We start from the raw sequence: 115,343 nt of genomic DNA on the forward strand, positions 1-115,343 counted from the left end.
CGGGGTGAGCGCCGCTACGACAACGCAGACCGCGGCCGCGGCTTCCGCCGGGACGACCGGGGCGGACGCGGCTACGACCGCGACGACCAGCGCGGACCCAAGCGCTTCGACCGAGGGAACCAGGGATACTCCAGCACGTCCAACACGGGCGAGTCCGCCTCACGGGACGGTGGTGGACCGGCGATCCCTGCGGGCGTGTCCGCCGAGGAGCTCGACCCCCAGGCCCTGGTCGCGCTGGAGACCCTGTCCGGGCCGAACCGCGATATCGTTGCCCGCCATCTGGTGATGGCCGGACAACTCATCGACCTGGATCCACAGGAGGCTTACAAGCACGCCCAGGCCGCTGTGGCGCGCGCCGGGCGCGTCGACGTGGTCCGGGAGGCTGCGGCTCTGACGGCCTATGCCTCGGGGCGCTACGAGGAGGCGCTGCGGGAGGTGCGCGCTGTGCGCCGCATGCGCGGGGACGACTCCCTGCGCGCCGTTGAGGCGGATTCCGAGAGGGGGCTCGGCCACCCCGAGAAGGCAGTCGAGATCGTTGACGCGGCCAGCACCGCTGGCATGGAGCTCTCCGAGCAGGTCGAGCTGGTCCTCGTCTCCTCGGGCGCACGCGCCGACCTGGGCCAGTCTGATGTCGGCCTCGTGATCGTCGACGACGCCCTGGCCCGCCTCGGCGACGGCGCCGACGAGACGCTCATGCGCCGTCTCATGGAGGTCAAGGCGGATCGCTTGCGCGAGCTCGGGCGCCACGACGAGGCGGACGAGACCCTGGCCGCCATGCCCGAGGAGATCGACGCCCCCGACATCGTGGACGTGTCGCTCTACCAGGACGCAGACGTGGACTCCAAGCGGTCCCCGCTGCGCGGCACCGAGGCCCCCCTGGCCGACCTCTACGACGTGGCCCTGCTGGACCTGGACGGCACAGCGTGGGCGGGCGACCAGACCATCGACCATGCCGCAGACACGGTCCTGGCCTCGCGTGAGCGCGGTATGAAGAGCGCTTTCGTCACCAACAACGCGATGCGCACGCCCCAGCAGGTCGCTGACAAACTCAACGCCATGGGCTTCGAAGCGACCCCCGATATGGTCATGACTTCCGCTATGGACGCCGCCGCGAATATGGCGGAGGAACTCGAGGAGGGCGCCAAGGTCTTCATGATCGGTGGCGAGGGACTGCGCCAGGCGCTTGCGGAGAACGGCTTCACCGTGGTCGCGAGCGCCGACGACGAGCCCGTCGCCGTCGTGCAGGGCCTCGACAAGCAGGTCGACTGGAGCACCCTGAGCGAGGGGGCGTTCGCGATCCAGCGCGGTGCCGCCTACTACGCCACGAACCTCGACGCCACATTGCCCGAGGAACGGGGACAGGCCCTGGGGAACGGCGCCCTCGTGCGCGCCATACAGCACGCCACCCGCAAGCGCCCCGTCGCGGCGGGCAAACCGGAGGCGAGCATCTACCAGCGCGGCGCGCGTCGGGTCGGTGGCGAGCGCCCCCTCGCCGTCGGCGACCGCTTGGAGACGGACATCATGGGCGCCGTTAACGCGCAGGTCCCCGCGATGCACGTGCTCACCGGTGTCCACGGAGCGCAGGACGTCCTGCGCGCGCCCCGGGGCCAGCGCCCCTCGTTCCTGGCGCGCGACATGCGCGGTCTGCTCGAGGCCCACCCCGGCCCCAAGCACCACCGGGACGGAACGTGGACCTGCGGCTTCTCGCAGGTGGCGAAGGTCGCCCGCTCGGGTGCGCTCACGCTCGACGACATCGAGCTCGTGGACGGCCAAGCGGTGACGATCGACTCCTACCGGGCCCTCGCGGCCGCCGCATGGGAGTACGCCGACGAGGTCGGCGAGCCGCGCTGCCCGCGGATCACTGTCGTTGACAACGACGATCCGACGGGCGTTGTCGCAGCGCCCGAACCGGAGGAAGACGCCGAGGCCGCGGGGGCCATTGCCTCCGAAGAAACGCTGACCGAACCGGAGAAAGGCGCCGGTTCCGCCGACGGGGCCTCCCCTGAGGACACCGGCACTGCGGCCGCGGTCGGCGCACAGACCGAGGCGAACCATGACGAGGCCGACGGCGATGGCGCGCAGGCGCCCGCAGGACCGGCCGGCGCAAATGGGGCCGGCGCCGGGGCGGACTCCGCTGAGGGCGCCCCGGAGCAGGACCCGGCCGTGCCCGACCGGGACTCTGAAGCGCCCGCAGAGGAGGTGGGCGGGGTCCCCGCGGATTCCGCCTCCGGCACCGGGGCGCCCGGCGGTCCCGACGCGGATGCCGCTCCCGATCCCGAAGCCGTCACCGATCTGGAGGATGTGGCCGCTGCTGCCGACTCCCTGCCCGATCCCGCGGACCAGATCCCTGAGTTCCTGCCGGGCGAGGAGGAACTGGAAGCGTTACTGGCCGAGACCTCCGGCATGGACGAGGACGGGCGATGACCAGCCTGTCCAGCCAGGTCGACGCCCAGCTGGCCGACTTCGACCAGCTGGGCGCCCAAGCGCGCGTCGACGTGCTGACCGCCATCGACTCCCAGCTGCGCCAGGGCCTCGATTCGCCGGCCGCTCCGCCAGCCCCCGGAGCGCTAGGAGAAGCGTGAGACTGAGGAGACTCGACTCCGAACTGGTGCGGCGCGGCATCGCGCGCTCGCGCGGACACGCCCAGGAGCTCATCGAATCCGGCCGCGTGCGGTTGGACGGGGAAGTCGTGCTCAAGCCGGCGCGCCAGATGAACCCCGCCCAGGCCGTCGTCGTCGCCCAGGGGGACGACGCGGACTACGTCTCGCGGGGCGCCCACAAACTGGCTGGAGCCCTCGACGCACTGGGGGACGCCGCGCCCGTCATCGCGGGCAGGCGGTGCCTGGACGCAGGCGCGTCGACGGGGGGGTTCACGGACGTGCTGCTGCGGCGCGGCGCGTCCTCGGTGGTGGCCGTCGACGTCGGCTACGGACAACTGGCGTGGAAACTCCAGACCGACCCCCGCGTCCACGTGCTCGACCGTACGAACGTGCGGACGCTGGACCCCGGCGCCGTGGCGCCCGCGCCGCAGGTGGTCGTCGGCGACATGTCGTTCATCTCGCTGACGCTGGTGATCCCGGCACTGGTGGCGGCAGCGGCCCCGGACGCGGACTTCCTGCTCATGGTCAAACCCCAGTTCGAGATCGGCAAAGAGCGCCTGGGGCGCGGGGGAGTGGTGCGCGACCCCGCGCACCACGTGGAGACCGTGGAGAAGGTGGCGCGCTGCGCCCTGGCGGAGGGACTCGCGATCGCCGCCGTTCAGGCGTCCCCGCTGCCGGGGCCCAGCGGCAATATCGAGTATTTTATTCACATGCGCAAAGGCCACCCGACGCCGATCGACCCGAACACGCTCACCGACCACATCCGCGACGCAGTGCGCCGCGGCCCAGCGGGCGGGGTGCGGCATGGCTGATCGTGTCATGCTGGTCCGCCACGTGGCGAGGCCCGAAGCGATCCATGCCGCCGAGTCCGTGAAGACGGAGCTCGAAGCGCTCGGCATTGAGGTCGTCACAGAGGGATCGGCCGCCGACATCGACCTGGTGCTCGCGATGGGGGGCGACGGCACTTTCCTGGCCGCGGCCTCGCACGCCCGGCAGCACGACGTGCCGCTGCTCGGCGTCAACGCCGGGCACATGGGGTTCCTCACGCAGCTGTCGAAGCGCGGCGTGGGGGAGGTGGCGGCCCGCATCGCAGAAGGCGACTACCGCGTCGAGTCCCGCATGACCCTGGATGTGCGGGTGGACCGCCCCGACGGGACCACGGCCTCGAACTGGGCGCTCAACGAGGCGGTCGTCATGCACACGGACGTTGCCCACCCGGTGCACTTCGCCCTCATCGTCGATGGGCAGGAGGTCTCCACCTACGGCGCCGACGGCATGATCGTCTCCACGCCGACAGGGTCGACGGCCTACTCCTTCTCGGCCGGCGGCCCCGTGGTGTGGCCCGACACGGAAGCGGTCATCGTCGCCCCCCTGGCCGCGCACGGGCTGTTCACCCGCCCCCTGGTGCTCGGCCCGTCCTCGTGCCTGCAGATCGTGGTCCTCCGCGACATGTGGACCGCGCCGGAGATGTGGTGCGACGGCCTGCGCCGCGAGGAAGTCCCCGCCGGATCCACCGTGACCGCGCGTGTGGGATCCAGGCCCGTGCGCCTCGTGCGCGTCGACGACACCCCCTTCTCCGCGCGCCTCGTCACCAAGTTCAACCTGCCGGTCGGCGGATGGAGGGGCACGGACGCATGATCACGTCCATCGACATCCGCAACCTCGGGGTCATCGCCGGGGCCCACGCGGACTTCGGCCCCGGGCTGACGGTGGTGACCGGCGAGACGGGGGCGGGCAAGACGATGGTGCTCTCCAGCCTGCTCCTGCTGCTGGGAGGGCGCGCCGACGCGGCACTGGTCCGCCAGGGCGCGGCGCGCCTCGACGTCGACGGGGTCTTCGAGGTCGACGAGGACACGGCAGAGCGCGCCGAGGAGGCGGGCGGCGTCGTCGAGGACGGCGAGCTCATCGTGGGGCGCACTGTCCCCGCACGCGGCAGGTCGCGGGCGCGCCTGGGAGGGCGCCCAGTGCCCGCCTCCGCCATCGCGGGAATCGTCGGGTCCATGGTGACCATCCACGGCCAGTCCGACCAGATCCGCCTCACCTCCCAGAACGCCCAGCGCGAGGCCCTCGACCGGTTCGGGGGGGCGGCGCACCAGGGACTTGTCGCGCGCTACCGGGGGGCGTTCCACGCCGCAGTCGCGGCGAAGAAGCGCCTCGACGCTGCGCTCGCCGACCGGGATGGGCGCGAGGAGGAGATCGAGGACCTCGCCGCCGCGACCGCGCGCATCGCCTCGCTCGGCCTGGCAGTGGGGGAGGAGGAGGAACTGGCCCGCGAATCAGCGCGGCTGACGAACGTCCAGGACCTGCGCGCCCACTGCGAGGCCGCCCAGGGCGCCCTGCGTGGCGGCGACTCCGTCCCCGGCGCGATCGACCTGGCGCGACAAGCCCTCGCCGAACTCGACGGGGCGGGCCGCTACGACGAGTCGGTGGTGGAGATGTGCCAGCGCCTCCAGTCGCAGATCCTCGAGGTCGAGGCACTGGCCGATGACGTCTCCGCCTACTCGCGCACCCTCGAGCCCGATCCGGCGGCCCTGGCGCGCGTCCACGAGCGCAGGGCCGCCATCAAGGACGCGCTGCGCGGGCGGGCCGGCGACATCGAGGGGCTCCTCGCCTGGAACGAGGCCGCCCTGGAGCGGCTGGAGGAGCTCTCCTCGCCCGACTCCGACCCTGAGGCCCTCGAGCGCGCCCTCGCCGCGGCGCAGGAGCGCGTCCTCGAGCTGGGTGGCCGTCTCAGCGAAGCGCGTCGGCGCCTCGCGGACTCCCTGTCGGCCCAGGTCGATGAGGAGTTGCGTGCCCTGTCCATGCCCGACGCCTCCCTGTCCATCGCGCTCACCCCCTCCAAGCCCACCTCCCACGGTTTGGAGACCATCGGCTTCCTGCTGCGCCCCCACCCCTCCGCCCCGCCCCGCCCCCTCGGATCGGGTGCTTCGGGCGGAGAGCTGTCGCGCGTGATGCTGGCCCTGGAGCTCATCCTGGGGCGCGACGGTTCTTCCTCGACCTTCGTCTTCGATGAGATCGACGCCGGAATCGGCGGCCAGACCGCCACGGAGGTCGGCGCCCGCCTGGCGCGCCTGGCGGAGGACCACCAGGTCATCGTCGTCACCCACCTCGCCCAGGTCGCCGCCTTCGCCTCCCACCACCTGGTGATCGCCAAGGACGACGGGACCACGTCCGTGCGCGTCGTCACCGGAGTCGACAGGGAGGCCGAACTCACCAGAATGATGGGTGGTGATCCGCACTCGCCGGCGGCGCGCCGCAACGTTATCGAGGTCCTGGGCTCGGCCGTGTCACAATCGCAGGGATGAGAGACACACCCACATCCGACGACATCCAGGGGCGCGTCCGCGTCGACGAGCGCCCAAGGGCCCTGGCCACGCGCCTTGAGGCCGGCGAGATCGCGGTCATCGACCGCCCGGACCTGGACCGCCAGTCCGCGCTCGCCTTGGCCGCGCGCCAGCCCGCGGCGGTCCTCAACGCCGCGCCCTCCGCGACGGGGCGCCACAAGGTCCTGGGGGCGGTCGCACTCCTGGACGCGGGGATCCCCCTGATCGACGATCTCGGCCAGGACATCATGACCGTGCGCGAGGGGGAGCGGATCAGGATCGTGGGTGACCGCGTCCTGCGCGGCGGCTCGGTCGTCGCCAGCGGGCGCAGGGTCGCCGGAGAGGACATCGCAGCGGAGGACGACACGGGCCTGGCGACCCAGGTCGAGGCGTTCACCGCCTCCATCGACGGCTACCTGGCGCTCGACGGGGACCTGCTCATACGCGGGGAGGGGAGCCCCCAGCTGGCGGGCATCGTGGACTCGCGGCCCGTACTGCTGGTCGTCGACGGCCCGCGCCTGGCTGAGGACCTGGCCGTCCTGGGGCCCTGGCGCAGGGAGGCCGCTCCCATCGTCGTGGCCGTGGACGCGGGGGCCGACGCCGCCCTGGCCCACAGGATCACCCCCCACGTCGTCGTCGGCGACGCCACTTTGATGGGCGAGAAGGCCATCCGCAAGGCCAAGCGCGTGGTCGTGCGCGTCGGCTCCGACGGCATCGCGCCCGGGCGCGAGCGCCTGGACCGGATGGGCGTGCCCTATGAGACAGTGACGATGTCGGGCAGCGCCCAGGACGCGGCCTGCGTCGTCGCCACCCACGCGGGCGCCTCGGCGATCGTCACAGCGGGCATGGAGCGGGGCCTCGACGACTTCCTCGACCAGGGGCGCGCCGCCATGGCCCCGGCGTTCTTCTCGCGCCTGGTCGCCGGGGACCTGCTGATCGCCCCCAGGGCGGTCGCCGCGACGCACAAGCCCCGGCCCAGGGGGTGGGCGCTGGTGCTCCTCGCCGTGGTGGCGCTGGCGCTCATGGGCGCCGCCCTGTGGTCGACCCCGTGGGGCAACGACGCCTTCCACCGCCTCTTCGGCCTCGTCACCCACCTGTCCACCGGGCCCGGTTACGCGCAGGCCCTGATCGGAGGAGTCCTATGATCAACTTCCGCTACCACGTCGTGTCCGTGATCGGTATCTTCGTCGCTCTCGCAGTCGGCATCGTCCTGGGGGCAGGCCCCCTGCAGGCGCGCATCAACTCGGCGATGGCCCCCGGCGAGCAGACGCAGGCCGCGTCCGAGCAGGCAGCCGAGCTCAGTGCCCAGGCGAGCGCGGAAGCCGCGGGCCTCAAAGAGCTGGCCACCGCGCGCCTCGGCCAGTCACTGGCCGGCAAGTCCGTGGTGGTGCTCACCCTGCCGGGGGCGCGCAGCGAGGACGTGACCAGTGTGCGCGAAACGCTCACCGGCGCGGGCGCCCAGGTGGTCGGAGCCATCACCCTTTCCGACAACTGGGACTCCCAGGCCATGTCGCAGTACCGCACGACGCTGTCGACCACGCTCGCCTCGCACCTGTCCAACCCGGCGGCCGCGACCGCCAGCGCGGACGCCGTGATCGGCTACTCCATCGCGCAGGTCGTCTCCTCCACGGACTCCGAGTCCAACCTGCTGTCCCAGATCCTCACTGACAAGACCACGCCGATCATGACCATCGACGAGGACCCGAAGGGCGCCGGACAGATGCTGGTCGCCATCGGCCCGCGCCCCGACGCCCAGGGCTCCAAGTCCACCACCGCCCCCGCCGTCGAGCGGTCGGCCGACGCGTGGGCGGGACTGGGCCAAGCCGTTGGCGCCACTTCCGGAGTGGTCCTGGGCGATGCCTCCGCCAAGGGATCCCTCGTGGCGCAGTTGCGCGCCCAGGGGGTCGCCGTGACGACGGTCGATTCGGTGGGCACCACGCTCGGTGCCGTGGACACGGCCCTCGCCCTCGCCTCGCCGTCCGCGTCGGCCCGCGCCTACGGCGTGGGGACGGGCGCGCAGTCGGCGGTGCCCAGCGGCAGTTGAGCGGCCAGCGCCTCCTATACGATTACGATGGTGCGGGCCGCGCGCAGACCGCAGAGCAATGACGGAGTGACAGTGAGCGAATCGCACAGGATCGAGGACGCCCGAGCCCCCAGGCCCGTGGAGTCCCAGACCGTCCTGGCCCGGGGGATAGTGGTCGACTTCTGTGAGGACCGGGTGGTCGTCGAGGAGGGCAAGGACCCGGTGTGCCGCCAGTACACGCGCCATCCGGGGGCCGTTGGCGTGGTCGCGCTGCGCGGGCCGGCGGGCGAGGAGGAGGTGCTGCTGCTGCGCCAGTACCGCCACCCCGTGCGCGCCGAGCTGTGGGAGATCCCCGCGGGGCTGCTCGACGTGGAGGGCGAAGAACCGGTCGTGGCCGCCCAACGGGAACTCGCCGAGGAGGCGGACCTGGAAGCGGGCCAGTGGGATGTCCTCGTCGACTACTTCACCTCCCCGGGCGGCTCCACCGAACCCATCCGCGTCTTCCTGGCCCGCGATCTGGCCCCGACGGGCACGGCCTTCGAGCGCAGTGACGAGGAAGCCGGCATCAAGACCGCGTGGGTGGGCCTCGACGAGGCTGTCGCCGCAGTCCTGGACGGCCGGATCCACAATCCGAACTCCGTCGCAGGACTGCTGGCGGCCCACGCGGCGCGCGCGGACCGGTGGGCGTCTCTGCGCCCCGCCGCGTCCCCCTGGTTCCGCTGAGGGGCCCGGCCGCTAGCGCGGGCCGTTGGTCCTGGCGGATGTGTGCGGATTTACAACGCACACGGGTTTTCGCAACGCTCTTCTATCGAAATTGAAGTAGACTCGTGTCAGAAAAGCGCGCGGGCCCCGCCCGCGCCACGACGGGACGGGAGGAACCATGGCCGACGCGCAGGACGCGAACACCCGCCAGCAGGTCCTCGACCTCGTCGTCGAGAAGGGGCCGGTCACGGCGTCCGCCATCGCGAGGATCCTGGGGTTGACCACCGCCGCGGTGCGCAGGCACATCACGATCCTCATGGAGTCGGAGGAGATCGCCGAGCACGAGCCCGGAACGGTGGCCAAACGCGGCAGGGGCCGTCCCGCGCGCCACTACATCGCCACCGAGCGCGCCCACATGCACTTGGCCGACGGGTACTCCGATTTGGCCGTCAAAGCCCTCAGGCACCTGGGGCAAGTCGGCGGCGAGGAAGCGGTCGACTCCTTCGCCGCTGCGCGCTCGCGCGAGATCGAGCGGCGCTACGCGCCCATCGTGCGCGACGCAGGCAAGGACCCGCGCGTGCGCGCCCAGGCGCTGGCCGACGCCCTCACCCAGGACGGCTACGCCGCCACAGTGCGTGAGATCGCCAACGGCACCTTCGCGGTCCAGCTGTGCCAGGGGCACTGCCCCATCCAGCACGTGGCGGGGGACTTCCCCCAGTTGTGCGACGCCGAGACCCAGGCGTTCTCCCGCCTGCTCGACGTCCACGTCCAACGGCTCGCCACGCTCGCGGGCGGCGAGCACGTGTGCACCACGCACATCCCGGTGGGCATGCCCACTATCCGCCCTGGAGCGCGGGCGGCGCTGCGCAAGTAAATTAGCGCGCAGAGCACATTGATGAGAGGTTGACACCACCATGACCCAGGCACCCCCATTGGGCGCTGAAGAACGTCGCATGACCGACGACGAGATCATCGGTTCCATCGGGAAGTACGAGTTCGGATGGCACGACTCCGACGACTACTCCAAGGGCGTTCCCTACGGAATCGACGAGAGCGTCGTCCGCCATATCTCGGACGTGAAGGGCGAACCGCAGTGGATGCGGGAGCGGCGCCTCAAAGCCCTCGAGCTCTTCGACCGCAAACCCATGCCCGCCTGGGGGCCCGACCTGTCGGGCGTCGACTTCGACGCCTTCAAATACTACGTGCGCCCCACGGACCGCCAGGTCAACGACTGGGAGGACCTGCCCGAGGAGATCCGCGACACCTACGACCGCCTCGGAATCCCCGAGGCGGAGAAGGCGCGCCTCGTGTCCGGCGTGGCCGCCCAGTACGAGTCCGAGGTCGTCTACCAGCAGATCCAGGAGGACCTGGAGCGCCAGGGCGTCATCTTCACCGACACCGACACGGGCCTGCGCGAGCACCCCGAGATCTTCGAGGAGTACTTCGGCAAGTGCGTACCCGCCGGGGACAACAAGTTCTCGGCGCTCAACACCGCCGCCTGGTCCGGGGGGTCCTTCGTCTACGTCCCCAAGGGCGTGCACGTGAACATCCCGCTGCAGGCCTACTTCCGCATCAACACCCAGGCGATGGGCCAGTTCGAGCGGACGCTCATCATCGCCGACGAGGGCTCCTACGTCCACTACGTCGAGGGCTGCACGGCGCCCATCTACGACGAGAACTCCCTGCACTCGGGCGTCATCGAGATCTTCGTGAAGAAGGACGCGCGCGTGCGCTACACGACCATCCAGAACTGGTCGACCAACGTCCTCAACCTGGTGACGCAGCGCGCCATGGTCGACGAGGGGGGCACCATGGAATGGGTGGACGGCAATATGGGCGCCGCCATCACCATGAAGTACCCCGCCTGCTTCCTCATGGGCGCCCACGCCCGCGGCGAGACCCTGTCCATCGGCTTCGCCGGCCCCGGCCAGCAGCAGGACACGGGCGCGAAAATGGTGCACATGGCGCCCCACACCTCGTCGTCCATCGTGTCCAAGTCCGTGTCCCGGGGCGGGGGGCGCACCTCGTACCGCGGCCTCGTCCAGGTCAACGCCCGGGCGCGCCACTCCAAGTCCAACGTGCTGTGCGACGCGCTGCTGGTCGACAAGGTGTCGCGCACCGACACCTACCCCTACGTGGACGTGCGCACCGACGACGTCGAGATGGGGCACGAGGCGACCGTGTCGAAGGTGAGCGCCGACCAGCTCTTCTACCTCATGAGCCGGGGGCTGGCGGAGAACGAGGCGATGGCCACCATCGTCCGCGGCTTCGTCGAGCCCATCGCCAAGGAGCTCCCCATGGAGTACGCCCTCGAACTCAATCGCCTGATCGAACTGCAGATGGAAGGATCCGTCGGCTGATGCCCACGCCCAACACTATCGCCGAGACGATGAACAAGGCCCACTCCCACGGGGGCGGCGCCGGATCGACCTCGCACTCCTCGCGCGCCGACCGCCCCACGTCCTTCTCCCTCGACGACATCCCCGTTCCCGCCGGGCGCGAGGAGGACTGGCGCTTCACACCGCTGCGCCGCATCGACGCGCTCTTCGACCCCGCGAACTACGACCGGGGCGACGCGCCGATCAGCGTCGACGCCCCCGACGGCGTCACCGTCGAGACGGCAGGCCGCTCCGACGCGCGCCTGGGGAGGGTTCTGGCCCCGGGCGACCGCACGGCCGTGGTCGCCTGGAACGGCTTCGATCAGGCCACCGTCGTCGAAATCCCCCGTGGGGCGGAACTCGCCTCGCCGGTGCGCATCGCCGTCACCGGGGTGGAGGGCACGCGCTGCCAGCACCTGGTCGTGCGCGCGGGCGCCATGTCGAGGGCCACCGTCATCGTTTCCCACACCGGCAGCCCCGGTGCCAGGATCAACCAGGGCATCGAGGTGGAAGCGGGCGACGGCGCGGACCTGACCGTCGTGTCCCTGCAGGAGTGGGACGACACGGTCGTCCACGCCTCCAACCAGCGCCTCGCCCTGGGGCGCGACGCCAAGCTCACGCACATCGTCGTCACTTTCGGCGGCGACCTGGTGCGCGTGTGCTCCGACACGGACTTCCGCGGGCCCGGCTCCGAGCTCACCATGCTCGGCCTCTACTTCGTCGACGCCGGCCAGCACCTGGAGCACCGCGTCTTCGTCGACCACGCCCAGCCCAACTGCTACTCGCGCGTCACCTACAAGGGCGCTCTGCAGGGAAAGGACGCGCACTCCGTGTGGATCGGCGACTGCCTGATCCGCGAGACCGCCGACGACACCGACACCTACGAGCTCAACCGCAACCTCGTGCTCACCGAGGGCGCGAAGGCCGACTCGGTGCCCAACCTGGAGATCGAGAACGGCGAGATCAAGGGAGCGGGGCACGCCTCGGCGACAGGGCGCTTCGACGACGAGCAGCTGTTCTACCTCATGAGCCGAGGCGTCCCCGAGTCCGAGGCGCGGCGCCTCGTCGTGCGCGGCTTCTTCGCCGAACTCGTCAACCAGATCGGCGTCCCCGAGGTGGCCGCCCGCCTCATGGCGACCGTCGAGGCCGAACTGGCCAAGTCCCGCAACAACTGACTTCCCGAGGAACACACATGTCGACACTGAAAATCAAGGACCTGCACGTCTCCGTGGAGACCCAGGACGGCGCCAAGGAGATCCTCAAGGGCGTCAACCTCACCATCGAGTCCGGCGAGATCCACGCCATCATGGGCCCCAACGGATCGGGCAAGTCCACCATGGCCTACGCGCTGGCAGGCCACCCCGACTACGAGATCACGCAGGGCGAGGCGTGGCTGGACGACCAGCTCATCACGGAGATGAGCGTCGACGAGCGCGCCAAGGCCGGCCTGTTCCTGGCCATGCAGTACCCCGTCGAGGTCGCGGGGGTGTCCGTCTCCAACTTCTTGCGCACCGCCAAGACCGCGATCGAGGGCCGCGCACCGGCCCTGCGCACGTGGGTCAAGGAGGTGCGCGGCGCCATGGAGGGCCTGCGCATGGACCCCGACTTCGCCGAGCGCGACGTCAACGTCGGCTTCTCCGGCGGTGAGAAGAAGCGCCTGGAGATCCTGCAGATGGAGCTGCTCAAGCCCTCCTTCGCCGTGCTGGACGAGACGGACTCCGGCCTGGACGTCGACGCGCTGCGCATCGTTTCCGAGGGCGTCAACCGCGTCCACGGCGACACCGGCTGCGGCGTCATGCTCATCACCCACTACACGCGCATCCTGCGCTACATCAAGCCCAGTCACGTCCACGTCTTCGTCGATGGGCGCGTCGCCGCCCAGGGCGGTCCCGAGCTGGCCGACCAACTCGAGGAGACCGGCTACGACACGTATCTGAAGTGACGATGACGGCAACGGACTTCAGCGCCGCCGAGCTCGAGGCAATACGGTCGGACTTCCCGATCCTGTCCCGCCCCGGGCGCGGCGGCGCGCCCATCGCCTACCTGGACGCTTCCGCCACGTCGCAGAAGCCCCGCCAGGTCATCGAGGCGGAAGCCGACTTCTACAGGCTGCACAACGGCGCCGTCCACCGCGGCACCCACCTGCTGGGCGACGAGTCCACCGATGCCTTCGAGCGCGCCCGCTCGGTGCTGGCGGGCTTCATCGGCGCCAGGGCCGACGAGGTCGTGTGGACGAAGAACGCCACCGAGGCGATCAACCTGGTCGCCCTGGCGATCGGGCACGCCAGCTGCGGGCGCGGAGGCGGGGCGGCGGAGGGGCTGAGGATCGGCCAGGGCGACCGCATCGTCGTCACCCGCGCCGAGCACCACGCGAACATCGTGCCCTGGCAGGAGCTGTGCGCGCGCACCGGAGCCGAACTGGCGTGGCTGGACCTGCTGGAGGACGGGCGCATCGACCTGGGCGCACTGGACGCCATCGCACCCAACACCCGCCTGGTCGCCTTCACCCACGTCTCAAACGTGACCGGCGCCGTCTCGCCGGTCGATGCGGTCGTCGCGGCCGCCAGGGAGGCGGGCGCCCTCGTCCTGCTCGACACCTGCCAGTCGAGCGCCCACATGCCCATCGACGTGGCGCGCCTGGGCGCCGACTTCGCCGTGTTCTCCTCCCACAAGATGCTGGGGCCCACGGGCGCGGGCGCGCTGTGGGGGCGCAGGGAACTGCTCGAAGCAATGCCCCCCGTCCTCACCGGCGGCTCCATGATCGAGTGGGTCTCCATGGAGGGCAGCACTTTCATGGCGCCGCCCGAGCGCTTCGAGGCCGGCTCGCAGCCCGTCGCGCAGATCGCGGGGTGGGCGAGGGCCCTGGAGTACTTGGACGCGCTGGGCATGGACCGGATCGAGGCCCACGAGCACGCGCTCACGCGCCTCATGCTGGAGGGCATCGCCTCAGTGGAGGGAGTGCGCGTCCTCGGCCCGGGCACCGACTCCGACCGCATCGGCGTCGTCGCCTTCGCTGTGGACGGAGTCCACCCCCACGACGTGGGCCAGGTCATGGACGCCTACGATGTTGCGGTGCGCGTCGGGCACCACTGTGCGATACCGTTGCACACGTTCTTCGGGGTGCGCTCCTCGGCCCGCGCCTCGGTGGCGCTGACGACCACCGCCGACGAGATCGAACGGATGGTCGAGGCGCTGGGCAGGGTGCGCGGTTTCTTCGGCTGACGCCGCGCGAAGGGAAGGAAAGGGAAACACGATGGGCAGTCTGGACCAGCTCTACCAGCAGGTCATCCTCGACCACGCGCGCGAGCGCCACGGCGCGGGAGACCCGCACCACCACGGGGCCACGTCCCACCAGGTGAACCCCACGTGCGGCGACGAGGTCACCCTGGGCGTCACGCTGGAGGACGGCGCCCTGGCGTCCCTGGACTGGGATGGCGACGGCTGCTCCATCTCCAGGGCCTCCCTGTCGATGCTCACCGATCTCGCCGTCGGCAAGTCCGTGGAGGAGGTCGGCGCCCTCTACGGCGCCATGGAGGCCATGATGCACTCGCGCAACCTCGGCGTCGACGACGAGGTCCTGGACCGCCTGGGCGACGCAGCCGCCCTGGAATCCACCTCCCAGTTCGCCAACCGCGTCAAATGCGCGCTGCTGGGCTGGTACGCCCTGCGCGACGCGATCGCCAAGTCCGGCTACGACATCTCCGCCACCAGTGGCACCACCGAGCAAGGAGACCCCAGATGAGCAACCCGATGGCCCAGTCCGAGCCCGTGGAGCAGCGCTTCGCGGCCCCCGCCCAGCCCGCCGCCCCCGAGGGCGCCGCAGTCCGCCAGATCGACGGCACCGACATCGTCGAGCAGGGGACGCTGGCAGGGGAGAGCGTCCTGGAGGCCCTCAAGGACGTCATCGACCCCGAGCTCGGCATCAATATCGTCGACCTCGGCCTGGTCTACGGGGTGTTCATCGCCCCCGACAACGCCGTGCGCCTCGACATGACGCTCACCTCCGCGGCGTGCCCCCTCACGGACGTCATCGAGCGCCAAGCCCAGATGATCCTGGCCTCCGTCACCGACCAGACTCAGATCAACTGGGTGTGGATGCCGCCGTGGGGGCCCGACCGCATCACCCCCGACGGGCGCGAGCAGCTGCGCGCCATCGGCTTCAACGTGTGAGGGACGGGCCTCAGCCGCCCTCAAGGGAGTCGTGCAACTGGGTGAGGCGGACCAGGGCGCGTGCCAGGGAGTCGTTGTGGTCAGCGGCGCGGATGGCCGACCAATGGCGTGACGCGAAGTCCGCGAGGCGACGGCCGTAGAGGGGGCCGAAGCTCAGTTTTCCCTTCGTCGTGCGCACCATCGTCTTGCGAACGTCTTTGATCCTCGCTTTGCTCAACACGTTGAGCAGAACCTCCTTGTGGCTCCCCATCCGCCCCAGCGCGGCTGAATCGGGGATCGCGGAAGGGCTGAGGCCGCAGAACGCGGCGAGACCGTCACGGTACGCGAGGATCCAGCTCTCAACGCACACGTCAACAACGCGGATAATGAATCCGGCCGGAACAGGCGTGATCTGACTCAATCCCTCCATCTCAACGCGTAGTTCTTTCGGGCAATGGTGGTCACCGTCGACGAATAGGATGCGCGGGTAGTACTGTGCGGCTTGCGCGTGCGAAGACATGCGTTTCCGTATGTTCTTCACTCCGTGGGCGACCTGTATGCCGCTGGCGTCCACCTGCCATTGTGCGGATTCTAGGAGCGAATGGATGATGGGGACATCGGTGGTGCCCTCCACGTACACCTCTGCGGGCAGTGGCGCCAGCGTCATCACATCACCGCGTTCGAGGGGATCTCGTGACGCGCGGTGAGTTCCACGACCTCAGAGGGCGGGAACTGCGCTTCGACGGCCGCCCGGATGCGGGGGTCTTCGCTTTCGGAGAGGAGTTCGCCGGTTGTTCCTTCATCGGTTGTCCGTAGGAGCAAGACCTGGTCGGCGCCGATAGTCTCATCGGAAAGGAGTTCCGGAGAATGCGTGGTGATGACCATCTGGATCTTTTTATTGTATGCGACCTCGGCCAGGAAGGAGGGCAGGGAGCGCACGACGGAGGGTTGCAAGAAGGTTTCGGGCTCCTCCAGCAGCACTAAGGTGGTGCTGCGCGGCAAAGTCGCAAGATCGAAGAGGATGCCGAGTAGGCGCAGGGTTCCCTCGGAGAACTGGTCGTGGGTGAAGCGCGACGAGGCGCTCTCCGGGTCGTCGCTGTAGAAGACGACCTCTTCTCCAGCAAGTCGCCGGTAGGAGAGATTCGGTACCTCCGGGACGGTGGCCGCCATAATCGGACGGATACGGGCACAACCGTGTCCAGTGCAGTGGCTGGGAACCGGCCCGCGAGTTGGAAGAAACCAGTTCCGTGGTCGTCGGGCTCGAAGCGCCCGTACATCTCATGTAGCTAAAATCATGGAAGAACGCATCCAAACAAGCAGTAACCTGCGCATATGTTCAGCTTGGACGACGTGTGCTAAAGTAGCCATCAGGTAGCGCGCAACATAGGAGGTTGTTCAGCATGATCCGATCCGACGAGCCAACCTTTGTCGATGAGTGGAATACCGACGATGAGGAACAGGAGGTTTACAACCCGACGCGGGACGCGCAATCTATCGAAGAAAAATACAGTAGTAGTCAGTTAAGGATTGTAAGGGAAAGTCGTGATTGGCAGTTAGACTACCTTAGGGTTGCCCTTAACGGCGAAAGTGCGCTAGTTGACTTAAAGCCTCAGTATCAGAGGCGTGACAGATGGGATCTGAAGAAGCGTTCGCGACTTATCGAGTCTCTTTTGCTCAATATTCCCATTCCGTCGATATTTCTCTATGAGGGTGAGTACAATAGCTACGAGGTGATCGACGGAAAGCAGCGACTTGAAACACTGCGCGCGTACTTGGGTAACGAGTTTCGCCTATCAGGTACTGAGTTCTGGCAAGAGCTTGACGGTAAGTTATTTTGCGAATTGCCTGACGTGATTCAGCGTGGACTGCTTCGTCGCTCTATTCCTTTGGTAATTCTTCTTGTGGAGACTAAAGATCTCAATGATTCAGGCTTCGATATTCGTCGACTGCTGTTTAATCGCCTCAATACTGGTGGCGTCAATTTGAATCCACAAGAACTGCGGAATGCGCTATATTCTGGCCCACTTTCAGATATGCTTCTTGAACTCAGTTCGGATGATCTGTTCACGACAGTTTGGGACATTCCCTCCCATTCCGCCGCCCCCGGATCTGTCCTTACGGATCAGGATGAGCTATTGTCAAATGCTCTATATTCTAAGATGGCGGACGTTGAGATTGTTCTACGATTCTTTGCTATTCGCGATGCGATTGATTCGGGCAGGCGGGGTGCTGTCCGGAAGTTGCTTGACGACTTTATGGAGCGTGAACGTAATGCTGATGAAAGGACGATTGAGGCCTACAAGGCTTTGTATCGTAAGTGCCAAGCGTCGCTGTACAGGGTCTTTAGTAGCAGCTTGTTTAGGCTGACGAAGAGTGGGAAGCTTAGTAGACCGCTGTATGATTCCTTGATGATTGCTTCTTCTCGTATTCCCGAGTCAAAGTGGGCTTCCGGAGAGTCTATTCGGGCTTCTTTGGATCGTTTGCTTGATTCGGAAGAGACTTATAGTATTCTGGTGGGGCGAAAGAATACGATGGCTAGTATTGTTGAGCGTGTTACTCTGGCTGAGGATCTGTTGCGGGGTGATTTTGATGGCGAGTGACTTGTATCTAAAGTTCTCGGCTAGTATAGAGCGGTTCTCTCGACAAATTGAAGCGTTTGAGAGACTACGTAGGGTTGGGTCTGTAACAATAGGCAAAGGTGCGCTTGGATCTAGTGGAGCTAATGCTGATGGGAACGTGAATGAGGTTATTGAGTTACCCCCAACATGGGCTAACACGTTCCCTCATGTCTACACGGGGCTGTTTTTGCTCGCTTGGGGCATGTTTGAATCGTTTGTAAAAGCAAGTCTTAAAGAGGTTCTCAATAAAATTGTTGATGAGAGAGGGTCTGTCGATAAGTTACCAAAGCCTTTCAGAAAACGATGGGAGGAATACGCTCTCAAAATGTTAAACAATCCAAATTTTGGGCCGTTTAGACCGTACACCTCCCAAGGTGGTGGATCTGGTGCGCCCGTGAGTCCTCAGGTAGTGAGTCTTGCTGGGCAGTTACATTCATATTATCGTAGGGATAATGCGTTGCAGTTGGATTGCGATGTGGCATTGGTTACTGAGAGTAATATGGACCCTAGGTTGATTCTTGAGCTCTTCAGGCTGGTTGAAGTCGATAATCTCTGGGATAATATTCGCGCTCAAACCTATGTGCAGAGTTACTTTCAGCAAACATCTGTCTCAAAAGGGGACATTACAAGTAAGTTGGAGGATATCAAGGCTTTGCGCAATCAGTTTGCTCATCCAGTGGAGGAGTCGAGTTACTTGTCGGCGGATTCGGTAAAGGAATATTTGGAGTTTATACTTGTTTTATCTCAAGCGATGGATGAACAGTGTTCTGTATTGTTGAACGCGCGACGCTAGGGCCTTTCGCGTTATTGGTGGATGCGCGTTGGTGAGGCCTTTGAGCTATTATGGGCGGTGTGTGCTCTAAGTGTGATACCCTCAAAAGCCTCGGGTGTCGAGTGTAGACGTCCAGGCGCGCTATGGCCTGACTCATGCCCAGTGGGAGCTCCCAGGCTCCTGTTGTCCCTGCCGTCGGTCCGCGGTCACTTGCGTCAGGACGCCTTTTGCTCCCTGATCGAGGGCGTGACGGCCTCTAGCGGGTAGGGGCGCCGCGGAGGGCGTATCCACCTGCTACGAGCCATGGTTGAGGGCGTGCGCTGTTGGGTGCTTGATAGGCGGGTAAGGAGGGGGAATGAGCACATAGATTCCGGTGATCGTCATGACCAATTGTAGGGCACGTGCGCGCGAGACCGGCGTGCGTCATGACAGTGCATGCAGTGTGGAGGGGGAGTTCTTTGACTACGCCCCGGAACCGGTCGAGGGGCGAGCTACCCACCAATGTTTAACCTGCTGTTGAGGCCAGGTGCAGACTTCTTGCGGCGCTGTGGACACCGGTCCAAACTGCGAATTGCTCGGTGACGGTCCCCGGTCCTCGAAGCAATCCGTGTGCCTGTGTGACGGCCGGGGTCGCTTACACGCGTGCTCCGAGCCTGTGCTCGCCAACAAGGCCTGCACCTTGCGGGCCAGCCTTGTCTGGCTGCGCGCTTGCAACGTTAGGGTCAAGATCCCCGTCTAAGCCGACTTGGGGGGCGCCCAGTTGCCTTCGGCCCGATGCCCACCGCAACCGCAGCACCGTACGCCACGAGCGAGCTTGCCGTCCGATACCAAGTCATCACTTGCATCGATCACCGGTCCAGACAACTCACTTAGCCCAACCTGGTTACGCAATGGGACGAGTCTACGATCGCGCCCACGGACGAGGATACGCGCTCCTGCCCCTGATCCGCATCCGGTGGCCGGCGTAGGGGAGGGGCGCTAGCGCCCCAGCTTCTCCTTCACCATCTGGGCGGCCTTGCGGCGCAGGATCTTGCCGATCTGGTTGCGCGGCAGCTCCGCGATGAAGACCAGCTGGCGGGGCAGGGCGTAGTGGACGATGGACTTCTCCGCCCAGGTGCGCACCTCGTCCAGGGTCAGGGGCGCCACGCCGTCCTCCATGATGATCGCGGCCGCCACCTGCTCGGAGGCGCCCGGAGCGGGGACGCCGACCACGGCCACGTCGCGCACGCCCGGCATGGAGCGGATCGCGTCTTCGACCTGGCTGGGGTAGACGTTGAAACCGCCCGAGAGGATGAGCTCCTTCTTCCTGTCCGCCATCGTGATGAAACCGTCGTGGTTGACGCCGATGTCCCCCGTGCGCAGCCACCCGTCCCCGGTGAAGACCGCCGCCGTCTCCCCGGGGGCGTCCAAGTAGCCGGAGAACACCTGCGGCCCGCGCACCAGGATCTCGCCGGGCTGGCCGTCCGCGACATCGCGCGACGGATCCTCCAGGTCCACCAGGCGCAACTCGGTCGACGGGAAGGGCACACCGAGCACGCCGTGGCGGCGCCGGTCCGACAGCGGGGCGCCGGTGAGGACGGGCGACGTCTCCGACAGGCCGTAGCCCTCCACGATCATGCCGCCCGTCGCCTCCTCCCAGCGCTGCGCCAGCTCCGTGGACAGGGGCATCGCCCCGGCCACCGAGTAGCGGATCGACGTCAGATCCGTGCGGGTGCGGCGCGCCTCGGCCAGGACACGGTCGAACATGGGCGGCACTCCCACGAAGAAGGACACGGGCCGCCTGCGGTGCGCATCCAGGGCCATCGCCGCGTCGAACTTGGGCAGGAGCACCTGCGTGGCCGCCTTGCGCACGGCGGCGCACAGGAAGAACGTGAGCCCGAAGGCGTGGAAGTAGGGGAGCAGCGAGAAGAACGTCTCCGCCCCCTCGTGCAGGCGCCACACCCAGAACACGCACTGGTGCACGTTGACGCCGATATTGCGGTGGGTCAGGGGCGCGGACTTGGGGACCCCGTTGGTGCCCGACGTGTGGAGGATGACGGCCAAGTCCTCGGCGCCGGGCCGGGGGCACGAGGCGGGAAGCGGCGCCGCGTGGGCGACGGCCCTGTCCCACGAGCGCGACCCTGCGGGCGCGCCCCCGCGCAGCTGGCTGCGGCTCTCCCGCGCCCGGCGCACGGGCAGGCGCAACAGGAAGCGCTGGGAAGCGGGCATGTGGGCGCTGATGTCCACGGTGAACACGGTGGCCACGCCAGAGGCAGCGTACACGTGCGCGCACTTCTCCCACACGACCGCCACCCGGCCCTTGTGGCGCCCCAACTGACCGCGCACCTGCGAGGCGGGGGCCAGCGGATTGTGCTGGGCGGTGACGGCGCCGATGCGCATGCACGCGTAGAACACCACGAAAGCCTGCGGGCAGTTCGGCAAGGCGACGGCGACGACATCGCCCCTGCCCACGCCGGCCCCGACCAGGGCGCTGGCGGCGCGCTCCACCTGCTCCAGGACCTGGCGGTAGGTGATGGCCGCCCCGAAGTAGTCCAGGGCGGCGCGGTCGGGGTAGAGGCGCGCGGCGTCCTCCAGCAGTGAGAACAGGGAGCCCTCCCAGTCGGGGACCTCGTGGGGGACGGCGTCGTAGAAAGCACGCGCCTGCTCAGTGATGCTCGTCATACCAGTGCTCTCCTTATCTGCGGTGCGACTCCCCGCCGGCGCGCGGAGCCGGTTTCTTCGCGGTGATCGCCGACGAGGCGCGGCCCACCCACCCGCGCCGGGGCGCGAGGGCTGCGGCCCCGCAGCGGTTCACACGCGCGCCGCGCTCCACGTGTCGCAGGCCGCGATGGAACCTGAGTCGAGGCCCGTGCGCAGCCACTGCGACCTCTGCGCGGCCGACCCGTGCGTCCAGCTCTCCGAGTTCGTACTCCCCTGGTAGCGCTGCTGCAGGCGGTCGTCGCCGATGGCCTGGGCGGTGGTCAGCGCGCCGTCGATCTCCTCGGCGCTGGGGACGCGCAGGAAGGGCTCGCCCGTGTTCGGGTCGGCTGTCTGCGACGCCCAATGCATCCACACACCCGCGTAGCAATCGGCCTGGAGCTCGGAGCGCACGCCCGCGCCCTGCTCCCCGCGCTCCTGCGTGTTGTGGTCGCGGAAGACTCCCCGCAGGTTCTGGATGTGGTGGCCCCACTCGTGGGCGACCACGTACTCCTGCGCCAGGGCGGCCCCCGAGGCCCCGTAGTCGGAGACCATCTGCTCGAAGAACCCCAGGTCCAGGTACACGGTGGAGTCCCCCGGGCAGTAGAAGGGGCCGACCGCGCTGGTCGCGTTCCCGCAGGCCGTGGACACCGAGCCCGTGAAGATCTGGAAGTCCGGCAACTGGTAGTCGGTCCCCCCTCCCTGGGAGGCCAGCTGCGCGCGCCACACCTCGTCCAAGGACGAGGCCGTCGCCACCATCCGGCACTCCACCCGCGCGTTCGCGTCCGCGCCGCTCGTGCAGCCCGACACGTCGACCGTCTGCCCCGCCGGGGCCGGACTGGGCTGCGAGGAGCCCAGGAACTGCGAGAGGTCGATGCCCGTGAAGTGCGCGACCGCGAACACGATGATGGCGCCCAGCACGGATCCACCGCCGATGCCCGCTGCCCGCCTGCCCGCCGACGTGCGCACGCGCGATGGGTCCAGTTGGATGTTTTCGTTGAAACTCATTGTGCGCTCCTGCCTTCCCGGCCGCCGCCAGAGCGGTAGCGGCCCAGCATATCGTCGCGGAAATCCTCGAAGCAGCCGCGCTCGATGGAGTCGCGCATCGCGTCCACCAAGCGCAGTGTGAACCACTCGTTGTGGATCGTCGCCAGCGTCGAGGACAGGATCTCCTTCGCCTTGAACAAGTGGTGGACGTAGGCGCGCGTGTGGTTCGTGCACGTGTAGCACCCGCAACCGGGCGCCAACGGCGAGAAATCACGTTTGAAACGCGCGTTCGTGATGTTGTAGCGCCCCGTCGGCGTGTAGATCGCGGCGTTGCGGGCCACCCGCGACGGGTTCACGCAGTCGAAGGTATCGGCCCCCGCCTCGACCCCCGCGAAGAGATCCTCCGGCTCGGAGATGCCCAGCAGGTGGCGGGGCCGGTCCTCGCCGAGCTCCTCGCACACCCACGCCACGATCGTTCCCAGGCGTTCCTTCTCCAGCGCCCCGCCCACGCCGAACCCGTCGAAGCGCTGGCCGTCGGCCTCCATGCCCGCCATGGTCCGGGCGGCCCGGCGCCGCAGGTCCTCCCACTGGGCGCCCTGGACGACGCCCCACAACTGCTGGTACGGCATGGCGCGGCGCTCCTCGGTCAGGCGCGCGTGCTCGACCAGGCAGCGGCGCGCCCACGCGTGCGTGCGCTCCAAGGACTCCACCTGGTAGGAGCGCGGGTGCAGCAGGGAGGTGAGCTCGTCGAAGGCGAACATGATGTCGGCGCCCAACTGGTGCTGGATGCGCATCGACACCTCCGGCGTGAAGCGGTGCTTCGTGCCGTCGATGTGGGAGGAGAAGACCACGCCGTCGTCATCGACCACTGCGTTCGAGGCCTTGACGGCTTGCGCGGACAGCCGCGGGTCGTCGGGGTCGGCGGCCCCCGAGAACTCCTGGGAGAGGACCTTCTTGAAGCCCGCCCCCAGGGAGAGCACCTGGAATCCGCCCGAATCCGTGTACGTCGGGCCCCGCCAGTTCATGAAGCGCGCGAAACCGCCCGCCTCGTCGACCACGTCGGAGCCGGGCCGCAGGTACAGGTGGTAGGCGTTGGCCAGGACCGCCTGGGCGCCCAGGGCCTCGACCATCTCCGGGGTCAGGGCCTTCACATTCGCCTTCGTGCCAACCGGGATGAACGCGGGCGTGCGGATCGTGCCGTGCGCCGTGTGGATGGTGCCCGTGCGCCCCAGGCCGCTGCCCGAGGCCAGGCGCGTCTCCACCTGGAAACCCCGGTCGCGCCACCCCGACGGCGGGGCGGCGGGAAGCGCGAAAGGAACGGGGGGAGCGGCCAGCCAATCGGAGCTCATGCGGGGAACACCTCCGAGCCCTCGAGGCCTTCGAGGCCGCGCACCCACCCGATCACGCGGTACGTGAGCGGCAGGAGCACGACCTCCACCGCGACCTTGTACACGTAGCCGGTGATGACGTAGTTGACGAAGTCGCCGCCCTCGATGACTCCCGCGAAGGCGATCGTGCAGAAGAGCACGGTGTCCACCGCTTCGCCCACCAGGGTCGAGCCGATGAGCCGCGCCCACAGGTGGCGGGCCCCCCACCTCCTCCGGATCCTCACCAGGACCAGGGCATTGACCAGTTGGCCCGCCAGGTAGCCGATCACCGAGGCTGCGACGACGCGCGGCACGAAGCCCAGGACCGCCTCGAAGGCCGCCTGGTTCTCGTAGCCCGGGCCCACCGGCGCGGCCTGGACGACCCAGAAGACCGCCGACGCCGCGATGGAGGCCGCGAAACCCATGACGATCACCCGCCGGGCGCGCCCGAAACCGTACACCTCCGACAGGACGTCCCCCAGGATGTACGTGAGCGGGAACAGGACCGCCCCGCCGTCGAACACCAGGTGGACGGGTCCCCAGTCGAGGGCCGTCACCTTCGTGGCCGCGACGTTGGAGATCAGGAGCGCGGCGACGAAGGTGACGGCGATCAAGTCGTAGACGCGCGGGTGGCGCGAAGGGGCGGTGGGCGTGCTCATCAATGCCTTCCTGCGGGTGTTACGTCGCTCCCATTGTGCACGCAAAGGCGGCGCAGCGCCGCGAGCGCGCGGGTAGTCTCGCACACACCCACTAGGATCTACCCGTGATCAACGTCCAGGACTTCTCACTGCGAATCGGAGCGCGCGAACTCGTGCGCGACGCCAGCTTCCGCGTCGACAAGGGCATGCGCATCGGCCTCGTGGGGCGCAACGGCGCCGGAAAGACCACGACCATGCGCCTGCTGGCCGGGGAGGCCGACCGCGGGGGCGCGGCGGAGCACACGGGGACGATCTCCACCACGGGGACCGTCGGCTACCTCGCGCAGGACACCCACGTCGGCGACCAGACGGTGCTGGCCCGCGACCGCATCGTGTCGGTGCGGGGCATCGACCGGATCATCGCCCGCATCCGCCGCGCCGAGCAGGAGATGTCCACCACCGAGGGCGCGCGCCAGCAGAGGGCCATGGAGCGCTACGTGCGCCTCGACCAGGAGTTCACCAACCAGGGCGGGTGGGCCGCCAACGCCGAAGCCGCCCAGATCGCCCACTCCCTGGGGCTGCCGGACCGTGTCCTGGGCCAGAGCCTCGACACCCTCTCCGGCGGGCAGCGGCGCCGCGTCGAACTGGCGCGCGTCCTCTTCTCGGGCGCCGACGTGCTGCTGCTCGACGAGCCCACCAACCACCTCGACCACGACTCCGTCCTGTGGCTGCGCGACTGGATCAAGACGTTCCCCGGCGGCGTCATGGTGATCTCGCACGACGCCGCGCTGCTGGGGGAGACGGTCAACCAGGTGTTCTACCTGGACGCCAACCGCGCGCGCATCGACATCTACCGCCTCGGCTGGCGCGCCTACCTCGAACAGCGAGAGGAGGACGAGCGCAGGCGGCGCAAGGAACGGGAAGGCGCTTTGCGGAAGGCAGAGCAGCTGCGCGCCCAGGGCGAGAAGATGCGCGCGAAGGCGACGAAGGCCGTGGCCGCCCAGCAGATGCTGCGCCGCGCCGACGAGCTGGTCGCCCGGGCCGGGGAGGCGGAGGTCCGTGAGAAGGTCGCCCGTCTGCGCTTCCCCGAGCCTGCTCCCTGCGGGCGCGTGCCCCTCACCGCCGAGTCCCTGTCGAAGTCTTACGGCTCGCTGGAGGTGTTCACCGGCGTGGACCTCGCCATCGACCGCGCCTCGAAAGTGGTGGTCCTCGGGCTCAACGGCGCGGGCAAGACCACCTTGCTGCGCCTGCTGGCGGGCGTCGAGGAGCCCGACACGGGCCGGGTCGTGGCCGGGCACGGCCTGAAGATCGGGTACTACGCGCAGGAGCACGAGACCCTCGACGTGTCCGGGACCGTGCGCGAGAATATGGCCGACGCGGCGCCCGGCCTGGATGACACGCGCGTGCGCAACATCCTGGGCCAGTTCCTCTTCCAGGGCGATGACGTTGAGAAACCCGTTGGCGTCCTGTCCGGCGGGGAGAAGACGAGGCTCGCTCTGGCGACCCTGGTGGTCTCCGGCGCCAACGTCCTGCTGCTGGATGAGCCCACCAACAACCTCGACCCGGCGTCCCGCGAGGAGATCCTCGCCGCGCTGCACGACTACGAGGGGGCCGTCGTCCTGGTGACCCACGACCCCGGGGCCGTGACGGCGCTGGACCCGCAGCGCGTGCTGCTGCTGCCCGATGCCGACGAGGATCTGTGGGACGAGTCGTACCTGGATCTCGTCACGCTCACGTGAGGGGGCCCGTGTCCGTCCCCGCCGAGGGGGCGGACACGGGGCCTGGCGCGCTACCGGGCCGGGGGACGGCCGTGGGCCCGCGTGTACGGCGCGCCCACGCGTGGAACGCCACGATGACCGCGCCGATCGTGAGCACCACGATCGCGCCGACCAGTGCGAAGAAGCCCGGACCGGTCGAGCCCTCGTCGCTGCGCTGCGCCGGCGCCCCGGCACTGGCGCCGGAGGAGGTGGAGCCCGTCGATGTGTCGAAGGTGAGCTCCAGGTCCTCGTCGGTATCCGTCCACACAGCGGTTTCCCAGCCGTTGCGCTCCGAATCGTGGTCGATCTGGGCGCCCTCCGACGCCTCCACGATCCTGCCCTCGTAGACTGTCGCCTCGACGGTGCGGACCTGGGCGCCGATGGCATCGGCGATGGGGGCGGTGGGGGCGGACGGCAGGGACATGGTCTGCTCCGCGCCACTGGTTGCGAGCAGGGACGCGCTGACGGAGACGACGCAGGTGCTGGAGGGGGCGGCCCCGTCCGACGGGGTGAAGACCGTGGTCGGGGCGTGGGAGACGCCGTGCGCCGCCCGGGCGTGGGCGCCGAACTCCTCGCACAGCTGGGCGGTGAGCGCGCCGGCGGTGTCGGTGACTGAGGCCGTCCAGGAGATGGTGCCGGAGCTGAAGAAGGAGTAGTGCTCGAAGACCGCGGCGCCCTCTGCTGCGCTCGAGGCGGGCGCTTGGGCAAGGGCGGTGCCGACGGCGCACGCCACCCCCGCCAACCCCCTCAAGGCACCGGTCGCCATGCGGGGTCTGCGGTGCGCGGGCGGGGCCGTCGTGGTGCGGGGCGGACGCGGGCGGAGTGTCATCGTCGTCCCACTCGGTCGGGCGCGGACACTGCGCTGAGCGCGAGCACCGCGGCCACTGCCGCGATCCCCACTGGATTCCTCAGTCCCATGGGCGCCTCCATTGGCCGTCGTGCGTTCGGTACTTTCCGATCCTACCAACTGGTCGGACCCGGGGCGCGGACGGCTCGCGGCCCTGCCACGCGCCCTGGCAACCGCTCCGACGGGGCCGGGCGCCCGGCCCCGGAGGACGCCCTCATCGTCCTGATCGGTCAAGTGGGATCGCTGGGAGGGGCGAAACGGGAATCCGATCGGGGAGCCGACGCCTCGGACGGACCCTCGGATTCCAAGGCGGGGGCGGGGGAGTCGTGCGGGTCGGACGCGGATGTCCCGGAGCTGCCGTAGGGGTTGGTGGGATCCCCGGGGTCGGCGCGCGTTCGGTCCACGGGAGGGCGGGCGGGGGCGGAGCGGGACCGCGCCGTCCTCCGTGAGTGCTTCGTCCTGTGCGATCGCATCGTGCCCATTGAGATGATCCCGATCAGGACCAGGATGACGAGGACGAGGAAGAACACGGAGACGAACGCGTCGTGGTCGTCCGAGCCCGAGTGCCTGCCGGTGGGAGTGGGCGCGCCTCCCCGTTGGCCGGGGTTCCCGACGGTCACCGGGGCCGTGATCGGCCCCGGGGTCGTCGTCGCGGCCGGTGTGCTCGGCGTACTCGGGCTCTGCGACCTGGCTCGGGCCTCCGGATCGGGCGGTACCGGGGTTGGCGCGCCGCGCACCGCGCCGGACGAGGTCGCTCCCGTTGCCACGTCGGAGGTCACATACAAGTCGTCGGCCGCCTGCGTGCAAGTCGCCGTCTCCTGCCCGGTGGAGGAGGAATCGTGATCAATGGCGCAACCGTCCGAGGCGCTTGTGATTATGGCATTGCTGACCGTCGCAGTGGCGCTCCGAGTGGTGAAACCAATGGCCGCCAGGACGGGACCGGTAGTGCTCGAGGACATTGAGATAGTGCGCTCGGAGCCGTTCTCCGTGATGACGGAGTCCGTGGGGTGGATGTCGAACGGCGGAACGGTGCACTCGCTGGTCCCCCCGCTGTACGTCGCTTCGGTGTAGGACGCCTTCGGGTCCTTGGCGAGGCCGAATACCGTTCGGAGGTGGTCGGTGAAATCGTCGCACACCCGCTTGGTCAGGTAGTCCTCGCTGGCGACGATCCGCGCTGAGTAGGACAGGAAGCCGGATCCAGTGACGCGGTACTCTTCCGAGGCGCCCGCCTCGGCGGCGGAGGCGCTCGGGGCACCGGGCACGGCCGCCGCGCAGAGGGCGAGCGCCATCGCGGCCGCGATGCCCGCCGTTCTGGGCAGTCCCATGTGCGTGTCCATCCGATGACGTGCGCGTCCTCGGCGCGCCCTGTCAGGAGCCCTCGTCCGGGGCGAAGGGGGAGCGCTGCTCCGGTGGAGCGGGAACCGGGGGCAAATCCTGCTCCTGCGGGCAAGCGGAGGGGTCCGTCGGCGCGCCGGGCGGGCCTGCGGAGAAGGGGGGTGGAACCGCGCCGGGCGCGTCCGGGGTCCCTTTCCCTCCTGCGACGGGTGCCTGGGCTCCCAAGGGCTGGCCGTACCCCTGGGACTGGCCGTACCCCTGAGTCTGGCCGTAGCCCGGGGACTGGCCGTACCCCTGGGCGGAGGATTCCCGTGCGCCGGGGCCACCGGTGTACGGGCCCATCACCTGGTTGCCGGGACCCGCCTGCGCCCGCCGGCTCCTCGTGACAATCACCACAGCTCCGGCCACGGCTGCGATCGCGATGACGCCCACGATGATTGCGGCGATGGCGAGGGGCATGCCGTTGCTGGGATCCCCCGAGGTGTTCTGCCCGGCGGCGTTATTGGTCGGGGAGGCTTTCGCCCCGCTGTTGCGGTTCGCGAGGGCGCTATCGCAAGTGATGCTGAGGTCCCCGCTGGCGTTCTTCCACTTCGCGGTCTCCCAGCCGTCGAAGTCGCGCTCGATCTCGGCGCCGTCGGAGCTCTCGACGATGCCGGCGTCGAAGACAGTGGCCTTGGCCTCCCTGGTGGTCATGCCCAGAGTGGTCATGACGGAGCCGGGGATCGCGGTCTTCAATGCGAGCGTCGTCTTCGTTCCCGTCTTCTGCATCAGCGGGGTCTTGTTCAGTTCGGCCCGCAGGCTCGCCTCGCACCTATTCGAGCCGCCGGCGCCGGCGAAGCGCGTGAACGAGATCGTGACCTCCTCGTTGGTGGAGAAAACGGTTTGGGCGTTGGCGCCCAATTCCTCGCACTGCTCCTGCGTGAGCACCTGTTGGGAGTCGGTGATGCTAACCGACCACGAGTCCCTCACGGACTCTGCGACCATGTACTCCTCGATGACCCGGGTCTCCATGGCGGCATGCGCGCACGGAGCCGAGGCGGCGCCCAGCGCGAGCACGGCTGAGGCTGCGCCGATAATGCCGAGTGCTCGTCTGGTTCCCACGTGCGCCTCCATGACGAGTGGTGCGTTCTGGTGCCCCATTAGCCTACCAAGTGGTCGCGTGAGCCTGGAAGCACTCATCCAAGGCGCGGTTGAGGCGCCGCATGACCAGGGGGTCGACCTTCGTCACGCGCCGGTCGTAGGTCATCAGCCCGTTCGTCTCGGACTCGACGTCGCTCACCTGCGTGTAGGTGCAAGCAGCGAGGCCGCGGGCGGCCAGGGGGATCAGCTCCCGCTCGTAAAGCCTTACCAGTGCGGCCTCCAACGCGGCGCGGTCTCGGTGGAAGCTGTAGCCGTAGGGCTGGCCGGACGAGTGGAGGTGGCCCTCGACGGGCAGGTTGTGGCCGCCGAACTCTGACAGGTAGAACGCGCGGCCATCGCGGGCGGGCGGTGCCACGAGGGCCAGCACGTAGCGGTGGCGGCTCCTGAAGTCGCCGCACCCCTGGTCGAACCAGCCCGATGCCGCGTCGATGGGCCGGGTGGGGTCGATGCGCCTGGTGAGCTCCAGGACGCGGCGTGCCCCGAACTGCCCCCACCCCTCGTTGAAGGGCACCCATATGATCACACTGGGGTGGGCTTGGAGGAGGCGCACGGTCCGCGACCATTCCTCCAGGAAGGCGCGGCGGCTGGCGGAGGTGGCGCGGCCGGTGCGCCGCATCAGGGCGCGCCCGGTGTCCGGCCATGTGAAGCCGGTCGCCTGGATGAGGCCTGACTGGCGTATCGACGCCGGTGCCCTGCCCCCGCTGACGCCGTCCTGCACGACCATCATCCCGATCCGGTCGGCCAGGGCGTAGAAGCGCCTGCTCTCCACTTTGACGTGGACCCGCACCCCGTTGAAGCCCATGTCCTTCAGTGCCAGCAGGTCGTGCTCCATCGCCGCCCCGCTGGGCGCCGTCAGACCGGTTTCGGGCCAGTAGCCCTGCGACAGGGGGGCGTTGACAAGGACGGGCTCGCCGTTGAGCAGCACGCGGGCCGCGCCCCCGCCCTCAGGGGCGGACACGGCGACGGTCCGCACACCGAAGTGCGAGTCCACGCGATCCTCCCCGGTGTCCGCGGCCAGCGAGTACAGGTGCGGGTCGGCGGGGCTCCACGGCCGCGCGGACGGGATCTGCACCGCGATAGGCGCTCCCGTGGTCCCCGACGCCCGGGCCACTATCTCCGACCCGTCCCCGATGGTGATCGTGACCGGCTGGGGGCCTCCCTCGGCGAGGATCCGCACGTCCACGGTGGCCAGGTCGGGGCGGGTGCGCGTGAGCACCTGGGTGATCGCCCGGTCGGGCAGGGGCTCCATCCACACGGTCTGCCAGATGCCCGATGTGGCCGTGTACCAGATCCCGCCGGGCTCCAGCGACTGCTTGCCGCGCTGCTGTTCCGTCGTGTCGGTCGCGTCGGCCACTTCGACGCGCAGCCGGATCCGCGCCCGCCCCGTGTCGGGCAGCTCCACGCGGAAGGGGGAGTACCCGCCCGTGTGCGAGCCGATGGGCTCGCCGTCGGCGTAGACCCGGCACTCGTGGTCCACCGCCTCGAATACGATGGCGATGCGCCCGCCCCGCCACGGCCCTGGGACCGCGATGTCCCGCTCATAGCACAGCAGGTCGCCGGGCCCGAGTGGCCTGCCCGCGCCCGATGCCCTGGTCTCCACCGCGAACGGCACGCGGATGCGCCCCCGCCACCCGTCCACGGGCGACTCGGCCCCGTGGGCGGTGCTCCTGCCGACGACGGCGTAGCGCCACCACCCGTTGAGACTGCGCCACCGGGGCCGCACCAGCATCGGGCGCGGGTACTCGGGCAGGGGAGCGTCCCCCAGGTCCTCGCCCCACGGGGTCACCAGGCCCGGGCCGACCGGGCGGGTCGCGTCGTCGCTCATATGCCGATTCTACGGTCGTGACGTGGATCGCTTCCGCGGATTGGCGTGCCGTCGGTATGCTGGGCTACACTATCCAAGGTCGCCGCGAGCGGCGAACTTAATACGGGCTGTGGCGCAGTTTGGTAGCGCACTTGACTGGGGGTCAAGGGGTCGTGGGTTCAAATCCCGCCAGCCCGACGTTGGAACCGCAGGGCCACGGGCTCTGCGGTTTTCTGCGTTCCTGTGACGATCCAGGGCATCGGCGCCCCAACAAGGTTAGGCTTAGCTATTATACGAATATCCCTGAGCTATGGTCCGCATCCCGTGCGCGGACGAGGAAGGAAAACCAGTGTCGAAGAAGAACACCCTCGCGCCAATGGTCCCCGCAGTGCTGAGCCTGCTGCTCGTCGCAGGGGGGACGACCGTGTTCGCCGCGTGCGACCCCAAACCCGACGGCTCGTGGATGCAGTGCCACAGCTGCCAGAACACGGTGGCGGCCGGCGCCGGGGGCCTGGCCTTGCTCTTCGGGGCCTCCGCGTTCGTCAAGAACCGGTCCCTGCGGCTCGTCCTCCAGGCGCTCGGAGTGGTCGGCGCCGCCGTTATGTTCTTCGTCCCGGGCGGCATCTGCCCCATGTGCATGATGCGCACCATGCGCTGCTACACGGTGTTCCAGCCCTTCGTCCGGATCATGAGCGTCCTCGTCACAGCTGGCGGCGTCGGCGCCCTGGTCGCCTCCATGCGCGGCCGCGGCGCCCTGGTCCCGTCCGCGCGCGGGGGAGGGGAGCTGCCCGCTTGAGGCCCGGCCCGCGGGGGAGCCGGGCTGGCGGGTGGGCGCGGACGCTGCCCGCTCGGGCGGCGGTGCTCACCGCAGCGGCCCTGTGCGCGCTGCTCGCAGTGCTGGCCGTGGTGTCCCAGCACCGCAGATCCGCCAGCTACGACGAAGCCATCGCCCTCGCCGAGGCTGGGAACGCGGAGCGCGCCTACGAGATCCTGTCAGGACTCGGCGACTACCGCGACGCCCAGGAGCGCGCCCGCAGCCTCGTCGACCGCGACCCCGCGCTTCCCTACCGGCGGGCCGCGAAGGGCGACGGCGTGGTCTTCGGCTCTTACGAGCAGGACGGCGACCCATCGAACGGGCCCGAGCCCATCCGCTGGACCGTGGTGGACAGGCTCGAGGACCGGATCCTGGTCCTCAGCGCCGAGTGCCTCGAGGGAAGGCAGTACCACCACGTGCCCTTCGAGGACGCCTCGTGGCAGAACAGCGACTTGCGGGCGTGGATGAACGGTGACTTCCGCGAGACCGCTTTCACCCCCGCCGAGGGCGCCCTGATCGTGCCCGCGGACAATGCGAACGACCCGCAGTCGATCACGGGGGCGGGCGGAGGGGCGTCGACGACGGACCACATCTTCGCGCTCAGTGAGACCGAGGGCGCCATCTACCTGGGTGACGAGGCGTCGCGGGACTCCCTCGGGGTCGCAGCGGCCACCGACCACGCGAAGGGGACGGGCCTGCCCGTCGACGAGAACGGATCGTGCGACTGGTGGCTGCGGTCCCCGGGAACCTACGGCTTCGCCGCGCAGTTCGTCGATGCGACGGGGGCGCCTTCTGTCAGCGGTGCCAACGTCGACGCGGTCTACGGAGCGCGGCCGGCCCTGTGGATCAGCACTGGAGGAGCGGGGGGCGCGCAGTGACGGCCCCGCCACTGACCCTGCGGGGCGTGGCGCTGAGGAGCGTGCGCGCCCACCCCGTCCGCACAGCGGTCCTCCTGTTCGCCGTCGCCGTCCAGGCGGCGTGCGCGTTGATCGGCCTCACCCTGGTCGAGGGTGTGGGCGACGAGCTGTCGCTCGCCGAACAGCGCCTCGGCGCCGATATCGCCGTCTACCCGACCGGTTGCCTCAGCAAGGTCGACAAAGCGCGCTTGCTCATGCTCGGAACGCTCGTGGACTGCAACCGCAAACGCTCGGCACTGGACCGTTTGGCCTACAACGACGACATCGAGGCGGTCACCCACCAGCTCTACATCGCCGACACCCTTCCCAGCGGCGAGCCCCTGTGGATCGTCGGATTCGAGCCGGAGACCGACTTCGTTCTGTCCCCGTGGCTGGAAGGGGGCCCCGGCTGGGCGCTCGCGCGCGGCGAGGCCGCAGTGGGCAGCGGGGTCGCCTCCTCCTCCGCAGTCGCCCTCTTCCAGCGCGACCACCGCGTCACCGCGCGCCTCATGGAGACGGGGTCCGCGCTCGACAACGCTGTCTTCGTCACCATGGAGACACTGGGCGATGTGATCCGCGATTCGGTCGCCGCCGGGGTCGGCGCCTACGCCTCCGTCGATCCCGGGGCCGACTACTCCGCCGCTCTCGTCCGCCTGGGCGACCGGGACCGCAGGCAGGCCGCGACGGACTGGATCAACCTCTACGTGCGCAAGACGACGGCCGTGAAGAGCGAGGCGTCCCTGGCCGGAGCGGCCAGCGGGATCCGCGGGCACCTGGTGGCCACCGCCGCAGCCGCCGTGGGCGTGTGGCTGCTGGTCGTCGTCGCGCTCGCAGTGGTCCAGGCGGTGCTCATGAACGAACGGAGGGGAGAGCTGGGCGTGTGGCGCGTGATCGGCGCGTCGCGCGCCCGCGTCGCCCGCCTCATGGCGCGCGAGTCGCTGCTGGTCCACGCCGCGGGCGCGTGCATGGGGACCGCAGTGTGGGCCGTGCTGCTCCTGCTCGGGGCACTGCCTGATCCGGGCGGGGCGATGGGCCCGGCCCGGGCGCTTGTGAACGCCGCCGTCGTGGCCGCCGCCTCGTTGATCGCCGGAGCCGTCGGAACCCGCGCCGCCCTGCGCCGCGCGCAGCGCGCCGCCGACGGCCGGATGCTCCTGTCGGTGTAGGAAGGAATCGCATGGTCTCACTCGCACAGTTGCCGTGGAGGAACCTCCGCGGGTACCCGGCGCGCACTGCGGCGCTCCTGGTGTTCTCCTCGCTCATGGCAATGGTCCTCTTCGGCGGCACCATGGTCGTCGAAGGGGTGCGCCAGGGGTTGCGCACCGTCGAGTCCCGCCTGGGCGCCGACATCCTCGTGACCCCCGCCGAGGCGAGGAGCGAGTTCGACGCCCAGGACTTCCTGGTGCGCGCCGAGCCGAGCTACTTCTACATGGACGAGGGCGCGCTCGACCGCGTGGCCGCCGTGCCGGGGGTCGAGGCGGCTTCCCCCCAGTTGTTCCTCGCCTCGGCGCGGGCGAGCTGCTGCTCGGGGCGCTACCAGGTCATCGCCTTCGACCCGGGCAGCGACTTCACCGTCCAGCCGTGGATCAACGACACCGACCGCGACGTGCGCCTGGGACCCATGGACGTCGTCGTGGGGAGCAACGTGACGGTGTACGACGAGGGCGACTTCAAGATCTTCGACCAATCCCTGCGTGTTGTCGCCCAGTTCGCTCCGACTGGGTCCGCCCTGGACAACGCCGTGTACACGGATTTCGACACCGCCCGGGTCCTCATCGAGAGCTCGCTGAGCAAGGGGCTCAACAAGTACACCGACCTGGACCCCGCCTCCGTGATCTCATCCGTGCTGGTCCGTGTCCGCGGGGGCGAGGACCCCGCATCCGTCGCCGCCGCGATCGAGGAGCAGGTGCCGGGCGTCGCAGCGGTCACCTCGACCGCCATGGTGGGCACGATCGCCCGGACTCTGGACGATGCGTCCCGGACCGTCATCGCCCTCATCGCGATCGCCTGGGCCGTCGGAGTGGTCATGGTCGTCCTCGTGTTCGTCATGATGATCCACGAGCGCAGGCGGGAGTTCGCGACGCTGTCGGCCATGGGGGCGGGCAAGCGCCTCGTGTCCAGGGTCATCGCCGCGGAGGCGCTGGGCGTCAACGGGATCGGCGGCCTCGTCGGCATCGCTGTGTCGGGAGCCCTGCTGGTGTCCTTCGAGGGATTCGTGCGCCAGGCCCTCGGATCCGGCTTCGTGGTCCCGTCGTGGACCACCGCGCTTCTCCTCGCGCTCGTGTCCCTGGCGGCGACCGCAGTCGTGGCGGTAGTCGCCTCTCTGGCCTCCGTCGGCTACCTCAGAACGACCAGCGCGAGCGCGCTGCTGAAGGAAGGGGAGTGAAGTGGGCGTCCGGGCGAGATCCCTCAGCAAGGACTTCCCCCGCGGACGCGGAGGGCGGGTCTTCACCGCCGTGGAGCCGACCGACCTCGACATCGGGGAGGGCGAGCTCGTCGTCATCACCGGGCGCTCGGGCAGTGGGAAGAGCACACTGCTGGCAATGCTCGCCGGGATCCTCTCCCCGACGGCTGGGACGGTCGAGGTGGACGGCACGGATCTGCACTCGCTGGGGGAGGAGGCGCTCGCGCGGTTCCGCAACGGGAGCATTGGACTCGTCCCTCAGGGCCATGCGGCGCTGCGCAGTCTGACGGTGCTGGAGAACGTCCTGCTCCCCTCGGTCCTCTACCCGGGGCGCGGGCCCGGCGGGCGCGGGGCGGAGGAGCTCCTCGACGCGGTCGGAATGGCGCAGCTGAAGGACGCCAGGCCCAACGAGCTCTCCGGAGGGGAGCTGCGCCGCATGGCGATAGCGCGCGCGCTGCTCATGGACCCCGGGGTGGTCCTGGCGGACGAGCCGACCGCCGGCCTGGACGCGGCGAGCGCGGCGACGGCCCTCGATCTGCTCCGCGGCGCCGCCGACTCCGGGGCGGCCGTGCTGGTGGTCACCCACGACCGCGAGGCCGAGGGGGTCGCCGACCGGATCCTCACGATGGACGGGGGCCGCCTGGGGGAGCCGGAGCCGCGGGGACGATGATGCCGTCGAGCGCCGAGGAGACGTCGTCGGCGCTGATGGGCTCGCGGAGGATGGCGATTCGGTACACGGCTGCGCCGATGATGTAGTCGGCCCATGCCTCCGGCGTCGCCGCGGGGGACAGGCGCCCGACGGCGTTGAGCCGTTCCAGGGCGTTCCTGAGCATGAGCCTCGGCGGATCGATAATGCGCCTCCTGTACTCGGCCCTCAGCGCCTCGTCGTCGTGCTGGTGCAGGCCGAGGGCGGCGCAGAGCCAGGAGGACCCGCCACGGGAGAGGGGGGCCACCAGCTCTTCGCAGAGTGCGCGCAGATCCGCCGCGGGGTCGCCGGTGGGGGTGTGAGAGCGCTCCCCGATCCTGCTGGCGATGGCGTCGACGGCCAGTGAGGCGAGCGAGGGCCACCGCCGGTAGACAGTGGTCTTCGCGACGCCGGCGGCGCGGGCGACGTCGTCGATGCGCAACCCGGCGTAGCCCCGCGCGGACAGCAGTTCCAAAGTGGCGGAGGCGATCCTGTCGGCGACCCCGGAGTCCCGTGGCCTTCCGCGCTTCCTCCTGGTTCCTTCCCCCACGCGAATACGCTACCATAAGTAGTGTAAATGGTTCGGCGATGGAGGTGGACCTGTGGATGGACAACTCGACGGCCTGCGGCGCTGGCTGGTGCCGCTCAGCCTGGCGGCGTCTTTCGCGGCCAACGACGGGGAAGAGCTCGCCACCATGGTCGCGTCCAACCGGAGGACGCTCGAAGCACTGCCCATCGGGGGGCGGCTGCGCGACCGGGCCCTTCGGGTCGACCAACGGCACGTCAACGCGGGCATCGCCATGATGGGGGCGCTGTGCGCCGCAGCTGTCTACGACGGCATCCGGAGCCGGGGGAGGGGCTGGCTGTACCAGGACTTCCAGTGGGCGTTCGGCCTCCATGGGATCGGGCACATCGCGGCCTCGCTGGCCACCAGGGGCTACACCACGGGCGTGGCCACGTCCCCGACCGTGGTCCTGCCGCAGCTGTGGTGCGCCGCACGGGCGCTCAGGCGCGCGGGGGTGCCCCGCACCGCCCGGCCCCTGCGCGCAGTCGCCCTGGTGGGAGGATGGCTCGCGCTCTCCCACGCCGTCGGAGCGGCCGCCTCCGCGGCGGGCAGGAGGAGGGCATGAACGCCAACGACCGCGCGTGGGCACTCACCGCGGCACTGATCGGAGTCCACCAGGGCGAGGAACTGCTCCTCCCCGTGGCCGACTGGCTCGACCGGGTCGGATCAAGCGGATGGGCCGGACTCGACGCCCACGTGAGATCCAGCCCGCTGGCGGGGCGGGACCCCTGGGCCAGGGCGGGGACCGTCGCCGTGCAGGGGGCCGCCCTGTGCGCCCTGTACCTGGCGACGCGCCGCAGCGCACGGGCGACCCGCGCGGCCACGAGCGCGCTGACCCTGGGCTGGGCGGCGGCGTTCTGCATGCACATAGCCGTGTCGGCGCGCACGCGCTCCTTCATGCCTGGAACCGCGACCTCCGTCGTCCCCGGGCTTCCGGGCGCCCTTCTCGTGCTGCGGCGCATCCGCGCCACCCGCTCCCGCTGAGGCGCCCTCGCGCCCCGGGGTGGGGCTCAGTCCTTGGCGGCCCCGTCCCCGCCCGCGCCGGCGTCCGTGCCCGAGGAGTACAGGGCGTCGACCTCGTGGGCGTAGTCGGTCAGGACACGGCGGCGCTTGAGTTTGAGGGAGGGCGTCATGTAGCCGTTCTCCACGGTGAAGGCGGCGTTGACAATGCGGTAGCGGCGGATCGACTCGGCGCGCGAGACCCGGGTGTTCGCCCGTGCGATCGCCCGCTCCAGGGACTCGCGGACCTCCGGGAGCTCCCCGGCCTGGGCGGCGTCCACCACGGGCAGCCCGTGCCTGCGCAACCAATCCGGCAGCATCTCCGTGTCAAGGGCGATGAGGGCCCCGATGTAGGGACGGCCCTCGCCGACGACGACGATGTTCGCGATCAGCGGGTGCGTGGACAAGGACTCCTCCAGCACCTCCGGGGACACGTTCTTGCCGCCCGCAGTGACGATGAGCTCCTTCTTGCGGCCCGTGATGCGCACGTGCCCGCGGTCGTCGATGGACGCCAGGTCCCCCGTGCGGAACCAGCCGTCCACGAAGGCCTCGGCGGTGGCTTCGGGCAGGTTGTGGTACCCCTTCGTCACAGAGATCCCCTGCGCCAGCAGCTCCCCGTCGGGCGCCAGCTTGAGGCGGTTGCCCGGCCACGGGAAGCCGACCGAGTCCGGCGGGAAGTCGTGCGGCAGCTCCACCGTGATCGGCCCGGTCGTCTCCGAAAGGCCGTAGCCCTGCAGCAGGGTGACGCCCAGCCCCCGGTAGAAGTTCGCCAGGTCCACGGCCAGGGGGGCGCCCCCGGAGATAATGGTGTGCAGGTTCGGCCCCAGGACGGCCCGCACTTTCTTGAGCACCAGGGCGTCGGCGAGGCGACCGCGCATCCTCAGGCCCAGTGACGGCCCCGGCGACGGGGTCCCCGAGGCGTCGGGGACGGGTGTCGTGTCCGGCAGGGGCCCGGCCACCTCCGACTCTGGCAGCGGTGTGTCGGCGTAGGACGTCGAGCGCGACAGGGCGCGCGCCTGGTTGGCCGACCAGGCGAACAGGCGGCCCTTGAAGCCGCCGCCGGCCTTCGCGGAGGCCGCGTTGTAGACCTTCTCCAGCACGCGCGGCACCACCAGCAGCATCGTCGGCTTGAATGTCGCGATGTCGTCCACCAGGTTGCGGGTGTCGGGGGAGAAGGCCGTGACCCCCTGGCCCGACAGCAGGCAGTACATGACGAAGCGGGCGAGCACGTGGGCGACGGGCAGGAACAGCAGTGACCGCGAGCGAGGGTCGTTGATGAGGACGGGCAGGATGTCGTAGGCCTGCAGCATCGTCTCGATGAAGTTCGCGTGGGTGAGCACCACGCCCTTGGGCATGCCGGTGGTGCCCGACGTGTAGATCACGGTCGCCTCGTCGCGCAGCCCCACGCCGTCCGTGCGCGAGCGCACCCGGTCCAAGGGGACGTCCAGGGCCGTCTGGGACAGGAGGCGCTCAGCGCCGCGGTCCAGGGCCAGGACCATGCGCACGCCGTCGGTGCGCACCGATTCGACCAGGTCTGCCTGCTGGGAGGACGCGGTGATGACGATCTTGACGTCCGCGTCGGCCAGGATGTGGGCGATCTGCGAGGCGGAGTCCGTCTCGTAGATGGGCACGGTGATGGCCCCGCACGACAGGGCGGCGACGTCGAGCAGGGCCCACTCGTAGGAGGTGGGGGCGAGGATCGCCAGGTGCTCCCCGGCTTCGAGGCCGAGCCCGATGAGGCCCCTGGCCATTGTGTCCACCTCGGCGAGGAACTCGTCGATGGTCACGGGGCGCCAGTCGCCGACGGGGGAGCGGCGCTCGATCGCCACCTGCCCGGGGTGCTCGCGGGCGCGCCGGTGCAGCATCTTCGGTATGTTCATGTCCTCGGTCGCCTCGCGGCGCGCGACCGACTCCCAGGAGCCGTCGGCCAGCCTACGTACCGTCATGAGTGTCCCTTTCTGCGGGCGGGGCCCGGTATCAGTGCTTCTTGCGCCAGATCAGTCGCAGGACGCCGCGTTTGCGCGCGGGGGCGGCGGGGCCGCCGTAGAGCTCGTCGACCTCGTGGGAGTAGTCGGCGAGCACCTTGGAGCGGCGCAGTTTCATCGACGGGGTCACGTACCCGTTCTCCACGGTGAACACGGCGTCGATGATCCGGTACTCGCGGATCGACTCGGCGCGCGACACCGCGCGGTTGGCGCGCTCGATGGCGCGGTCCAGGGACTCGCGCACCTGCGGCAGGGAGGCCGCCTCCGTGGGCGAGCACACAGGCAGGCCGTGCTTGCGCAGCCAGGCGGGCAGCATCTCGGCGTCGAGCGCGATGAGCGCGCCGATGAAGGGGCGCTGGTCGCCGACCACGATGACGTTCGCGATGAGCGGGTGGGTGCTCAGCGAGTCCTCGAGGACGGCGGGGGAGACGTTCTTGCCGCCCGCGGTGACGATGAGCTCCTTCTTGCGGCCCGTGATCGTCAGGTGCCCGCGCCGGTCGATGGACCCCAGGTCGCCGGTGTGGAACCACTTGCCGTCGGGCATGACGGCCCGGGTCTGGTCGGGCAGGCCGTAGTAGCCGGGCATGACGGACACGCCGCGCACCAGGACCTCCCCGTCCTTGGCGGTCTTGATGAAGTTCCCGGGCATCGGCTGGCCGACAGTACCGGCGGGGTTGTCGCCGATGCGTTGGACAGCGATCGGCCCCGTCGTCTCGGACAGGCCGTAGCCCTGCAGCAGCGTGAGCCCCAGGCCCGTGTAGAACTGGGCGAGGTCGCCAGCCAGGGGGGCTCCCCCCGACACGATGTAGCGCATGTTGGGGCCCAGTACGGCGCGTATCCTCTTGAGCACCAGGGCGTCGGCCACGCGACGGCGGGCGCGCCGCAGTGGCGAGGGGCCGCGCCTGCCCGACGAGGCGCCCCCGTAGGCCCGCGCCTGCTTGGCCGACCAGGCGAACAGGCGGCCCTTGAAGCCGCCGCCGGCCTTCGCGGAGGCCGCGTTGTAGACCTTCTCCAGCACGCGCGGCACCACCAGCAGCACGGAGGGCTTGAAGGACTGGATGTCGGGCAGCAGGTTCTTGATGGAGGGGGAGAACCCCAGGACGCCCTGTCCGGCCAGGACGACGTGCATGACGAGGCGGGCCAGCACATGGGCGACGGGCAGGAAGAGCAGCAGCCGGGTGCTGGGGGAGTCGATGACACTGCCGAGGATCTGGCGGGCCGACAGGCACGTGCCGACGAAGTTCGCGTGGGTGAGCGCCACGCCCTTGGGCGCGCCCGTCGTGCCGGAGGTGTAGATGATGGTGGCCGTGGACGAGCTGGCGACCTGGGCGCGCCGCCGGTGGACCTCCTCGACGGCGATCGGGCGGGCCCTCTTGGCCAGCAGGCGCATCGCGCCCCGGTCGAAGGAGTGGACGGGGCAGTGCTCGGGGGCGCTGAGCGACACGAGCTCGGCCTGCTGGGCGGTGGCGGTGAACACCCGCGTCACGTGGGCGTCGGCGAGGATGTGGCTGATCTGCTGGGCGGAGTCGGACTCGTAGATGGGCACGGACACGGCGCCGACCGAGGCGAGCGCCAGGTCCAGGAGCATCCACTCGTAGCAGGTGGGGGCCAGGATGGCGACCGCGTCCCCGGGGTCCACGCCCATGCCGATCAGGCCGCGCGCCGCGTCGTCGACCTGCCTGACGAGCTCACTGGCGGTGATGGGGCGCGCGGAGCCCACGGCGGTGCGCTGCTCGACGACCACCTGGTCGGGGTGTGCGTCGGCGCGGGCCAGCAGCATCGTCGAGAGCGAGTCGCCGGGGCGCACGGTGAACGTGGGGGGGACGGTGTAGGAGCCGTCGCGCATCCGTTTCATCGGGTTCTCCTCTGGCCGCCGCGGGCGGCCCGTTGCGGTGCGGACAAGGGTGAGTCTACAGACAAAGAACGCGGCCCCCGGCCAGAACGGCTGTGCCGGGGACCACGATCACACCGCGTGCCTCACAGGTCGTAGTAGAGCTGGTACTCGTAGGGGTGGGGATAGGCGCGCATGGGGGCGACCTCGTTGGCCTCCTTGTAGTCCAGCCACGTGTCGATGAGGTCCTGGGTGAACACGTCGCCCTCGGTGAGGAAGTCGTGGTCCTCGCGCAGGGCGGCCAGCGCGGCCTCCAGGGAGGACGGCAGCTTCGCGATGTCGCGGTACTCGGCGGGGGGGAGCTCGTACAGGTCCTTGTCGATGGGGGCGGCGGGCTCGGAGCGCCGCCTGATGCCGTCGATGCCCGCCATGAGGCACGCGGAGAACGCCAGGTAGGGGTTCGCGCTGGGGTCGGGGACGCGGTACTCGACGCGCTTGGCCTTGGGGGAGGTGCCGGTGATGGGGATGCGGATGCACGCGGAACGGTTGCGCGCCGAGTACACGAGGTTGATGGGTGCCTCGAACCCGGGGACCAGGCGGCGGAACGAGTTGACGGAGGGGTTCGTGAAGGCCAGCAGCGCCGGGGCGTGCTCCAGCAGGCCCCCGATGAACCAGCGCGCCGTGTCGGACAGGGCGCCGTAGCCGCGCTCGTCGTAGAACAGGGGCTCGCCGTCCTTCCACAGCGACATGTGCGTGTGCATGCCCGAGCCGTTGTCCCCGAAGAGGGGCTTGGGCATGAAGGTCGCGGAGTGCCCGAAGGCCAGGGCGGCGTTCTTCACGACGTACTTGAACTTCATCATGTCGTCGGCGGCCGCCCGCAGTGTCGCGAAACGGTAGTTGATCTCCTGCTGGCCGCCGGATCCGACCTCGTGGTGGGCGCGCTCGACGGTCAGGCCCACCGCCTCGAGCAGGCGCACCATCTCGTCGCGGACGTCGGCGTACCTGTCGGTGGGGGGGACCGGGAAGTACCCGCCTTTCACGGGGACCTTGTAGCCCCGGTTGCCGCCCTCCTCTGCGCGCCCGGTGTTCCAGTGCGCCTCGGGGGAGTCGACGGAGAAGAACGTGTTGTTCGGACTGACCTGGTAGCGCACGTCGTCGAAGAGGTAGAACTCCGCTTCGGCGCCCACGAAGCACTGGTCGGCGATGCCGGTCGAGCGCAGGTGCGCCTCGGCCTTGGCCGCCACCTGGCGGGGGTCGCGCGAGAAGGGCTCGTCCGTGAAGGGGTCGACGATGGAGAAGTCCACGACCAGGGTCGCCCGGGCGCGGAAGGGGTCGACGAATGCCGAGGAGAGGTCGGGGACCAGCTTCATGTCGGACTCGTGGATCGCGGTGAAGCCCCTGACGGAGGAGCCGTCGAACATGAGGCCGTCGTCAATGGCCCCGCCCAGGAACTCGCTGACGGGGATCGTGAAGTGCTGCTGGACTCCGGGGACGTCGCAGAAGCGCACGTCGACGAGTTCGATGCTCTCTTTGTCGATGAAGGACGCGACCTCATCGGAGGAGGTGAACATTGGTTTCCTTCCGGTCTGGGACAAACCCTTCGGTCAAGGCTCCGTAAACCCTGCGCCAAGGCAAGTGTATTCCGCAACGGTGCCGTTTCCGCCAGGCGCGCCCGCATGGTGGTCTGTCGCACTCCCAGGCGCCGGCGGCCGCAAGCGCGCGGCAACGCCCGGTCGCGCCGCCGCTCGCCCGCCTCTAGTCTGGGGTCGTGGCAGACCCCTCGACCTACCGTCCGCCCTCCGGCGACATCCCCACTTCCCCCGGCGTCTACCGCTTCTCGGACGCGCACGGCCGCGTCATCTACGTGGGCAAGGCGAAGAACCTGCGAAACCGCCTCGCCAACTACTTCCAGGACCTGGCGAACCTGCACCCGCGCACCCAGCAGATGGTCACCACCGCCGCGCGCGTGCAGTGGACCGTCGTGGGCAACGAGGTCGAGGCCCTCACCCTCGAGTTCACGTGGATCAAAGAGTTCAACCCCCGCTTCAACGTCATGTTCAAGGACGATAAGTCCTACCCCTACCTGGCGGTGACGATGGGGGAGGCGTACCCCCGGGTCCACGCGGTGCGGGGCGCCCGCAAGCCCGGCGCCCGCTACTTCGGGCCCTTCGTCCAGGCCTGGTCCATCCGCGAGACCATCGACCAGCTGGTGCGGGTCTTCCCCGTGCGCACCTGCTCGCCCGGCGTGTTCCGGCGCGCCAAGGCCCAGGGCCGCCCCTGCCTGCTGGGCTACATCGACAAGTGCTCGGCCCCCTGCGTGGGCAGGATCAGCGAGGACGACCACCGGGCGATGGCCCTGGAGCTGTGCTCCTTCATGCAGGGGCGCGCCGGGCCCGTCATCGCCGACCTCGAGGAGCGGATGCGCAGCGCTTCCGCCGCCCTCGACTTCGAGGCCGCCGCCCGGCTGCGCGACGACGTCGCCGCCCTGCGCGCCGTCCTCGAGCGCAACGCCGTCGTCCTGGCCGACGGCACCGATGCCGACGTCTTCGCCCTGGCCACCGACGAGCTCGACGCCGCCGTCCACGTCTTCCACGTGCGCGGCGGGCGCGTGCGCGGCACCCGCGGATGGGTCGTCGAGCGCTCCGACGACGCCGACGAGCCGGCGCTCATCGCCCGCCTCCTCGAACAGGTCTACTCCCAGGCCACGCCCGACGAGGCCCCCGCCCCGGGCGAACGCGCCCCGAAGGCCGAGGCCGTCAGCGTCGACGACGTCGCACACACCCCGACCTCCGCGATCCCCCGCGAGGTCCTGGTCTCCACCGCGCCCGCCGACCGGGCCACCATCGAGGAATGGCTCACCGGACTGCGCGGGGGCCGCGTGCGCGTCCGCGTCCCCCGGCGCGGCGAGAAGGCCCACCTGATGGGCACCGTCATGGAGAACGCCCGGCAGGGCCTCGCCCTCCACCACTCCAAACGCGCCGGCGACATCACCGCCCGCGCCCAAGCCCTCGAGGAGCTCGCCGCCGAACTCGACCTGCCCGGCGCGCCCCTGCGCATCGAGTGCTACGACGTGTCCCACACGATGGGGACGCTCCAAGTCGCCTCGATGGTCGTCTTCGAGGACGGCGCGCCCCGCAAGGACGCCTACCGCAGCTTCAACATCCGGGGCGCCGATGGGGGTGGCGCCCCCGATGACACAGCCGCTATGGACGAGGTCCTCACCCGCCGGTTCTCGCGCCTGCTCGCCGAGGAATCGGGGGCACGGGGGGAGGACGAGGAGGGCGTCCCCCTCGAGTCCGGGCCCGTCGACGCCTCCGGGCGCCCCCGCCGCTTCTCCTACCGCCCCGACCTGGTCGTCGTCGACGGCGGGCCCGCGCAGGTGGGCGCCGCGCGCGCCGCCCTGGACGGAGTCGGCGCGGACGTGCCCGTCATCGGACTGGCGAAGCGCCTCGAGGAGGTGTGGGTGCCCGGCGAGGACTTCCCCATCATCCTGCCCAGGACGTCCCCCGCCCTCTACATGCTCCAGCACCTGCGCGACGAGTCGCACCGCTTCGCCATCACCAAGCACCGCAAGCGCCGCTCGAAGGCCCAGACCCGCTCCGCGCTCGACAGGATCCCCGGCCTGGGCCCCAGCCGGCAGACCGCCCTGCTCAAGCACTTCGGATCCGTGCGCCGCCTGCGCGCGGCCAGCGCCGAGGAGATCGCCCAGGTCGGCGGGATCGGGCCCGTGCTCGCCGCAGCCATCCGCGATAGTCTGTCTGAGTCGGGGACCGCGAACACTCCTGGGCCCGGGCCCGCCTCGTGAAATCGGAGAGACCATGATCGCCTACGCACCTTCCTCCCTGCCTGCGCGCGTCCTGCTGCTCGGCGCGGGGGAGCTGGGCAAGGAGCTCACGATCTCCCTCAAGAGGCTCGGCTGCCTCGTCGTCGCCTGCGACTCCTACGTGGGCGCCCCCGCGATGCAGGTCGCCGACGAGGCCAGGATCTTCGACATGACCGACCCCCGCGCCCTCGCGGAGGTCCTCGAGGCCGTCGAAGTCGACCTCGTCGTCCCCGAGGTCGAGGCCATCGCCACCGAGCTGCTCCTGGCCGCCGAGGACGCCGGCCGCGCCCGCGTGGTCCCCAACGCCCACGCGGTGCGCACCACCATGGACCGCCAGGCCATCCGCGCCCTCGCCGACTGCCTGCCCGACGTGCGCGTCGGCGCCCACCGCTTCGCCTCCTCCGCCGATCAGCTGCGCGCCGCCCTGGACGAACTGCGCCTGCCCGTCTTCGTCAAACCCACCATGTCCTCCTCCGGGCACGGCCAGACCCTGGTGCGCACCCGCGCGGACGCCCGGAGGGCCTGGGACACGGCCGCCCGCGGGGCGAGGGCGGACACCGGGCGCGTCATCGTCGAGGAGCGCATCGACTTCGACTACGAGATCACCCTGCTCGCCGTGCGCTGGTGGAGCCACCGGGAAGGGCGCGTGCGCACCAGCTTCTGCGAGCCGATCGGGCACCGCCAGTGCGACGGGGACTACGTGGAGTCCTGGCAGCCCGCGGACATGAGCCCCACCGCCCTGGCAGCCGCCCAGCGGATGGCCGCCGCCATGACCGGGGCCCTGGCCGACGCGGGCCCCGGCCCCGGCCTGGGCCTGTTCGGCGCCGAGTTCTTCGTGCGCGGCGACCGGGTGTGGTTCTCCGAGCTGTCCCCGCGCCCCCACGACACGGGAATGGTGACCATGGCCACCCAGGACCTCAATGAGTTCGACCTGCACGCCCGCGCCATCCTGGGCCTGCCAGTGGACGCCTCCCTGCGATGCCCGGGCGCCTCCGCCGTCATCAAATCCACCGCGCCCGCGCCCGCGCCCCGCTACGTCGGCGTCGGCGACGCCCTCGACCTGGGCGCGGACGTGAGGATCTTCGGCAAACCCGTCTCCCGTGCCGGCCGTCGTGTGGGAGTCGTCACCGTCCGTGGCGCCACCGTCGACGAGGCCCGCGCCACCGCCCGGAAAGCCGCCTCGGGCGTCCGCATCGAGAACTACCCCTCGCTTCAACGGGACCCGCGCGGGCCGGAAATGGCATCCTTGTAACATGAGCGAGCGTGACCGGGCCCAATCGCCCACCGATCTGGAGACGGCGGAGAGCCCTCCGACCTTCCCCCGTGGAATCGACCTGCGCGACGAGACCGCGCCCAAGCGGGAACCCGCGCCCACCAACGAGGTCCTCATCATCACCGGCTACTCCGGCGCGGGCCGCACCGGGGCCGCCCGCGCCCTGGAGGACCTCGACTGGTACGTCGTCGACAACCTGCCCCCCACGATGCTGCCCGCCCTGGTCGGAATGATGTCGAACGACCCCACCGCGGGCGTCCACCGCCTGGCCGTGGGCGTCGACGTGCGCTCGAGGACCTTCTTCACGTCCTTGGCCACGACCCTCGAGCAGCTCAAGGCCTCGGGCATCGCCTACCGCGTGATCTTCCTGGAGGCCACGCGCCAGGCCCTGGTCAAGCGCTACGAGTCGAACCGCCGGCCCCACCCCCTGCAGGGCAGCGGCACCCTCATCGACGGGATCACCGCCGAGGAGAGGCTGCTGGCGCCCCTGCGCGCCTCGGCCGACCAGGTCATCGACACCTCCGACATGAGCGTCCACGACCTCACGCGCCACATCCGCGACTACGTGGCGGGCGAGGCTGCCCGCCCCCTGCAGGTCACCGTCGAGTCCTTCGGCTTCAAGCACGGACTGCCCCTGGACGCGGACCACGTCGTCGACGTGCGCTTCTTGAAGAACCCGTACTGGGTGGACGAGCTGTGCCACCTGACCGGGCGGGACCAGGCCGTCGCCGACTACGTCCTCGACCAACCCGGCGCCCGCGACTTCGCGCTCGGCTACGCTGATCTCCTGGCCCCCATGCTCGACGGGTACCTGGTGGAGCTCAAGCCCTTCGTCACAATCGCCGTCGGGTGCACCGGGGGCAAGCACCGCTCCGTCGCGTGCGCCGAGCTCATCGCGCAGCGCCTGCGCGAGCGCGGGCACACCGTGCGCGCGCGCCATCGAGACATCGGGAGGGACTAATGGCGTACCTCGACGCCGCTGGTTGGGTCCAGCGCGGGGACAACGGGCAGTCCATCGTCGCCCTCGGCGGCGGGCACGGCCTGTCCGCCACGCTGCGCGCCCTGCGCCACATCACCCGCCAGCTGACGGCGGTCGTCACCGTCGCAGACGACGGCGGCTCGTCGGGCAGGCTCCGCAAGGAGATGCCGATCCTGCCGCCCGGCGACCTGCGCATGGCCCTGGCCAGCCTGTGCGAGGAGTCCGAGTGGGGCCTGACGTGGCGCGACGTCATGCAACTGCGCCTGAGGACCACGGGCCCGCTGGACGGCCACGCGCTGGGCAACCTGCTGATCTCGGGCCTGTGGCAGCTCCTCGACGACCCGGTCGAGGGCCTCGACTGGGTGGGCCGGCTGCTCGGCGCCCAGGGGCGCGTGCTGCCGATGTCCACCACCCCCATCGACATCGAGGCCGACATGGACGACGACGGCACCCGCTACGTCGTCTCGGGGCAGTCGAAGGTCGCCGTCGCGCCGGGCACCGTCGAGCACGTGCGCATCACGCCGACCGCCCCGGACGTGCCCGCCGCGGTCACCGAGGCGATCTCGGAGGCGGACTGGGTGGTCCTGGGACCGGGGTCGTGGTACACCTCGGTCATCCCGCACCTGCTGGTCCCCGGAGTCCACCGCGCCTTGGCCACCACCGACGCCCACCGCGCCCTCGTGCTCAACCTGGCGCGCCAGAGGGGCGAGACCGACCGCATGTCCACGGCGGACCACGTGCGCGTGCTCCGCGACTACGCCCCCGACCTCAAACTCGACGTCGTGATCGCCGACCCCACCGCCTGCGACGACGTCGACGACCTCATTAGGGCCGCCCAGGACTTGGGCGCGCGCGTCGTCCTGCGCCAGGTCCGCACAGGGGACGGGGCGCCCCACCACGACCCGCTGCGCCTGGCGGCGGCGCTGCGCGACGCATTCGACGGCTTCCTGGGCGAGGTCGGCCAGCCCGAGATGTGGCTTCCCTAGAGCCGTCCCCGCTCCCGCTGTGATCCGGAGGAACAACGTGTCTCTCACTTCCGATATGAAGGACGAACTGGCCCGCACCAGCGTCGCCACCCAGTCCGAGATGGTGGCCGAGGTCTGCTCCGTGCTGCGCTTCGCGGGCGGCCTCCACCTGGTGGGCGGGCGGATCCTCATCGAGGCGGAACTCGATTCCCCCGTCGCCGCCAGGCGCCTGCGCGCCTTCCTGCAGGCCCTGTACAACGCGCAGTCCACGGTGGTCGTCGTCTCCGGCGGCTCGCTGCGGCGCGGCAAGCGCTACGTCGTGCGCGTCGTCCACGGCGCCGACGACCTCGCCCGCCTGACGGGGCTCGTGGACGCGATGCGGCGCCCGGTGCGGGGCCTGCCGCCCTTCCTGGTCGGGGCCGGGCGCGCCGAGGCGGCCGCCGTGTGGAGGGGCGCCTTCCTGGCGAGGGGCTCGCTCATGGAGCCGGGGCGCTCCTCGTCCCTGGAGATCACGTGCCCGGGGCCCGAGGCGGCGCTCGCCATGGTGGGGTGCGCCCGGAAGCTGGGGGCCTCCGCCCGCTCGAAGGAGGTGCGCGGCGCCGACCGTGTGTCCGTGCGCGACTCCGAGGCGATCGGCGCCCTCATCGGCGCGATGGGCGCGAAGGAGACCTTCGGGGTGTGGCAGGAGAGGCGCGAGCGGCGCGAGGCGCGCGGCAGCGCCAACCGCCTGGCGAACTTCGACGACGCGAACCTGCGCAGGTCCGCCAGGGCGGCGGTTGCGGCCGGGGCGCGCGTGGAGCGCGCCTTCGAGATCCTCGGCGACGACATCCCCGAGCACCTGCTCGAGGCGGGGCGGTTGCGCCTGGAGTACAAGCAGGCGTCGCTGGAGGAGCTCGGCAAGCACACGGATCCGCCTCTGACCAAGGACGCGGTGGCGGGGCGCATCCGCCGCCTGCTCACCATGGCGGACAAAGCGGCGCACGAGCGGGGCATCCCGGACACCGAGGCCGCGCTGACCCTCGAGATGCTCGAAGAGGACTGAAGTCCCCCGATCGGCGCCGCGGAACGGCTGGTTTCCTGATAACGAGAATTACGCCACGAGCCGATTCGCAAAATGGGATGTGCTTCCGGCCTCACTGGGGTGTAGATTAGCAGTGCTGGAACCGCAGTGATCTGCGGGCCGGGCCGGCAAACCCGCGGGCCCGGTCGCAACGAAAACCGTGCCCGGCCCGGGCACGAGCAGGAGGAACATAGTGACCACCCGCGTTGGCATCAACGGCTTCGGCCGCATCGGCCGCAACTTCTTCCGCGCCTTCCTCGAGCAGGGTGCGGACCTCGAGATCGTCGCCGTCAATGACCTGACCGACAACAAGACCCTTGCCCACCTTCTGAAGTACGACTCGATCCTGGGCCGCTTCGGCGGGGAGGTCTCCTTCGACGACGACGGCATCATCGTCAACGGCAAGCACATCAAGGTGCTCGCCGAGCGCAACCCCGCCGACCTGCCCTGGGGCGAGCTCGGCGTCGAGGTCGTCGTCGAGTCCACCGGCTTCTTCACCGACGGCGAGAAGGCGAAGGCCCACCTCGACGCGGGCGCCAAGAAGGTCGTCATCTCCGCCCCCGCGAAGAACGTCGACGGCACCTTCGTCATGGGCGTCAACGAGGGCGACTACGACAACGCCACGATGAACATCGTGTCCAACGCGTCGTGCACCACCAACTGCCTCGCCCCCCTGGCCAAGGTCCTCCACGAGAACTTCGGCATCGAGCGCGGCATCATGACGACCATCCACTCCTACACGGGCGACCAGCGCGTCCTCGACGCCCCCCACAAGGATCTGCGCCGCGCCCGCGCCGCCGCCCTCAACATGATCCCCACCAAGACCGGCGCCGCCCAGGCCGTGGCCCTGGTCCTGCCGGCCCTCAAGGGCAAGTTCGACGGCCTCGCCGTCCGCGTGCCCACCCCCACCGGCTCCCTGACCGACCTCACCTTCGTCGCCGAGAAGGAGGTCTCCGTCGAGGCCGTCAAGGCCGCCGTCAAGGCCGCCGCCGAGGGCGAGCTCAAGGGCGTTCTGGAGTACACGGAGGACCCGATCGTGTCCACCGACATCCAGGGCAACCCCCACACCTCGATCTTCGACGCCACCGAGACCAAGGTCATCGGCAACCTCGTCAAGGTCCTGTCCTGGTATGACAACGAGTGGGGCTACTCCAACGCCCTGGTCCGCCTGACCGCCCTGGTCGGCTCCAAGCTCGCCTGATCCGGGCAGTCCCGGCCCCACGATGAGCTGACGGAAGACGCCCGTGCACACGACGCACGGGCGTCTTCCGCACTCGCCCCACCCACACCCCAACGAAAGGTTGGTTCCATGAGGACCATCGACTCCCTCGGCGACCTGCGCGGCAAGCGGGTCCTCGTCCGCTCGGACTTCAACGTTCCCCTCAAGGACGGCGCCATCACCGACGACGGCCGCATCCGCGCCGCGCTGCCCACTCTGAAGACCCTCGCCAACGCCGGCGCGAAGGTGGTCGTCCTGGCCCACCTCGGCCGCCCCAAGGGCAAGGCCGACCCCGCGTTCTCGCTGGCGCCCGTCGCCGCCCGCCTGGCGGAGCTGTCCGGCCTGAAGGTCACCCTGGCCTCGGACACCGTCGGTGACTCCGCGCGCCAGACCGTGTCCTCCCTGGGCGAGGGCGAGATCGCCCTGCTCGAGAACGTCCGCTTCGACGCTCGCGAGACCTCCAAGGTCGACGCCGAGCGCGAGGAGCTGGCACGCGAGTACGCCAAGCTCGGCGACGCCTTCGTCTCCGACGGATTCGGCGTCGTCCACCGCAAGCAGGCCTCCGTCTACGACATCGCCAAGTTGGTGCCCTCCGCCGCGGGCCTGCTGGTCCTCAAGGAGATCGAGTCCCTGTCCAAGGTCACCGAGGACCCCGAGCGCCCCTACGGCGTCGTGCTCGGCGGCTCCAAGGTCTCCGACAAGCTCGGCGTCATCGCCAACCTGCTGAAGAAGGCCGACCTGCTGCTCATCGGCGGCGGCATGGTCTTCACCTTCCTGGCCGCCAAGGGCTACTCCGTGGGCAAGTCTCTGCTCGAGGAGGACCAGATCGACACCGTCAAGGGCTACATCGCCGAGGCCGCCGAGCGCGGCGTGGACCTGGTGCTGCCCATCGACGTGGTCGTCGCCCCCGAGTTCGCCGCTGACTCCCCGGCAACGGTCGTCGGCGTCGACGCGATCCCCGCCGACCAGATGGGCCTCGACATCGGCCCCGAGTCCGGCAAGCTCTTCGCCGACAAGCTGGCGGGCGCCAAGACGGTCGCGTGGAACGGCCCGATGGGCGTCTTCGAGTTCGAGGCGTTCTCCGCCGGCACCCGCGCCGTCGCCGAGGCCCTGTCGAAGGGCACCATGTTCTCCGTCATCGGCGGCGGGGACTCCGCAGCGGCCGTGCGCCTGCTCGGCTTCGACGAATCCACCTTCTCCCACATCTCCACCGGCGGCGGCGCCTCCCTCGAGCTCCTCGAGGGCAAGGTCCTGCCCGGCATCGCAGTTCTGGAGGACTGAAAATGGCACGCACCCCCCTCATGGCGGGCAACTGGAAGATGAACCTCGACCACCTCGAGGCCAACCACCTCGTCCAGGGCCTGGCGATGGAATTGTCCGACCGCGGCCACGACTACGCCAAGTGCGAGGTCGTCGTCATCCCGCCGTTCACGGACCTGCGCACGGTCCAGACCGTGGTCGACGCCGACAAGCTCGGCGTCAAGTACGGCGCGCAGGACGTCTCCGTGCATGACAACGGCGCCTACACCGGCGAGATCTCCACGGCGATGCTCAACAAACTGGGCTGCTCCTACGTGGTGATGGGCCACTCCGAGCGGCGCGAGTACCACTCGGAGTCCGACGAGCTGGTCGGCCAGAAGGCGCGCAAGGCCTTCGACGCGGGCATGACCCCGATCCTGTGCTGCGGCGAGGCCCTGGAGGTCCGCAAGGCCGGCACCTACGTCGACTTCGTGCTCGCCCAGATCCGCGCCGCCCTCAAGGGCTGGGACGGCGCCGACGTGGCGAAGATCGTCATCGCCTACGAGCCCATCTGGGCCATCGGCACCGGCGAGACCGCCTCCGCCGAGGACGCCCAGGAGGTGTGCGGGGCCATTCGCGCCGCCCTGCGTGCCGACTACGGCGACGCCACCGCTGACGCCACCCGCATCCTCTACGGCGGCTCCGCCAAGCCCGGCAATATCAAGGAGCTCATGGCCCAGCCCGACATCGACGGCGGCCTGGTGGGCGGGGCGTCCCTCAAGGCGGACTCCTTCGCCCAGATGGCGACCTTCTACGCCTGAGCGGGGCGGGGCCGGTTGCCGGCCCCGTCGCGCGGGCGCGGGGGCCTCCGGTGCGCCGGTTGGCCCCCGCGCCGTTCTTCGCTAGACTGAACCCCGGTTCGTACTGTCCGCTGAGCGGATCATCGAGAAAACGGAAACATAGTGAGCATCCTCAACACTGTCCTCATCGTGATGATCTTCATCACGAGCGCCCTGCTGACCCTGACCGTCCTCATGCACAAGGGGCAGGGCGGCGGCCTTTCCGACATGTTCGGTGGGGGCATCTCGTCCGCCGCTGGCTCCTCGGGCGTCGCCGAGCGCAACCTCAACCGCATCACCCTGGGGGTGCTGCTCGTGTGGGTCGTGTGCATCATCGGCTACGCCCTGCTCACGAAGTTCGCCGCATAACCCGGTTATTAAGACCGTCCGGCCGATGCCGCCCTCGCCCCCGAGGGCGGCTTTTCCATCCACGAAAGAGAGCGAGATCCCCCGATGGACGTCATAGCGCCGTGGTTGCCCACCGCCTTCTGGGCGGTCGTCTTCCTGTGGTCCTACCACAGGGAGCCCCGGCAGTTCAGGAACGCGTTCTTCTTCCTCTTCCTGGTGATCACAGCGCTGTTCACGGTGGCCCTGGCCTCCCAGGAGCTGTGGGTCATCCTGCCCCTGTGCCTGGTCATCGCGTTGAGCCCCTTCGCGTTCATCGCCTTCCTCTTCGCGAACGCCTGGGTCGTCACGCGCCGCGAGGGCGTGAGCCTGGCGACGCTGCTCCCGCTGCTCTTCGGCGTGGCCGTGGCCGGATGGTTCGCGGCTATCCCGTTGTCGGTCGGCCTCCACGCCCCCCGGTGGGTCCTCAGCGCCGTGATGCTGCTGACCGCCTGGGGCGCGTGGTTCTTCATGTCCTTCACGGCCCTGCTGCTCTACTCGACCTTCTACCGCTTGCTACCGCGCAAACGCGTCTACGACTACATCATCATCCACGGCGCCGGGCTCAACGGCGAGGAGCCGACGCCGCTGCTGCGCGGGCGTATCGAGAAGGCCCTGAGGCTGTGGGACCAGCAGGGCCGCAGGGCCGTCCTGGTGCCGTCGGGGGGCCAGGGCGCCGACGAGGTGATCTCCGAGGCGGAGGCCATGCACCGGTTCCTGAGGACCAACGGGGTGGGGGAGGAGTCCATTCTCGACGAGGACCGTTCGACGACCACCATGGAGAACCTGGTCTTCGCGAAGAAGCTCATCGAGGAGAGGCAGCGGGGGCTTCCCTACCGCTGCGCGATGGTGACCAGTGACTACCACGTCTTCCGCACCGCCACCTACGCGCGGGCAGCGGGCATCCGGGGCGACGGCGTGGGCTCGAAGACCGCCTTCTACTATTTCCCGACCGCGTTCATCCGCGAGTTCATCGCCGTCACGCGCAAGCACTGGTGGCCCTACGCCGTCATAGCCGCGCTGATGCTGATCCCGATCATCCACCAGGGCGTCATCGCCTTCGGGCACGAGATGGGGCTGTTCTAGTCGGCCCCAGGGCCGCGCCCGCTGCCCGCGCGCTGCTCAGCGCACGAGGCGGGCGGCCGCCTCGTCCAGGTACACGCGGGCTGTGGGGGACAGGACCGCGCCCACAGGGTAGTCCTCAAAGGGGGCACCGCCCAGTGCGGCGGCGATCGCCCCGGCCTTCGCAGCGCCCGGCGCCGCCAGCCAGACGTTGCGGCATGCGCGCATGACGGGCACGGAGACGGTGAGGCGCTGCGGCGGGGGCTTGGGGGAGTCGGGCACGCACAGAACGGGTCCGGGCGAGTCCAGTGCCCGGTGGTGGGGGAAGAGCGAGCAGATGTGCCCGTCGGGCCCCATCCCGATCAACGCGGTGTCGAAGGAACGCGCTCCCATGAGGCGCTCCCACGTGCGGGCGAAAACCGCCCTCGCCTCCTCCAGGCCGTCGGGCCCGTACTGGTCCGCGCTCGGCGCGCGCACGAGTTCCACCCCGGGGCAGTGGCGCAGGAAACCCGCCCACGCCTCGTCGTCGTTGCGCAGGGGGTCTCCGGCTCCGACGTAGCGCTCGTCCACCATCCACACGCGCACCCGCGACCAGTCGACCGCGCTGGGGCCGACGAGGCCGGGCAGCAGGCGCTGCGTGATGAACCCGCCCGACAGGCCCACGTCGACGCGGCGGCCAGAGGGGGCCCGGCGCACCAGGCGGGACAGGTCCTCGAGGAAGCGGGGGCCCAGGGCGGAGGCGATGCCCTCCTCGGACGGGGCGACCACCAGTTCGGCGACCTCCCTCATGTCACTGCTCCTCGCCCAGGGGGATGAGTGGGACCTCCTGGGTGAGCAGGCGCCCGTAGTAGGCGTCCGGGTCCAGGCGCCGCAGCTCCTCCATGAGGCAGTCCTGCACGGAGCGGCGCGGCAGGCTCGCGGGCGCGTCGTCGAGGCCGGGGCGCGCCAGACGGGCCACCGATGACGACGCGGGCCGAGACAGGGACACCTCGGTGCCGTCGTCGAAGAGGAAACTGACCTGTGTCACGGTCCGCGCCTCCGGGTCGGTCTCGCGGCTCACGGGAACGCCCAGCTGGTGGTGCAGCCACGCGGCCACGAGGTAGCTGGAGGGGTGCGTGGCGTGTCCGCGCACCAGAACGGAGGCGGGCAGGCGGTCGAAGTCCTCCGCGATGGCGGCCAGCAGCGCCCTCCACAGGGTCACGCCCGCCCACCCCAGGTCGGTGTCGCCGGGCGTGTAGACGCTGGACAGGGCGCGCAGGGCCGCCATCGGGCACTCAGTGGCGCGCGAGTCCGTGATCCTGCGGGTCGCGATGCGCCCCAGGGGGTGCTCGCCGGGATTGGCGGGAGGATCCACCGGCCAGTAGGTGACGACGGGCGTGTCCGGCTGCAGCAGCGGCATCACCAGGGAGTCGATGCTCGTGGCGGCCTCACCGCGCGGCTCCAGGATGACGATGTCGGACAGGCCCGCGGAGTCGCCCACGCGGATCTGCGCGTTGAGCAGCGCCTCGGATCCCGTCGCGGGCGGGTCGACCACGACGATCACCCGGCACGGGTGCTCCCGGGAGACCGCGTCGGAGATCTCGATGGCGTTATCGACGTCGATGAGGTCGGGCACGCAGATCAGCAGCGTGAGGACGCGGCCCAGCGCGGCCGATCCGCGCTCCTCGCGCAGCTCCACGATCCGCGAGGCGACCTGCGCCGACGTCGTGTTCTTCAAAGTGATGATCACGGCAGCCTCCACATGCGTCCGTCGTCGGCCAGCATCCGGTGCGCGCCAGGCGGCCCCCACGCGCCCGGCGCGTACTGCTCGGGCTGGCCCTGGCCCGCCCAGTGGTCCAGCACGGGGTCGAGTATCCGCCACGACCACTCCACCTCCCGCTGGTGGGGGAAGAGCGGGGCGGAGCCGACCAGCGCGTCCAGGATGAGGCGCTCGTAGGCCTCCGGGGAGTCCTCGGTGAAGGCGTGGCCGTAGGCGAAGTCCATCGTCACGTCGCGCACCTGCATCTCGGCCCCGGGCACCTTCGCCCCGAACTTCAACGTGAGCCCCTCGTCGGGCTGGACGCGGACCACGAGGACGTTCTGCCCCGACTCAGCCAGGTCCGTCGTCGGGAAGGGCACGTGCGCGGAGCGCTTGAAGACCACGGCGATCTCGGTCACCCGTTTGCCGAGGCGCTTGCCGGCCCTGAGGTAGAAGGGGACCCCCGCCCACCGGCGCGTGTCCACGAACAGCTTGATGGCGGCGAAGGTCTCGGTCGTCGAGTCCGCGGGGATGCCGTCCTCCTCCAGGTAGCCGCGCACCCGCTGGCCGCCCTGCCACCCGGCGGCGTACTGGCCGCGCGCCGTCGAGGCGGCCAGGTCCTCGGGCAGGCGCACCGCGGAGAGCACCTTCTCCTTCTCAGTCCTGATCTCCCCGGGCGTGAAGCGCACGGGCTCCTCCATGGCCGTCAGGGCCATGAGCTGGAGCAGGTGGTTCTGGATGACATCGCGGGCAGCCCCGATGCCGTCGTAGTAGCCCGCCCGCGTGCCGATGCCGATGTCCTCCGCCATCGTGATCTGCACGGAGTCCACGTAGTTGGCCTTCCACAGGGGCTCGAACATCGTGTTCGCGAAACGCATCGCCATGATGTTCTGGACGGTCTCCTTGCCCAGGTAGTGGTCGATTCGGAAGACATCGGACTCGTCGAAGATCTGGGAGATCACGCCCGACAGCTCGCGCGCCGACGCCAGGTCGTGGCCGAAGGGCTTCTCGATGATGACGCGCCGCCACTCCCGGTCCGTGCGGCGGTTGAGGCCCGTCTCCGCCAAGTGCTGGGCGACGACGGGGAACCAGGACGGGGGGATCGACAGGTAGAAGGCGTGGTTGCCGCCGGTGCCCCTGGACCGGTCCAACTCGGCGACCGTGTCCGCGAGCTTCTGGTAGGCGGCCGGGTCGTCGAAGGTGCCCGACACGAAACGCAGGCCGGAGCGCATCTGGCTCCACGTGCGCTCGTTGAGGCCCGTGCGCGCGTGCTTCTCGATGGAGGCGCGCACGTAGTCCTCGAAGTCCGAGGCCGACCAGTCGCGGCGCGCGAAACCCGTGAGGGCGAAGGCCGGGTGCAGCAGGCCCCTATTGGCCAGGTCGTAGACCGCGGGCAGCAGCTTCTTGCGGGCCAGGTCGCCCGTGATCCCGAAGATCACCAGGCCGCACGGAGGCGAGATCCGGGGGAGCCGGCGGTCCGCCGGGTCGTGCAGTGTCGGGGCTCGTCGCTCCATAGGTGTCCTCCCATCGTCCTGTGCGGCACTGCCGACGCGCGCCGCGATGGCGCGGGGGCCGCGGAGCGCGGACTCCACGGCCCCCGCGGGGCTTCCAGCGCTACGCGCGGGCGCGCTCCAGGGACTTCCTGGCCGCGGCCGCCACGTGGTCCGCATCAATACCGTACTCCTTGAACAGGAGCGCGCCACTGGCGGACGCACCGAAGTGCTCGAGGGAAACGGGCACACCAGCGTCGCCCAGCCAGCGGTACCAGGGCAGCGCGATCCCGGCCTCGACGGAGACACGGGCCCTCACGGCGGGGGGCAGGACGGAGCGCTGGTACTCCTCGTCCTGGGCCTCGAACCAGTCCAGGCAGGGCACCGACACGACGCGGGCGGCGACGCCCTCGGCGGCCAGGAGGCCGCGCGCCTCCAGGGCGACGGACACCTCGGAGCCCGAGGCCAGGAGGATCACGTCGGGAGTCCCCTCGGTGTCGGCCAGCACGTAGGCGCCGCGCGCCAGGGCGTCGGCCGGGGCCAGGGCGCCCTCGCCGCGGCGGGGGTTGGGCAGGTTCTGGCGGGACAGGACCATGGCCGCCGGGTGGGACTGCTCGAGCACGGCCTTCCACGCGGCGGCCGTCTCCGCGGCGTCGGCGGGGCGCACGACCGCCAGGTTCGGGATGGCGCGGTAGGCGGCGAGGTGCTCGATCGGCTGGTGGGTGGGGCCGTCCTCGCCCACGCCGATGGAGTCGTGGGTCCACACGTAGGTGACGGGCAGATCCATCAGGGCGGCCAGGCGCACGGCGCCGCGCATGTAATCGGAGAACACGAAGAACGTGCCGCCGTAGGGCCGGTTGATGCCGTCCGCGGCGATGCCGTTCATAATGCATCCCATCGCGAACTCGCGGACGCCGAAGTGCAGGTTGCGCCCGAACTCGTTGCCGCTGAACGCCTTCGACGAGGCGGATTCGGGCAGGAAGGACGGTTCGCCCTTCATGAGGGTGTTGTTCGAGCCCGCCAGGTCGGCCGAGCCCCCCCACAGCTCGGGCAGCGCCGAGGCGATGGCGCAGAGCACCTGGCCGGACGCGGAGCGCGTGGCCACGGCCTTGCCCTCCTCGAAGACCGGCAGCGCGGCCTCCCAGCCCTCGGGCAGCTCCCCCGCCTGAAGGCGGTCCAGCAGGGCGGCGCCGTCGGGGTTGGCCGCCCTCCACGCCTCGAAGCGCTCGTCCCAGTCGCGGCGGAAGGCGGCGGCGCGCTCGGCCGCGCGGGCCCGCACGGCGGCGACTGCCTCGTCGTCGACGGCGAACATGGCGTCCGGGTCGGCCCCCAGGGCCTCCTTCAGGCCGGACAGGGCCTCGGCGCCCAGCTTGGATCCGTGGATGCCGCCGGTGTTCTGCTTGCCGGGGGTGGGCCAGCCGATGATGGTGCGCACCGCGATGATCGACGGCTTGTCGGTGACGGCCCTGGCGGCGTCGATGGCGGCGGACAGGGCCTCCACGTCCTCGCAGTAGGAGCCGTCCGCGCTCAGCCACTCCACGCGCTGCACGTGCCAGCCGTAGGCCTCGTAGCGCGCCAGGACGTCCTCGGAGAAGGCGATGGAGGTGTTGTCCTCGATGGAGATGTGGTTGTCGTCCCACAAGACGGTGAGGTTGCCGAGCTTCTGGGTGCCGGCCAGGGAGGAGGCCTCGGCGGACACGCCCTCCTGCAGGCAGCCGTCGCCGGCGATGACGTACACGTCGTGGTCGAACACGGACTCGCCCAGGGGGGTGGCGGGGTCGAGGAGGCCGTGGACGCGGCGGGAGTTCATGGCGAAGCCGACAGCGGAGGCCAGGCCCGAGCCCAGCGGGCCGGTGGTGATCTCCACGCCCTTGGTGTGCCCGAACTCCGGGTGGGCGGGCGTGAGCGACCCGGCGGTGCGCAGCGCCTTGATGTCGTCCAGCTCCAGGCCGGCCCCGGCCAGGTAGAGCTGGACGTACTGGGTGAGCGAGGAGTGCCCGGCCGACAGGATGAAGCGGTCCCGCCCGAGCCAGCGGGGATCGGAGGGATCGAAGCGCATCTGCTTGTGGTAGAGCACGTAGGCGGCCGGCGCCAGCGAGATCGCGGCCCCGGGGTGGCCGGAGCCCGCCTGCTCGACCGCGTCCGCCGCGAGGAGCTTCGCCGTCGTCACCGCGCGGTCGTCGATGTGGTCCCAATTCAATGTCACGTCGGCCTCCAGCCGTATAGGCCCCATCGTCGGGGCGGGTAGGGTTTTCCGCCTCACAGTTTAGCGGTTATGTGCGCTGGCGCATATCGGTCCGGGCAGTAGTGCGCTTTTGCGGATACGCTGGGGCCGTGGACACCATCGAGGACACCGCCTCCGACTGGCTCGACCACCTGAGGGTCGAGCGCGGCGCCTCGGCGCACACGGTGTCGAACTACCGGCGCGACATCCGCCGCTACGCCCACGACCTGGGGGCCAGGGGGATCACGGACATCGCCGGGGTGCGCTCCGCGGACATCGAGGCCCACCTGGCGTCACTGGCGTCGGGCGGGCTCACGGGCGCCCCGGCCGCCCCTGCCTCGGTGGCGCGCGCCAGCGCCGCCATCCGCGGACTGCACGCCTACGCGCTGCGCCAGGGGCGCGTGGGCGCCGACGCCGCAGCCGAGGTGCGCGCGCCCAAACAGGGTTCCCACCTGCCCAAGGCGCTCAGCGTCGACCAGGTCGGCCGTCTCCTCGACGCCGTCCGCGCCGCCCCGGGAGCGGCGGGGCTCAGGGACGCGGCCCTGCTCGAACTGCTCTACGCGACGGGCGCCCGCGTCAGCGAGGCCGTGGGACTGGCCGTCGACGACATCGACCTGGACGACGAGGCGCCCGTCGTGAGGCTGTTCGGCAAGGGCCGCAAGGAGCGCCTGGTGCCCCTGGGCTCCTACGCGAAGGACGCCCTGGGCGCCTACCTGGTGCGCGGCCGCCCGGAACTGGCGGCGCGGGGGCGGGGCTCGCACGCGGTCTTCCTCAACAAGCGGGGGGCGGCCATGAGCCGGCAGAGCGCGTGGGAGGCGATCCGGAGGGCCGCCTCCGCCGCGGGCCTGGAGGCCGGGGTCTCCCCGCACACCCTGCGCCATTCCTTCGCCACCCACCTGCTGGAGGGCGGGGCGTCGGTGCGCGACGTGCAGGAGCTGCTGGGCCACGCCTCGGTGCAGACCACGCAGATCTACACGAGGATCACGGTCGCGGCGCTGCGCGAGGTCTACTGGACGGCGCACCCGCGTGCGCGCGGGGGGCAGGCCCCCTGAGGACCTGACCACCGCCGGGCGCGCTCCTCGGGTACGCACACAAGGGCCCCGAATTAGACAACACGAGTCGCGCACAAGGGCGTGATTCTGCCCTTGTGTGCGGTGGTGTGTTGCGTAAATCCGGTCCTTGTGTGCGTAGCGCGTGGTAACGGGGCATCCGCCGGTCGATGGCCTAGAATCGGAGCGTGACGATGTATGAGCCGCCAGTCGAGCAGGAGCTCCAACCAGACTATCCCGTGCCCGAGCCCCTCAGCGGCCACGGACCAGCCCGCATTATCGCAATGTGCAACCAGAAGGGCGGGGTCGGCAAGACGACGACGACCATCAACCTGGGCGCCGCCCTGGCCGAGTACGGGCGCAGGGTCCTGGTCGTGGACTTCGACCCGCAGGGCGCGGCGTCGGTGGGCCTGGGGATCAACACCCTCGATATGGACCAGACCATCTACACGCTGCTCATGGACCCGAAGGCGGACGCGTCGGCCGCCATCTGCACCACCCGCACTCCGAACCTCGACATCATCCCCGCGAACATCGACCTGTCCGCCGCCGAGGTGCAGCTGGTCAACGAGGTGGCGCGCGAGAGCGCCCTGGCGCGGGTGCTGCGCCGCGTCGAGGCGGACTACGACGTGATCCTGGTCGACTGCCAGCCCTCCCTGGGGCTCCTGGCCGTCAACGCCCTCACCGCGGCGCACGGCGTGATCGTCCCCGTCGAAGCGGAGTTCTTCGCGCTGCGCGGCGTGGCGCTGCTGGTCGAGACCATCGAGACCGTGCGCGACCGCATCAACCCGCGCCTCAAGATCGATGGGATCGTGGCGACCATGGTCGACCTGCGCACACTGCACGCGCGGGAGGTGCTCGAGCGCCTCCACGAGGCATTCGGCGACCTGGTGTTCACCACCCGGATCGGCAGGACCATCAAGTTCCCCGACGCCTCCGTGGCCACCGAGCCGATCACCTCCTACGCGCCGGGCCACCCGGGGGCGGAGGCCTACCGGCGCCTCGCCCGCGAGGTGGTCGCCCGTGGCGGAACCGCCTGAGGCGGACGGCACCGCGCCCGAGGGGGACCGGGAAGGCCGTTTCCAGGTGCGCCTCGACGTCTTCGAGGGGCCATTCGACCTGCTCCTGCAGCTCATCGCGCGCAAGCGCCTGGACATCTCCGAGGTCGCGCTGGCGCGCGTGACGGACGAGTTCATCGCCCACATGCGCGCCTTCCCCGACCTGTCGCGGGCCACGGAGTTCCTGGTGGTCGCCGCGACCCTGCTCGACATGAAGGCCGCCCACCTGCTGCCCCGCCTCGACGACGGCCCGGACGCGGCCGCGGAGGACCTCGAGGCCAGGGACCTGCTCTTCTCCCGGCTGTTGCAGTACAGGGCCTTCAAAACAGCCGCCGCCCAGGTGGCCGCCCGCCTGGAGCGCTTCGGGGCGTACACGCCGCGCGCGGCCCCGCTTGAGGCCCGTTTCGCCGCGCTGCTGCCCGAACTCGTGTGGACGACCACGCCCGGGGAACTGGCCCGCATGGCCGTCGACGCCCTCACACGGACCGAGCCCGCCGTGGAGGTGGCGCACCTGCACGACCCCGCCGTGCCCGTGGCCGAACAGGCGCGGATCGTTGCCGAGTGCTTGTCCGCGCAGGGCGCCGCCACCTTCGAGTCCCTCGTGGCCGACGCCGCCACGCGGGCGGTGGTGGTCGCCCGGTTCCTCGCGCTGCTGGAGCTGTACAGGCGGGGTGCTGTGGACTTCGCGCAGGACCAGCCCCTCGGAGATCTCACGATGGTGTGGACCGGGGGACGGGAAGCCTGTGCGGGCATCGACGACCCCTACGAGGGCGGTGCCGGAGGGGGACCGGCGGGAGGAGGCGCAGCGGTGCCGGGTGGGGAGACAGCGGCAGGAGACGTGACGATGGCGAATGGGGAGACGGCGCCGCCCACGAAGGCGGCGTTGGACGAGGACGATGGCAGGAGGCGCAGAGGCGGACGATGAGCGGACGATGGCAGGAGGCGCAGAGGTGGACGATGATGAGCGGTCCGCGGCGGGAGACGGAATGAAGGCGGACAGCCAGGCGCCGACGGGGAACGGGGCGCCGCACAGCGGCGGGGGAACAGAAGACGGCCGGGTGCCTTCGGGCGGCGGAGCGCCGGCCTTGGATGGCGTGCCGGGCCCCGGAGGCGCGGCGGTGCGCGTCGAGCCCGACCCCGCGGCCGACAGTGGCGACGGCCTGCGGGCGCCGATCGAAGCGGTCATGATGGTGGCCGCCGAACCGGTGCCCGCCTCGGACATCGCCGACGCGCTCGGCGTGGAAGAAGAGGAGGCCGACGGGGCGCTGCGGGCCCTGGCGCGCTCCTACCGGGAAGAGGGGCGCGGATTCGAGCTGCGGGAGGCCGCGGGCGGCTGGCGCGTCTACTCCTCCCCGCGCTTCGCCGACGTGGTGGGCCGCTTCGTGGTGGGCACGACGCAGGCCCGCCTGTCCCAGGCGGCGCTGGAGACGCTCGCGATCATCGCCTACCGCCAGCCCATCACTCGCGCCCGCGTCTCCAGGGTGCGCGGGGTCGGCGTCGACGCCGTCGTGCGTACCCTCATGGCCCGCGGCCTGATCGCCGAAGTGGGGGAAACGGAATCCGGCGCGCGCCTGTATGGTACTACCAGCGAGTTTCTTGAGAAGATGGGCTTGGGCTCGTTGGAGGACCTGGTGCCCCTGGCGCCCTACCTACCAGCCGCTGAGGAGCTGGACGACCTGGAGGATCAGTTATGAGAAAAGACCTTTACACCGCCGGGGGCGTGCGCCTGCAGAAGGTGCTGGCCCAGGCGGGGGTCGCCTCGCGCCGCGCCGCCGAGCAGATGATCGCCGACGGGCGCGTCAGCGTCGATGGGCAGGTGGTGCGCGGCCAGGGCATGCGCGTGGACCCCGCGGCGCAGGTCATCCACGTCGACGGCGAGAGGCTCATCCTCGACGAGACGAAGCACGTGGTGCTCGCCATCAACAAGCCCGTCGGCGTGGTCTCCACGATGAGCGACCCGGAGGGCAGGCCCACCGTGGCCGACATCGTCGCGGGCTACCCCGAGCGCCTCTACCACGTGGGGCGCCTCGACATCGACACCTCCGGGCTGCTGCTGCTCACCAACGACGGCGAGCTGGCCAACCGCCTCACGCACCCTTCCTACGAGATCAGCAAGACCTACGTGGCGCGCCTGCACGGCGAGGTGCGCCCGGGCGTGAGGCGCCGCCTCATGGCGGGCATCGAGTTGGAGGACGGGCCCATCGCAGTCGACGGCTTCCGCGTGGTCGACACCTACGGCGACATCACGACCGTGGAGATCATCGTCCACGAGGGGCGCAACCGCCTGGTGCGCCGCATGATGGACGCCGTCGGCTTCCCGGTGCGCGAACTCGTGCGCACGGGCTTCGGTCCCATCCGCCTCGACCACCTGCAGCCGGGGACCAGCCGCCGCGTGAAGGGCAACGCGCTGACGGCGCTGTACGGGGCAGTCGGACTGTGAGCAGCGCGGAGGCCCCCGCCCAGGGCCCGCGCGCCATGGCGACGCGCGGGCCCGTCCTGGTGATCGGATCGGGCCTGCTGGGCGCCTCACTGGGCCTCGCCCTGCGAGCCGGGGGCGTGGAGGTCCTCCTGGAGGACGCCTCGCCCACGTCGCTGTGCCTCGCCCAGGACATCGGCGCGGGCCGCCCGCTGTCGGAATGGGCCGCGGACACGGGGGAGCAGGGGGAGGCCGGCCCCCGCCTCGTGGTCGTCGCGACGCCGCCGGACGTGGCGGACCGCTGCGTCGTGCACGCCCTGCGCGCCTACCCGCGCGCCTTCGTCACCGACGTGGCCTCCGTGAAGGACGCCGTCATGTCCGACGCGCTGGCCGGGCTCGGGCGCCAGGGGATGGCGGAGGCGGGGGCACGCTACGTCGGATCGCACCCCATGGCGGGCCGGGAGCGCTCGGGAGCGGGCGCCGCGGACGCCGACCTGTTCTACGGGCGGCCCTGGGTGGTGGTCGCCCACGAGGGATCCAGCCCCGAGGCGGTGCTCGCGGTGCGGGCCCTCGCCTCCGACGTGGGCGGAGTCCCCATGGAGATGACGGCGCCCATGCACGACCGCTCCGTGGCACTGGTGTCCCACGTCCCGCAACTCGTGTCGTCGATGCTGGCGGCCCGCTTGGGGGACGCCCCGCCCGAGGCCCTGTCGCTGGCGGGCCAGGGGCTGCGGGACACGGCGCGCATCGCAGCCTCCGACCCCAGGCTGTGGACCGCGATCCTGGCGGGCAACGCCGGCCCCGTGGCCGAGGTGCTGCGCGGGATCCAGCGCGACCTCGACGACCTGGTGTCCCACTTGGACGCGGCGGCCAGGCTGGGGCCCCTGCGCGGGGGCAGCGTGGGCGCCATCAACCGCGTCATGGAGGCGGGCAACAGGGGAGTGGCCCGCATCCCCGGCAAGCACGGCGGGGCGCCCCGCCGCTACGCCGAACTGGAGGTCCTCATACCCGACTCGCCCGGCGAGATGGGCCGCCTGTTCTCAGAGCTCGGCGAGGCGGGGGTCAGCATCGAGGACTTCGTCCTGGAGCACTCCGCCGGGCAGCAGGTCGGCGTGGGCAGGATCATGATCGACCCGTCCTCCATGGAGCGGGCGGTGGCGGTGCTCGAGGCCCACTCGTGGCGCCTCATCCCGCACTGAGCGGGGGGCTCCGGGGGCGCCTGAGTCTTCGGCCATCTGCCGTGCGAGCGCCCGCGTCCTCCCGGCCCGCTTGAGCGCGCACGCCGACGGGCGCCGCCCGCGTCCGCCCCGGGCACCACTGACGGCGTAGGATCGATGCGTGCGCGTACTGGTCGTGGGAGCGGGAACCATGGGGATCACCCATGGTTGGCTGCTGTCGCAGCACCACGACGTGTCATGGCTGGTCCGCGGGGACAGGGCGGACTTCTACGGGGAGCCCTTCGAGCTCCGCGTCCACGATCTTCGTCCCGGCCACCGGGACACGACCGCCACCGTCGCCCTCAAACTCGTCACGAGTATTGCGCCGGACCTGTACGACGCCGTCCTCGTCATGGTGCCGGGCGGGGGCCTGCCCGATGTGCTGCCCTTGCTCGACGGCGCCGGCACCCGCGTTCCGGTCGTCCTCATGCTCAACCACTGGAACCTGGCCGAGGCCCTGGGCGGCTCCTCGGAGTCGAGCGCGAACCGCCTGCTCGGCTTCCCATCCCAGATCGGTGGCGGCAGGCAGGGCCACCGGATCTCGGTGACTGTCTTCCCCCGAGGCACGGTCCTGGAAGCCGGCACTGCCAACAAGAAAGCGGCATTGAACACGGTCGAGGCGCTGTTGGCCTCAGGGGGACTCACCGTTCGCCGCCAGCGCCATATGCCCGACTGGCTCGCCGTGCACAGCATGCAGCAGGCCCTCACCGCTGCGCCGCTCATCGAGGCGGGGAGCTATCGCGCGTTCGCCGCGGATCGGGCGGCCATAGCCCGCATGGTCGGGGCGTTCCGGGAGGGCCTCGACGTGTGCCGCGCCCGCGGCATCCGCACGTGGCGCCTCTGGCCAGCGCCATTGTTCACGTTCCCCAAGCCCCTGGTCGCGCGCCTACTGCAAGGGATGTTCCAGCAGGCCGAAACAGAAGCGATGGTGGTGGGCCACATGGGCCACGGCCTGGACGAGTGGATCGAGGGACTGGAGTCCATACGCACCGACGCGCAGCGCCTCGGCGTTCCGGCTCCTGAGATCGACCGGCAGTGGGCCGTCATCCGCTCCCGCCGGTCAGGGGCGTGAACCCCCGGCTCCTCGCGCCACGGCGACAGTGGTTCTCCCGCCGCTACAATGGGGGCGTTCCGCCGCGCGGTCGACCGGCCCCGGCCAACTGCCGCGCGCGGGACGGTGCACCAATACCCACGAAACCCCTGAAACGCACGGAGCGGCAACAGTCCCGCGCCGGCTGGGCGCAGCCGCGTTCCGTTGCGAATCGGAAGGGGAACTGGAGGAACCCATGAACGACGACGCCCGCAGGGCCGCCATTGGCCGCCTCGGCATCACAATAGCGATCGACGGGCCCGCGGGCTCGGGCAAGTCCACGGTCTCCAAAGCCGTCGCCTCCCGCGCCGGCATCGGGTACCTGGACACGGGGGCCATGTACCGGGCGCTCACGTGGTTCGCCCTGGAGTCCGGCGTGGACTTCGGGGCCGAGGGCTCCGCCGACCTCGTCGCCTCCCTGGCCGACCGGATGCGCCTGCGCCTCGACTCGGACCCCCACGACCCCCACGTGTGGGTGGGGGAGGCCGAGGTGACCGCCGCGATCCGCGAGCCGCGCATCGCCCTGGCCATCAGGCACGTCTCCACGAACCTGCGGGTGCGCGCGTGGATGGCGCAGGAGCAGCGCCGCCGCATGATGGAGGCGCGCGCCCAGGGGTCGGGCATGATCGCCGAGGGCAGGGACATCACGACCGTCGTCTGCCCGGACGCCGACGTGCGGGTCCTACTGCTGGCCGACGAGGAGGCGCGCCTGCGCAGGCGCACCCTGGAACTGTACGGCGACTGCGCCCCCGAGCACCTCGAGGCGGTGCGGGAGCAGGTGCAGGGGCGCGACCGCGCGGACTCCGCCGTCACCGAGTTCATGAAGCCCGCACCCGGAGTGCGGGTGGTGGACTCCACCGGCCTGGACATCGAGGGCGTCACCGGGGCCGTGCTCGCCCTGGTGGACGAGGACCTGCGGGCGCGGGGCGACTGAGCGGGCGCAGGCGGCGCTGTCCGGCGGCGCGCCGGGCGCGTCCGCCTCCCTGCTACGCACACAAGGACACCGAATTAGACAACACGCACCGCACACATCGGCTTGATTCCGCCCTTGTGTGCGCAGGCGTGTTGCGTAATTCAGGCCGTTGTGTGCGTAAGCTGTCAGTGGTGGGGAGCAGCCTGGAAACGGTCGGCAACGAGTGATGAGAAAGCAAGGAGCCCAGCGCCCGGCCGCATCATCTGCGGGCGTCCCCGCTGCTTTTGAAGGCGGACAACCCGGCTCCCGGCCCGCGGCGCCCCTGTTGGAGCGCCGCGGCGGGCGCTAGCCGACCGGGGCCTCCTCGGCCACTGCCCCGGCCGCCGCCCACGAGAGCGGGTGGTGGCAGGCCACGCGGTGCCTGCCGTCGGACAGCGGGGGCTGCGCCAAGCACTCGTCGGTGGCGAAGGGGCAGCGGGGCCGGAAGCGGCAGCCCTCGGGCGGGTTGATGGCGCTGGGCGGCTCGCCCGTGAGCTTGATGGCGTCGTCGGCGTGCTCGAAGGCCGGGTCGGGCACGGGGATGGAGTCGATCAGCGCCTTCGTGTACGGGTGCCTCGGGCTGGCCACGACCTCCTCGGCGGGCCCCTCCTCCACGATCCTGCCCAGGTACATGACGCCGATCCGGTCGGCCATGTACTGCACGACGGCCAGGTCGTGGCTGATGAACAGGTAGGACAGGCCCAGCTCCTCCTGCAGGTCCTTCATGAGGTTGAGGACCTGGGCCTGGACTGACACGTCCAGGGCGGACACGGGCTCGTCGGCGACGATGAGGTCGGGCGCCAGGGTGAGCGAGCGGGCGAAGCCGATGCGCTGGAGCTGGCCGCCCGAGAACTCGTGCGGGTAGCGGTCCAGGATCTCCTCGGTCAGGCCCACCTGCTCCAGGATCTCCATGATGCGCTCGGCGATCTGCTGCGCGTCGCCCGTCCTCTGGATGCTCATGGGCTCGGCCAGGATCTGGTCGATGCGCATACGCGGGTCCATGGCGGCGTAGGAGTCCTGGAACATCATTTGGACATCCTGGTGGATCTTGACCGCGTCGCGGCCCTTCAGCGTGGCCAGGTCGCGCCCGTCCAGTTCGATGGCCCCGCCCGAGGGCGGCTCGAGGCCAGCGATGAGGCGGCCCACGGTGGACTTGCCGCAGCCCGACTCGCCCACGAGGCCGTAGGTCTCGCCCTTGCGGACCGTGATGGAGACGCGGTCGACGGCGGAGACGACGCCCTTGTCGCGCTTGAAGAAGCCCGACCCGGCCGACTCGTACTCGCGGGAGGCCTCTTTGACATTGAGCAGGGTCCCACGAGGCGCGGGCTCCGTCGGCGGGGCGGTCGGGTCCTGCGCGCCGTCGGCTTCGACAGGGGAGGCGCAGCCACTCCCGGAGCTTTCCCCGCCTCCCGGCCCGGCCTGGTCAGTGGAGTCGGCCCCCGCCTCGTCGGCCGCGCGCTCGGCGTCGAGCCGGGCCTGGAGGGCCGCGGGGGACTCGTCGTCGTCGAGGACGGGGTGGAAGCACGCGTAGGTGTGAGCGCCCTCGCCGCCGAGGTCGGGGTAGCCCGCGCGGCACTGGTCCGTGGCCCACAGGCAGCGCGCCGCGAAACGGCAGCCGACCGGCAGGTCCGTCAACGAGGGCGGGGCGCCGGGGATCGAGAACAGCCTGGTGCGCTCGGCCAGGGCGCGCTCGGGCAGGGCCGCCATCAGCGAGCTCGTGTACCGGTGGCGGGGCTCGGTGAACAGGGTCTTCGTGGGGGCCGTCTCCACGATGCGCCCCGCGTACATCACGGACACGCGGTCGGTGTGCCCGGCGACCACGCCCAGGTCGTGGGTGATGAGGATGACGCCCATCTGGTACTCGTCGCGCAGCTCGTCGATGAGGTCGAGGATCTGCATCTGCGTCGTCACGTCCAGGGCCGTGGTCGGCTCGTCGGCGATGAGGATGCGCGGCTGGCACACGAGCGCCATGGCGATCATGACGCGCTGGCGCATGCCGCCCGACAGCTGGTGCGGGTAGGAGTTGACGACCGACTCGGGGCGGGGCATCCCCACGCGCTTGAGGATCTCGACGGCGCGGGCCAGTGCCTCCTTCTTCGGCATCTTCTCGTGAACGCGCAACGGCTCGCACACCTGCAGCCCGATCTTCATGGTCGGGTTCAGGCTGGTGAGCGGGTCCTGGAAGATCATGCCGACCTTCGTGCCGCGCAGTTTGCGCACCGACGCGGGGGGCATCGCGGTGAGGTCCTCGCCCTCCAGGAGCATCGATCCGGAGGACACGCGCCCGCCCTGGGGGAGCAGGCCCATCAGCGACAGGGCCGTCATGGTCTTGCCGGAGCCGGACTCGCCCACGACGCCCAGGGTCTCCCCGGCGTTGACGACCAGGTCGACGCCCGACAGCGCCCGGACCACGCCGGAGCGGATCTCGATGTCGGTGTGGAGGTCCTTGATTTCTAGGAGCGGAGTTGGAGTGGACATGGTCACCTCTTGCGCAGGCGGACTTCGAAGGCGTCGCGAAGGCCGTCCCCGATGAAATTGAACGACAGGACCAGCAGGATGATCGCGATGCCGGGCGGGAAGATCAGCCACCAGTTGCCCGAGTACACGTCGGACTGGCCGTTGGAGAGCATCGCGCCCCAGTCCGTGGCCGGCGGGGGAGCCCCCAGGCCCAGGAACGACAGGTAGGCCACGTAGAGGATGGCGTCGGCGACCTGGAAGGTGGCGTTGACGATGACCGTGCCGATCGTGTTGCGCACGATGTGGGTGCGGATCGCGCGGGGCATCGACCCGCCCATGCCGCGCATCGCCATCACGTACTCGCGGGTGCGCAGGGACAGGGCCTCGCCGCGGATCAGGCGGGACGTGCCCAGCCAGGACAGGGCCGCCATGATCGCGATGAGGACGGGGACCGTCGGGGGGATCATCGTGGCGATGAGCATGAACAGGAAGAGGACGGGGATTGACATCATCGAGTCCACGATGCGCATCATGAGCGCGTCGACCCAGCCGCCCACGAACCCGGCGATCGCGCCGTAGGCGGTGCCGATGGCCGTGGCGAAGGTGCCGGCGAAGATGCCGACGATGATCGAGGTCTTGCCGCCCTCCATGAGGCGCCCCAGCTGGTCGTAGCCGACCTTGTCGGTGCCCAGGGGGTGCTCGGCGGACGGGGGGAGCACCGAGTTCATCAGGTCCGTGTGGATCTGGTCGGTGCGCCACAGCATGGGGCCCACGAAGGAGAAGAGGACGAGCAGCGCCAGGAGGACCACTCCGAAGACCGCCAGTCTGTTCTCCATGAACACTTGGAGGCCCTGGAGCTTCGTGGACGCGCGCCCCGCGCGCTGCCGGGGGATCGCCCCTGCGGGGGCTTGTGCGGGTACTGCGCTCATTTGCTGCGACCTGCCAATCGGATACGTGGGTCGGCTGCGGCGTAGAGGAAGTCGGCCAGCAGGGCGCCGACGACCGTGGCGAGGGCGACGATCAGTGTGACGCCCAGCAGGATCGGGTAGTCGCGCCGACCAGTGGCCTGCCAGTAGAGGTAGCCCATGCCGTTGAAGTTGAAGAGGGTCTCGATGACCAGGGCGCCGGAGAACATCGCGGGTATGTACAGGCCGATCATCGTGATGACGGGGAACAGCGCGTTGCGCAGCGTGTGGACGAAGACGACGCGCACCTCGGACAGGCCCTTGGCGCGGGCGGTCCGCACGTACTGCTCGTTGAGGTTGTCCACCATGGAGGAGCGCACGTAGCGGGCGTAGGCGGCGATCGTGGCGATCGACAGGGCGCACACGGGCAGGACCAGGTGGTCCCACTGCTGCCACATGACGGAGAGGTCCTGGCCCTGGGGGGCCTCGCCCGGCAGGATCGGCCACACCTGCGAGAAGAGGACGATGAGGAGCAGGCCCGCGAAGAAGATCGGCGTCGAGTAGGCCAGCAGGCAGCCGATGGTGACGACGTAGTCGGGGGCCTTGTTGCGCTTGACCGCCTGGAACACTCCGAGGGGCACAGCGATGAGCAGGGCGAGCACGGTGGAGAGCAGGGAGAGGAAGATCGTGCGGGGCAGGCGCACGGCCAGCAGTGTCTTGACGGACTGGTTGTGCTGGTACGAGTAGCCGAAGTCGCCGTGCGCGATCTTGCCGATGTAGGTGATGTACTGCTCGACGATGGGCCGGTCGTAGCCGTTCTCGTGGTCGAAGGCGTCGAGCTGCTCCTGGGTGGCGTCCTTGCCCAGCGCCGCCCGGGCTGCGCCGCCGGGCTGCGACTGGAGGAGTGCGAAGGTGACGATGGTGACCAGGAAGACGACGACGACCGCCTGGCCCAATCGTTTGAGGAGGTATTTCAGCATTGCGGGCTCCGAGGTGTGGGCTGGGCGGGCCCGTCAGGGGCAGTGGGTCCCCGGCGGGCCCGCCCTTCCTTGGTGATCCGGGGTGGTGGGAGGGTTACTGCTGTTTCCAGGACCAGTCCTCGGGCCAGGTGCCGCCCGTGGCGTCGACGTCCCCGACGTCGAGGCCGCTCTTGACGGCCGTGATCTGGTAGTAGGGGTTGGGCATCCACAGGACCGGCAGGTCCTCGGCCAGGTAGTCGTTGTACTCGGCCAGGGCGTTCGGGTCGGACGACTTCGTCGAGGCGGTGATCAGCTCGTCGGCCTTCGCGGAGGAGTACCGGCCCAGGTTGACGGGCGCGTCGGTGGCGAAGAGGCGCTCACCGGAGGCGTAGATCGGGTAGCCCCACGAGGTCTGGGATCCGAAGAACGACAGGTCCCACGTGCAGGGGGTCTCGTCGTCGCACACCTGCGAGGCGCCCACGGAGTCGGGCAGCTCCTGCATGTCGATGCCGATGCCGAGCTTGCGGAACTGGGAGATGATCTCTTCGAACATCTGGTGGGTCGAGGCGAAACCGGACTGGGAGTTGAGCTTGAAGTTCATGGAGTCCCCGGCCTCGATGCCCTCGCCGCACTGGTTGTCCCCGGTGCCCGGGTTCTCGCAGGTGGAGGTGCCGTCGGGGACGATCTTCCAGCCGTGGTCCTCCAGGAGCTTCTGGGCGGCCGCGGGGTCGAACTGGTATGCGCAGCCCTCCATCGTTCCGACCTTCTCAGGGGACATGGGGACGGGCCCGCAGGTGGGCGAGGCCGTGCCGTTCCAGACCTTATCGGACAGGGTCTTCTGGTCGATGAGCTGCTGCATGGCCTGGCGGATGTACTTCTGGTTGATGAACTTCGAGCCGGAGGCCTGGGGGGCGAAGTTCAGGGCGAGGTAGGTGATGGAGTTGCCGGGCCACAGGAAGACCCTGTAGCCCTTGGCCTCGACGGCGCTCTTCTGGCCGTACTGGGCGGCGGGGATGTAGCCGAAGTCGATGCCGCCCGAGCGCACCGTGTTGAACTCGGCGTCGTCACCGGTGAACGCCTTGTAGATGAGCTTGTCGATCTTGGGCTTGTCCTCGCCCCAGTAGTTCTCGTTGGGGACCATCTCCAGGCCCTGGTCGGGCGTGAAGGTGGAGAGCTTCCACGGGCCGTTCACGGTCTGCCACAGGGGGTTGGTGGCGTAGGTGGACAGGTTCTTGGCCTCGGCCGTGAGGAAGGCGAAGACCTTCTGCGCGCCCTCGGGCGTGCGGTCCATGTCGCTCACGGCGGCGTCGGCCGAGTCCTTGTCCCAGGCGTGCTGGGGCAGCAGCGCCACCTTGTTGATCTGGTTGTCGACGAACCAGTCGGGGGCGAACTTCTCCTCGGTGGTGATGGAGAAGGTGTGCTCGTCCTTGATGTCCAAGGTGGCGCCGTCTGGGAAGAAGCCCTTCTTGTAGGAGGCCCACTCGTCCTTGTTGTTGGTGACCAGGTTCCACCAGAACTCCACGTCGCGGGTGGAAACGGGAGTGCCGTCGGACCACTTGGCGTCTTCGCGCAGGGTGATGGTGTAGGTGAGGCCGTCCTCGGACACCTCGGGCACGGTGCCCAGGGACTTGGGGAGGTTGATCTTGTAGGGGGTGTCGGAGGTCGACTTGTAGGCGAAGAGCGGGCGGTACATCGCTTGGATGAAGTTCCCGTTCTCGCCCTGCGTGTAGCCCTTGGCGGAGACGGGGAAGATCCAGTTCGGGGTGCGCGAGGCCATGGTGACTTCGTTCTTCCCGGTTTCCGAGGTGGCGGCCCGGTTCCCGCCGCCGCAGGCGGTCAAGCCGAGCGCGGCGGTCATCGCGAGGGCGAGGACCCCGCTGATCAGCCGCTTCTTTCTGAGGTTCATGACTACTCCACATCAACATTGATCGGGTGGCTCCGAGGGGGAGACCCCTCAGACGGTCCAATATTAGAGCATGCAGCATCCAGTTCGTGCAGAAATGGTGAAAGATCAAGAATATTACGGTCATATAACATCGAGTTTGGCGAAACAAGCCCCAAGTTCCAGATGATGCGTAATAATGGTTCCGCGTTCATAGGTGAATGCCGTATGTTGAAGAGGTCCAAGAACCCAGGTGAGGAGGGGCCATGGCCGCTCAAAGCGTTGAGGACGCGATCATCACGCTCGTAGGCTCGGGCCAGGCGCGCACCCGCGCCGACATCGTCAAACGCACCGGACTCGCGGCCTCCACCATTTCCGCGGCCGTCTCCCGCCTCGTCGACTCCGGCGCCATCAACGAGACCGAGGAGTCCGTGTCCACCGGTGGGCGCCGCGCCCGCATGCTCGCCCCCGCCGACGCCGGGGGAGTGCGCGCCCTCATCGAACTCGGCGCCCACCGTGCCCTCCTGGCGCTCACCGACCCGGACACCGGGATCACCGAGCCCACCAGCACCCCCATCAATGTCGCCGACGGGCCGCGCCGCGTCCTGACTGCCCTGCGCGACGCCATCACCCGCCAGGAGGAGGCCCACGGCCGCACCGCCACCCGCATCGCCGTCGCCGTGCCCGGCCCCGTCGACGCCCCCCGCTCACGGGTCATCAGGCCCGCGCGCATGCCCGGCTGGGACGGCGTCGACTTCGCCGGACTCATCCGCCAGGAGACGGGCATGGCGGCCGCCATCGAGAACGACGCCCGGGCGGGGGCAATGGGCGAGCTCGTCTACCGCAGGAGGGAGGGCGCCGGGGCCGACGACCTCAACCCCCTCATCTACGTCAAAGCCGGCAGCGCCATCGGGGGCGCCCTCCTCATCGACGGCTCCCCAGTGGAGGGCGCCGACGGCCTGGCCGGCGACGTCTCCCACATCCCCGTCCCCGCCGCCGCCTCGCGGCCCTGCAAATGCGGGAACGTCGGATGCCTGGAGACCATCGCCTCCGCCGACGCCATACGCGCGGACCTGGCCGCCGCCGGAGTCTCCTTCGACTCCAACGCCTCCCTGCTCGACGCCGCCCGCGACGGCATACCCGAAGTGGCCACTGCCATACGCTCCGCCGGCATCCTCCTGGGCGAATCCCTCGCCCACATCGTGTCCTTCCTCAACCCCCGCGCCGTCATCATCGGCGGCGCGCTCTCCGCCGTGGACGCCCACGTCGCCGGAGTGCGCCAGGCCCTCCACCAATCGTGCCTCCCCTCGATCATGGACTCCCTGGTGATCGAATCGTCCCGGACGGGGCGCGCCGCGGCGCTGTGGGGGCTCACAACATCAACACCCACGCTCCCGAAGGAGAATCGCCCATGACCAGACCCCGCGTCGCCGTGGCAGGCATCCACATCGAGTCCTCGACCTTCACCCCCTACACCTCCACCGCTGACGACTTCATCGTCACCCGTGGGGCCGACCTGCTCGACCGCTTCTACTGGATCGACGAGGACTGGGCCCGCCAGATCGAATGGATCCCCGTCCTGCACGCCCGCGCCCTGCCCGGCGGAGTCGTCGAGCGCGGCGCATACGACGCCTGGAAGGCTGAGATCCTCCAGGGACTGGCCGCAGCGGGCCCCCTCGACGGGTTCTTCTTCGACATCCACGGCGCCATGAGCGTCCAGGGCATGGACGACGCCGAAGGCGACCTCATCAGCGCCATCCGAGGAGTCATCGGCCCCACCCCCATGGTGAGCGCCTCGATGGACCTGCACGGCAATGTCTCCCAGGATCTCTTCGATGGCTGCGACCTGCTCACCTGCTACCGCCTGGCCCCCCACGAGGACGCCCTCGAATCGCGCCGCCGCGCCGCCTACAACCTGGGCAAGCGCCTGCTGGAGGGGGCCCCCAAGCCCGTCAAAGCCCTCGTGCACGTGCCCGTCCTGCTGCCCGGGGAGAAGACCTCCACCCGCATCGAGCCCGCCAAGTCCCTGTACAAGATGATCGACCCCGTCGAGGCGATGGACGGCATCCTCGACGCCGCCATCTGGATCGGCTTCGCCTGGGCCGACCAACCCCGCTGCAAGGGAGCGGTCGTCGTCACCGGCGACGACGCCGCCCTCGTGAAAGAACAAGCCGAGCACATCGGCCGCTACTTCTGGGAGGTGCGCGAGCGCTTCGAGTTCGTCGCCCCGGTCGCCTCCATGGAGGAGTGCCTGGCGGCCGCCGAGGCCGGGCCCAAGCCCTTCTTCATCTCCGACTCCGGCGACAACCCGGGCGCGGGGGGAGCCGACGACGTGACCGTCGCGCTCGCAGCCCTCCTGGCGTGGAAGCCCGTGCGGGAGGAGACCCTGGATGTGGTCTACGCCTCGATCATCGACCCCGGCGCGGCGGCGACCGCCTGGCAGGCAGGCGTCGGCGCTCAGGTGGATGTCGAGGTGGGAGGCCACATCGACACCCGCGACCCCGGCCCCATCCGCGTCCACGCCACCGTCGAGGCGCTCGCCGACGACCCCATAGGCGGGCGAACGGCCCTGCTGCGCACAGGCGGCCTGCGCCTCATCGTCACGACGAAGCGCAACCAGTACACGATGTTCAGCCAGTTCGCCCTCCTCGGCGTCGACATCACCACAGCGGACGTCGTGGTCGTCAAGATCGGATACCTGGAGCCCGACCTGTACAACACGCAAAAAGGCTGGCTCATGGCCCTGACCCCCGGCGGCGTCGACCAGGACCTGATTCGGCTGGGGCATGACCAGATCGACCGCCCGATGTACCCCTTCGACCCGGACATGGCCGACCCCGAACTGCGAGCGCAGGTCGTGGTGCCATGAGCGACGACGACGGGTCGCCCGGACTCGTTTTCGCGGGCATCGACATCGGAGGGACATCCATCAAATGGATGATCGTGGACGAGGCCGGAGACGTCCTCGACGAGGGCGCTGAGCCCACGGACCGGGAGGCCGTCGCCTCCCAGGTGGGGGGCATCGGCCAGCGCCTCGCCCGCAGCCACCCGGGACTGGTCGGCTTCGGCCTGATCTGCCCCGGCCTCGTGGACGAGGCGACCGGGACCGTCGTCTACGCCGCCAACCTCGAGTTGCGCGGGGTGCGGCTGGCGCGCGCAGTCGAGGAGGCCACGGGAGTGCCCGCCGCCCTCATGCACGACGGGCGCGCCGCCGGCCTGGCCGAGGGACTCCTCGGGGCCGGCCGCGGAGCCTCCTCCTTCCTCATGATGCCGATCGGCACGGGCATCTCCGTGGCGCTCATGCTCGGAGAGGGCCTGTGGAGCGGAGCGGCCTTCAGCGCCGGGGAGGTCGGACACGCCCCCGTGTTCCCAGGCGGGGAGCCCTGCTGCTGCGGTTCGCGGGGGTGCCTGGAGGTCTACGCCTCCGCCAAGGGCATCGCCCGCCGCTACGAGCAGGCCACCGGGGACGACATCGGCGCGAAGGCCGTCGAGGCGGGAATCGGTTCCGACCCGGTGGCGACCGAGGTGTGGGGGACCGCCGTGAGGGCCCTCGCCCTCTCGCTCACCCACATGACCCTCACCGTCGACGTCGAGCGCATCATCATCGGCGGAGGGCTGTCCCACGCCGGAGAGCACCTGCTGGCGCCCCTGCGCCAGGAGTTCGCGTCGATGCTGACCTTCCGCGACGCCCCCCAGATCGTCCGTGCCTCCCTGGGGGGATCCGGTGGGCGCTGGGGCGCGGCGATCCTGGCCGCCAAGGTGGCCGGCTCGACCAGCTACGAGAGGTGGGCGCCGTGACCGCCGTCGAGATCTGCGTCGAGGACCCACTGGGCGCCCGCCGCGCCCGCGACGGAGGGGCCGACCGCATCGAGATCTGCCGGGACCTGTCCTGCGGGGGGCTGACCCCCGCGTTCGACGAGGTCGCCGCAGCCCTCGAGGTGGCTCCCACCGGCGGCGTCCAGGTGCTCGTGCGGCCCCGCCCCGGAGACTTCGCGCACTCGCGCGAGGAAGTCGACCGCATCGCCACCGACATCGCCCGGCTCTCCTCCTTGGGCAGGGGAGCCCCGGTCCCCCTGGGATTCGTCGTCGGCGTCCTGGATCCGGGGGGCCGGATCAACGTCGATGCGTCGGAGCGCCTGCGCGACGAGGCGGGGGGAGCGCCCCTGACCTTCCACCGCGCCTTCGACCAGGTGGAGGACCAGGACCGCGGCCTCGACGTCCTCATGGAGCTGGGCTACGACCGGGTGCTCACCACGGGGGGAGACCCCGCGGTGGCCAGGCCCAGGGCCCTGGCCCGCCTCGTGGCCCGAGCGGGGGAAGACATCATCATCCTGGTCTCCGGTGGCCTCCGCGCCCACAACGTCGCTGGGGTCGTGGCCGCCTCGGGCGCGCGCGAGGTCCACATGCGCGCCCCCGGAGCCGATGGGACGGACGAGGCGGAGGTGCGCCGGATCACCACGGCCCTGCGCGGGACCGGCCGATGAGAGTGCGGCACCGCTCGTGAGCCCCGGGCGCGGCGCCCGCGCCGCCCCGCCCCTCAGGCGCTCCGACGGGTGCCGAGCACCCACTGCGCGTGCTCGGCGGGCATAGGCGGCGCCTGACCGCCGAAGAGGGGGCACAGGGAGCGCACCCCGCACCAGTTGCACAGGGGGTTCTTGCGGGGCGCGAAGCCGTCGCCGCGCACGTCCGCCTCGATGCGGCCCCACAGCTCCTCCACGCGCTCCTCGAAGCGCTCGATGTCGCCGGGGAAGGGATCCAGGGTGAGGACCCGCCCGGACTTGAGGTACACCAACTGCATACGGGCCGGCAGGACCGCGGTGCGCATGAGCAGGAGGGCGTAGAAGCGCATCTGGAAGAGCGCCTCCTCCGTGAAACGCGGAGAGGGGGCCTTCCCCGTCTTGTAGTCGACGACCCGCAGCCTCCCGTCGGGGGCGCGGTCGATGCGGTCGATGAAACCGCGCAGGCGCACGCCCGCCCGCGTCGACGCCTCGACGTTCTTCTCGCGCGCCCACGGGGCGATCCACTTCGGGTCCTCGATGGCGAAGTACTGGCCGAGCACGGCCCGGACCTCGCCCAGCCACCGCTGGCGGTCCGCGTCGTCGTCGAAAAGGGCGCCCACCGTGGGATCCCGGCGGAGCAGCGCCTCGAAACGGTCCCCGACCATCTCCTGGGCGGCCTCCTCCGTGCGCCCCGGGGCCTCCAACCCGTACAGGTCCTCCAGGACGGCGTGGATGAGCGTGCCCATCGCCGTGGCGCGCGTCGCGGGCTCGCGGTACCCGTCGATGACGTGGAGACGGTACTGCAGGGGGCACCGCTCGTACTCCTTGGCGCGCGAGGCGGACAGGGCGGGCTCCCACGAGCGGGGCCCGGGGCGGGGGGCGATCACTTCCGTCATGGGTGACACGCTACCGCGCCGCACGCGCGTGTGCGGCGCCGCAATGGCGGCCCGGCCCCCGCGCGATAGACTTCACCCGATGGACACTCAACGAAATACGGGAGGGGCCCGGGCACCCCTCGGCCAGTCCGGCCGAAGGGGGGCGCTCGCGCACGGCGACCGCGTCCAGGTGCGCGACCCCAAGGGCCGCTACCACCAGGTCGTCCTGGTCGCGGGCGGGCGGTTCCAGTCGAACCGCGGGGGATTCGACCACGACGACATCATCGGGCGCCCCGACGGGCAGGTCATCACCACAGAGGAGGGCCGCCAGTTCCAGATCCTGCGGCCCCTGCGGGCCGACTACGTGATGGCCATGCCGCGCGGCGCCGCCGTCGTCTACCCCAAGGACGCGGGTGTCATCACCCACATGGGTGACGTGTTCCCCGGCGCCACAGTGGTCGAGGCGGGCGCCGGGTCCGGCGCGCTGTCGATGGCGCTGCTCGACGCCGTCGGCGAGGGAGGGCGCCTGGTCTCCGTGGAGAGGCGGGAGGACTTCGCCCAGATCGCCGCGGCGAACGTGGACCTGTGGTTCGGCAGGCGCCACCCCGCGTGGGACCTCCGCGTCGGAGACGTGGCCGATGTCCTCGACTCCCTCGAGGAGGCCAGCGTGGACCGGGTGGTCCTGGACATGCTGGCCCCGTGGGAGAACATCGGCCCCCTCACCCGCGCCCTCGTCCCCGGCGGCGTGCTCACCTGCTACGTCGCCACAGTCACGCAGATGTCGCGCCTAGTCGAGGACCTGCGCGCCTCCGGGCGCTTCACCGACCCCGTCGCCTGGGAGGACATGCGCCGCGAGTGGCACCTGGACGGGCTGGCGGTGCGCCCCGCGCACCGCATGGTCGCCCACACCGGCTTCCTGGTGGTGGCGCGACTCCTGGCGCCCGGGGTCCTCCCGCAGGAGCGCGCCAAGCGCCCGGCGAAAGCCGCCGAGGGCAAGGGCGGCGCCTGGGACCAGGAGGAGGGGTGGACTCCGGAGGGAGTCGGACAGCGCGTGAACTCCGACAAGAAGGTCCGCAAGGTCCGCCGCGGCCTGGCCGCGCAAGCGGCCACGTGGGTGGACGGCGGATCCCACGACGGGGAGGGGGCCTGCGATGACTGACGGCGCCGACACCGCGCGCCTTCAGCGCCAGGTCGTGTCCCTGACGGAGAAGAACGCACGCCTCACCGCGGCCCTGACCCGCACGCGCTCCGAACTGGTGCGAATCAAGGCAGAACTGGCGGACGTGAACCGCCCGCCCCAGTCGCTGGCCACCTTCCTGCGCGCCGACGACCGCGAGCGCCAGATCGAGGTGTTCACGGGCGGCAGGATCATGCGGGTCGCGGCCTCCCCCCGCCTCGATGTCGCGGGACTGTCCTATGGGCAGCGGGTGCGCCTGGACGACCAGATGGTCGCTGTGGCCGCCTCGGACTACCCGCGCTCGGGCACGGTCGTGTCCGTCCTGGAACTGGTCGGCGACGACAGGGTACTGGTCTCCTCCGAGGGCGGCGCCGAGCAGATGCTGGTCCTGGCGGGCCCGCTGCGCCACGGGAACCTGCGCCCCGGCGACTCCCTGGTGGCAGACACGCGCACGGGCACCGCCCTGGAGCGGATCGTGCGCGAGGACGTCGAGCAGCTGCTCGCCCCGGAGGTGCCCGACACCTCCTACGACGACATCGGCGGCCTCGACGCCCAGATCCAGCAGGTGCGCGACGCCGTGGAACTGCCCTTCACGCATCCCGAGCTCTTCGGCGACTACGGGCTGCGCCCGCCCAAGGGCATCCTGCTGTACGGGCCCCCCGGCTCGGGCAAGACCCTGATCGCCAAGGCCGTCGCGAACTCCCTGTCGCGCGGGCGCGACGGGGCGCAAACGTACTTCCTGTCGATCAAGGGGCCGGAGCTGCTCAACAAGTTCGTGGGCGAGACGGAGCGCCAGATCCGCGCGATCTTCGCCAGGGCGCGCGCCCTGGCCGCCTCCGACACACCGGTCGTGGTCTTCTTCGACGAGATGGAGGCGCTGTTCCGCACGCGGGGCACGGGCGTGTCCAGCGATGTCGAGACGATGATCGTGCCGCAACTGCTGGCGGAGATGGACGGGGTGGAGTCCCTGGACAACGTCGTCATCATCGGCGCGTCGAACCGCGCCGACATGATCGACCCGGCAGTGCTGCGGCCCGGGCGCCTCGACGTGCGCATCCGCGTGGACCGGCCCGACCGCGCCGGTGCCCTCGACATCTTCTCCAAGTACCTCACCCCATCCGTCCCGATCAGGCGCGACGAGGTCGAGCGCCACGGGGGAGTGGGGGCCGCCGTCGAGAGGATGCGGGAGGCCGCCGTCGAGCGCCTCTACGTCAATGACGAGACGACGGCGCTGTTCGTCGCCACTTTGGCCTCGGGCGGCACGAGGCGCATCTACCTGTCCGACCTGGTCTCCGGCGCCCTGATCGCCGGGGTCGTCGAACGGGCGAAGAAGCACGCGATCAAGGACGCGCTGGGCGGCGGCGCACCCGGGCTGGGCATGGACCACCTCATGGAGGGCCTGGCCGAGGAGATGCGCGAGTCCCTGGAGCTCGCGGCCACCGCCTCCCCGCAGGACTGGGCGCGCACGTCGGGCCTGGGGGCGGAGATCGTGGGCGTCAAACCGATAGGGGTGAGGGAATGAGCGGCGGGCGCGTCATCGGAACGGAGACCGAGTACGGGGTGTACCGGCCCGGCGACCCGTGGGCGAACCCGATCGCCCTGTCGGCCGCCGTGGTCGACGCCTACGCCCAGGTGTCGCGGGAGCGCACACCCGCGCGGGGGGCGCCGCCCGTGCGGTGGGACTACACGGGGGAGGACCCCCTCAACGACTTGCGGGGCATGCGCATGTCACGGGCGGCGGCCGACCCGTCCCTGCTCACTGACGACCCGTACCACCTGGCGCCCTCGGGCGGCCGCGAGCGGGTCGCCCGCCCCACCCCCGAGGAGCTGGCGCTGCCCGCTGCGACGACGGCGGTGCTGGCCAACGGCGCCCGCCTCTACGTGGACCACGCCCACCCCGAGTACTCGGCCCCGGAGGCTCTGGGCGCCGTGGACGCCGTGCTGTGGGACCGCGCTGGCGAGGCCGTGGCCCGCCGCGCCATGGAGGCGGTCGAGGCTTCGGGCCGGGGCCCCGTCGTGCTGGTGAAGAACAACACCGACGGCAAGGGCGCCGCCTACGGCGCCCACGAGAACTACCAGGTCCCCCGCGCCACGGACTTCGACGCCCTCGTGCGCGCCCTCACGCCCTTCATGGTGACCCGTCCCGTCGTGTGCGGGGCGGGGCGCGTCGGCATCGGGCAGCGCAGTGAGGCGCCCGGCTTCCAGATGTCCCAGCGCGCCGACTTCGTGGAGAACGAGGTGGGCCTGGAGACCACCTTCAACAGGCCGATCATCAACACCCGCGACGAGCCCCACGCCGACCCGGCGCGGTGGCGCCGCCTCCACGTCATCGGGGGCGACGCGAACATGTTCGACTACTCCGCGCTCCTGCGCTTGGGAACGACCTCCCTGGTGCTGTGGGCCATCGAGCAGGGCACGGACCTGAGGTGGGACTCGCTCGCCCTCGACGACCCAGTCCAAGAGACATGGAACGTCTCACACCACCCGGACCTCGACTACCGGCTCACCACCGCGGGGGGCGGGTCCTACACGGCCGCCGAGCTCCAGCAGGTCTACCTCGACCTCGTCCTCGACGCCTTCGACGAGGCGGGGGCACAGCCGGGCGGGGACGATAGGCTGGTCCTGGAGCAGTGGCAGTCGGTACTCGACCGGATGCGCGCGGACCTGTTCTCAGTGGCCGCGGAAGTCGAATGGGTCTGCAAATACCAGCTGCTGCTCCGCCAGCGCGAGCGCGCGGGCCTTCAGTGGTCCGACCCCCGCCTGGCGGCCATCGACTTGCAGTGGGCGGACCTGCGGCCCACCCACGGCCTCGTCCACCGCCTCGACCGGGCGGGCGCGGTCAAGCGCCTCTTCGCCCCCGAACAGGTGGAGGCCGCCGCGGACGAGCCACCGCCCAACACTCGGGCACGTGCGCGCGGCGAGGCGGTGGCGAACCGCCCGGACCTGGTCAAGGCGTCGTGGACCTCGCTGGTCTTCGACCCCGGCCAGGGGGACCTGCTGCGGTACCCGATCGCCGACCCCCGCGGCGCCTGACGCTGAAAGAAGGAAGGAAACCATGTCCCAATCCCAGATCCACGCGGGATCCCCCGCCCCCGAGGGCGGCGAGGAACAGGCCGGCCAGGTGCGGGCCCGCACGCAGTCGGTGGACGAGCTGCTCGACCAGATCGACTCGGTGCTCGAGACCAACGCCGAGGCCTTCGTCCAGGGCTTCGTCCAGAAGGGCGGCCAATAAGGTGAGGCGCCGCGTCGTCGGGATCGAAACGGAGCACGGGCTGCTCGCCGCCCCCGCCTCGGGGGAGGGGCCGTGCATGAACGCGGAGCACGCCGCCCGCCAGCTCTTCGAGCCGCTGCTGCGCCAGGGGCGCTCCTCGAACCTCTTCCTGCGCAACGGGGGGCGGCTCTACCTCGACGTGGGCTCCCACCCCGAGTACGCGACGGCCGAGTGCGACCGCCTGGAGGATCTGCTCGAGCAGGACCGGGCCGGGGCCCTCATGCTGGCGGACCTGGCGTCCCAGGCTGACGAGGCGATGGCGTCCCTGGGCGAGGACCTGCGGGTGCACCTCTTCCGCAACAACCTCGACTCCCAGGGCAACTCCTACGGCTGCCACGAGAACTACATGCTGCACCGCAGGCGCGACTTCCGCCAGGTCGCCGACGCGCTGGTGTCCTTCTTCATCACCCGCCTGGTCCTGGTGGGCAACGGGTGGATCAACCTGTCGGGCGCCCGGCCCCGCCTGGAGTTCTCCCAGCGCGCCAACCAGATGTGGGACGCGGTCTCATCGGCCACCACGCGCTCGCGCCCCATCATCAACACGCGCGACGAGCCGTTGGCCGACTCCGGCTCCTACAGGCGCATGCACGTCATCGTCGGCGACACGAACGTCGCCGAGCCCACGACCGCGCTCAAGGTCGGGATGACGTGGATGCTGCTCGACGCCGTCGAGGACGGGCTGCGCATCGAGGACCTCGCCCTGGCCGATCCGATGCGCGCGATCCGCCAGATCAACGCGGACCTGTCGGGGGCCGCCCCCATCGAACTCGCCTCGGGGGCGCGCACCACCCCCGTCGCCCTCCAAAGGGAGATCCGCTCCCGGGTCCTGGACGCCATCGGCCCCGACTCCCTCGACGAAGCGCACCGCTACGTCGCGCAGCTGTGGGGCCGCGGCCTCGACGCCATCGAGTCGGGGGACTGGAGCGGCGTCGATACGGAACTGGATATCGCGATCAAACGCAGGCTCCTGGACTCCTACACGGCCCGAACAGGGGGCGACTACGCCGATCCGCGCGTCGCCCGCCTGGAACTGGGCTACCACGACATCACCGCCCAGGGGCTGCGCGACCGGATGGAGGCCGCGGGGCTCATGAAGCGCCTCACCAGCCCCGGGGGCGCCTCACGGGCGGTCACGGCCCCGCCGGCCACGACGCGCGCCCGGCTGCGCGGCGCGATCATCGCCGCGGCCGAGGACGCGCGCACAGACATCACGGTCGACTGGGTGCACGTCCGCCTCGACGACCAGTCCTCCGGGCCGCTGTCGCTGCAGGACCCGCTGTCCTCCTCCGACCCCCGCGTCGATGCCCTCGTCTCCCAGATCGGGGCCTCGGCCCCCGTGCTGCCGGCATGAGCGGGCACCACGACCGGACGCGCGCCCCCGCCAGGGGGCGCAGGGGGGCCTCGGCACGGGCCCGCAGGCTGGGGGAGAGGAGCCGGGGGGGCTCGCGGGCATCGCTGTACGCGTGGCTCGCCCTGGCCCTCGTCCTGGTGGTCGCTGGAGCGGCCTGCGCGTGGTGGGCGCTGTCCCCCCGGTCCTCCGACTCCCCCGCGGCGCAGTCCGCCTCAATGCAGCGCGTCACGGACCAGGTCACCGTGTCGGGGCGCGTGGGGGCCACGCCGACGATCACGATCGCGGGGGAGCTGTCCGTGAAGGGCGTGCAGGCGACCGTGGTCTCCCAGGGCACGGGCCGCACCATCACCGAGGGGTCGCCGGTGCTCGTGTCGATCACCGCCTTCGACGGGCACAGCGGGGAGATGCTGTCCGTGTCGGGGCGCCCCCAGCTGACACTGGGACTGGTCGGCTCCGATACGATCCCCGATGAACTGGGCAGGATCGTCGTCGGCAAGAACGAGGGCTCGCGCCTGGTGGTCGTGCGCAAACTCGGTGAGCGGGGCAAGGCCGCCAACGCGGTCTCGGACGTGGAGGTGGACATCATCGACGTCCTGCCCTCCATCGCGCAGGGCACCGCCATCGACGCCTCCTCCGGCCCCCTCAGCGTGGAGATGCACCCCGAGGGGCCGGTCATCAGGCACGCCGAGGCCCCGTCGGGGACCGTCACCACGCAGACCCTGGTCAAAGGCGACGGCGTGCAGGTCCACGCGGGCGACCGCGTGGTCGCGCAGTTCACCGTGGTCGGCTGGACCGACGGGGTCGTGCGCGCCTCGACGTGGGAGACCGGGATCCCCGAGGTCGTCAACCTCACGACCGCCATGAAGGGCCTGTCCGAGACCCTCGTCGACCAGAAGGTCGGTTCCCGGCTGGCGATCACCGTGCCCCCCGACCTGGCCGAGGGGGACGACACGCTGTGCATCGTCATCGACATCCTGGGCACCGAGCCGCCCGCGGACGAGCCCCAGTCGCAGCCGCAGTCAGGCGGTGTCCAGTAGGGGGCCGTTCCCGCCAGGGGCGCGCCGCCTGTGGGAGACTGGGCCCATGCTCGAATGGATGACGGCGGGGGAGTCCCACGGCCCCGCACTGGTCGCGACGATCGAGGGCGTCCCCCAGGGGATCCGCCTCACGACGGCGGTGCTGCGCGCCGCGCTGGCCCGCAGGCGCCTCGGCCACGGCCGGGGCGCGCGCCAGCGCTTCGAGGAGGACGAGGCCACGATCCTGGCCGGGGTCCGCCACGGCCTGACCACGGGGGCGCCCATAGCCGTCCAGATCGCGAACACCGAATGGCCCAAGTGGCGCGTCGTCATGTCCGCCGACCCCGTCGATCCCGCTGAGCTCCTCAAGGACGCGGGCACGGGCGACGAGCGGGAGATCGCCCGCAACCGGCCCCTCACCAGGCCCCGGCCCGGCCACGCCGACCTGCCGGGCATGGTCTCCTACGACCTCGACGACGCCCGGGTCGTCCTCGAGCGCGCCAGCGCCCGCGAGACGGCCGCCCGCGTCGCCCTGGGCGCCATAGCCGAGCAGCTGCTCGAACAGGTGGCACGGGTGCGCCTGGTGTCCCACGTGGTCGCCGTTGGCGCCGAGACCGCGGCCCCCGGCCCCCTGCCAGTCCCGGAGGATGCGGCCCGCCTCGACGCCTCGCCCATGCGCACGCTCGACGAGGAGGCGGGCGCCCGCTTCGTCAGCGCCGTCGACGCGGCGAAACGGGCCGGCGACACCATCGGCGGAGTCGCAGAGGTCGTCGCGTGGGGTGTCCCCGTCGGACTGGGCTCCCACGTCAGCGCCCACAGGCGCCTCGACGCGCGCATCGCCGCAGCGCTCATGTCGATCCAGTCCGTCAAGGGCGTGGAGATAGGGGACGGCTTCGCGCAGGCCGCGCTGCCGGGCTCGGCGGCCCATGACGAGATCGTGCGCAACGAGCGGGGGCGGCCCACCCGCGCCTCGAACCACGCCGGCGGCATTGAGGGGGGCACGTCGAACGGGCAGCCGGTCGTCGCCCGCGCCGCCTTCAAACCGATCTCCACAGTGCCGCGGGCGCTGCGCAGCATCGACCTGGCGACGGGGGAGGAGGCGGTGGCCCTCCACCAGCGCTCCGACGCCTGCCAGGTGGTCCCCGGCGCCGTGATAGCACAGGCGGAGGTCGCCCTGGTCCTGGCCGACGCGCTCTTCGAGCACGCGGGCGGGAACTCGGCGGACGAGATGCGCCGGAACCTGGAGTCCTATCTGAACCGCGTGGGGGAGAGACTGTGTCCCAACGATTGACCCTTCCCGTCGTCCTGGTCGGAATGCCGGGAGCCGGCAAATCCCGCGTGGGGCGCGGGCTCGCCAAGGCCCTCGGCGTCCCGCACGTCGACACCGACGCCCTCGTCGAAGAGGAGGAGGGCGCCACCGCCTCCACGATCTTCGCCGAGCAGGGGGAGGTGGCGTTCCGGGAGAAGGAGGCCCGCGCCGTCGAGCGGGCGCTCGGTATGCGCGCCGTCGTCTCCCTGGGCGGCGGGGCCGTCGTGACCGCCCGCGTGCGCGAGCTCCTGCGCGGCGTGAGCGTGGTCCATATCGACGTGGACCACGAGGAACTGGTGCGGCGCACTGCTGGCAAGGGCTACCGCCCGCTGCTGCGGGTGGACCCCGAGGGGACCCTGGCCCTCCTGCGCCACCAGCGGGCCCGCTTGTACGAGGAAGTCGCCTCGGTGCGCGTCCACTCCGACGCCCGCCCCGTCCAGCGCGTCATCGACCAGATCACAGCGATGATCGACACTGGCGCGGCCCCCCGCGTCGTCGAGATGGGAGGGATGACCCCCTCGCGGGTCGTCATCGGACGGGACCTGGCCAGCGGGCACGTGGCCGCGGGCTTCGACGCCCTTGCGCAGAAGGTCCTGCTGGTCCACGCCCGGCCCGTCGCCGGACGCGCGCGGCAACTGGCCGAGGACCTGCGAAAGCGGGGCTACGAGGTGGAGACCGCCTCTCACCCCGACGCGGAGGAGGGCAAGCGCCTGGAGGTCGTGGCCTCCCTGTGGGACACCGCCGGCAGGATGCGCCTGGGCCGCAAGGACGCCGTCGTCGCCATGGGCGGCGGGGCCACGACCGACATGGCGGGTTTCGTCGCCGCGACGTGGCTGCGGGGGGTGCGCCTGGTGAACGTGCCCACCACGCTGCTGGCGATGGTGGACGCCGCCGTGGGCGGAAAAACGGGCATCAACACCGCCCAGGGCAAGAACCTCGTCGGCGCCTTCCACTCCGCCTCCCGGGTCGTGTGCGACCTGGCGGCCCTGGACACGCTGGGCGCCCGCGACCTGGCCGCCGGGATGGCCGAGGTCGTCAAGTGCGGTTTCATCCGCGACACGCAGATCCTGCGCCTCGTCTCCGAGGCCCCGGCCCAGGAGCTGGCCGACCCGGCCTCCCCGCTGCTGGCCGAGCTCGTGCGGCGCTCCGTCGCGGTCAAGGCCGAGGTGGTGGGCGCTGACCCCCGCGAGTCCGGGCTGCGCGAGATCCTCAACTACGGGCACACCCTGGCCCACGCGATCGAGAGGACGCAGGGGTACACGTGGCGCCACGGGGACGCCGTGGCCGTGGGGTGCGTCTTCGCGGCGCACCTGGCCCGTGCCCGGGGAATGCTGGACGAGGCGGAGGCGGCCGAGCACGAGGAGCTGTTCGGCAAGGCCGGGCTGCCCACCCGCTTCGACGGGGCGCCCCTGGACCAGCTGGTCGCCGCCATGCGCTCCGACAAGAAGGTCCGCCGGGGCGTGCTGCGCTTCGTACTGCTCGACGGGATCGGCAACCCGCAGGTGCACGTCGTGGAGCCCGGGGAGCTCGAGGCGGCAGCGCGCAGCACGGGGATCCCCCTGTGAGGCGCGTGGGGCCGGAGTCCGGGGGCGCCCCGGCCCAGGCCGGGGGAGGGGGCGCTTCCCCGGGGGCTGCTCTTCCGGATGCCGGACGCGGGGCTCCTCCCGCTGCGGACGGGACTGCGCTGGCGGGTGCTGGGTGTGGAGATGCCCCCGCTGCGGATGGGACCGTGCTGGCGGGCGCTGGGGGCGGGGCTCCCTCTGCGGCGGGAGGGGACGCCCGGGCGCGCTGCCCCCGCCTCGTGCTCATCGGTCCCTCCGGGGCGGGCAAGTCCACCGTGGGCGCCCTGCTGGCCGCGCGCCTCGGCATCGCACTGCACGAGACCGACGATGAGGCGGCCGCCTCCCTGGGCTCGACGATGGCGGCCCTGGTGGTGCGGCGGGACCCGAGGCTGGCCGACGCCAGACGGGAGCGGGTTATAGCCGCTCTCGCCGGACCCGAGGGGATCACGGTGCTCGGCCCGTCGATGCCCGCCGACCCCGGGGTCGCGGCCGCGCTCGTCCGCGCGCGTGAAGAGGGCGCCACAGTGGTGTGGCTGGAGGTCGGCATCTCCACGGTCTCGCGCCGTATGGGGCTGGGCGCGCCACGCTCCGTCGGCCTCGGGGCGCCCCGGGCCGTGCTCCGGGCGATGATGGACGAGGCCCGCGCCCACTACGCCGCCGTGGCCGATGCCTCAGTGGAGACGGACGCCCTGACGCCAACGCAGGTCGCGGATTCGGTACTCCAGGCGTGTAAACTGGCCGACGGTTAACGATTCCTTCAAAAGTGAGGTACCCCTGTGGCAACGACGAATGATCTGAAGAACGGCCTCGTCATGGTGATCGACGGCCAGCTCTGGCAGGTTGTCGAGTTCCAGCACGTCAAGCCCGGCAAGGGCCCCGCCTTCGTGCGCACGAAGATCAGGAATGTCATGTCGGGCAAGACGGTCGATAAGACCTTCAACGCGGGCATCAAGATCGAGACCGCGACGGTGGACCGCCGCGACATGACGTACCTCTACCAGGACGGCACCGATTACGTCTTCATGGACCAGTCCACCTACGACCAGATCACTGTCCCCGGCGAGGTCGTGGGCGACGCCCGCAACTTCATGGTGGAGAACCAGGACGTCATCGTCTCCCAGCACGACGGCACCGTCCTCTTCGTGGAGCTGCCGGCCACGGTGGTCCTCACCATCACCCACACGGAGCCCGGCCTGCAGGGCGACCGCTCCTCGGCGGGCACGAAGCCCGCGACGCTGGAGACGGGCTACGAGATCCAGGTCCCCCTCTTCATGGAGGAGGGCACCCGCGTCAAGGTCGACACCCGCGACGGCTCGTACTCGGGTCGCGTGACCGACTGATGTCGCGCCAGCACCGTTTCACCTCGCGCACGAAGGCCCGCAAGCGCGCGGCCGACGTGGTTTTCGAGGCGGACCAGCGGGGGATGGGCCGCGACTCCGAGGTCCTGCGCGACCTGCTGCGCGAGCGGCGCGTCATCACCGCCGCGCAGACGCCCCTGCCGGACTACTCGGTCCAGATCATCGCGGGCGTGGCCGACAACTTGCGCCGCATCGACGACCTGATCGAGGCCCACGCGCGCGTCCCCGGGCTGGACAGGGTGGCCGCCGTGGACTTGGCGGTCATGCGCGTGGCGGTGTGGGAGATGCTGGCCAATTCGGACGACGTGTCGCCGATCGTGGCGATCGACGAGGCGATCTCCATCGTCCGTTCGATCTCCACCGACGCCTCGCCCCGTTTCGTCAACGCGGTGCTCGACGCGATCCGCAAGGACATCGCCTCCTCGTGGGCGCGGCGCGGCGGGGACGACGGGGACTTCGACGAGGCGGGCGCCGGGCGGGCCGAGGGCGCGGCTGGCGACGACGGCGCTGGCGTCGGGGACACCGGGGAGGCCGCTGGTACGGCAGGCGCTAATGGCTCGGAGTACGGTGCTGATCGGCCCGGTGATGGCGCTGCGGACCGTTCTGGCGGCGGGGAGGCCCCCGTCGACGGTGCCGGTACGGCCGGAGCCGACGGGCAGGGCAGTGGTCCCCACAGCGCCGATCCGGGCGCACTGGCGGCGGAACGCCTCGAGGACATGCCCGCCCCGACCCGTGCCCTGCCCGAGGGCGCCGAGCCCGTCGAGTCCGCGGACTTGTTCGACGACGAGCTGGACGAACTGCTCGAGGAGTACTGAGCGCTCGACGACTGCATGAGTTCATGGCCTCGGGGCCCGGCCGCATCATGCGGCCGGGCCCCTTCGCCCTCCTTGGTGCTGTGCCGCCTCCAGCGTCGTCGATTGACCCGGGCCCGCGGCATCGCCACCGACTTCGACGACCCGGACGCCATGCCCTGACCACCAGCAGTCGGATCAGAACCCACGGTTCCCGATGCGCACCCGTGCCGGTGGACGACGGCGCGCATCCGCTTGGGCGCCCACCGGCGGCAGGGAGCCGACGCGCCCCGCACAGGCCGGGCGCCGGCTCCGCGCTGCGACTACCATCGAAGGGGTGACGTGCTGGACCATGCCGAGGCAGGAAGTATGAGACGGTTCGCAAGAACGGATTTGCTCGCGGAGGCGGGGCCCGTCGAGGAGTTCGCCGCTGAGAGCACTCCCGAGGCGGTTGCCGACGGGATCACCGAGGTGCTCACCGCGCCCAGGTGCTTCGACGGCTCGCACATGTACGCGATGGTCGTGTGGGAGCTGCCGCCCGGTGCCGAGCGCCCCGAGGACGTGGCAGCCGACGACCCGGCGCGTTCGACGTACATCCAGTGCGCGGGCTCGACCGGGGTGATGACGGTCGAGATCCGCGTGACCGACCAGGACGGCTCGTACAGGCATTACGTCGTCGCCCGCGAGCCGGTCGCCGACCCCGAGAGCTGGATGGGCATCGAGTGGGATCCCGGCGAGGGCGGGCCCGCCGCCGTCCGCGTCCACCCCGAGGAGGTCTTCACCGGGGAGCAGGCCGCCCCCGTCTTCCGCGCCTACGTGGTCGACGGGCGCCTCCCCGCGCCCGAACTGCTGCGCCCGCTCGACATCTGAGCCCCGTCCTCCAACAGCCAACGGGCACCGCCCCGAACCCGCTCCGGCGCGAGCGCGTCGAATGGACCCAGCCGCGCGCCGGAGCGGGGGACGGTGGCTCACAGGGCGGTGCGCGTCGCCTTCACGTCCCAGTGCTCGGGCCCGTCGGTGAGGACCTCGAAGGCCCACTGGCCGGGCAGCTGCTCGATCTGCGCCAGAAGCGGTGTGGGCAGGTGCGGGGCGCGGATGACGAAGGCCTCGCCCCCGCGCATGGACTGCGCGACGCCGAGGACCGCGGCGTGGCGGATCCGGTGGGGGATCGCGGCGGCGTCGATCATGGGCGGGTGCGCCTCGTGCCCGCCGCAGCCGCAGCCGCTGGGGGCCTCGGTGAGGGGCAGCTCTTCGATGGTCATGGGTGGCCTTTCTGTCGGTTGGGGCCGCTGCGGTGGGCCGCAACGGCGGACTGTATTTTACAGGGATGTTCCCCTCAAGAAAGAAGGGATCGCCCGAACTTCCCAACAATGTCGGCGAACCTAGTGACATCAATGCGCAAACGTTTGTATAGTGGAGGCGCCCTCCCTGGGGTACGGTGCCCGTATGGCCGCGGGCGACCAGCGAGGGCACAACATGGAGGTTGTACCAGTGGAATTTCTCTCACGCGCATTCGACATACGGCCGGCGGCCCACGCCGGCCTGTCGCTGGAGGTCCAGAGGAAGAAATGGGTTTACGAGTTCCTCAAGACCTACGCCGTCCTCATCATCGCCTACGGCGGCTTCTACTTGCTGAGGACGAACTTCAAGTCCGCCCAGCCCTTCCTGGTCGAGCAGACGGGCCTGACCACCACCGACCTGGGGTGGATCGGCTTCGGTTTCTCACTCACCTACGGATTCGGCGGCCTCATCCTGGGGTTCTTCATCGACGGGAAGAACACGAAGAAAGTCGTCTCGGCCCTGCTCATCGGCTCGGGCGTCGTCTCGATCCTCATCGGAGTGCTCCTCGCCTCGGTGAACAGCCCCTACGGGTGGATGCTCCTGCTGTGGTCGCTCAACGGGCTGCTGCAGGCCCCGGGCGGCCCGTGCTGCAACTCGACGATGAACCGGTGGACGCCCCGCGTGCTGCGCGGGCGCTTCATCGGCTGGTGGAACGCCTCGCACAACCTCGGCGCCATGATCGCCGGCGTGCTGGCACTGTGGGGGGCCAACACCCTCTTCGCAGGCTCCGTGATCGGCATGTTCATCGTCCCGGCCGTCGTCGCGATCCCGATCGGCGTCTGGGGGTACTTCTACGGCAAGGACGATCCCGTCGAGCTCGGGTGGGACAAGCCCGAGACGATCTTCGGCGAGCCCGAGGCGAAGGCCGACACCGTCTCGGAGAACATGGACAAGGGGCGGATCCTCGTCGACTACGTCCTGAAGAACCCGGCCGTGTGGTTCCTGTGCGTCGCCAACGTGGCCGCGTACTGCGTGCGCATCGGCATCGACAACTGGAACGTCCTGTACACCCGCCAGGAGCTGGGATTCTCCGACTACCTCGCCGTGAACACGACCATGGCCCTGGAACTGGGCGGACTGGCGGGGTCCCTGCTGTGGGGGTACTTCTCCGACAAGATGGGCGGCAGGCGCGCCCTGAGCGCCGCCATCGGCATGTGCCTGGTCGTCGTCCCGATCTTCATCTACTCCCACGCCACCACACCGGGGGTCGTCTACGCGGCCCTCTTCTTCATCGGCTTCCTCATCTTCGGCCCCGTCACCCTCATCGGCATCTGCGTCATCGGCTTCGCCCCGAAGAGCGCCACCGTGGTCGTCAACGCCGTGCCCCGGGCCTTCGGGTACGTGTTCGGAGACTCCCTGGCCAAGGTCCTCATCGGGCGGATCGCCGACCCCACCAAGGACGGCGTGACGATCCTGGGCTTCCACCTGCACGGCTGGAGCGCGACGTTCAACGTCCTGTTCTTCTCCGCTGCCGTGGGGCTCGTCTGCCTGGTCCTGGTCGCCCTCTTCGAGGAGCGCAACCTGAGGGGCGACCGCGCCTACGCCGCCAGGAAGGCGGCGCAGGCCGGCACCGCAGCGGACTCGGCAGAGTCGGAGAAGTGAGGGGGAGCCATGTCAGAACCGACCACAACCCAGCTCCTGGAGATCGCCGAGGCGACCGTGCGCGAGGCCATGGCGATCGCCCTCGACCCCGGCATCAGCCTCGACGTGCGCACGAAGGCGAACCGCAACGACCTGGTCACCGCAGTCGACCGCCGCATCGAGGAAGTCGTCGCGGCGCGCCTGGCCCAGGCCACCGGCTACCCGATGCTCGGCGAGGAGGGGCACACCGTCGACTCCTTCGCCGGGCGCGTGTGGGTGCTCGACCCCATCGACGGCACGATGAACTACGTGAGCACCCACCGTGACTACGCGGTGTCGCTGGCCCTGTGCGAGGACGGGGTGCCCGTCGTCGGCGTCGTCGCGGACGTCGTCGGCTCCCACGTGTACACCGCGGTGCGGGGGGAGGGCGCGCGGTGCGACGGCGAGGCGCTCGCGCCCGTCAGCGACGCCGACGACTACACGGACGCCATCATCATCACCGACATCAAGGAGATCATTGCCCTTCCCAGGCTCGCGCGCGCCCTCGTGGACTCGCGCGGCCACAGGCGCTACGGCTCGGCGGCGCTCGAGTGCGTCGAGGTCGCGGCCTCGCGCGCCGGGGCCTTCGTCCACATGTGGGTGTCGCCGTGGGACATCGCGGCAGCCTCGCTCATCTGCGAGGAGGCGGGCGCCCGTGTGACGCGCCTGGACGGCACGCCGATGGACGTGCGGCACAAGGGCTCGATCCTGGTGGGCGCCCCCCGTGTGCACGCCTCACTGCTCAAGCGGCTCATGACCGACGCGCAGTGATCGAGTGACCGGGCGCGCGCCGCGGGGAGCAACGCGATCGTGACCACGGGCGCCGGGGCGGGTCCACCCGCCCCGGCGCCCGCCGTCGTGCCTGCGCCCCCGCTGAACTCGTACTCCCGCTGAGGACGCTACGACTGCGCCCCCGGCGCGGGGGGCGGCCCCACTGAGTCGCGGCGGACCAGTGCCGTGTCCACGCGCACTGCGCGCGGCGGGGGCTCGTCCCCCAGCACACGGGCGCGCGCCAAGTCCACCGCGTGGCGCGCCACCTCGGAGGGCCTGCGGTCCACGGAGGCGATCGACAGCGCCCGCGTCGCGGCGATCCGGGAGTTGTCGAAGCCGATGACGGACACGTCGCGGCCCGGCACCAGCCCCGCGCGCAGCAGGGCGATGATGAGGCCGTGGGCGCACTGGTCGTTGTAGCACATGACCGCGGAGGGCAGCGGGCGGCCCGCTCCCGCCTCGTCGATCATGGAGCGCGCGGTCAGGAAACCGGAATCGAGGTCGGCGCCCCCAGGGACCACGCGCAACGGCGCGCCCGTCCCCCGCGCAGCGCCCACGGCGGCCGCCCGGCGCGCGGAGGCCGAGGCCCCCGGCGGGCCGTCGACGTAGGCGATGCCCCTGTGCCCCAGGCCCCCCAGCCACTCGACGGCCTCGCCCATGCCCGCCCCGTTGTCGCTGGTCACCAAGTCGGCGTCCGCGAAGGGGCGCTCCTGGCCGATGACGACCACCGGCACTCCCGGGTCCCCGGCGCCTCCCAGGCACCTCGGATCCACCACGATCAGCGCCTGGACCCGGAACTCGCGCATGCGCCGCAAGGCGGCGCGCGGCGGGCACTGCCCTTCCACGGACTCGACGACGACGCGGAACCCCGCCTGCTCGGCGCGCTGGAGGACCTCGTGGCGGTAGGCGACGTGCAGCTCCTGCGACAGGTCGCACAGCAGGCCGACGACCCGCGGCTTCGACGCGCGCAACAGGCTGCCGGCCACGTCGGCGCGGTACCCCAGCCGCTGAGCGATCTCGACGACCCTCTGGCGGGTCCGGGCGCTGATCCGCTGATCACCGCGCAGGGCCCGCGACACGGTGGAGACGGAGGCGCCGGCGCGCACGGCGATGTCGCGCAGGGTCGGGGACCTCCTCCCAAAGGGCTGCCTCTCCACAAGAATCCCTCCGGCCTCACTGGAACGTCACCGAACAGCATACCGGTCCCTGCCCGCCCCGCCCCGGGTGGCGCGCCCTCAGGTGCCCGGCGGCCCGGGCGTGTATCGTTACGGGTAACGTTCCTTTAATGACCGTCCCGTGAGGCGGGGAAGGAGAACAGCGTGGGCTCGCCGCAGCCAGATCGCGCCACCAGGGGCAAACAGGTCCTGGGACCGGACGACATCGCCCGATCCCTGACGCGCATCGCATACGAGATCATCGAACGCAACGACGGGGCCGACGGGCTCGTCATCGCTGGAATACCGACCCGGGGGGCCACGCTGGCGCGCCGCCTCGTCGAGCGGATCGCACAGGTCGGAGGAGCGCGCACGCAGTACGCGTCCATCGACACGACGATGTTCCGCGACGATCTGCGCGCCCAGCCGCTGCGCCCTCCCCACCGGACTGAGGTCCCCGAATCCGGCATCGACGGACGGCCGGTCGTCCTCGTCGACGACGTCCTCTACACGGGCCGCACCATCAAAGCCGCCCTCGACGCGCTCGGCATGACGGGGCGGCCCTCGCGGGTGCAACTGGCGGTCCTGGTGGACCGCGGGCACCGCGAATTGCCGATCCGCCCCGACTACGTCGGCAAGAACCTGCCGACCTCGCGCTCCGAGACCGTCACGATCCTGCTGGACGAGACAGACGGCGCGGACGCGGTGCTGCTGGGGGTGCTCTGATGGGCCTCGACCACCTCATCTCCATCCGCGACCTGTCCCGCGACGAAGCGGTCCTGCTGCTCGACACCGCCGAGCGGATGGCCGCCACCCAGTCGCGCGCCGTGAAGAAACTGCCCACGCTGGCGGGCCGGACCGTCGTCAACCTCTTCTTCGAGGACTCCACCCGCACGCGCATCTCCTTCGAGACCGCGGCCAAGCGCCTGAGCGCCGACGTCATCAACTTCGCCGCCGGCGGCTCGTCCCTGTCGAAGGGGGAATCCCTCAAGGACACCGCTCTCACACTCCAGGCCATGGGGGCCGACGCCGTCGTCATCCGTCACTCCTCCTCGGGCGCCGCCCACCGCCTCGCCCACGCCGGGTGGATGGACCTGCCGGTGCTCAACGCCGGGGACGGCACGCACCAGCACCCCACCCAGGCCCTCCTCGACGCCATGACGCTGCGGCGCCACTACCGACCGGGCGGGCGGCGCGGCGGGGGAGGGGCCCCCGCTCCCGGATCCGGCCTCGACGGCGCCCATGTCGTCATCGTCGGCGATGTCCTCCACTCGCGGGTCGCCCGCTCAGGCGCCGACCTGCTCGCCCTGCTGGGCGCGCGCGTCACGCTGGTCGCGCCGCCCACCCTGCTGCCCGTCGGCGTGGAGGAATGGGGCTGCGCGGTGTCCTACGACTTCGACGCGGCACTGGCCGAACAGCCGGACGCCGTCATGATGCTGCGCGTCCAGCGCGAGCGCATGAGCGCCCGGGGAGGTGGCTTCTTCCCCTCCGTGGGCGCCTACCACGCCGAGTACGGTCTCACGCCCCTCCGCTTCCGCTCGCTGCGCCCCGACGCCGTCATCATGCACCCCGGGCCCATGAACCGCGGACTCGAGATCTGCGCCCAGGCCGCGGACTCGGACCAATCAGTCGTCGTCGAACAGGTCGCCAACGGGGTGTGCGTCCGGATGGCGGCCCTCTACCTGCTCCTCGCACCGGAAGGAAAACACCGTGACTAGCGCGCGACGGGACATACTCATCAGCGGCGCCGACGTGGTCGGCTCCGGCAGGGCCGACATCGCCGTCAAGGACGGCACGATCGTGGCCGTGGGGCCCGGCGCCGCCGACGCCCTCACAGACCCGCGCCGCATCGGCGCCGACGGCCTGATCGCCCTGCCCGGCCTGGTCGACATGCACACCCACCTGCGCCAGCCCGGCGGGGAGGACGCGGAGACCGTTCTCACGGGCACGCGCGCCGCAGCCGTCGGCGGCTACACCGCGGTCCACGCGATGGCGAACACCAGCCCCGTCGCCGACACCGCCTCCGTGGTCGACCAGGTCCTGCGCCTGGGCGAGGAGGCGGGCTGGGTCCAGGTGCGCCCCGTCGGGGCCGTCACCGAGGGGCTCGGCGGGGCCCGCCTGGCCGCCCTGAGCGCCATGGCCCGTTCGCGCGCCCAGGTGCGGGTCTTCTCCGACGACGGCAAATGCGTGTCGGACCCCGTGCTCATGCGCCGCGCCCTGGAGTACGTGAAGGGCTTCGGCGGCGTCATCGCCCAGCACAGCCAGGACCCCGCCCTCACCGACGGCTCCCAGATGAACGAGTCCCGGCTGTCGGGCGAGCTCGGGCTGGCCGGGTGGCCCGCTGTCGCCGAGGAGGCGGTCATCGCCCGCGACATCCTGCTGGCCAAGCACGTCGGCTCGCGCCTGCACGTGTGCCACCTGTCCACCGCCGGGTCCGTGGACCTGATCCGGTGGGGCAAGCGCATGGGCGTCGACGTCACCGCCGAGGCCACCCCCCACCACCTGCTGCTCACCGAGGACCTCGCCTCCACCTACAACCCCCTGTACAAGGTGAATCCGCCGCTGCGCAGCGCCGAGGACGTCGAGGCGGTGCGCGAGGGCCTGGCCGACGGCACCATCGACTGCGTGGGCACGGACCACGCCCCCCACCCCCTGGAGGCCAAGGACTGCGAGTGGCAGGCCGGGGCCTTCGGCATGACCGGCCTGGAGACGGCCCTGCCCATCCTCATCTCGACAATGGTGGAGACCGGCCGCATGACGTGGGCGGATCTCGCGCGCGTCATGAGCGCCGCCCCCGCCGCCATCGGCCGTGTCGAGGGGCAGGGCCAGCCCATCCGCGCCGGATCGCGGGCGAACATCACCCTGGTCGACCCCGCCGAGCGGCGCACGGTGGACCCCCAGCAGCAGTGGACCCGCTCGACGAACTGCCCGTACACGGGCATGGAGCTGCCCGGGCGCGTGCGCTACACGATCCTGGCGGGCGCCATCACCGTGGACGACGCCGCCCCCGTCGCGAAGGAGGACCGATGAGCGCTGACACGGCGCTGCTGGTCCTGGAGGACGGCACCGTCTACCGGGGCCGCGCCTGGGGCGCCCGGGGCCGCGCCCTGGGGGAGGCCGTGTTCTCCACGGGGATGACCGGCTACCAGGAGACCCTCACCGACCCCTCGTACCACCGCCAGATCGTCGTGATGACCGCGCCGCACATCGGCAACACGGGCGTCAACGACGAGGACCCCGAATCCGCGCGCATCTGGGTCGCGGGATTCGTGGTGCGCGACGCTGCCCGGCGCCCCTCGAACTGGAGGTCGAGGCGCGGGCTCGACGAGGAGCTGTCCTCCCAGGGCGTCGTCGCCATCGCCGACGTCGACACGCGCGCGGTCACCCGCCACATCCGCGAGCGCGGCGCCATGCGCGCCGGCGTCTTCTCCGGGGACGCGCTGCCCGCGGGCGCCGACCACCTGGTGCCCGAGGCGGTGGCCGCCCTGGTGCGCATCGTCGCCGAGTCGCCCGCCATGAGCGGTGCGGCCCTGGCGGGGGAGGTCTCCACGGGGGGCGCCTACGTGGTCGAGCCCCTCGGGGAGTTCGATGGGGCCGAACCCGTCGCGAGGGTCGTCGCGGTGGACCTCGGCATCAAGTCCCGCACGCCCCACCACTTGGCGGCCAGGGGCGCCCAGGTCGTCGTCGTGCCCTCCTCCTACTCCTTCGCCCAGATCGCGGACCTGCGCCCCGACGGGGTGTTCTTCTCCAACGGGCCCGGCGACCCCTCCACGGCGGAGCACGAGATCTCGGTGCTGCGCTCGGTGCTGGACGCCCGCATCCCGTACTTCGGGATCTGCTTCGGCCACCAGCTCTTCGGCCGCGCCCTGGGGTACGGCACCTACAAGCTCGACTACGGGCACAGGGGCATCAACCAGCCCGTGAGGGACGTGGAGACCGGGCGCGTGCAGATCACCGCCCACAACCACGGTTTCGCCGTGGACGCGCCCGTGGGGGACCCGTCGACCTCGCCCTACGACTCGGGGCGCTACGGGAGGGTCGCCGTGTCCCACGTGGGCCTCAACGACGGCGTGGTCGAGGGGCTGACCGCCCTGGACATCCCGGCCTTCTCCGTCCAGTACCACCCCGAGGCCGCGGCCGGCCCCCACGACGGCGAAGCCCTCTTCGACCGTTTCATCACTCTGATGGCCGCCCGCCGGGGCGCCGCTAGCGCGAAGGAGGGCCGCTGATGCCCCGCCGCACAGACCTGCGCTCGGTCCTCGTCATCGGGTCGGGCCCCATCGTCATCGGCCAGGCCTGCGAGTTCGACTACTCGGGGACCCAGGCGTGCCGGGTGCTCAAGGAGGAGGGGCTGCGCGTCGTCCTCGTCAACTCCAACCCGGCCACCATCATGACCGACCCGGGGATCGCGGACGCGACCTACGTAGAGCCGATCACACCCGAGGTCGTCGCTTCGATCATCGCCAAGGAGCGGCCCGACGCGCTGCTGCCCACGCTGGGGGGCCAGACCGCCCTCAACACCGCGGTCGCCCTGGCCGAGGAGGGGGTGCTGGAGCGCTACGGCGTCGAGCTCATCGGGGCCTCCATCGACGCGATCCGCGCAGGGGAGGACCGCGAGGCGTTCAAGGCCATCGTGGAGCGGTCGGGCGCCGAGGTGGCGCGCTCCTTCATCGCGCACACGATGGAGGAGTGCCACGCTGCGGCCGAGCAGCTGGGCTACCCGCTGGTCGTGCGCCCCTCCTTCACCATGGGCGGCCTGGGCTCTGGTTTCGCCCATACGCCCGAGGACCTGGAGAGGATCGCGGGCCAGGGGCTGGCGGCGTCGATCACCACCGAGGTGCTCCTGGAGGAGTCGATCCTGGGGTGGAAGGAGTACGAGCTGGAGCTCATGCGCGACAAGGCGGACAACGTCGTCGTCGTGTGCTCCATCGAGAACGTGGACCCCGTGGGCGTGCACACGGGCGACTCGATCACAGTCGCCCCCGCCCTGACCCTCACGGACCGGGAGCTGCAACGCCTGCGCGACATCGGCATCGCCGTCATCCGCGAGGTCGGGGTGGACACAGGGGGCTGCAACATCCAGTTCGCGGTGCACCCGGGCACCGGGCGCGTCATCGTCATCGAGATGAACCCGAGGGTGTCGCGCTCGTCGGCGCTGGCCTCGAAGGCCACCGGATTCCCGATCGCGAAGATCGCCGCCCGCCTGGCCACGGGCTACACCCTGGACGAGATCCCCAATGACATCACGGGCTCGACGCCCGCGTCCTTCGAACCGGCGCTGGACTACGTGGTCGTGAAGGTCCCGCGCTTCACCTTCGAGAAGTTCCCGGGGGCCGACCCCTCGCTCACCACCTCCATGAAGGCGGTGGGCGAGGCGATGGCCATCGGCAGGTGCTTCACCGAGGCCCTGAACAAGGCCCTGCGCTCGATCGACAAGCCCGGGGTGCAGTTCCACTGGGACGGGCCCGCCCCTTCGCCCGAGCAGACGCGCGTGCTCGTGGAGCGGGCGGGGAGGGCCACCGAGGAGCGCCTCGTGCAGGTCCAGCAGGCCATCCGCGGCGGTGCGGGCATTGACGAGCTCCACGCGTCCACGGGGATCGACCCGTGGTTCCTCGACCAGATGCTCCTGCTCGACGAAGTCGCCAGGGAGACCATCGGCGCGCCGGCCCTGACCGGCGACGTGCTGGCCCGGGCGAAACGGCACGGGTTCTCCGACCGGCAGATCGCCTCGATGCGGCGCCTGTCCGAGGACACGGTGCGGGAGGTGCGCGGGGCCTTCGGCATCCGCCCGGTGTACAAGACCGTGGACACCTGCGCCGCGGAGTTCGCCGCGCGCACCCCCTACCACTACTCGTCCTACGACCTGGAGACCGAGGTCGCCCCCCGTAGTCGCGAGGCCGTCATCATCCTCGGCGCCGGCCCCAACCGCATCGGCCAGGGCATCGAGTTCGACTACTCGTGCGTCCACGCCGCCATGGCGCTGCGCGGGGACTACGAGACCGTCATGGTCAACTGCAACCCTGAGACGGTGTCCACCGACTACGACATCTCCGACCGCCTCTACTTCGAGCCCCTCACCTTGGAGGACGTGCTGGAGGTCTACCGCGCCGAGTGCCAGGCCGGCCCCGTCAAGGGCTTGGTCGTGCAGCTGGGCGGGCAGACGCCGCTGTCCCTGGCGGCGGACCTGGAGCGGGCGGGCGTGCCGGTCCTGGGGACCACGCCCCACGCCATCGACCTCGCCGAGGACCGCGGGGAGTTCGAGAAGGTCCTGGAGGCGGCGGGCTGCCCCGCCCCCGCCCACGACGTCGCGCACTCGCCCTCCCAGGTGCTCCCGGTGGCGCGCTCCATCGGCTTCCCCGTGCTCGTGCGCCCCAGCTTCGTCCTGGGCGGGCGGGGCATGGCGATCATCAACGACGAGGAGGCACTGGGCGCGTACCTGGACCGGCCCGACATCGACGCGCTCTTCAGCCGCGGGCCCCTGCTCATCGACCGTTTCCTGGACGCCGCCATCGAGATCGACGTCGACGCCCTCTACGACGGCGAGGAGCTGTTCATGGGGGCGATCATGGAGCACATCGAGGAGGCGGGCGTCCACTCCGGGGACTCCTCCTGCGTGCTGCCGCCCATGACGCTGTCGGCGCGAGAACTCGAGCGCATCACCGCGTCGACGGAGGCCATCGCCAGGGGAGTGGGGGTGCGCGGGCTCATCAACATCCAGTTCGCGATGCTCTCCGACACCCTGTACGTCATCGAGGCGAACCCCCGCGCCTCGCGGACCGTGCCCTTCGCGTCGAAGGCGACGGGCGTGCAACTGGCCAAGGCCGCCGCCCTCATCCAGGTGGGCCGCTCGATCGCCTCCCTGCGGGCACAGGGGCTCCTGCCCGGGCGCGACGCCCGGACGATCCCCGGCGACGGTTCCATCGCGGTCAAGGCAGCCGTGCTGCCGTTCAAGCGCTTCCGCACTGCGGCGGGGGAGGTCGTAGACACGGTGCTCGGCCCGGAGATGCGCTCGACCGGCGAGGTCATGGGCATCGACTGCGACTTCCCGACGGCCTTCGCCAAATCCCAGTTGGGCGCGTTCACGGAACTGCCCACGCGGGGCACGGTGTTCATCTCCATCGCGGACACCGACAAGCGGGCGATCGTCCTGCCGGCCGCGCGCATGGCGGAACTGGGCTTCACGGTCCTGGCCACGTCGGGCACGGCCTCGGTGCTGCGCCGCAACGGCATCGCGGCGCAAGTGGTGCGCAAGTCCTCCGAGGGGCGCGGCGAGAAGGGCGAGCCGACCGTCGTGGACCTCATCAACGAGGGCCGCATCGACCTGGTCGTCAACACCCCGCAGCGCTCGGCGAACCGCCACGACGGCTACCGGATCCGCGCGGCCGCGGCCGCCCACGACCGGCCCGCGGTGACGACGCTGCAGGCGTTCAACGCCGTCGTCCAGGCGATCGAGGTGCGCGCGCGGGGCGCCTACTCCGTCCGCTCCCTGCAGGAGTGGGACTCCCACCGGTCGAAGGAGGCCCGATGAACCCCCTCAACGCCAAAGAGCCCGCCCGCATGGGTTTCGGCGACAGGCTCTACGAGGCGATGGGCGCCCACGGGCCCGTCTGCGTCGGCATCGACCCCCATGCGGGGCTGCTGGCCCGGTGGGGCCTGGACGACGACGCGCGCGGACTGCGCGAGTTCTCCCTCAGGGTCGTCGAGGCGCTCGGCGGCCGGGTCGCGGCGCTCAAACCGCAGTCCGCCTTCTTCGAGCGCCACGGCTCCCAGGGGGTCGCGGTCCTGGAGGAGGTCGTGGCCGCCTGCCGGGAGCTTGGGACCCTGTGCGTCGTGGACGCCAAACGCGGGGACATCGGCTCAACCATGGAGGGGTACGCCGACGCCTACCTCTCGGACGCCTCGCCCCTGGCGGGCGACGCGGTGACGCTCTCCCCGTACCTGGGCGCCGGGTCCTTGGCGCCCGCGCTGCGCCTGGCCGAGCGCACCGGCCGGGGCGTGTTCGTCCTCGCCCTCACCTCGAATCCGGAGGGCGCCGGCGTGCAGCACTGCCGCTCGCGCGAGGGCGTGCCCGTCGCCGCGCGGATCGTGTCCCAGCTGGCGGACTTCAACGCCTCCTGTGACAAACTTCATCTGGGTCCTGCGGGGGTTGTCGTGGGCGCCACGGTGGGCTCGGCGGTGGCCGATCTGGGGATCGATCTGGCGGCATTGCGCGGTCCCGTCCTGGCACCGGGCATCGGCGCCCAGGGCGCCGGACCGGCGCAGGTCAGGGAGGTTTTCCGCGGCGCGCGTTCCGCCGTGCTCGCGTCCTCATCGCGTGCGATACTCGAATCGGGCCCCGATTTGCGGGGGCTCCGCTCGGCGTACAAACGGGCCGTAACCGAGCTCGCCGGATAGGCTGGCACGGGGCGGTGTGCGCAGAAAACAGGAGAAATATTATCCGGTTGGTGACATAGTTTATTCACGAAGACCCCGATGGAGGAAGTGATCAGAATGGCACTACCTGATCTCACACCCGAACAGAGGGCTCAGGCCCTCGAGAAGGCCACTCAGGCGCGTCGGCGGCGCGCCGAGGTGAAGAACGCGTTGAAGGCCCGCTCGATGAACCTCTCCGAGGTTCTCGAACTGGCGGAAAGGGACGACGCGGTCGCGAAGATGAAAGTCGTGACCCTGCTCGAGTCCCTGCCCCGCGTCGGGACGAACACCGCGGCGGTCCTGATGGACCAGTACAAGATCGCAGCGAGCCGCCGCGTGCGCGGACTCGGCCCCATCCAGCGCAAGCAACTGGTCGAGCGTTTCGGATGAAGCGGTCCGGCGTGGCACGATGAGTGCATGACCGAAGCACCCGCACTCACCGTGCTCGCCGGCCCCACCGCCGTTGGGAAGGGGACGGTCGTCGCAGCGCTCAAGGAGCGCTACCCGGACCTGAGGGTCTCCGTGTCGGCGACGACCCGCCCGTCCCGGCCCGGCGAGATCGACGGCGCCCACTACTACTTCGTCTCCGATGAGGAGTTCGACTCGATGGTCGAATCGGGGGACATGTTGGAGTGGGCGCTCGTTCATGGGCGGAACAAGTACGGCACCCCCCGCGGCCCTGTCGACCGTGCCATCGCCCAGGGGCACCCGGTGCTCCTCGAGATAGACCTGGCCGGCGCCAGGCAGGTCCGGCGCACACGGCCCGACGCCCGTTTCGTCTTCCTGGCGCCCCCCTCCTGGGAGGAATTGGAGCGGCGCCTCGTCTCACGCGGCACGGAGGACGGGGCCGAGCAGCGGCGCCGCCTGGAAACGGCCCGCGTGGAGATGCGGGCCCGCGGCGAGTTCGACCACGTCGTCGTCAACGACTCCGTGGAACGCGCCGTATCAGAACTCGCCGCCCTGATGGGCCTGGAGTAAACTGCCCTCACGCCGTTGAACAGAGGAGACACGTATGTCAGGAATCGTCGCCCAGCCCGTTGGCATCACCTCGCCGCCCATCGACGACCTGCTCGAGCACGTCGATTCGAAGTACGCCCTGGTGATCTTCGCGGCAAGGCGCGCCCGGCAGATCAACTCGTACAACCTGCAGCTCGCGCAGAACATGATCCAGTTCGTCGGCCCCGTCGTCGAGACCTCCCCCGACGAGAAGCCCCTGGCGATCGCCCTGCGCGAGATCGACGAGGGGATGCTCACCCTCGAGGCGTCCCCCGGGGTCTGACATGGCGACGGTCGTCGTCGGCGTCACCGGGGGCGTCGCCGCCTTCAAGGCCGTGAGCGTGGTCCGCGAGCTCATGCGAGCGGGCCACGATGTGCGCGTGGCCGCCACCGCGGCCTCCCTGAACTTCGTCGGCCCCTCCACGTGGGCGGGCCTGACGGGGGCCCCCGCCGTCGTCGATGTCTTCGGCGCCGGCGCCGAGCACGTCGAACTGGCGCGGGTGGCCGACCTGGTCCTCGTCGTCCCGGCCACTGCGGACGCCCTCGCGCGGATCCGCGCGGGCATGGCGGACGACATGGTGGCGCTCACGGTGCTCGCCTCCACCGCACCCGTCGTCATCGCCCCCGCCATGCACTCCGCCATGTGGACCAACCCCGCGACCGCCTCGAATGTCGCGGAACTACGGCGCAGGGGGTACACGGTCATCGACCCGGAGGAGGGGGCGCTCGGCTCGGGCGACACCGGGGTGGGGCGGCTGCCCGAACCCGCGGCCATCGTCTCGCGCGCCCTCGCGGTCCTGGCGGGGACGGGGTGGTGCGGCGGACCGCTGGCGGGAGCGCGGGTGCTGGTCACCGCCGGCGGCACCCACGAGCCCATCGACCCGGTGCGCTACCTCGGCAACTCCTCCAGCGGGCGCCAGGGCGTCGCCATCGCCCGCGCGGCGGCGGCCTCGGGCGCGCGCGTCACCCTGGTGGCCGCCAATATCGACGACTCCCTGGTGCGCGGCGCCGGAGCGGGGACCGAGGTCGTCCCCGTCTCCACCGCCGCGCAGATGCGCGACGCCGTCACCGCCCGGCTCGAGGGCGCCGACGCCCTCGTCATGGCGGCGGCCGTCGCCGACTTCAGGCCCAAGCGCGCCCTCGCCTCGAAGATCAAGAAGGACCCCGACGGGGACGGCGCGCCCGTCATCGAGCTCGTGCGCAACCCCGACATCCTCGCCGAGGCCGCCCGCAGTCCCCATCGGCCGCGCGTCGTCGTCGGTTTCGCCGCCGAGACGGGCACCGACGAGGAAGTGGCCGCCTTCGGGCGCGCCAAGGCACGCCGCAAGGGCGCCGACCTGATGGCCGTGAACCGAGTGGGGGAGGGCGAGGGCTTCGGCGACGTGCCCAACCGCATTGACGTCCTCGACGCCGCAGGACGCGGCGTGGGCACTGCTTCGGGGACCAAAGACGACGTCGCCGAGTACCTGGTCGGACTCATCGCGAGCCGCCTTGCTACGCTGAGTGCGTGAGTCGACAGCTTTTCACTTCAGAGTCAGTAACCGAGGGGCACCCCGACAAGGTGTGCGACCGGATCTCCGACGCGATCCTGGACGCACTGCTGGACAAGGACCCCCGCGCGCGCGTCGCCGTTGAGACAATGGCCGCCACCGGCCTCATCCACATCGCCGGCGAGGTGACCACTGACGCCTACGTGGAGATCCCCGAGATCGTGCGCCGCGAGATCCTCCAGATCGGCTACGACTCGTCCAGGGTCGGCTTCGACGGCGCCTCGTGCGGCATCTCCATCTCCCTGGACGGGCAGAGCCCCGACATCGCCGGCGGCGTCGACGAGGCCCTCGAAGTGCGCGGCGGAGCGGCGGGCGACCCGAGGGACCGGCAGGGCGCGGGCGACCAGGGCATCATGTTCGGCTACGCGTGCACCGACACCGCCGACCTCATGCCCGCCCCCATCTGGCTGGCCCACCGGCTCGCCGAGCGCCTCGCCCACGTGCGCAAGAACGGGACGGTGCCCGGACTGCGCCCCGACGGGAAGACGCAGGTCACCCTCGCCTACGAGGGGGACACGCCCGTGGGCATCGACACGGTGGTCGTCTCCGCCCAGCACGACGAGGACCTGTCCCAGGCCGACCTGCGCGACGCCATCGGGGAGCACGTGGTGGCCCCCGTCCTGGCGGCCTCCGGCCTCGGCCTGGACACCGGCTCCATGGAGCTGCTGGTCAACCCGTCGGGCCGTTTCGTCCTGGGGGGGCCGGCCGGCGACGCGGGCCTGACCGGCCGCAAGATCATCGTCGACACCTACGGCGGCATGGCGCGCCACGGGGGCGGCGCCTTCTCCGGGAAGGACCCGTCGAAGGTCGACCGCTCGGCCGCCTACGCGGCGCGGTGGATCGCCAAGAACGTCGTCGCCGCCTCCCTGGCGCGCCGCTGCGAGATCCAGCTGGCCTACGCCATCGGACGGGCGAACCCGGTCGGCCTCTACGTCGACTCCTTCGGCACCGGCGCCGTCCCCGACGGCGCGATCGCCGACGCGATCCGGGAGCTCTTCGACCTGCGGCCCCTTGGCATGATCGAGGACCTCGACCTGCTGCGCCCCATCTACCGCCAGACCGCGGCCTACGGGCACTTCGGGCGCGACGGCTTCCCGTGGGAGCGCACCGACCGCGCCGACGACCTCAGGGCGGCGCTCGGATGAGCGCCACGGCGTGGACGCGCCGCACCTGCGCCGAGATGGCGGTCAGCGGCGCAGTCGGCCTGGTCGCCTCCTTCGTGCTGTCCATCGAGGCGTGGCAGCTGGCGATGGACTCGACGACCCGTTTCGGCTGCGACGTGTCCTCGGTGCTGTCGTGCTCGACGGTCGCCCAGACGTGGCAGGCCCGCATCCTCGGGTTCCCCAACGCGTTCCTGGGCATCCTCTTCGAGACGGCGGTCCTGGCCGTCTCCGTCGCCCTTTTCGCGGGGGTGCGCTTCCCGCGCTGGTACATGGTGTGCGTGAACATCATGTACACGGTCGCCCTGGCCTTCGCCTACTGGCTGTTCCTCCAGTCCTACTTCGTCATCCACGTGCTGTGCCCGTGGTGCCTGCTCATCACGATCACGACGACCCTGGTGTTCGGGGGGATCACGCGGATTAACGTCCGCGAGGGCGTGCTGGGCCTGCCCCAGTCGGCGCGCCACTTCGTGGAGAAGGGGTTCGACTGGTCGATCTGGGGGCTCTTGGTCTTCATCATCTGCGCCATGGTCGCCGCGCGTTACGGGGCGGGCCTGATCGGCTGATCCGCAGACGCGGGCGGGCCGTGGTGGAATTGACCCATGACAGGCACCCAGGCGGCGTTCGAAGGATTCGAGGAGGCCCCCGCCCGCACCGGCGAGATCGCGGGGGTCCTGGTCGACGTCGATCTGGCGCACCTGGACCGCCCGCTGGACTACGCGGTGCCCGAGGAGCTGAGCGGCGAGGCCCAGGTCGGGCGCCTCGTGCGCGTCACCCTGGCGGGCACCCGGTCCAACGGGTGGATCGTGTCGCGACGGCGGGGCCCCATCGGCGCCCGCATGGCGGCCCTGGAGCGCGTCGTCTCGGACTTGCCCGTCACGACGCCCGCCCAACTGGAACTCGCCTCGCGCATCGCCCTGCGCTTCCTGGCCACCTCCTCCCAGGTCCTGTCAGTGGCCGTCCCGGCCCGGCACGCGCGCGCCGAGCGCGGCGTCATCGCCGACTTGTCCGCCCCCCGCCCCCCCGCGCCGACCGCCGCCGGGGAGGGCTCGGACAGCGACCAGGTGTGGTCGGGGTACCCGGCGGGCGCGGCGCTGGCCGCGCACCTGGCCCGGGGGGAGGCGCCCAAGGCGGTGTGGACCGCGCTCCCCGGGCGCCACGGGGCCCAGATCGCGGACCTCGTGCGCGCCACGAGGAAGGGCGGGCGCTCAGCACTGGTCGTGGCGCCCACGGCCGAGGAGGCCCAGTGGCTCGCCGGCGCCATCAAGGCGGCCACGGGCGAGCGCGCCGCCCTCATGGGCGCCTCCGTGGGGCCCGAGGAGCGCTACGGAGCGCACCTGCGCTGCCTCAACGGCTTGGACCGCATCGTCGTGGGAACGCGGTCGGCGGTGTGGGCCCCCGTGCGCGACCTCGGCCTCGTCGTCGTCTGGGGGGACGGGGACGACCGGTTGCGCGAGCAACGGGCGCCCCGCTGCGACGCCCTCGACGTGGCCGTGCAGCGCTGCGTCGTCGACGGCTGCGCCCTGGTGGTCGGCTCCTTCTCCCGCTCGGTGAAGGCGCACGCCCTGGTGCGCAGCGGCTGGGCGGTGGGCGTCGAGGCCGTGCGCGACGCCGTGCGCGCGGCCACCCCCAGGGTCCGCCTCTACGGCAGCCGCGAGGCCGAGCGGACGGGGGAAGGCCGCGTCGTCCGATTCCCCTCCCAGGCGCTGCGCCTGGTGCGCCGGGCCTCCCAGGGCGGCGCGGTGCTCATCCAGGTCGCCTCGGCCGGGTACGTGCCGGTCGTGTCCTGCCACAGGTGCCGCACGGTGGCCCGGTGCCCGTCGTGCCACGGCCCTCTGGGCCTGGGAGCGGAGGGGGCGATGCGCTGCGGGTGGTGCGGGCGCGCCCCCAGCGGGTGGAGGTGCCCGCACTGCTCCGGGACGAGGCTGCGGGCCCTGCGCGTCGGGGCCGACCGGACGGCCGAGGAGGTGGCGCGCGCGCTGCCCGACGCCTCAGTGCTCGAGTCCTCGGCCGCGCACCGAATCACACGCCGCCTGCCCGCGCGCCCCGGCGTCGTCGTCGCGACCGCCGCCGCCGAGCCCGCGGTCGAGGGGGGCTACGCGGCGGGCGTCGTCCTGGACGCCCAGGCCGTGGCCGGGCGCCCGGAGCTGTGGGCGCCCGAGGAAGCGGTGCGCAGGTGGTTCAACGCCTTCGCGCTGGTGCGCCCCGGCGGCGACGCCCTGGTGGTCGGGGACCTGCCCGACGACATGGGCCAGGCCCTGGTGCGGTGGGCGCCCTCGGACTACGCCGACCGGCTCCTCGACGAGCGCGAGGCCCTGGGGTTCTTCCCGGCGACGACACTGGTCGCCCTGGACGGCGACCGCGCCCAAGTGGCCCAGGTGGCCGACCAGTGCGCGCGCGAGGCGGGCGCCGAAGTGGTGGGCACCGTCCCCGCCCCGGGCCGCTCCAAGGACTCCATGGACGTGCGCGCCATCGTCCGCGTCCCGCGCGACCGGGGCCTGCGGCTGCTCGAAGTCCTCACGGGCGTGCGCCAGGCGCGCGCGTCGAAGAAGTCGCCGCCCGTCACGATGAGCGTCAACCCGCCCGAGTTGTTCTAAGGGGCGGCCCGCCATTCCCGTAGAATGACCGGGTGCGCATCATCTTCGCAGGGACCCCCGAGGCGGCGGTTCCCACACTCACCGCCCTCATCGCCTCCCCTCACGACGTCGCCCTGGTGGTGACGCGGCCCCCGGCGCGCTCGGGGCGCGGACGCGCCATACGCCCCTCGGCCGTCGCCCGGTGCGCGCGCGAGGCCGGCCTGGCCGTCCTGGAGACGGCATCCCTGAAAGGGGAGGAGGCGGCGGGGGCCATCGAGGCGGTGGGTGCCGACCTGGGCGTCGTCGTCGCCTACGGGGGCCTCGTGCCGCCGGCCGTCCTGGCGATGCCCGCCCACGGCTGGGTGAACCTGCACTTCTCCGACCTGCCCCGGTGGAGGGGCGCGGCCCCCGTCCAATGGGCGGTCCTGTCCGGCGACCCGACGACCGCCTCGTGCGTCTTCGCGCTGGAGGAGGGACTCGACACGGGGCCCGTGTACTCGCGCGAGCCCTTCACCATCGGCCACGAGACCAGTGGCGAGCTGCTCGACCGCATGGCCGCCGCCGGCGGGGCGCAAGTGCTCGCCTGCGTGGACTCCCTGGCGGCGGGCACGGCCAGGGCCACCGCTCAGAGCGACGGGGGCGCCACCCGCGCCCGACGCCTCACGGCGGCCGACGGCTACGTGTCCTTCGACGAGGACGCGCAGGCCACGGACCGTCGCGTGCGCGCCGTCACCCCCAACCCCGGCGCGTGGACGCTGGGCCCCGGGGGCGGGCGGATCAAGCTCGGTCCCCTCACTCCCGCGCCGGACCGGGGGCTCGGAGCAGGCCAGGTCGAGGCCGGCAAGCGCGACGTGCACGTGGGCTGCGCCCAGGGGTGCGTGCGCCTGGGCAGTGTCGCCCCCGCGGGCAAGGGCTGGATGGACGCCGCCGCGTGGGCGCGGGGCGCCCGCCTGGCCCCCGGGGCCCGCATGGGCGGGACGGAGGGGGCGCCGCAATGAGCCAGAGGCGCTACGCCGACGGGTACCGCAAGCTGCGCAGGGCGGACGCGCCGAGGCGCGTCGCCTTCGAAGTCCTCTCCGAAGTCACCTCCTCCGGCGCTTTCGCGAACATCGTCCTCCCCAAGGCCCTGCGCCGGATCCGCCGCGAGGAGCCCTTCGACGACCGGGACGCGGCCTTCACCTCCGAGCTGGTCCACGGCACCCTGCGGGCCCGGGGGCGCCTCGACTGGGTCCTCGCCCGGCACGTGAGCCGCCCGCTGGGGGATCTGGACCCCGAGGTGCTCGACCTGTTGCGGTTGGGGGCCCACCAGCTGCTCGACATGCGCGTTCCGGACCACGCCGCCGTCTCCGCCACCGTCGATGTCGCGCGGGAGCACCTGACCGACGGCCGCGTGCGCATGGTCAACGCGGTGCTCAGGGCCGTCGCCCGCGAGGAAGTGGGCCGCATGGACGAGGAGATCGCACGGATCGAGGACGGGGACGCGCGCCTGGCGGTCGCCCACTCGCACCCCGAATGGATGGTGCGGGCCTTGCGCGCCGCCCTGGCCGCACACGGCTACGACGAGGCGGAGCTGGAGGACGTGCTCGCAGCCGACAACGAGGCGCCCATCGTCTCACTGGCCGCCCGTCCCGGCCTGATCGGCGTCGAGGAGCTGTGCGAGGAGGCCGAGGACGTTCTGTCGGCGCGGGTCGCCACGGGGCTGGTGAGCAGGTGCGCGGTCCTGCTCGCCTCCGGCGACCCCGCGCGCCTGCCGTCGATCCGGCAGGGGCTGGCGGGCGTGCAGGACGAGGGCTCCCAGTTGGCCGCCCAGATCTGCGCCGAGGCGCCCCTCATCGGCCGGGGGGACTCCTCGTGGCTGGACCTGTGCGCGGGCCCGGGGGGCAAAGCGGCCCTCCTGGGCGCCCTGGCAGCCGGGCGCGGCGCCCACGTGGTCGCCAACGAGATCCACCCCCACCGCGCCCGCCTCGTGGAGAGGACCACACGGGCACTGGGGACGGTCGAAGTCGTGTCGGGCGACGGCAGGACGTTCGGGGGACAGGGGACGCAGTGGCCGCTGGGCTCCTTCGACCGCGTCCTGGTGGACGCGCCCTGCACGGGCATGGGCTCCATGCGCAGGCGCCCCGAGTCGCGGTGGCGGCGAGCCCCGGGGGATGTCGACGGGCTCGTGGAGTTGCAGGAGCGGCTGGTCGACCGGGCGCGCGCCCTCACGCGCCGAGGCGGTGTGATGACCTACGTGACGTGCTCCCCGCACCGCGGGGAGACCCGCGACCAGGTGGAGCGGCTGCTCGGCGCGGGCGGCTGGGAGCTCCTCGACGCCGTCGCGCTGGCAGACTCGCTCGCCGTCGAGCCGCTCGCGGTCCCCGACTGTGCGGGGCGCGTGGACGGGGGAGGGGCGGGCCGGACCTTGCAGTTGTGGGGGCACCGGCACGGCACGGACTCAATGTTTGTGGCCGTGCTCCGCCGCCTGTAGCATTACGTTATGAATGCCACAATCTCTCCGTCGATCCTCAACTGCGACATCGCGGACCTGCGCGGCGAGCTCGCGAAGATCTCGGGCGCCGACATCGCGCACGTCGACGTCATGGACAACCACTTCGTCCCGAACCTCTCCTGGGGGCTCCCCGTCGCCGAGGCGGTCGTCAAGGCCGGGATCCTGCCGGTGGACGCGCACCTCATGATCGAGGACCCGGACAGGTGGGCGCCTCAGTACGCCGAGGCCGGCTGCCAGTCGGTGACCTTCCACGCGGAGGCCGCGCAGGCGCCGGTGCGACTGGCGCGCGAACTGCGCAGGATCGGCTCAAAGGTGGGGCTCGGGCTCCGCCCGGCGACGGACATCGCGCCCTTCGTCGATCTGCTCGGCGAGTTCGACATGATCCTCGTGATGACGGTGGAGCCCGGTTTCGGCGGCCAGTCGTTCCTCGAGTCGATGCTGCCGAAGATCCGGCGCACGCGGGCGGCGATCAACGCCTCGGGCCTGGAGGTGTCGATCCAGGTCGACGGCGGGGTGTCCCGTTCCACGATCGAGCTCGCCGCCGAGGCGGGAGCGGACAATTTCGTCGCAGGCTCCGCCGTGTTCCGCGCCGACGACGCCTTCGAGGAGGTGGAGGTGCTGCGCCGCCTCGCCTCCGCGCACTGCCACTAGGACGCGCCGCCCGGATCCTCCGAACCCGGGTAACGCGGACGAGGGCTGCGCGCCTCGGGCGCCCGCGCAGGGCGCGGATCACCGGTTGGCGATTGCTGAGGCCTCCTCGATGAAGGGGTCGGCCAGTGAGTGGTATGCCTCCGGGTCGTCCCGCCGCACGCAGTGCCCGACGCCGTCGAGCAGTACCAGGCGCACGAGCGGGTTGGTCACCTCGTAAGGGGCCGGTGCCATGTCCCCGTTGCGGGGGGCGAGGTACAGCGCAGGCACCTCCAACCGGTTGACCGAGCTGAGCAGGTCGGCTTCGCCCAGGTACGTGCCCTCACGGATGTAACGGCGGTCGACCTGCGCCTTGCAACTCGCCCACCCCTCGATCTCGGCCTCGCTCCACGAGGACGCGCGCCGCATGCGCTCCCGCTCGGACGCGCCCCCGTCGGCGAAGGCCTCGAGGAACCGCTCCTGGTGCTCCACGAACTGGGCGTCCGGCCCCCAGTCCCCAGTGGGGCGCGCGGCGTCCTCCAGGACCAGCGCGCGGACCAGGTCGGGCCTGGCGGCGCCCACACGCAGGGATATGAGCGCCCCGAGGCTGTGCGCCACGACGACCGGGGGTCCGGGGAGCAATGAGAGCACCCGTTCGAGGTCCTCCTGCAGGGTTTGCGGCGCCCTGGTCAGGGTCTGGTCGTCCCACCGCGGGGAGGCCCCGTGCCCCCGCTGGTCCACTGCCAGGACGTGGTAACGGGGCGACCACCGGGCCACCGCGTCGGGCCACGCCGTGGCGGATTCCGTCAGGCCGTGGACGAGGAGCAGGGAAGGGGCCGTGGGGTCCCCCCACTCGTGCAATGCGAGTGCGGTCGTCATTGTGCGTGGTCCTTCTGAACGGTGCTCCGCAAGTCAGTAATTGCGGGCGCGCGTTGGGTTGTGGGGTTGTGTTGTGGGTTAGAAGGTGGGGATGTAGATTTCGACGCGGCGGTTGGCTTGGCGTCCGGCGGGGTTGTCGCTGCCGTCGTCGTTGGTGTTGGGTGCGACGGGTTTGGTCTCGCCGAAGCCCTGCCAGTCCAGGGTGGCGGTGGCGCCGTTCTTCTTGAGTTCGTCCACTACTGCTTTGGCGCGTTGTTCGGACAGGGTTTGGTTGGAGGCGTCGTCCCCGATGGAGTCGGTGTGCCCGTAGACGTGGGCGGTGGGGGCTCCTGCGTCGGTGAGGACTGCGGCGAGTTTGGCCAGGGTGCCGGCGGCGTCGGCGCGCACGGTGGACTCGCCGAAGTCGAAGAGCACGGAGTCGTCCAAGGTGATGGCTGTGCCGCACGACTGGGAGGGGGCGAGGTTGGCGACGGGCGGGAAGGCCCCCACCGGTTGGAGGGTGGGCAGCGGGTCGGCCGGGACCGTTGTCTTGTAGTTGATGGTGGCAGTGCCATCCCCGTGGTTGCTGATGTATAGACCGGTGTCGTCCGCGTAGTAGCCGCTGCCGTCCCCGTAGTTGAAGTAGCGGATCCCCGTCTTGTCGTTCCAGGAGTAGCTGGAGCCGTTGGGATTGATGTGGATGTCGTCCCCGGTGTCCTTGTTCGAGTAATGGCCCGATCCGTCGGCCCAGCGGTCGATGTCCACCGAGGGGGAGTAGTAGTACCCCGATCCGTCCGAATTGATCTGGATGGAGATGTCGTCGTCGCTGTTCTCGTAGTAGCCGCCGCCCTTGCCGTCGTAGGAGACGTATATCGGCCCCTCGGAGATGTATCCGCTCCCGTCGCCGTGGTTGGAGACGGACAAGTCGCCGCTCTGGGTGTAGCTGGACCCGTCGCCGGAGAACACCGTGTTCCCCGAGTGCTTGTAGGTGCCGCTGGCGTCGCAC

104 protein-coding genes and 1 tRNA gene (1 of these 105 running past the window's edge) are annotated in these 115,343 nt (G+C 70.7%); 78 read left to right on the forward strand and 27 right to left on the reverse strand.

Annotation, left to right across the window (positions count from 1 at the left end):
- The 15 genes from G447_RS11015 to G447_RS0103555 all read left to right on the forward strand — a co-directional run.
- Window positions 1–2,424 (forward strand): HAD hydrolase-like protein (locus G447_RS11015; RefSeq protein ID WP_243442294.1); only part of this gene is annotated, 2,424 nt, incomplete at its 5' end.
- A complete protein-coding gene (locus G447_RS12355) occupies window positions 2,421–2,582 on the forward strand; it encodes a hypothetical protein (protein ID WP_005867446.1) in 162 nt (53 codons plus the stop codon). The genes G447_RS11015 and G447_RS12355, both read left to right, overlap by 4 nt.
- Complete coding sequence (locus tag G447_RS0103495; protein ID WP_026430065.1) at window positions 2,579–3,412, forward strand: TlyA family RNA methyltransferase; 834 nt, start codon at window positions 2,579–2,581, stop codon at window positions 3,410–3,412. Before G447_RS12355 ends, G447_RS0103495 begins: the two co-directional genes overlap by 4 nt.
- Window positions 3,405–4,238, forward strand: a complete 834-nt coding sequence (locus tag G447_RS0103500) for an NAD kinase (RefSeq protein WP_034476277.1) — start codon at window positions 3,405–3,407, stop codon at window positions 4,236–4,238. The genes G447_RS0103495 and G447_RS0103500 overlap by 8 nt, the downstream gene beginning before the upstream one ends.
- The gene (gene recN / locus G447_RS0103505; RefSeq protein ID WP_005867469.1) at window positions 4,235–5,905 is read left to right on the forward strand and encodes a DNA repair protein RecN; all 1,671 of its coding nucleotides are present in this window, start codon (window positions 4,235–4,237) and stop codon (window positions 5,903–5,905) included. Before G447_RS0103500 ends, recN begins: the two co-directional genes overlap by 4 nt.
- Window positions 5,902–7,068: a putative cytokinetic ring protein SteA gene (gene steA / locus G447_RS0103510; RefSeq protein ID WP_026430066.1), complete on the forward strand. Its 1,167-nt coding sequence runs from the start codon at window positions 5,902–5,904 to the stop codon at window positions 7,066–7,068. The genes recN and steA overlap by 4 nt, the downstream gene beginning before the upstream one ends.
- A complete protein-coding gene (locus tag G447_RS0103515; protein ID WP_005867476.1) occupies window positions 7,065–7,967 on the forward strand; it encodes a copper transporter in 903 nt (300 codons plus the stop codon). The genes steA and G447_RS0103515 overlap by 4 nt, the downstream gene beginning before the upstream one ends.
- 72 nt (window positions 7,968–8,039) lie before the next feature.
- Window positions 8,040–8,669: an NUDIX domain-containing protein gene (locus tag G447_RS0103520; protein WP_026430067.1), complete on the forward strand. Its 630-nt coding sequence runs from the start codon at window positions 8,040–8,042 to the stop codon at window positions 8,667–8,669.
- 157 nt (window positions 8,670–8,826) lie between these two features.
- Window positions 8,827–9,522 (forward strand): helix-turn-helix transcriptional regulator, encoded by a 696-nt coding sequence (locus tag G447_RS0103525; protein ID WP_026430068.1) that lies wholly within the window; start codon window positions 8,827–8,829, stop codon window positions 9,520–9,522.
- Window positions 9,523–9,562: 40 nt separating this feature from the next.
- Complete coding sequence (gene sufB / locus G447_RS0103530) at window positions 9,563–11,008, forward strand: Fe-S cluster assembly protein SufB (protein WP_026430069.1); 1,446 nt, start codon at window positions 9,563–9,565, stop codon at window positions 11,006–11,008.
- Window positions 11,008–12,201, forward strand: coding sequence for a Fe-S cluster assembly protein SufD (gene sufD, locus G447_RS0103535; RefSeq protein ID WP_026430070.1), 1,194 nt, complete (start codon window positions 11,008–11,010; stop codon window positions 12,199–12,201). The genes sufB and sufD overlap by 1 nt, the downstream gene beginning before the upstream one ends.
- A gap of 17 nt (window positions 12,202–12,218) precedes the next feature.
- Window positions 12,219–12,968, forward strand: a complete 750-nt coding sequence (gene sufC, locus G447_RS0103540) for a Fe-S cluster assembly ATPase SufC (protein ID WP_026430071.1) — start codon at window positions 12,219–12,221, stop codon at window positions 12,966–12,968.
- 2 nt (window positions 12,969–12,970) lie between these two features.
- Window positions 12,971–14,248: an aminotransferase class V-fold PLP-dependent enzyme gene (locus G447_RS0103545; RefSeq protein WP_026430072.1), complete on the forward strand. Its 1,278-nt coding sequence runs from the start codon at window positions 12,971–12,973 to the stop codon at window positions 14,246–14,248.
- A gap of 31 nt (window positions 14,249–14,279) precedes the next feature.
- A complete protein-coding gene (sufU, locus tag G447_RS0103550) occupies window positions 14,280–14,768 on the forward strand; it encodes a Fe-S cluster assembly sulfur transfer protein SufU (protein ID WP_026430073.1) in 489 nt (162 codons plus the stop codon).
- Complete coding sequence (locus G447_RS0103555; RefSeq protein ID WP_005867448.1) at window positions 14,765–15,196, forward strand: metal-sulfur cluster assembly factor; 432 nt, start codon at window positions 14,765–14,767, stop codon at window positions 15,194–15,196. Before sufU ends, G447_RS0103555 begins: the two co-directional genes overlap by 4 nt.
- 10 nt (window positions 15,197–15,206) lie before the next feature.
- On the opposite strand, the gene G447_RS0103560 is transcribed toward G447_RS0103555, so the two are convergent.
- Window positions 15,207–15,842: a hypothetical protein gene (locus G447_RS0103560; protein WP_026430074.1), complete on the reverse strand. Its 636-nt coding sequence runs from the start codon at window positions 15,840–15,842 to the stop codon at window positions 15,207–15,209.
- Window positions 15,842–16,345, reverse strand: a complete 504-nt coding sequence (locus tag G447_RS11020; RefSeq protein ID WP_026430075.1) for an AAA family ATPase — start codon at window positions 16,343–16,345, stop codon at window positions 15,842–15,844. The genes G447_RS0103560 and G447_RS11020 overlap by 1 nt, the downstream gene beginning before the upstream one ends.
- A 230-nt stretch (window positions 16,346–16,575) precedes the next feature.
- Between G447_RS11020 and G447_RS11950 the strand changes: the two genes are divergently transcribed.
- Both G447_RS11950 and G447_RS12245 read left to right on the forward strand, forming a co-directional pair.
- Window positions 16,576–17,775 (forward strand): DUF262 domain-containing protein, encoded by a 1,200-nt coding sequence (locus G447_RS11950; RefSeq protein WP_207382535.1) that lies wholly within the window; start codon window positions 16,576–16,578, stop codon window positions 17,773–17,775.
- Between the two features lie 136 nt (window positions 17,776–17,911).
- Window positions 17,912–18,586 carry a HEPN domain-containing protein gene (locus tag G447_RS12245; RefSeq protein ID WP_131295673.1) on the forward strand — a complete coding sequence of 225 codons (675 nt, stop codon included), beginning with the start codon at window positions 17,912–17,914 and terminating at the stop codon, window positions 18,584–18,586.
- Window positions 18,587–19,543: 957 nt separating this feature from the next.
- On the opposite strand, the gene G447_RS0103570 is transcribed toward G447_RS12245, so the two are convergent.
- The 4 genes from G447_RS0103570 to G447_RS0103585 all read right to left on the reverse strand — a co-directional run bounded on the left by G447_RS0103570 (window position 19,544) and on the right by G447_RS0103585 (window position 24,254).
- Window positions 19,544–21,226, reverse strand: a complete 1,683-nt coding sequence (locus G447_RS0103570) for an AMP-binding protein (RefSeq protein WP_026430076.1) — start codon at window positions 21,224–21,226, stop codon at window positions 19,544–19,546.
- A 129-nt stretch (window positions 21,227–21,355) separates the two neighbouring features.
- Window positions 21,356–22,249: a KPN_02809 family neutral zinc metallopeptidase gene (ypfJ, locus tag G447_RS0103575; protein WP_005867454.1), complete on the reverse strand. Its 894-nt coding sequence runs from the start codon at window positions 22,247–22,249 to the stop codon at window positions 21,356–21,358.
- A complete protein-coding gene (gene tgt / locus G447_RS0103580; protein WP_026430077.1) occupies window positions 22,246–23,577 on the reverse strand; it encodes a tRNA guanosine(34) transglycosylase Tgt in 1,332 nt (443 codons plus the stop codon). Before tgt ends, ypfJ begins: the two co-directional genes overlap by 4 nt.
- On the reverse strand, window positions 23,574–24,254 hold the full coding sequence (locus G447_RS0103585) for a queuosine precursor transporter (protein ID WP_026430078.1): 681 nt from the start codon (window positions 24,252–24,254) through the stop codon (window positions 23,574–23,576). The genes tgt and G447_RS0103585 overlap by 4 nt, the downstream gene beginning before the upstream one ends.
- 104 nt (window positions 24,255–24,358) lie before the next feature.
- On the opposite strand from G447_RS0103585, the gene G447_RS0103590 reads away from it, so the two are divergent.
- Entirely contained in the window at window positions 24,359–25,972 is a 1,614-nt protein-coding gene (locus G447_RS0103590) for an ABC-F family ATP-binding cassette domain-containing protein (protein WP_026430079.1), read from the forward strand.
- On the opposite strand, the gene G447_RS0103595 is transcribed toward G447_RS0103590, so the two are convergent.
- The 4 genes from G447_RS0103595 to G447_RS0103610 form a co-directional block, all read right to left on the reverse strand.
- Window positions 25,965–26,756, reverse strand: coding sequence for a hypothetical protein (locus G447_RS0103595; RefSeq protein WP_165577588.1), 792 nt, complete (start codon window positions 26,754–26,756; stop codon window positions 25,965–25,967). The two genes, G447_RS0103590 and G447_RS0103595, sit on opposite strands and share 8 nt — an antisense overlap.
- A 311-nt stretch (window positions 26,757–27,067) precedes the next feature.
- Window positions 27,068–28,162, reverse strand: coding sequence for a hypothetical protein (locus G447_RS0103600; RefSeq protein ID WP_026430081.1), 1,095 nt, complete (start codon window positions 28,160–28,162; stop codon window positions 27,068–27,070).
- Between the two features lie 43 nt (window positions 28,163–28,205).
- On the reverse strand, window positions 28,206–29,273 hold the full coding sequence (locus G447_RS0103605; protein ID WP_243442295.1) for a hypothetical protein: 1,068 nt from the start codon (window positions 29,271–29,273) through the stop codon (window positions 28,206–28,208).
- 43 nt (window positions 29,274–29,316) lie between these two features.
- Entirely contained in the window at window positions 29,317–31,137 is a 1,821-nt protein-coding gene (locus G447_RS0103610) for a glycoside hydrolase family 2 protein (protein WP_026430083.1), read from the reverse strand.
- A 103-nt stretch (window positions 31,138–31,240) separates the two neighbouring features.
- On the opposite strand from G447_RS0103610, the gene G447_RS0103615 reads away from it, so the two are divergent.
- The 6 genes from G447_RS0103615 to G447_RS0103640 all read left to right on the forward strand — a co-directional run bounded on the left by G447_RS0103615 (window position 31,241) and on the right by G447_RS0103640 (window position 35,897).
- Window positions 31,241–31,314: transfer RNA gene (locus tag G447_RS0103615), tRNA-Pro, on the forward strand.
- Window positions 31,315–31,465: 151 nt separating this feature from the next.
- Window positions 31,466–31,912 carry a DUF4418 family protein gene (locus tag G447_RS11025; protein WP_051226234.1) on the forward strand — a complete coding sequence of 149 codons (447 nt, stop codon included), beginning with the start codon at window positions 31,466–31,468 and terminating at the stop codon, window positions 31,910–31,912.
- 62 nt (window positions 31,913–31,974) lie between these two features.
- Window positions 31,975–32,808: a DUF6273 domain-containing protein gene (locus G447_RS0103625; RefSeq protein WP_026430085.1), complete on the forward strand. Its 834-nt coding sequence runs from the start codon at window positions 31,975–31,977 to the stop codon at window positions 32,806–32,808.
- Window positions 32,805–33,989 carry an FtsX-like permease family protein gene (locus G447_RS11030; RefSeq protein ID WP_243442296.1) on the forward strand — a complete coding sequence of 395 codons (1,185 nt, stop codon included), beginning with the start codon at window positions 32,805–32,807 and terminating at the stop codon, window positions 33,987–33,989. Before G447_RS0103625 ends, G447_RS11030 begins: the two co-directional genes overlap by 4 nt.
- Before the next feature lie 11 nt (window positions 33,990–34,000).
- Entirely contained in the window at window positions 34,001–35,209 is a 1,209-nt protein-coding gene (locus G447_RS0103635; RefSeq protein WP_026430086.1) for an ABC transporter permease, read from the forward strand.
- 1 nt (window position 35,210) lies between these two features.
- A complete protein-coding gene (locus G447_RS0103640; RefSeq protein ID WP_005871116.1) occupies window positions 35,211–35,897 on the forward strand; it encodes an ABC transporter ATP-binding protein in 687 nt (228 codons plus the stop codon).
- Here the strand turns inward: G447_RS0103640 and G447_RS12460 are convergent.
- Window positions 35,848–36,462 carry a TetR/AcrR family transcriptional regulator gene (locus G447_RS12460; RefSeq protein WP_081697846.1) on the reverse strand — a complete coding sequence of 205 codons (615 nt, stop codon included), beginning with the start codon at window positions 36,460–36,462 and terminating at the stop codon, window positions 35,848–35,850. The two genes, G447_RS0103640 and G447_RS12460, sit on opposite strands and share 50 nt — an antisense overlap.
- A gap of 52 nt (window positions 36,463–36,514) precedes the next feature.
- On the opposite strand from G447_RS12460, the gene G447_RS0103650 reads away from it, so the two are divergent.
- Both G447_RS0103650 and G447_RS0103655 read left to right on the forward strand, forming a co-directional pair.
- Entirely contained in the window at window positions 36,515–37,042 is a 528-nt protein-coding gene (locus G447_RS0103650; protein ID WP_026430087.1) for an HXXEE domain-containing protein, read from the forward strand.
- Window positions 37,039–37,461 carry an HXXEE domain-containing protein gene (locus tag G447_RS0103655; protein WP_026430088.1) on the forward strand — a complete coding sequence of 141 codons (423 nt, stop codon included), beginning with the start codon at window positions 37,039–37,041 and terminating at the stop codon, window positions 37,459–37,461. The genes G447_RS0103650 and G447_RS0103655 overlap by 4 nt, the downstream gene beginning before the upstream one ends.
- 26 nt (window positions 37,462–37,487) lie before the next feature.
- Here G447_RS0103655 and G447_RS0103660 read toward each other — a convergent pair whose 3' ends face one another.
- The 3 genes from G447_RS0103660 to glnA form a co-directional block, all read right to left on the reverse strand.
- Window positions 37,488–39,422 carry an AMP-dependent synthetase/ligase gene (locus tag G447_RS0103660; protein WP_026430089.1) on the reverse strand — a complete coding sequence of 645 codons (1,935 nt, stop codon included), beginning with the start codon at window positions 39,420–39,422 and terminating at the stop codon, window positions 37,488–37,490.
- Between the two features lie 31 nt (window positions 39,423–39,453).
- The gene (locus tag G447_RS0103665; protein WP_026430090.1) at window positions 39,454–41,316 is read right to left on the reverse strand and encodes an AMP-dependent synthetase/ligase; all 1,863 of its coding nucleotides are present in this window, start codon (window positions 41,314–41,316) and stop codon (window positions 39,454–39,456) included.
- A 122-nt stretch (window positions 41,317–41,438) separates the two neighbouring features.
- Entirely contained in the window at window positions 41,439–42,863 is a 1,425-nt protein-coding gene (gene glnA, locus G447_RS0103670) for a type I glutamate--ammonia ligase (RefSeq protein WP_026430091.1), read from the reverse strand.
- A gap of 197 nt (window positions 42,864–43,060) precedes the next feature.
- Here glnA and uvrC point away from each other — a divergent pair, with 197 nt between their 5' ends.
- From uvrC to G447_RS0103720, 10 genes are all read left to right on the forward strand, one after another.
- Window positions 43,061–45,097, forward strand: coding sequence for an excinuclease ABC subunit UvrC (gene uvrC / locus G447_RS0103675; protein WP_026430092.1), 2,037 nt, complete (start codon window positions 43,061–43,063; stop codon window positions 45,095–45,097).
- 13 nt (window positions 45,098–45,110) lie between these two features.
- Window positions 45,111–46,367, forward strand: a complete 1,257-nt coding sequence (gene purT / locus G447_RS0103680; protein ID WP_005868585.1) for a formate-dependent phosphoribosylglycinamide formyltransferase — start codon at window positions 45,111–45,113, stop codon at window positions 46,365–46,367.
- A gap of 1 nt (window position 46,368) precedes the next feature.
- Window positions 46,369–47,349 carry an RNase adapter RapZ gene (gene rapZ, locus G447_RS0103685; RefSeq protein WP_026430093.1) on the forward strand — a complete coding sequence of 327 codons (981 nt, stop codon included), beginning with the start codon at window positions 46,369–46,371 and terminating at the stop codon, window positions 47,347–47,349.
- On the forward strand, window positions 47,349–48,353 hold the full coding sequence (locus G447_RS0103690) for a gluconeogenesis factor YvcK family protein (RefSeq protein ID WP_005868632.1): 1,005 nt from the start codon (window positions 47,349–47,351) through the stop codon (window positions 48,351–48,353). Before rapZ ends, G447_RS0103690 begins: the two co-directional genes overlap by 1 nt.
- 37 nt (window positions 48,354–48,390) lie before the next feature.
- The gene (gene whiA, locus G447_RS0103695) at window positions 48,391–49,374 is read left to right on the forward strand and encodes a DNA-binding protein WhiA (protein ID WP_005868597.1); all 984 of its coding nucleotides are present in this window, start codon (window positions 48,391–48,393) and stop codon (window positions 49,372–49,374) included.
- 211 nt (window positions 49,375–49,585) lie between these two features.
- Window positions 49,586–50,593, forward strand: coding sequence for a type I glyceraldehyde-3-phosphate dehydrogenase (gap, locus tag G447_RS0103700; RefSeq protein ID WP_005868566.1), 1,008 nt, complete (start codon window positions 49,586–49,588; stop codon window positions 50,591–50,593).
- Between the two features lie 108 nt (window positions 50,594–50,701).
- Window positions 50,702–51,892, forward strand: coding sequence for a phosphoglycerate kinase (locus G447_RS0103705; RefSeq protein ID WP_026430094.1), 1,191 nt, complete (start codon window positions 50,702–50,704; stop codon window positions 51,890–51,892).
- Window positions 51,893–51,894: 2 nt separating this feature from the next.
- Window positions 51,895–52,671 (forward strand): triose-phosphate isomerase, encoded by a 777-nt coding sequence (gene tpiA, locus G447_RS0103710; protein ID WP_026430095.1) that lies wholly within the window; start codon window positions 51,895–51,897, stop codon window positions 52,669–52,671.
- A 141-nt stretch (window positions 52,672–52,812) separates the two neighbouring features.
- On the forward strand, window positions 52,813–53,058 hold the full coding sequence (secG, locus tag G447_RS0103715) for a preprotein translocase subunit SecG (protein ID WP_005868582.1): 246 nt from the start codon (window positions 52,813–52,815) through the stop codon (window positions 53,056–53,058).
- 84 nt (window positions 53,059–53,142) lie between these two features.
- Window positions 53,143–54,159: a YdcF family protein gene (locus G447_RS0103720; protein WP_026430096.1), complete on the forward strand. Its 1,017-nt coding sequence runs from the start codon at window positions 53,143–53,145 to the stop codon at window positions 54,157–54,159.
- A 36-nt stretch (window positions 54,160–54,195) separates the two neighbouring features.
- Here G447_RS0103720 and pgl read toward each other — a convergent pair whose 3' ends face one another.
- The 4 genes from pgl to tkt all read right to left on the reverse strand — a co-directional run bounded on the left by pgl (window position 54,196) and on the right by tkt (window position 59,569).
- Window positions 54,196–54,924, reverse strand: a complete 729-nt coding sequence (gene pgl, locus G447_RS0103725) for a 6-phosphogluconolactonase (RefSeq protein WP_026430097.1) — start codon at window positions 54,922–54,924, stop codon at window positions 54,196–54,198.
- 1 nt (window position 54,925) lies between these two features.
- Entirely contained in the window at window positions 54,926–55,864 is a 939-nt protein-coding gene (locus tag G447_RS0103730) for a glucose-6-phosphate dehydrogenase assembly protein OpcA (RefSeq protein ID WP_026430098.1), read from the reverse strand.
- Window positions 55,861–57,387: a glucose-6-phosphate dehydrogenase gene (gene zwf / locus G447_RS0103735; protein ID WP_026430099.1), complete on the reverse strand. Its 1,527-nt coding sequence runs from the start codon at window positions 57,385–57,387 to the stop codon at window positions 55,861–55,863. The genes G447_RS0103730 and zwf overlap by 4 nt, the downstream gene beginning before the upstream one ends.
- 100 nt (window positions 57,388–57,487) lie before the next feature.
- Complete coding sequence (gene tkt, locus G447_RS0103740) at window positions 57,488–59,569, reverse strand: transketolase (protein WP_026430100.1); 2,082 nt, start codon at window positions 59,567–59,569, stop codon at window positions 57,488–57,490.
- A 128-nt stretch (window positions 59,570–59,697) separates the two neighbouring features.
- Between tkt and G447_RS0103745 the strand changes: the two genes are divergently transcribed.
- The 8 genes from G447_RS0103745 to cmk all read left to right on the forward strand — a co-directional run bounded on the left by G447_RS0103745 (window position 59,698) and on the right by cmk (window position 67,351).
- On the forward strand, window positions 59,698–60,639 hold the full coding sequence (locus G447_RS0103745) for a site-specific tyrosine recombinase XerD (RefSeq protein ID WP_026430101.1): 942 nt from the start codon (window positions 59,698–59,700) through the stop codon (window positions 60,637–60,639).
- 191 nt (window positions 60,640–60,830) lie between these two features.
- Entirely contained in the window at window positions 60,831–61,676 is an 846-nt protein-coding gene (locus tag G447_RS0103750; protein WP_026430102.1) for a ParA family protein, read from the forward strand.
- Window positions 61,660–62,619, forward strand: a complete 960-nt coding sequence (locus G447_RS0103755) for a segregation and condensation protein A (RefSeq protein WP_005868564.1) — start codon at window positions 61,660–61,662, stop codon at window positions 62,617–62,619. Before G447_RS0103750 ends, G447_RS0103755 begins: the two co-directional genes overlap by 17 nt.
- 193 nt (window positions 62,620–62,812) lie before the next feature.
- Window positions 62,813–63,388, forward strand: a complete 576-nt coding sequence (scpB, locus tag G447_RS0103760) for an SMC-Scp complex subunit ScpB (protein WP_279378444.1) — start codon at window positions 62,813–62,815, stop codon at window positions 63,386–63,388.
- Window positions 63,385–64,134 (forward strand): pseudouridine synthase, encoded by a 750-nt coding sequence (locus G447_RS0103765; protein ID WP_005868600.1) that lies wholly within the window; start codon window positions 63,385–63,387, stop codon window positions 64,132–64,134. Before scpB ends, G447_RS0103765 begins: the two co-directional genes overlap by 4 nt.
- Before the next feature lie 35 nt (window positions 64,135–64,169).
- Window positions 64,170–65,309 carry a prephenate dehydrogenase gene (locus tag G447_RS0103770; RefSeq protein WP_051226245.1) on the forward strand — a complete coding sequence of 380 codons (1,140 nt, stop codon included), beginning with the start codon at window positions 64,170–64,172 and terminating at the stop codon, window positions 65,307–65,309.
- Between the two features lie 139 nt (window positions 65,310–65,448).
- A complete protein-coding gene (locus tag G447_RS0103775; RefSeq protein ID WP_026430105.1) occupies window positions 65,449–66,399 on the forward strand; it encodes a ketopantoate reductase family protein in 951 nt (316 codons plus the stop codon).
- Between the two features lie 214 nt (window positions 66,400–66,613).
- Entirely contained in the window at window positions 66,614–67,351 is a 738-nt protein-coding gene (cmk, locus tag G447_RS0103780; protein ID WP_026430106.1) for a (d)CMP kinase, read from the forward strand.
- Window positions 67,352–67,675: 324 nt separating this feature from the next.
- Here the strand turns inward: cmk and G447_RS0103785 are convergent, their stop codons facing one another.
- The 4 genes from G447_RS0103785 to G447_RS0103800 all read right to left on the reverse strand — a co-directional run bounded on the left by G447_RS0103785 (window position 67,676) and on the right by G447_RS0103800 (window position 73,596).
- Complete coding sequence (locus tag G447_RS0103785) at window positions 67,676–69,847, reverse strand: ABC transporter ATP-binding protein (RefSeq protein ID WP_026430107.1); 2,172 nt, start codon at window positions 69,845–69,847, stop codon at window positions 67,676–67,678.
- A gap of 2 nt (window positions 69,848–69,849) precedes the next feature.
- The gene (locus G447_RS0103790; protein ID WP_026430108.1) at window positions 69,850–70,755 is read right to left on the reverse strand and encodes an ABC transporter permease; all 906 of its coding nucleotides are present in this window, start codon (window positions 70,753–70,755) and stop codon (window positions 69,850–69,852) included.
- Window positions 70,752–71,711, reverse strand: a complete 960-nt coding sequence (locus G447_RS0103795) for an ABC transporter permease (protein ID WP_026430109.1) — start codon at window positions 71,709–71,711, stop codon at window positions 70,752–70,754. The genes G447_RS0103790 and G447_RS0103795 overlap by 4 nt, the downstream gene beginning before the upstream one ends.
- A gap of 94 nt (window positions 71,712–71,805) precedes the next feature.
- Entirely contained in the window at window positions 71,806–73,596 is a 1,791-nt protein-coding gene (locus tag G447_RS0103800; protein ID WP_034476300.1) for a peptide ABC transporter substrate-binding protein, read from the reverse strand.
- A gap of 242 nt (window positions 73,597–73,838) precedes the next feature.
- Between G447_RS0103800 and G447_RS0103805 the strand changes: the two genes are divergently transcribed.
- From G447_RS0103805 to G447_RS0103820, 4 genes are read left to right on the forward strand one after another with little or no spacing between them, the layout of a single operon-like run.
- The gene (locus G447_RS0103805) at window positions 73,839–74,987 is read left to right on the forward strand and encodes an ROK family transcriptional regulator (protein ID WP_026430111.1); all 1,149 of its coding nucleotides are present in this window, start codon (window positions 73,839–73,841) and stop codon (window positions 74,985–74,987) included.
- Window positions 74,984–76,441, forward strand: coding sequence for a M81 family metallopeptidase (locus tag G447_RS0103810; protein ID WP_026430112.1), 1,458 nt, complete (start codon window positions 74,984–74,986; stop codon window positions 76,439–76,441). The genes G447_RS0103805 and G447_RS0103810 overlap by 4 nt, the downstream gene beginning before the upstream one ends.
- Window positions 76,438–77,370, forward strand: a complete 933-nt coding sequence (locus tag G447_RS0103815) for an ROK family protein (RefSeq protein WP_026430113.1) — start codon at window positions 76,438–76,440, stop codon at window positions 77,368–77,370. The genes G447_RS0103810 and G447_RS0103815 overlap by 4 nt, the downstream gene beginning before the upstream one ends.
- Window positions 77,367–78,056 (forward strand): copper homeostasis protein CutC, encoded by a 690-nt coding sequence (locus G447_RS0103820; protein ID WP_026430114.1) that lies wholly within the window; start codon window positions 77,367–77,369, stop codon window positions 78,054–78,056. The genes G447_RS0103815 and G447_RS0103820 overlap by 4 nt, the downstream gene beginning before the upstream one ends.
- A 53-nt stretch (window positions 78,057–78,109) precedes the next feature.
- On the opposite strand, the gene G447_RS0103825 is transcribed toward G447_RS0103820, so the two are convergent.
- Complete coding sequence (locus G447_RS0103825) at window positions 78,110–78,967, reverse strand: RecB family exonuclease (protein WP_026430115.1); 858 nt, start codon at window positions 78,965–78,967, stop codon at window positions 78,110–78,112.
- A 79-nt stretch (window positions 78,968–79,046) separates the two neighbouring features.
- On the opposite strand from G447_RS0103825, the gene G447_RS11040 reads away from it, so the two are divergent.
- The 12 genes from G447_RS11040 to G447_RS0103885 all read left to right on the forward strand — a co-directional run bounded on the left by G447_RS11040 (window position 79,047) and on the right by G447_RS0103885 (window position 91,651).
- Complete coding sequence (locus G447_RS11040) at window positions 79,047–80,105, forward strand: tRNA (adenine-N1)-methyltransferase (protein ID WP_034476304.1); 1,059 nt, start codon at window positions 79,047–79,049, stop codon at window positions 80,103–80,105.
- The gene (gene arc, locus G447_RS0103835; RefSeq protein WP_005868591.1) at window positions 80,098–81,645 is read left to right on the forward strand and encodes a proteasome ATPase; all 1,548 of its coding nucleotides are present in this window, start codon (window positions 80,098–80,100) and stop codon (window positions 81,643–81,645) included. The genes G447_RS11040 and arc overlap by 8 nt, the downstream gene beginning before the upstream one ends.
- Window positions 81,642–83,156, forward strand: a complete 1,515-nt coding sequence (gene dop / locus G447_RS0103840; RefSeq protein ID WP_026430116.1) for a depupylase/deamidase Dop — start codon at window positions 81,642–81,644, stop codon at window positions 83,154–83,156. The genes arc and dop overlap by 4 nt, the downstream gene beginning before the upstream one ends.
- Before the next feature lie 22 nt (window positions 83,157–83,178).
- Window positions 83,179–83,355 carry a ubiquitin-like protein Pup gene (locus G447_RS0103845; RefSeq protein ID WP_005868634.1) on the forward strand — a complete coding sequence of 59 codons (177 nt, stop codon included), beginning with the start codon at window positions 83,179–83,181 and terminating at the stop codon, window positions 83,353–83,355.
- A gap of 1 nt (window position 83,356) precedes the next feature.
- Window positions 83,357–84,745 (forward strand): proteasome accessory factor PafA2 family protein, encoded by a 1,389-nt coding sequence (locus G447_RS0103850; RefSeq protein ID WP_026430117.1) that lies wholly within the window; start codon window positions 83,357–83,359, stop codon window positions 84,743–84,745.
- Window positions 84,742–85,782, forward strand: a complete 1,041-nt coding sequence (locus tag G447_RS0103855; protein WP_026430118.1) for an FKBP-type peptidyl-prolyl cis-trans isomerase — start codon at window positions 84,742–84,744, stop codon at window positions 85,780–85,782. The genes G447_RS0103850 and G447_RS0103855 overlap by 4 nt, the downstream gene beginning before the upstream one ends.
- Window positions 85,783–85,828: 46 nt before the next feature.
- A complete protein-coding gene (gene aroC, locus G447_RS0103860) occupies window positions 85,829–87,052 on the forward strand; it encodes a chorismate synthase (RefSeq protein WP_026430119.1) in 1,224 nt (407 codons plus the stop codon).
- Window positions 87,037–88,635, forward strand: a complete 1,599-nt coding sequence (aroB, locus tag G447_RS11045) for a 3-dehydroquinate synthase (RefSeq protein ID WP_026430120.1) — start codon at window positions 87,037–87,039, stop codon at window positions 88,633–88,635. Before aroC ends, aroB begins: the two co-directional genes overlap by 16 nt.
- A gap of 164 nt (window positions 88,636–88,799) precedes the next feature.
- The gene (locus G447_RS0103870; protein ID WP_026430121.1) at window positions 88,800–89,381 is read left to right on the forward strand and encodes a shikimate kinase; all 582 of its coding nucleotides are present in this window, start codon (window positions 88,800–88,802) and stop codon (window positions 89,379–89,381) included.
- A gap of 27 nt (window positions 89,382–89,408) precedes the next feature.
- Window positions 89,409–89,972 (forward strand): elongation factor P, encoded by a 564-nt coding sequence (gene efp, locus G447_RS0103875; RefSeq protein WP_005868609.1) that lies wholly within the window; start codon window positions 89,409–89,411, stop codon window positions 89,970–89,972.
- Window positions 89,972–90,805, forward strand: a complete 834-nt coding sequence (nusB, locus tag G447_RS0103880) for a transcription antitermination factor NusB (protein WP_026430122.1) — start codon at window positions 89,972–89,974, stop codon at window positions 90,803–90,805. The genes efp and nusB overlap by 1 nt, the downstream gene beginning before the upstream one ends.
- A gap of 345 nt (window positions 90,806–91,150) precedes the next feature.
- Window positions 91,151–91,651 carry a hypothetical protein gene (locus G447_RS0103885; protein WP_026430123.1) on the forward strand — a complete coding sequence of 167 codons (501 nt, stop codon included), beginning with the start codon at window positions 91,151–91,153 and terminating at the stop codon, window positions 91,649–91,651.
- Window positions 91,652–91,749: 98 nt separating this feature from the next.
- Here G447_RS0103885 and G447_RS0103890 read toward each other — a convergent pair whose 3' ends face one another.
- Complete coding sequence (locus G447_RS0103890) at window positions 91,750–92,043, reverse strand: DUF2249 domain-containing protein (protein WP_005870959.1); 294 nt, start codon at window positions 92,041–92,043, stop codon at window positions 91,750–91,752.
- A 229-nt stretch (window positions 92,044–92,272) separates the two neighbouring features.
- Between G447_RS0103890 and uhpT the strand changes: the two genes are divergently transcribed.
- Together uhpT and G447_RS0103900 are read left to right on the forward strand one after the other, a co-directional pair.
- On the forward strand, window positions 92,273–93,724 hold the full coding sequence (uhpT, locus tag G447_RS0103895) for a hexose-6-phosphate:phosphate antiporter (protein WP_165577590.1): 1,452 nt from the start codon (window positions 92,273–92,275) through the stop codon (window positions 93,722–93,724).
- 9 nt (window positions 93,725–93,733) lie between these two features.
- Complete coding sequence (locus tag G447_RS0103900; RefSeq protein ID WP_026430125.1) at window positions 93,734–94,513, forward strand: inositol monophosphatase family protein; 780 nt, start codon at window positions 93,734–93,736, stop codon at window positions 94,511–94,513.
- Window positions 94,514–94,641: 128 nt separating this feature from the next.
- Here G447_RS0103900 and G447_RS11050 read toward each other — a convergent pair whose 3' ends face one another.
- Window positions 94,642–95,670, reverse strand: a complete 1,029-nt coding sequence (locus G447_RS11050; RefSeq protein WP_081697851.1) for a LacI family DNA-binding transcriptional regulator — start codon at window positions 95,668–95,670, stop codon at window positions 94,642–94,644.
- Window positions 95,671–95,832: 162 nt separating this feature from the next.
- Here G447_RS11050 and pyrR point away from each other — a divergent pair, with 162 nt between their 5' ends.
- The 16 genes from pyrR (at window position 95,833) to rpe (ending at window position 113,503) form a co-directional block, all read left to right on the forward strand.
- On the forward strand, window positions 95,833–96,393 hold the full coding sequence (gene pyrR / locus G447_RS0103910) for a bifunctional pyr operon transcriptional regulator/uracil phosphoribosyltransferase PyrR (protein WP_026430126.1): 561 nt from the start codon (window positions 95,833–95,835) through the stop codon (window positions 96,391–96,393).
- Window positions 96,393–97,385, forward strand: a complete 993-nt coding sequence (locus G447_RS0103915; protein WP_026430127.1) for an aspartate carbamoyltransferase catalytic subunit — start codon at window positions 96,393–96,395, stop codon at window positions 97,383–97,385. The genes pyrR and G447_RS0103915 overlap by 1 nt, the downstream gene beginning before the upstream one ends.
- The gene (locus G447_RS0103920) at window positions 97,378–98,697 is read left to right on the forward strand and encodes a dihydroorotase (RefSeq protein WP_005868363.1); all 1,320 of its coding nucleotides are present in this window, start codon (window positions 97,378–97,380) and stop codon (window positions 98,695–98,697) included. Before G447_RS0103915 ends, G447_RS0103920 begins: the two co-directional genes overlap by 8 nt.
- A complete protein-coding gene (gene carA / locus G447_RS0103925) occupies window positions 98,694–99,896 on the forward strand; it encodes a glutamine-hydrolyzing carbamoyl-phosphate synthase small subunit (RefSeq protein ID WP_026430128.1) in 1,203 nt (400 codons plus the stop codon). Before G447_RS0103920 ends, carA begins: the two co-directional genes overlap by 4 nt.
- Window positions 99,896–103,195 (forward strand): carbamoyl-phosphate synthase large subunit, encoded by a 3,300-nt coding sequence (gene carB, locus G447_RS0103930; protein WP_026430129.1) that lies wholly within the window; start codon window positions 99,896–99,898, stop codon window positions 103,193–103,195. The genes carA and carB overlap by 1 nt, the downstream gene beginning before the upstream one ends.
- On the forward strand, window positions 103,192–104,061 hold the full coding sequence (gene pyrF / locus G447_RS0103935; RefSeq protein ID WP_005869093.1) for an orotidine-5'-phosphate decarboxylase: 870 nt from the start codon (window positions 103,192–103,194) through the stop codon (window positions 104,059–104,061). The genes carB and pyrF overlap by 4 nt, the downstream gene beginning before the upstream one ends.
- Before the next feature lie 96 nt (window positions 104,062–104,157).
- Window positions 104,158–104,469: an integration host factor, actinobacterial type gene (gene mihF / locus G447_RS0103940; protein WP_005869092.1), complete on the forward strand. Its 312-nt coding sequence runs from the start codon at window positions 104,158–104,160 to the stop codon at window positions 104,467–104,469.
- A 27-nt stretch (window positions 104,470–104,496) separates the two neighbouring features.
- Window positions 104,497–105,057 (forward strand): guanylate kinase, encoded by a 561-nt coding sequence (gene gmk, locus G447_RS0103945; protein ID WP_026430130.1) that lies wholly within the window; start codon window positions 104,497–104,499, stop codon window positions 105,055–105,057.
- Between the two features lie 34 nt (window positions 105,058–105,091).
- Window positions 105,092–105,358 carry a DNA-directed RNA polymerase subunit omega gene (gene rpoZ, locus G447_RS0103950; RefSeq protein WP_021613895.1) on the forward strand — a complete coding sequence of 89 codons (267 nt, stop codon included), beginning with the start codon at window positions 105,092–105,094 and terminating at the stop codon, window positions 105,356–105,358.
- A 1-nt stretch (window position 105,359) separates the two neighbouring features.
- Window positions 105,360–106,586 (forward strand): bifunctional phosphopantothenoylcysteine decarboxylase/phosphopantothenate--cysteine ligase CoaBC, encoded by a 1,227-nt coding sequence (gene coaBC / locus G447_RS0103955; RefSeq protein ID WP_026430131.1) that lies wholly within the window; start codon window positions 105,360–105,362, stop codon window positions 106,584–106,586.
- Window positions 106,583–107,770 carry a methionine adenosyltransferase gene (metK, locus tag G447_RS0103960; protein WP_026430132.1) on the forward strand — a complete coding sequence of 396 codons (1,188 nt, stop codon included), beginning with the start codon at window positions 106,583–106,585 and terminating at the stop codon, window positions 107,768–107,770. The genes coaBC and metK overlap by 4 nt, the downstream gene beginning before the upstream one ends.
- Entirely contained in the window at window positions 107,767–108,351 is a 585-nt protein-coding gene (locus tag G447_RS0103965) for a vitamin K epoxide reductase family protein (RefSeq protein WP_026430133.1), read from the forward strand. The genes metK and G447_RS0103965 overlap by 4 nt, the downstream gene beginning before the upstream one ends.
- Before the next feature lie 36 nt (window positions 108,352–108,387).
- Window positions 108,388–110,382, forward strand: a complete 1,995-nt coding sequence (locus G447_RS0103970) for a primosomal protein N' family DNA-binding protein (RefSeq protein WP_026430134.1) — start codon at window positions 108,388–108,390, stop codon at window positions 110,380–110,382.
- A 32-nt stretch (window positions 110,383–110,414) separates the two neighbouring features.
- Window positions 110,415–111,359 carry a methionyl-tRNA formyltransferase gene (locus tag G447_RS0103975; RefSeq protein WP_026430135.1) on the forward strand — a complete coding sequence of 315 codons (945 nt, stop codon included), beginning with the start codon at window positions 110,415–110,417 and terminating at the stop codon, window positions 111,357–111,359.
- Entirely contained in the window at window positions 111,356–112,831 is a 1,476-nt protein-coding gene (locus tag G447_RS0103980; protein ID WP_026430136.1) for a transcription antitermination factor NusB, read from the forward strand. The genes G447_RS0103975 and G447_RS0103980 overlap by 4 nt, the downstream gene beginning before the upstream one ends.
- Before the next feature lie 9 nt (window positions 112,832–112,840).
- A complete protein-coding gene (gene rpe, locus G447_RS0103985) occupies window positions 112,841–113,503 on the forward strand; it encodes a ribulose-phosphate 3-epimerase (RefSeq protein WP_005868930.1) in 663 nt (220 codons plus the stop codon).
- A 78-nt stretch (window positions 113,504–113,581) separates the two neighbouring features.
- On the opposite strand, the gene G447_RS0103990 is transcribed toward rpe, so the two are convergent.
- Together G447_RS0103990 and G447_RS0103995 are read right to left on the reverse strand one after the other, a co-directional pair.
- Complete coding sequence (locus G447_RS0103990) at window positions 113,582–114,358, reverse strand: alpha/beta fold hydrolase (RefSeq protein WP_026430137.1); 777 nt, start codon at window positions 114,356–114,358, stop codon at window positions 113,582–113,584.
- A gap of 78 nt (window positions 114,359–114,436) precedes the next feature.
- Window positions 114,437–115,343: the 3' portion of an OmpA family protein gene (locus G447_RS0103995; RefSeq protein WP_026430138.1), read on the reverse strand. 308 nt of this gene lie beyond the right edge of the window; only the last 907 of its 1,215 coding nucleotides appear in the window; its start codon lies off the right edge, out of view — the gene reads right to left on this strand; it ends in the stop codon at window positions 114,437–114,439.

It is taken from the genome of Schaalia georgiae DSM 6843 (genome assembly GCF_000429245.1).
GTDB lineage: Bacteria > Actinomycetota > Actinomycetes > Actinomycetales > Actinomycetaceae > Pauljensenia > Pauljensenia georgiae.

Coding starts and splice junctions, on each gene's coding strand:
- G447_RS12355 (WP_005867446.1), top strand. CDS start 2,421: ATGACCAGCCTGTCCAGCCAGGTCGACGCCCAGCTGGCCGACTTCGAC.
- G447_RS0103500 (WP_034476277.1), top strand. CDS start 3,405: ATGGCTGATCGTGTCATGCTGGTCCGCCACGTGGCGAGGCCCGAAGCG.
- recN (WP_005867469.1), top strand. CDS start 4,235: ATGATCACGTCCATCGACATCCGCAACCTCGGGGTCATCGCCGGGGCC.
- steA (WP_026430066.1), top strand. CDS start 5,902: ATGAGAGACACACCCACATCCGACGACATCCAGGGGCGCGTCCGCGTC.
- G447_RS0103515 (WP_005867476.1), top strand. CDS start 7,065: ATGATCAACTTCCGCTACCACGTCGTGTCCGTGATCGGTATCTTCGTC.
- G447_RS0103525 (WP_026430068.1), top strand. CDS start 8,827: ATGGCCGACGCGCAGGACGCGAACACCCGCCAGCAGGTCCTCGACCTC.
- sufB (WP_026430069.1), top strand. CDS start 9,563: ATGACCCAGGCACCCCCATTGGGCGCTGAAGAACGTCGCATGACCGAC.
- sufD (WP_026430070.1), top strand. CDS start 11,008: ATGCCCACGCCCAACACTATCGCCGAGACGATGAACAAGGCCCACTCC.
- sufC (WP_026430071.1), top strand. CDS start 12,219: ATGTCGACACTGAAAATCAAGGACCTGCACGTCTCCGTGGAGACCCAG.
- G447_RS0103545 (WP_026430072.1), top strand. CDS start 12,971: ATGACGGCAACGGACTTCAGCGCCGCCGAGCTCGAGGCAATACGGTCG.
- sufU (WP_026430073.1), top strand. CDS start 14,280: ATGGGCAGTCTGGACCAGCTCTACCAGCAGGTCATCCTCGACCACGCG.
- G447_RS0103555 (WP_005867448.1), top strand. CDS start 14,765: ATGAGCAACCCGATGGCCCAGTCCGAGCCCGTGGAGCAGCGCTTCGCG.
- G447_RS0103560 (WP_026430074.1), bottom strand. CDS start 15,842: ATGACGCTGGCGCCACTGCCCGCAGAGGTGTACGTGGAGGGCACCACC.
- G447_RS11020 (WP_026430075.1), bottom strand. CDS start 16,345: ATGGCGGCCACCGTCCCGGAGGTACCGAATCTCTCCTACCGGCGACTT.
- G447_RS11950 (WP_207382535.1), top strand. CDS start 16,576: ATGATCCGATCCGACGAGCCAACCTTTGTCGATGAGTGGAATACCGAC.
- G447_RS0103570 (WP_026430076.1), bottom strand. CDS start 21,226: ATGACGAGCATCACTGAGCAGGCGCGTGCTTTCTACGACGCCGTCCCC.
- ypfJ (WP_005867454.1), bottom strand. CDS start 22,249: ATGAGTTTCAACGAAAACATCCAACTGGACCCATCGCGCGTGCGCACG.
- tgt (WP_026430077.1), bottom strand. CDS start 23,577: ATGAGCTCCGATTGGCTGGCCGCTCCCCCCGTTCCTTTCGCGCTTCCC.
- G447_RS0103585 (WP_026430078.1), bottom strand. CDS start 24,254: ATGAGCACGCCCACCGCCCCTTCGCGCCACCCGCGCGTCTACGACTTG.
- G447_RS0103595 (WP_165577588.1), bottom strand. CDS start 26,756: ATGGCGACCGGTGCCTTGAGGGGGTTGGCGGGGGTGGCGTGCGCCGTC.
- G447_RS0103600 (WP_026430081.1), bottom strand. CDS start 28,162: ATGGGACTGCCCAGAACGGCGGGCATCGCGGCCGCGATGGCGCTCGCC.
- G447_RS0103610 (WP_026430083.1), bottom strand. CDS start 31,137: ATGAGCGACGACGCGACCCGCCCGGTCGGCCCGGGCCTGGTGACCCCG.
- G447_RS0103635 (WP_026430086.1), top strand. CDS start 34,001: ATGGTCTCACTCGCACAGTTGCCGTGGAGGAACCTCCGCGGGTACCCG.
- G447_RS0103655 (WP_026430088.1), top strand. CDS start 37,039: ATGAACGCCAACGACCGCGCGTGGGCACTCACCGCGGCACTGATCGGA.
- G447_RS0103660 (WP_026430089.1), bottom strand. CDS start 39,422: ATGACGGTACGTAGGCTGGCCGACGGCTCCTGGGAGTCGGTCGCGCGC.
- G447_RS0103665 (WP_026430090.1), bottom strand. CDS start 41,316: ATGAAACGGATGCGCGACGGCTCCTACACCGTCCCCCCCACGTTCACC.
- glnA (WP_026430091.1), bottom strand. CDS start 42,863: ATGTTCACCTCCTCCGATGAGGTCGCGTCCTTCATCGACAAAGAGAGC.
- purT (WP_005868585.1), top strand. CDS start 45,111: ATGATCGCCTACGCACCTTCCTCCCTGCCTGCGCGCGTCCTGCTGCTC.
- rapZ (WP_026430093.1), top strand. CDS start 46,369: ATGAGCGAGCGTGACCGGGCCCAATCGCCCACCGATCTGGAGACGGCG.
- G447_RS0103690 (WP_005868632.1), top strand. CDS start 47,349: ATGGCGTACCTCGACGCCGCTGGTTGGGTCCAGCGCGGGGACAACGGG.
- G447_RS0103705 (WP_026430094.1), top strand. CDS start 50,702: ATGAGGACCATCGACTCCCTCGGCGACCTGCGCGGCAAGCGGGTCCTC.
- tpiA (WP_026430095.1), top strand. CDS start 51,895: ATGGCACGCACCCCCCTCATGGCGGGCAACTGGAAGATGAACCTCGAC.
- G447_RS0103720 (WP_026430096.1), top strand. CDS start 53,143: ATGGACGTCATAGCGCCGTGGTTGCCCACCGCCTTCTGGGCGGTCGTC.
- pgl (WP_026430097.1), bottom strand. CDS start 54,924: ATGAGGGAGGTCGCCGAACTGGTGGTCGCCCCGTCCGAGGAGGGCATC.
- zwf (WP_026430099.1), bottom strand. CDS start 57,387: ATGGAGCGACGAGCCCCGACACTGCACGACCCGGCGGACCGCCGGCTC.
- G447_RS0103750 (WP_026430102.1), top strand. CDS start 60,831: ATGTATGAGCCGCCAGTCGAGCAGGAGCTCCAACCAGACTATCCCGTG.
- G447_RS0103765 (WP_005868600.1), top strand. CDS start 63,385: ATGAGAAAAGACCTTTACACCGCCGGGGGCGTGCGCCTGCAGAAGGTG.
- G447_RS0103770 (WP_051226245.1), top strand. CDS start 64,170: ATGGCGACGCGCGGGCCCGTCCTGGTGATCGGATCGGGCCTGCTGGGC.
- cmk (WP_026430106.1), top strand. CDS start 66,614: ATGAACGACGACGCCCGCAGGGCCGCCATTGGCCGCCTCGGCATCACA.
- G447_RS0103785 (WP_026430107.1), bottom strand. CDS start 69,847: ATGTCCACTCCAACTCCGCTCCTAGAAATCAAGGACCTCCACACCGAC.
- G447_RS0103790 (WP_026430108.1), bottom strand. CDS start 70,755: ATGAGCGCAGTACCCGCACAAGCCCCCGCAGGGGCGATCCCCCGGCAG.
- G447_RS0103795 (WP_026430109.1), bottom strand. CDS start 71,711: ATGCTGAAATACCTCCTCAAACGATTGGGCCAGGCGGTCGTCGTCGTC.
- G447_RS0103800 (WP_034476300.1), bottom strand. CDS start 73,596: ATGAACCTCAGAAAGAAGCGGCTGATCAGCGGGGTCCTCGCCCTCGCG.
- G447_RS0103805 (WP_026430111.1), top strand. CDS start 73,839: ATGGCCGCTCAAAGCGTTGAGGACGCGATCATCACGCTCGTAGGCTCG.
- G447_RS0103810 (WP_026430112.1), top strand. CDS start 74,984: ATGACCAGACCCCGCGTCGCCGTGGCAGGCATCCACATCGAGTCCTCG.
- G447_RS0103815 (WP_026430113.1), top strand. CDS start 76,438: ATGAGCGACGACGACGGGTCGCCCGGACTCGTTTTCGCGGGCATCGAC.
- G447_RS0103825 (WP_026430115.1), bottom strand. CDS start 78,967: ATGACGGAAGTGATCGCCCCCCGCCCCGGGCCCCGCTCGTGGGAGCCC.
- G447_RS11040 (WP_034476304.1), top strand. CDS start 79,047: ATGGACACTCAACGAAATACGGGAGGGGCCCGGGCACCCCTCGGCCAG.
- arc (WP_005868591.1), top strand. CDS start 80,098: ATGACTGACGGCGCCGACACCGCGCGCCTTCAGCGCCAGGTCGTGTCC.
- dop (WP_026430116.1), top strand. CDS start 81,642: ATGAGCGGCGGGCGCGTCATCGGAACGGAGACCGAGTACGGGGTGTAC.
- G447_RS0103845 (WP_005868634.1), top strand. CDS start 83,179: ATGTCCCAATCCCAGATCCACGCGGGATCCCCCGCCCCCGAGGGCGGC.
- G447_RS0103855 (WP_026430118.1), top strand. CDS start 84,742: ATGAGCGGGCACCACGACCGGACGCGCGCCCCCGCCAGGGGGCGCAGG.
- aroC (WP_026430119.1), top strand. CDS start 85,829: ATGCTCGAATGGATGACGGCGGGGGAGTCCCACGGCCCCGCACTGGTC.
- nusB (WP_026430122.1), top strand. CDS start 89,972: ATGTCGCGCCAGCACCGTTTCACCTCGCGCACGAAGGCCCGCAAGCGC.
- G447_RS0103885 (WP_026430123.1), top strand. CDS start 91,151: ATGAGACGGTTCGCAAGAACGGATTTGCTCGCGGAGGCGGGGCCCGTC.
- G447_RS0103890 (WP_005870959.1), bottom strand. CDS start 92,043: ATGACCATCGAAGAGCTGCCCCTCACCGAGGCCCCCAGCGGCTGCGGC.
- G447_RS0103900 (WP_026430125.1), top strand. CDS start 93,734: ATGTCAGAACCGACCACAACCCAGCTCCTGGAGATCGCCGAGGCGACC.
- G447_RS0103915 (WP_026430127.1), top strand. CDS start 96,393: ATGGGCCTCGACCACCTCATCTCCATCCGCGACCTGTCCCGCGACGAA.
- carA (WP_026430128.1), top strand. CDS start 98,694: ATGAGCGCTGACACGGCGCTGCTGGTCCTGGAGGACGGCACCGTCTAC.
- carB (WP_026430129.1), top strand. CDS start 99,896: ATGCCCCGCCGCACAGACCTGCGCTCGGTCCTCGTCATCGGGTCGGGC.
- pyrF (WP_005869093.1), top strand. CDS start 103,192: ATGAACCCCCTCAACGCCAAAGAGCCCGCCCGCATGGGTTTCGGCGAC.
- mihF (WP_005869092.1), top strand. CDS start 104,158: ATGGCACTACCTGATCTCACACCCGAACAGAGGGCTCAGGCCCTCGAG.
- gmk (WP_026430130.1), top strand. CDS start 104,497: ATGACCGAAGCACCCGCACTCACCGTGCTCGCCGGCCCCACCGCCGTT.
- rpoZ (WP_021613895.1), top strand. CDS start 105,092: ATGTCAGGAATCGTCGCCCAGCCCGTTGGCATCACCTCGCCGCCCATC.
- coaBC (WP_026430131.1), top strand. CDS start 105,360: ATGGCGACGGTCGTCGTCGGCGTCACCGGGGGCGTCGCCGCCTTCAAG.
- G447_RS0103965 (WP_026430133.1), top strand. CDS start 107,767: ATGAGCGCCACGGCGTGGACGCGCCGCACCTGCGCCGAGATGGCGGTC.
- G447_RS0103970 (WP_026430134.1), top strand. CDS start 108,388: ATGACAGGCACCCAGGCGGCGTTCGAAGGATTCGAGGAGGCCCCCGCC.
- G447_RS0103980 (WP_026430136.1), top strand. CDS start 111,356: ATGAGCCAGAGGCGCTACGCCGACGGGTACCGCAAGCTGCGCAGGGCG.
- rpe (WP_005868930.1), top strand. CDS start 112,841: ATGAATGCCACAATCTCTCCGTCGATCCTCAACTGCGACATCGCGGAC.
- G447_RS0103990 (WP_026430137.1), bottom strand. CDS start 114,358: ATGACGACCGCACTCGCATTGCACGAGTGGGGGGACCCCACGGCCCCT.